We start from the raw sequence: 109,867 nt of genomic DNA on the forward strand, positions 1-109,867 counted from the left end.
CGCCGGCCGGCCGGAGCGGCTGCTGCGGCGCCTGTGGCAAACGCTGGTGCCGATCGGCCTGTTTCTGCTGGGGGTGGGCTTCGACAAGCTCACCCGGCGGCTGCACAACCCCAAGCACGCCCGAGCCCGCTCCCGGGAAGCGGCCGATCTGGTGGCCTCCCTGGGCCCGGCCTTCATCAAGGCTGGGCAGGCCCTCTCCACCCGCCCCGACATCGTGCCGCCGCTGCTGCTGGAGGAACTCGCCCAACTGCAGGACCAGCTGCCGGGCTTTGACCCGCAGCTCGCCATGGCCTGCATCGAGGAGGACCTGGGCGCGCCGGTGGGGGAGATCTTCGCAGACCTCGAGCGCGAACCGATCTCGGCGGCCTCCCTGGGCCAGGTGCACCGTGGCGTGCTGCACAGCGGTGAGCGGGTGGCGGTGAAGGTGCAGCGGCCGGGCCTGCGTGAGCAGATCACGCTCGATCTCTACATCGTGCGCAACCTTGCCGCCTGGCTTAACCGCAATGTGCGTCTGATCCGCAGCGATCTGGTGGCGCTGATCGACGAGCTGGGCGCACGCGTGTTCGAGGAGATGGATTACCTCAACGAGGCCGACAACGCCGAGCGCTTCGCCCAGCTCCACGCCCATAACCCCCGCATCGCCGTGCCCTGCATCCACCGCCAGGCCACCAGCCGGCGGGTGCTGACGATGGAATGGATCGATGGCGTCAAGCTCACCAGCCTGGAGGCGGTGCGGGAGATGGGCGTCGATCCCGATGACCTGGTGCAGGTGGGGGTGAACTGCAGTCTGCAACAGCTGCTGGAGCACGGCTTCTTCCACGCCGATCCCCACCCGGGGAACCTGCTGGCCCTGAGCGACGGACGGCTCGCCTACCTCGATTTCGGCATGATGAGCACGGTGAGCCGCGAGGCGCGCACCGGCCTGATCCAGGCGGTGGTGCACCTGGTGAATCGCAACTTCAGCAAGCTCAGCAAGGATTTTGTGAACCTCGGTTTCCTGGCCGAGGACGTGAACCTGGCGCCGATTGTGCCGGCCTTCGAGAGCGTGTTCGGCCAGGCCCTGGAGATGGGCGTCAGCCGCATGGACTTCAAGGCCGTCACCGACGACCTCTCCGGGGTGATGTATCGCTTTCCCTTCCAGGTGCCGCCCTACTACGCCCTGATCATCCGCTCACTGGTGACCCTGGAGGGCATCGCCCTGAGCGTGGATTCCAACTTCAAGATCCTCGGCGCCGCCTATCCCTACTTCGCCCGGCGGCTGATGGAGGATCCCGATCCCAGCCTGCGCCAGAGCCTCAAGGAGATGCTCTTCGACGGTGAGGTGTTCCGCTGGCAGCGGCTCGACAACCTGATCGCCAGTGCCGCCCAGGGCTCGCAGCTGGACCTCGACAGCCTGCTCGATCAGGTGCTCGACTTCCTGTTCTCCGCCAACGGCGGCCTGCTGCGCCGGCAGCTGGTGGAGTCGGTGATCACCCGGGTGGACGCTCTGGCCTGGCACACCACCCTGCGGCTGGGCAAGCGCCTGCCGGAGCGGCTGCAGCCTCCTGGCCTGCGCCGGCGTCGAGCCGAGGGTCCCGGTGATGTGCTGCTGAGCCTTGAGCCGATCCGCCAGCTGGTGGCCATCCTGCGGTCCCTGCCGGGGTTCGAGCCCCAGCTGCTCGTGAAGCGTCTGCCGCGGTTGCTGGGGGAGCGGGAACTGCGCCGGATGGGTGTGGATGTGGCCCGTGGCCTGGCCGAGCGGGGGGTGGTGCGACTGCTGCGCGACGTGCTCGTGGACCCCTCCCTGAGGCCAGCCCATGGGGTGGTCAGCGCCTGAAAAGCCCTTAGGGTTGCCCCATGACCACCTTTCGCCTGCGCCAGCGGCAGCTGGCACGATCCCATCGCTCCCGGCTGCTCGCCGCGATCCTCGGCCTGGGCCTGGGCCTGGGCCTGGCAGCCCCGGCCGTTCAGGCCGCTGAAAATCTGGTGTTCGTGAGCGGCGCCTTCCGGCGATCGATCCCGGTGAGCGACCTGGAACTGCTGGCCGAAACCGGCGTGGCCCAGGGCCTGCTCTCCGATGTCATCCGTATCAGCGAACAGGATCCCGCCATGGTCTCGGATCTGCTCAACCAGTCGATCAGCCTGCCGGTGACCCTGGTGAGCCGCCTGCTCGGCACCCGCATCGGCGAGGCCCTGCTCGACCGCCTGGCCCAGATCTTCCATCCCCTCATGGCCCCTGGCGTGGGGGTGCCGGCCCTGCGCTCGGCGATCGTGATGGGACTGGTGGAAGGCGATGGTGAGCTCTCGGCCATCTCCTTCCTGCGGGCCTACCCCACCAGTGAGCTGGAGGTGAACATCCCCAACCTGCTGGCGGTGGTCGAGCGCGCCAGCTCGGTGAGCGAACTGGTGCGCTTCTTCTCCGAATCTCCCCTCGACGGCCTGCGCGGCACCAACGGAGCCGAGAACTAGATTCAAGACAGCCGTCCACCACACCCCTTGCCCCTGCTCCAATCCCTGCGGCGTCTGGGCTTGGGACCCGGCAGCGCCCAGCCCACCCTGCAGGACTGGCCAGGGCTGATCGAGGCCTACCGGCGCTGGCTGCCGGTGAGCGAGCGCACGCCGGTGATCAGCCTGCGGGAGGGGGCCACACCGCTGATCCCAGCCCCCTCGATCGAGGCACGGGTGGGCAACCGGGTGCGGGTGCTGCTCAAGTACGACGGCCTCAACCCCACCGGCTCGTTCAAGGACCGGGGCATGACCATGGCCATCTCCAAGGCCCGGGAGGCGGGCTCGGAGGCGGTGATCTGCGCCAGCACCGGGAACACCTCGGCCGCCGCCGCCGCCTACGCCAGGCGCGGCGGGATGCGGGCCTTCGTGCTGATCCCCGACGGCTACGTGGCCCAGGGCAAACTGGCCCAGGCCCTGCTCTACGGCGCCGAGGTGATCGCCATCCAGGGCAATTTCGACCGCGCCCTGGCGATCGTGCAGGAGGTGGCTGAGCTCTATCCGGTGACCCTGGTGAACTCGGTGAACCCCTACCGGTTGCAGGGGCAGAAAACCGCCGCCTTCGAGGTGGTGGACGCCCTCGGCGAAGCGCCCGACTGGCTCTGCATCCCGGTGGGCAACGCCGGCAACATCAGCGCCTACTGGATGGGTTTCAACGAGTACCGCGACGCCGGTCACTGCCGCACGGTGCCGCGCATGATGGGCTTCCAGGCGGCCGGTTCGGCGCCTCTGGTGCTGGGCCACACGGTGGAGCAACCCGACACCATCGCCACAGCCATCCGCATCGGCAACCCGGTGAACCGGGACAAGGCCCTGGCCGTGCGCAGCGAGAGCGGCGGCGATTTCACCGCCGTCACCGACGCCGAGATTCTGGACGCCTACAAGATGCTCGGCAGCCAGGAGGGGGTGTTCTGTGAGCCGGCGAGCGCCGCCTCGGTGGCGGGGCTGCTCAAGCGCCGGCAGGAGGTGCCGGCGGGAGCCACGGTGGTGTGCGTGCTCACGGGCAACGGCCTCAAGGACCCCACCACCGCCATCGAGCACAACGAGGCCCGCTTTCACACCGGCCTGGAGGCCGACACCGCCAAGGTGGCCCAGGTGATGGGCTTCTGAGGCCCCAGCCGGCAACGCTGGCACCCCCGGCACTCGCACCGCCACCCCCCATCCGCCAATGCGCCTCAGCCCAGCGGGGGCTTTTTTTGGCCTGCAGGACCCGTGTGCCAATCAACAAGGCGGTTGAAAATGGTCGTGGAAAAGGGTGACGGAATCGGGGGAAATCGGAGGGCGTGGTGATGGCCCTGGCGAGCCATCGGATTCCCCAGGCCCGGGAAAGCGGGGAAAACCCGGCGATCTCCCCATTCCGAGTCGGAGATTCCGCAGCATCCAACCGCCAACATCCCAGAGCCACCAGCGCTGGTGGCTCATTTTCCCCGCTTTCCGCAGGCCCTATTACGACGGATTGATTGGTTTTAAGTTCAATCCTTCTCAATCCGTAGACGGGCGCACAACAGCGGATGTCCGGCGTTGCGCAATCAGCCGGCCTGTGGAAGCGTGGGAGCCCTTCAGCCCAGCGGCCCGCGTCCGGCCTGAACCCCCCTCCCATGAAGCTGGTCTGCTCCCAGTCGGAACTCAGCGCCAGCCTGCAGCTGGTGAGCCGGGCCGTTGCCGCGCGTCCCACCCACCCGGTGCTCGCCAACGTGCTGCTCACCGCCGATGCCGGCACCGGCCGCCTCAGCCTCACCGGGTTCGATCTCAGCCTCGGCATCCAGACCAGCCTTCCGGCCGAGGTGGAGACCAGCGGTGCCATCACCCTGCCGGCCCGGCTGTTCGGCGAGATCGTCACCCGCCTGTCGGCCGACAGCCCCATCGGCCTGCACTGCCCTGAGGGCACGGAGCAGGTGGAGCTCACCTCCCTCTCCGGCTCCTACCAGATGCGGGGCATGGCCGCTGAGGACTTCCCCGATCTGCCCCTGGTGCAGACCGGCCAGCCCATCCGCCTGGAGGCCGAGGCCCTGGTGAAGGGCCTGCGGGCCACCCTGTTCGCCAGCAGTGGCGACGAGGCCAAGCAGCTGCTCACCGGCGTGCACCTGAGGCTGGAGGGAGCGGGCCTGGAATGCGCCGCAACCGACGGCCACCGCCTGGCCGTGCTGCGGCTGGCCCAGGGGGTGGAGGCGAGCGAGCAGGAGCCGTTTGCGGTCACCGTGCCGGCCCGTTCCCTGCGCGAACTGGAGCGGCTGCTGTCGGGCCGCCAGTCCAGCGAGCCCCTGAGCCTGTTCTGTGATCGTGGCCAGGTGGTGTTCCTGTGGGCCGACCAGGTGCTTACCAGCCGCAGCCTCGATGGCACCTACCCCAACTACAGCCAGCTCATCCCCGAGAGCTTCAGCCGGGGCATCAGCCTCGATCGCCGCGCTCTGGTGTCTGCCCTGGAGCGGGTGGCCGTGCTTGCCGATCAGCACAACAACGTGATCAAGCTCAGCACCGAGGCCGGCAGCGGTCAGCTGCAGGTGCAGGCCGACGCCCAGGATGTGGGCAGTGGATCGGAGTCTGTGGCCGCGGAGATCAGCGGGGAGCCCATCCAGATCGCCTTCAACGTGCGTTACCTGCTCGATGGCCTCAAGGCCATGGGCTGCGAGCAGGTGATGCTGCACTGCAATGCCCCCACCACCCCAGCCGTGCTCAAGCCCCTGGATGACTCCGACTTCACCTACCTGGTGATGCCGGTGCAGATCCGCGTCTGACGCCTTGGCGCTTCCCGAGCAGCTGCTGCTCAGCGATCTGCTGAAGCGCCGGGTGCGCGATCCCGACGGCCTCGAGCGGGGCAGTGGCCTGGCGGTTTGGATGCACCCCCCCGTGCATCGCGTGCTCGGCTGGGCCAGCCGTCCCTCGCTGTTCGGCAACCGCCGTCTGGTGTGGCGGCTCAACCAGCTGGCCGGCCTGCTGGAGCTGGAGGCTCTGGTGAAGGGCGAGCCGGCCGACACCGATCAGGCCACCCTCGAGCGCCTGCCCACCCTCATCGATGCCGCCCTGCTCGATCGTGACCAGCGGCCGATCGGCACCGTGGTCGATGCCGCCATCGAGCTGCGCACCGGTGCCATCCGCCACTACCTGGTGAGTCGCAGCGATCCACGTCTGCCCGGCAGCAGCCGCTGGCGCCTCAGCCCCGAGCGCATCGTCGACCAGCAGCCTGGCCTGGTGTCCACGGCGCTCACGGGGCTCGACGATCTGCCCCTGGCCCGGGCCAGTGTCCGCCAGGACCTGCTGCGCCGCTCCCGGCGCTGGCGTGAGCAGATGCAGGTGGCGGGCGAGCAGCTGGAGTCGCGGGTGGAGGGCTGGCTGGAGGAGCCCCCCTGGGAGGGCGGGGAGCCGCTGCGGCGGATCTGGACCCCCGAGGACGATGGCCTGGAGCCCGACGTCGGCGGCGACGATGGGATCGGTGACGTCGGGCCCGCTGACCTCGCTTCCGAGGAAGGCGCGGGGGCGGATTCCGGCTACGGGCCCCAGGGTTCGGACCCCCGGGGGTCCGAACCCTGGGACGAGGACGACTGGGACTGGGAGCCTCCCCGCCGGGAGCAGGAGTGGAGTGAAGACCAGGACCCCGACGCCGACCGGGACCCCTGGGTCTGAACGCCGGGTCTGAACCCCACCCTGCAGCGGTCGCCGCGACCTGCTCGGCCACACTGGAGCGATCCGACCCGCTGGCTGTGGTGGCTGCCCCCGACTTCCCTCTCGCCGAGGCGCTCAAGAAGGAGAACCTCAGCCAGGCCGACTACGACGAGATCTGCCGCCGCCTCGGCCGCGCCCCCAACCGGGCAGAACTGGGCATGTTCGGGGTGATGTGGTCGGAGCACTGCTGTTACCGCAACTCGCGGCCGCTGCTGTCGGGCTTCCCCACCACCGGCCCGCGCATCCTGGTGGGCCCCGGCGAGAACGCCGGCGTGGTGGATCTGGGCGAAGGTCAGCGCCTGGCCTTCAAGATCGAGAGCCACAACCACCCCTCGGCCGTGGAGCCGTTCCAGGGGGCGGCCACGGGCGTGGGCGGCATCCTGCGCGACATCTTCACCATGGGCGCCCGGCCGATCGCCCTGCTCAATGCCCTGCGCTTCGGACCCCTGGAGGACGAGCGCAATGTGGGCCTGATGGAGGGCGTGGTGGCCGGCATCGCCCACTACGGCAACTGCGTGGGCGTGCCCACCGTGGGTGGTGAAGTGGCCTTCGACCCCAGCTACTCCGGCAACCCCCTGGTGAACGCCATGGCCCTGGGGCTGATGGAAACCGAGGAGATCGTGTGCTCCGGCGCCGAGGGGGTGGGCTATCCGGTGATCTACGTGGGCAGCACCACCGGCCGCGATGGCATGGGCGGCGCCAGCTTCGCCTCTGCCGAGCTCACCGAGGCCTCCCTGGATGATCGCCCCGCCGTGCAGGTGGGTGATCCCTTTCTGGAGAAGGGCCTGATCGAGGCCTGTCTGGAGGCCTTCCAGAGCGGTGATGTGGTGGCCGCCCAGGACATGGGCGCCGCCGGCCTCACCTGCAGCTGCTCGGAGATGGCCGCCAAGGGCGGCCTGGGCATTGAGTTGGAACTGGATCGGGTGCCCGCGCGCGAGGCGGGCATGACCGCCTACGAGTTCCTGCTCAGCGAATCCCAGGAGCGGATGCTGTTTGTGGTCAAGCCCGGCCGGGAGGAGGCGCTGATGGCGCGGTTCAGCCGCTGGGGCCTGCAGGCGGCCGTGGTGGGTCGGGTGCTGGAGGACAACATCGTGCGGGTGCTGCAGCACGGCCAGGTGGCGGCCGAGGTGCCTGCCAGCGCCCTGGCTGACGACACGCCGATCAACCATCACGAGTTGATCAGCGAGCCGCCGGCCGCCATCCAGGCCCACTGGCGCTGGAGCGAAGACCAGCTGCCGGCTGCGGCTGCAGAGGGCATCACCCCCGCGGCCGGTGTCCGTGCCGGCCAGCCCACCAGCTGGAGCCAGGCCCTGCTGGAGTTGCTCGACGACCCCACCATCGCCTCGAAGCGCTGGGTGTATCGCCAGTACGACCACCAGGTGCAGGCCAACACCGTGGTGCCCCCCGGCGGTGCCGATGCGGCCGTGGTGCGGCTGCGGCCCCAGCAGGGAGAGGGCGCCATGGCGCCCGCGACCCGCGGCGTGGCGGCCGTGGTGGACTGCCCCAACCGCTGGGTGGCCCTCGATCCCGAGCGCGGCGCCATGGCGGCGGTGGCCGAGGCCGCCCGCAACCTCAGCTGCGTGGGCGCTGAGCCCCTGGCTGTCACCGACAACCTCAACTTCCCCTCCCCCGAAACCCCCACCGGCTACTGGCAGCTGGCCCTGGCCTGCCGCGGCCTCTCGGCGGCCTGCAGCGCCCTCGACACGCCGGTCACCGGCGGCAACGTGTCGCTCTACAACGAGACCCGCCTGCCCGATGGCTCCATGCAGCCGATCCACCCCACCCCCGTGGTGGGCATGGTGGGTCTGGTGCACGATCTGGCCCAGGTGCGCGGCCAGGCCTGGCGCGAAGCCGGCGACGCCATCTGGCTGCTGGGGGTGCCGCTGGAAACGGGGGAGACTCCCGCCGATCCGCGCCTGGGCCTGGCCGGCAGCAGCTATCTGGAGCGGCTGCATGGAGCCGTCACGGGGCGCCCGCCCGAGATCGATCTGGCGCTGGAGCGCGCGGTGCAGGCCTTCCTGCGCCAGGCGATCGCCCAGGGCCTGGTGGCCTCCGCCCACGACCTCAGCGACGGCGGCCTGGCGGTGGCTGCGGCCGAGTGCTGCATCGCCTCCGCTGCCGCCGCGCCCCTCGGCGCCGAGCTGGAGCTGCCGGCCAGCACGGTCCGGCTGGATCGGCTCCTGTTCGCCGAGGGTGGGGCCCGCATCCTCGTGAGTGTGCCGGTGCGGTGCGCCGACCGCTGGCAGGCCGCCCTTGAGGCCGCCGCCGCTGGCGATCCCATCTCCGCCGTCCGGCTGGGCAGCGTGCAGGCCGCCCCGCGGCTCCGCCTGCGCCAGGGTGATCAGTCCGTGCTGGATCTCCCCATCGCCGAGCTGCGGGCCAGCTTCGAGCAGGCGATCCCGCGCCGACTCGGTGCGGATCTTCCGCCCACCAGCTGAACCGAGCCGCTCCACCCCCAGGTGCCGGATCCCTGGTGCAGAATGGTTCTTCGGCTAGCGCAACGAGAGGCCTGTGCTGATGGTGTTCTCGTGAAGGTGGTGCTCTCGTGACGATGGTGTTCTCGTGACCACGGTGTTCTCCGCGCGCAACCACGAGTCCAGCGGTGAGCGTCCTGACAAGCCCGAGGAGGCCTGCGGCGTCTATGGCGTGATGGCTGCGGATCAGCCCGTGGCCAACCTGGCCTACTTCGGCCTCTATGCCCTCCAGCACCGCGGCCAGGAGTCGGCCGGCATCGCCGTGTTCGACGACGACGGTGAGGTGCGCCTGCACAAGGACATGGGTCTGGTGAGCCAGGTGTTTGACCAGGACGTGCTGGCGCGGCTGCCGGGCTCCCTGGCCATCGGCCACAACCGCTACTCCACCACCGGCAGCAGCAAGGTGTGCAACGCCCAGCCGGTGCTGCTCAACAGTCGCCTGGGCCCCTTTGCTCTGGCCCACAACGGCAATCTGGTGAATGCCGCCGAGCTCCGCCACGAGCTCGCCGAACTGGCCGACGAACTCACCTCCACCACCGATTCCGAGCTGATCGCCTTCGCCGTTCAGCGGGCCGTGAACGGCGGCATGGACTGGGAGGCCGCCATCCGCACGGCCGCCGGCCTCTGCCGCGGGGCCTTCAGCCTGGTGATCGGCACCCCGGCGGGGCTGTTCGCCCTGCGCGACGGCCATGGCATCCGACCGCTGGTGTTCGGTCACCTGGGCGAGCAGGAGCAGGCCTGCTGGGTGGTGAGCAGCGAGACCTGTGGGCTGGACATCATCGGTGCCAGCTTCTGTGGCGATGTGCTCCCCGGTGAGCTGATTCATTTCCGTCTCCACGATCCCGAACCCCGTCGCCTGCGCTGGTGCGAGGAGCCCACCAAGCTGTGCGTGTTCGAGATGATCTATTTCGCCCGGCCTGACAGCCGCTTCTTTGGCGAATCGCTCTACAGCTACCGGGTGCGCATCGGCGAAGTGCTGGCCCGGGAAACCCCCGTGGCGGCCGACATCGTGATCGGCGTGCCCGATTCCGGAATCCCCGCCGCCATCGGTTATTCCCAGTTGAGCGGTATCCCCTTCGCCGATGGTCTGATCAAGAACCGCTATGTGGGCCGCACCTTCATCCAGCCCACCCAGGCGATGCGTGAGGCCGGCATCCGCGTGAAGCTCAACCCCCTTCCCGACGTGCTGGCCGGCAAGCGGGTGGTGGTGATCGACGATTCGATCGTGCGCGGCACCACGAGTCGCAAGCTGGTGGCGGCCCTGCGCGATGCCGGTGCCACCGAAGTGCACATGCGCATCAGTTCGCCGCCGGTCACCCACCCCTGCTTCTACGGCATCGACACTGACACCCAGGACCAGCTGATCGCCGCCCGCCTCACCCTCGAGGAGATCGCCGCCCATCTCGGTGTCGATTCGCTGGCTTACCTCAGTAAGGAGGGCATGGTGGAGGCCGCCCAGGCCCAATCCGGCCACTTCTGCACCGCCTGCTTCGACGGGGCCTACCCGATCGAGATGGACGAGGAGTTGCGCTCCAGCAAGCTGATGCTGGAGCCCTCGGGCCTGGCCGCCTCCCGCCAACCGCTGGCCTCCGCAGCGCGCTAGCGGATCAGCGGCACCAGGGCCTGCAGCTCCTCCCGTTCCGCCAGTCCCAGGTTCATCCCCCCGTCGCTGGTGTGCTGGCTGTCCAGGTCGGCGGGCTGCAGCCGGGCACTGCGGCCGTTGCTCAGCAGGGCCGCCACCAGCGGTGCTTCGGCGTCACAGAGGTCGGCCAGCTGATCGTGGCGATCGCTGAAGCGCAGGCCGATCTGGCCCAGATCTCCGCGCTGGCACAGGCGCAGCTGATCCACGCTCAGACGTTTCAGCCAACCCCGACGGCTTGCCAGCAGCACCGAGCCCTCCGGCCCCCGCACCCCGGCAGCGCCCACCACAGCTTCGCCCGGCAGCAGCCGCAGCAGCACCGGCCCCTGGGCCGTGCGGCCCATCAGGGGCAGGTTGGCCTCGTTCACCGCCAGGCGCAGCAGGCGGCCGGTGCTGCTGGCCACCACCAGTTCGCCCCCGTCCCGGCAGCTCAGCACCCGGCTGAGCTGCACCCCCTCCTTGAGTTTCAGCACCGTGGCGGCCCGTCCGGAGAGCTCGCGGAACAGCTCCAGCGGCAGGCGTTTGCAGCGGCCATCGCTGCTCAGCAGAGCCAGGCTGGTAACCGCCCTGCCGGCCTCCTCGCCGCCGCTCAGCGCCAGCACCTGCACCACCCGGCTGCCCTCCAGGCTGTCGGGCAGGAAGCGCTCCACCAGGCCCGGCTGCTGGCCGGCAAATTCCCAGCGCAGCAGCGCCACGCGGCCATCGGCCGTGAACGCCAGCACCTGGGGCTCGCTCTGCACCGGCAAGTTCAGCCGTGCCGGGGCCGGGTGCTCGCCAGCCTCGGCCGCCACCTCCAGGTGCAGGCGGCCGAGGGTCTGGGGGGCCACGATCTTCACGGTGCCATCGGCCTGGATCAGCAGCCGGGCATCGCCGGCCAGGGCGCCCAGGGCCTGGCGACGCTGCAGTTCGGTGTTGGGGCGCTGGGCGGCCGTGCGCTGGGCCGTGAGCTCATCGCCCCCCTCCACCAGCCGGGTGCGCCGGGGGGTGGCAAAGCGCTTCTTCAGCGCCCGGAACTCGGCCACCAGGGTGTCCAGCAGGGTGTCCCGGTCGTCGAGCAGATGCCGCAGCCGGGTGCGTTCGTGGCCCAGCTCCTCGGCCTCCTTCCGCAGGCTGTCCTGCTCCAGGGCGGTGAGTCGCCGCAGGGGCATGGCCAGCACCGCATCGGCCTGCCGTTCGCTCAGATCCAGATGCACCTGCAGGCTGGCCCGGGCGCTGGCGGCGTCACGGGCCTCCTGGATCATGTCGATCACCCGGCGCAGGTCGTCGAGCGCCCGGATCAGCCCCACCACCACCTCCAGCCGGTCTTCGCACTTGCGCAGGGCGTGGCGGGTGCGGCGGATCAGGGTGTGCTCCCGGTATTCCAGGAACCGCTGCAGCAGTTGCCGCAGGCTGAGCTGCACGGGCTGGCCATCCACCAGCGCCAGCAGGATGGCGCCGAAGTTGCTCTGCAGGGCCGTGCGGCGCTGCAGATCGGCCAGCACCTGTTCGGGGTTGGCATCGCGGCGCAGTTCCACCACCACGCGCATGCCGTCGCGGTCGCTCTCGTCACGGATGTCGGCAATGCCGCCGACCTTGCCGTCGTTCACCAGCTCCGCCAGCTTCTCGATCCAGCCGGCCTTGCTGAGTTGGTAGGGCAGCTCGGTTACCACCACGGCGCTGCGGCGGTGGCGGCCCTTGCCGGGCTGCACCTCTTCGAAATGGGCCACGCCCCGCATCGGGATGCTGCCGCGGCCGCTCAGGTAGGTGTCGCGCACGCCGCTGCCGGTGAGCACCTCGCCGCCGGTGGGGAAGTCGGGCCCGGGCACCAGCTCCAGCAGTTTGGCGTCGGGGAGCTCCGGTTTGCGCACCAGCGCGATCAGGGCGTCGACGATCTCGCCGAGGTTGTGGGGCGGGATGCTGGTGGCCATGCCCACGGCGATGCCGCTGCAGCCGTTGAGCAGCAGGAAGGGCAGCTGGGCCGGCAGCACCGTGGGCTCCTGCTGGGAGCCATCGAAGTTGGCTGCGAAATCAACCGTGTCGTCGCCGATCTCGTCCAGCAGGGCCTGGTTCGCGATCGGTGCCAGCCGCGTCTCGGTGTAGCGCATGGCGGCCGGTGGGTCGTCGTCCACCGAACCGAAATTGCCGTGGCCATCGAGCAGGGGATGGCGGCTGGCGAAGGTCTGAACCAGCCGCACCAGGGCGTCGTAGACCGCCTGATCGCCGTGGGGGTGGTATTTGCCGAGCACGTCGCCCACCACGCGGGCGCACTTGCGGTAGGGCCTGTCGGGGGTGAGCCCCAGCTCGTGCATCGCGTAGAGGATGCGCCGCTGCACCGGCTTGAGGCCATCGCGCACATCCGGCAGGGCCCTGCCCACGATCACGCTCATCGCGTATTCGAGGTAAGAGCGCTGCATCTCCTGATGCAGGGCGATCGGCTGAATCCGAGAGTCGTCCGGCCGGTCGCCGGGTCGCTGTCCTGGTCGCTCCTCAGGCATCCGGTGCTGCGGTGTGAGGGCGAAATGAGGCGATCAGCCTACCGATGCAGCCCAGCCCGCCCGGCCGCTGCCCAGCCTCAGAGGCTGGCGTTGGCCTCAGCCCGTTCCACATCGACGCGCAGTTCCTCCAGCTCCAGCAGGCGCTGGGTGGTGCTGCGCAGCTTCGTCCCCCACAGCTGCTCCTCCTGATGGCTGGCGAGCACATAGTTGGGTTCGGAGGCGAGCGCCTTGCTGGCTAGGTCCAGGGCCTCGCGGCGGCCGTCGGCGCCGCGCCCGAACAGGGCGGCGGCCAGGGCCAGGTTGGGTTCGGCGGCCTCCGGCTGGATCTGCAGCACCCGGCGCCAGTGCGTGATCGCCTGGTCCACCTGGTCCAGCTCGTAGAGCACCAAGGCCTTGTTATTGATCGCCTCCCAGAAGTCGCGCCGCAGGTCGGCGGCCCGGGCGAAGGCCTCCAGCGCCTGGCGAGGCTGGTTCAGCAGGATATGGGCGTTGCCCACATCGAAGTAGGCGTTGGCGTTGCGGGGGTCCCGGCGCAGCCCCTGGCGCAGCAGCTCGAGGCCCTCGCCGGGCCGGCCGTCGCGCAGGGCCAGCGAGCCCTGGGCGAACCAGATGCCGGCGTTGTCAGGATCGAGTTCCCGGGCCCGTGACAGCGACACCCCGGCGGCCTCGGCCTGGTCGCTGCGCAGCTGGGACTCCGCCAGCAGCACCCAGCCGCGGGGATCGGCCGGCAGCAGCTGCACGGTGAGCGCCGCCAGCCGCGCCGCATCCTCCGCCTGGCCCAGCTGCAGCAGCCGCGCCGCCGCCTGGGCGATGCCCAGACCCGTGGCCTCCAGCTCCGGGCGCTGGGGCACGTAGACGAAGGGCACCAGGGCCTTGGCCGCTGGCGTGCTGCCGAGGCCCATGCCAAGCGCCAGGAGCGGGAGGGTGCGCACCAGGGTGCGCCGCCAGCGCGACGGCATCGAACGGGGGCAAGTCAACCCAGCCTAGGGATCCACTTCCGCCCCACCCTCCAGGACGGCAAGGATGTTGCGCCGCCACATCCAGGGTCTGATGCGCCGCAGGGCCGAGGCCCGCAAGCGCTCGTCCCACTCCGCATCGCTCCAGCCCAGGGCCTCCTCCGCCCGCAGATTGAGCCACCAGGGGCGTGGTTGCAGGTCTGGGTCGTCGCTGGCTGGCAGGGCCTGCTGGTTCCAGGGGCAGGCCTCCTGGCAGAGGTCACAGCCGGCCACCCAGCCCTGCAGCTGCCGGGCGATCGGCTGCGGCAGGGCGTCGTCGCGGTTCTCGATCGTGTGGAAGGCGAGACAGCGGCGGCTGTCCACCACGAAGGGTTCGCTGATGGCTCCGGTGGGGCAGGCGGGAATGCAGCGGCTGCAGCTGCCGCACAGGGGCCGGGCAGGTGCATCGGCCGGCAGCTCCAGGGTGGTGAGCAGGTGTCCGAGCAGCAACCAGGAGCCCCGTCGGCGGTGGATGAGGTTGCCGTGCTTGCCGATCCAGCCCACACCGGCTTCCTCGGCCCAGGCCTTGTCCATCAGCGGTGCACTGTCGACGCAGGCACGCCAGCCCACCGTGTCCACCTGGCGCTCCAGCCAGCGCCCAAGCCGTCGCAGGCGCCCGTCGATCACCCGGTGGTAGTCGCGGCCCCAGCCGTAGCGCGCCACCTTCAGGGACCCGGGGGTCCGCTGTGCCCCCACGTGGTAGCTCAGCCCCACGGCCAGCAGGCTGCGCACACCGGGCAGCAGCGTTTCCACCGCCCGGCGCCGCGGATCGGCCATCCAGGCCATGTCGGCCTGGTGACCCCGCTGCAACCAGCGCGCCAGCGCGGCGCTGCGCAGGGCCATCCGCTCGCCGCCCGGCACGGAGGCGATCCCCACGGGATCGAAGCCCAGACGGCGGGCCTCCTCCCGGAGCCGCGCCGCCAGTGTGCTGGCAGAGCCGGCAGCCACCCGTACAGTTGCGCCACTTCTCTCCACTCTGCTGCGCTTGGCTCCCACATCCGCGTCCTCCGGCCGCATCGCCCTCCTGCTCCGCTGGCTGGGGCTCACTCTGGTGGTGCTGATGGGGCTTCAGCTCACAGCCCTGCTGGTGAACTGGAACTGGGGCCTCGAACCCTTCCGCCAGGTGTTCCTCGACCGGCTGGTGGGCGAGGGCCCCATGGCCCTGGTGGGTCTGCTGCTGATGCTGACCGCCCAGCGGCTGGATGCAGCGGCCGGCCGGACTCCCCTGCGCTGGCTGGTGGGGGTGCTCGCCGTGGTGTTGGCGATCGCCATGGTGGTGGCCGTGCCGTTGTCGGTGAGCAGCGAGGCCGCCCTGGCCCAGGAGGTCCAGCAGCAGGATGCCGCGATTGCCCAGCAGGCGATGCAGCTGGAGATGCAGAAGCAGCAGGTGGAGGATCCCGGTTTCGTCGACCAGCTGATCGCCGAGGCCGAAAAGGAGGGCCGCATCCCGCCCGAGGCCAGCGAGGAGGAGAAGAAACAGCGGGCCCGTGAGTTCATCGACAGTCAGATCAGGCCGCAGCTTGAGCAGGCGGAGCAGCAGCTCGCCCAGGCCCGCTTCGGTCGCAACCTGGCGGTGCAGCAGCGCCGCTTCGGGGGTACCGGCCGCGCCGTTGTCCTGGCCATCGCCTTTGTGCTCGTGGCGGTGGTGGCCCTGGTCTGATGGGCACCGTGGGGGGAACGGCTGGCTAGGTTGACGGACTGATCTGATGGCCAGAACGCCGGGTTTGCCTTGGTCCAGTCCAATCCCAGACCAGACCTGCCGATTGGCAACCGTCTCCAGCAGGACCTCAAGAACGATCTGATCGCCGGCCTGCTGGTGGTGATTCCGCTGGCCACCACCATCTGGCTGGCCACCACGGTCAGCCGGTTCGTGCTGGCGTTTCTCACCACGATTCCCAAGCAGTTCAACCCCTTCAACACCCTCAATCCGTTTCTGCAGGAGCTGATCAACCTGGGGGTGGGTCTGCTCGTTCCCCTGCTGGGAATCCTGCTGATCGGTCTGATGGCCCGCAACATCGTGGGCCGCTGGTTGCTGGAATTCGGTGAGGGCACGCTGCTGCGCATTCCCCTGGCCGGCTCGGTCTACAAGACGCTCAAGCAGCTTCTGGAAACCTTCCTGCAGGGCAAATCCAGCCGTTTCCGCCGTGTCGTCCTGGTGGAATACCCCCGCGAGGGTCTCTATGCGGTGGGTTTCGTCACCGGAGCCGTGGGCACCGCCCTTCAGAGCGGCTTTGACGAGCCGATGCTGAGTGTCTTCATCCCCACCGCCCCCAACCCCACCACCGGCTGGTACACCGTGCTTCCCGAGCGGCTGGTGAAGGATCTGGATCTCTCGGTGGAGGATGCTTTCCGCACGATCATCTCCGCCGGCATCGTCAGCTCCGACGAGCGCGAAGATCGTTCCAGCCGCAGCTTCTCCAGCCTTCTGGCCCAGCTGCGGGCCCCCCAGATGTCCTGATGTCCAGCCGCAGTCTTTCCCGTGAACTGGCCCTGCTGATGCTGGGCCAGACCAACGACCGTGGCGAGACGAGCGCCCCACGGCACCGCAGTGACCCCGAGCCGGCCCTGGAGGGGCTGCTGCAACAGGCCCTGGCCAGCCTCAGCCAGCACGTGCGCGATGCCCTGGACAGCTCTGCCGCCGATCTGCAGACCGCCCAGCAGGAGCTGCTGGACAGTGAATTGCAGGAGCAGGGTGTCCAGCAGCTGCCGCGGGTGCGCCAGCACCTCCAGCAGGGTCTGGCGGCTGCCGAACAGGCGCTCAATCGCCTCTCCGCCAGCCTGGAGCTGCCGCGTCTGCTGCTGCTTGCCGACCAGGAGGAGGTGCGGCGCGGAGCCGTGGAGCGTGCGCGGGCGGTGCTGCGCGACCGGGAGGACATCGACCGCCGCCTCGATGCGGTGATGGAGGGCTGGCGCCTGGGCCGGCTGCCACGCATCGATCGCGACATCCTGCGCCTGGCGGTGGTGGACCTGGCGGAGTTCGCCACCCCCGCCGCCGTGGCCTGCAGCGAGGCCGTGGAACTCGCCAACCGCTACAGCGATGAGCAGGGCCGGCGCATGATCAACGGCGTGCTGCGTCGTTACACCACGGCTGTACGGAGTGGGGCCTGATGGTGTTCGACTGGTTCAGACGCAACCTTCAGCCCCAACCGGCGGCCCCCGAGGAGCCGGCCGTGGCTCCAGAGCCGGCGGAGGCCCCGGAGGAGCCGGCCGTGGCGCCCTCTCCTGCCGTCGCTGAGCTCCCGGCTGCGCCCCCTGCCGCTGCACCCACAGCCTCCGCCCCACCCCAGGAGGCCCCATCCCGCGAGGCCGCGTCCGACGCGACCTCCCAAGATGCCCTCGAATGGGCCCGCCAGGCCTATGCGCGCCTCAAGGCTGAGCAGGAGGCCGCCCGCCTCCAGAACACCCAGGCCGCCCCTGAGCAGCCCGCCCCGTCTGCCCCCACCGAGCCGTCCCCTGCGGCCCTCGAGCCCGAGCCATCCCCTGCCGCCGGTCCGTCGCTGCTCGAGCAGGCGGCCGCCCGCCGCGCCGAGCGCCAGCAGGCCCTCACCGCTCCGCCGGTGCCCGACGCCGCCCCCGACGCCGCCCCAGCGGCCGAGCCGGCGGTGGAGCGCGTCGACAGCGCCGAGCCCCGTCTGGGGGCCTTCGATGACACCTTCACCTGGTCGGCCGAGGTGCTGGCGGCCCAGGGCCGGCGGATCGATCAGGTGTCGCTGGAGGAGATCGATTGGCTGGGCCGGCTGCGCCAGGGCCTGGAGAAAACCCGCCGCGGCTTCGTCACCCAGCTCCTCGACAGCCTTGGCGACGACCCCCTCAGCCCCGAGCTGCTCGATGACCTCGAGACGGCCCTGCTGCGGGCCGACGTGGGCGTGAGTGCCACCGACCGGGTGCTGGAGGCCCTGCGCCAGCGTCTCAACGAGGAGGTGGTGGAGTCGGCTGAGGGACTGCGCTTCCTCAAGGACCAGCTGCGCTCCATTCTCGAGGGCCCCATCGAAACCAGCGGCGTGCCCCTGCTGGCGCCCCAGAAGGGGCGCCTGAATGTGTGGCTGATGGTGGGTGTGAACGGAGTGGGCAAGACCACCACCCTCGGCAAGCTCGCCAACCTGGCCGTGCGCAGCGGCTACAGCTGCCTGATCGCCGCAGCCGACACCTTTCGGGCCGCCGCGGTGCAGCAGGTGCAGGCCTGGGGCGACCGCAGCCAGGTGCCGGTGATCGCCAACCCCAGCGCCAACGCCGATCCCGCGGCCGTCGTCTACGACGCCATCGGCGCGGCTCAGGCCAAGGGCACCGAGCTGGTGCTGGTGGACACCGCCGGCCGGCTGCAGACCAAGCACAACCTGATGGAGGAGCTCACCAAGGTGCGCCGCATCATCGACAGGCTGGCCCCCGAGGCTGCCGTGGAATCCCTGCTGGTGCTCGATGCCAGCCAGGGCCAGAACGGCCTCAGGCAGGCCATGGCCTTCGCCAGTGCCGCAGGCCTCACGGGAGTGGTGATCACCAAGCTCGACGGCAGTGCCCGCGGCGGCGTGGCCCTGGCGGTGGCCTCGGAGGCCGGTCTGCCGATCCGCTTCATCGGCGCCGGCGAGGGCATCCGCGACCTGCGACCCTTCAACAGCTTCGAATTCGTGGAGGCCCTGCTCGCAGGCTGAGGTTGAGCTGAGCTCGTTTGCGTGCGAACGCGGCTATCTTGCGACTCCTTCGCGGCAGCTCGGTGAGCCAGACGCCGCCAGCACTGCCCCAGCCCCCGCTCTCGCCCGGCACCTCGCTGCGGCAGCTGCTCGACAGCCTCAACCGCGAGCAGCGCCGCAACCAGGAGCTGTTGGCGTCCCTGGGCTTCGTGTTGCGCAGCTTCACCAACCTCAGCCGCCTTCTGGAGCTGGTGCCGCTGGTGGCCGCCCGCCTGGTGGAGGCCGACGGGGCCCTGCTGGTGTCCTTCCACGAGGACGGGCGCCTGTGGCGTGAGCAGGTGCATGCCGCGCCCCTGGAGCACAGCGCCGACCTGGTGCGCCGCCTGGCGGCCCTGCCGGAGGCCGACCTGCAGGTTGTGGCCCACGACGACGGTGAGGCCGAGCTGGAGCAGGCCTCCCGACTGGATCGGCAGGTGGGCAGCCTGCTGGGCCGCGTTGAGCTGTTTTCCACCTCTTTGGTGGCCCGTGGCCGCCAGCGCGGGCGGCTGTATGTGTTCAGCCGGCGGGAGGGGTATTGCTGGAGTGAGGTGCACCGCCGCCATGTGCAACTGGTGGCCGATCTCACCGCCGTGGCCCTGGAGAACGAGGTGCTGCAGCAGGACATGCGTCGCCATGAGCGGGTGGACCGGCAGCTCAGCATCGGCGCCGAGATCCAGGCCCAGCTGGTGCCGGACCGCTGTCCGGTGATCGAGGGGGTGGACCTGGCGGCCCGCTGCCGCCCCGCCTTCGAGGTGGGCGGCGACTACATCGACTTCATCCCCACCCGCCCCCGCCTGCTCGGGCGCCGCCGCGAACGCGGCCGCTGGGCGGTGGTGGTGGGGGATGTGATGGGCAAGGGGGTGCCGGCGGGCCTGTTGATGACCCTGCTGCGGGGCATGTTGCGGGCGGGTGCCCTCAGCGGCCATGCCCCCGATCGCATCCTGCATGACCTCAACCAGCTGGCCCAGGAGGACCTCTCCCAGTCACACCGGTTCGTGACGCTCTTCTATGCCGACTTCGATCCGCTGACACGGCTGCTGCGCTACAGCAACGCGGCCCACAACCCCCCGCTGCTCTGGCGGCGGCGTCTCAACCGCGTCGAGCGCCTCGATGCTCCTGGCCTGCTGATCGGCCTGCAGAGCGAGGCCGATTACGGCCTCGAGTCGATCGTGCTCGAGCCCGGCGATGTGGTGCTCTTCTATACCGATGGCGTCACCGAGGCCAGCAGCCTCAGCGGCGAGCGTTACGAGGAGGAGCGGTTGCAGCGCAGCCTGCTGGTGGCCAGTCGCGCGGGCCTGGAGGCCCAGGGCATCCTCAACCAGCTGTTCGGCCGCCTGGATCGCTTCGTGGGAGCAGACCGGCAGCCGCAGGACGATGCCTCCATGGTGGTGTTCAAGGTGCGCGACGAGGTGATGCTTCCCACCCTCTCCCCGGGCGGCCCCGGGAGCTGAGTGGCAAGCTGAACCCCAGCCCGCTCAGCCGTTGCGCGCCCGTCCATGGCCGTTGACTCCACCTCGTCCACCTGGAGCCAGCGCTTCGAGCAGGGGTTGCATCCCGCCATCGAGCGCTTCAACGCCTCGATCGGCTTCGACATCGCCCTGCTGCAGGACGACCTGGATGGTTCGGTGGCCCATGCCCGCATGCTCGGCCAGTGCGGGGTGATCAGTGAGGTGGAGGCGGCGCGGCTGATCGAGGGTCTGGAGCTGGTGCGGGCGGAGGCGGCCGCGGGTCGTTTCAACCCGGGCCTGGAGGCCGAGGACGTGCACTTCGCCGTGGAGCGCCGGCTGATCGAGCTGCTCGGAGCGCTGGGCAAGAAGCTGCACACCGGCCGCTCCCGCAACGACCAGGTGGGCACCGATCTGCGCCTGTGGCTGCGGCGCCAGATCGATGCCATCGACGGCGATCTGCAGCGCTTTCAACGGGCCCTGCTGGCCCAGGCCGAACGCCACGCCGACACCCTGATCCCCGGTTACACCCATCTGCAGCGGGCCCAGCCCCTCTGCCTGGCCCACCACCTGCTGGCCTACATCGAGATGGCGGAGCGCGACCGCTCCCGCCTGGCGGACGTGCGCCGGCGGGTGAACATCTGCCCGCTGGGGGCGGCGGCCCTGGCCGGCACCCCGGTGCCGATTGACCGCCGCGCCACCGCGGCGGAGCTGGGCTTCGAGGCCATCTACGCCAACAGCCTCGATGCCGTGAGCGACCGCGACTTCGCCGTGGAGTTCATGGCCGCAGGTGCGCTGGTGCTGGCCCATCTCAGCCGCCTGGCCGAGGAGGTGATCCTCTGGGCGAGTGAAGAGTTTGGCTTTGTCGCTCTGAGTGATCGCTGCGCCACCGGCAGCAGCCTGATGCCGCAGAAGAAGAATCCCGACGTGCCCGAACTGGTGCGCGGCAAGAGCGGCCGGGTGTTCGGCCACCTGATGGGGCTGCTCACCATGATCAAGGGCCTGCCGCTCGCCTACAACAAGGACTTCCAGGAAGACAAGGAGGCCCTGTTCGACGGTGTGCGCACCGTGCGCGACTGCCTTGAGGCGATGGCGATCCTGTTTGAGGAGGGCCTGGAGTTTCGCCCCCAGCGGCTGGAGGCGGCGGTGGCGGCCGACTTCTCCAACGCCACCGACGTGGCCGATTACCTGGTGGCCAGGGGGGTGCCCTTCCGGGAGGCCTATCAGCTGGTGGGGGGCCTGGTGAAGACCTGCCTGGAGCAGGGGGTGCTGTTGCGCGATCTGCCCCTGGAGCGCTGGCGGCAGCTGCATCCGGCGTTTGAAGCCGACATCTTTGCCGCCATCGCACCGCGCCAGGTGGTGGCGGCCCGCCGCAGCGAGGGGGGCACCGGCTTCGAGCGGGTGCGTGCCCAGTTGCTGGCGGCCCGGCAGCGGCTGGAGCCGGCGCTGCAGAATCCTGCCTGAACCGGCCCTAGGCTTCTGGAGCCCCAGTGCTGGGTTCCTTCCCCCCGCCTACCCCTTAGACGTGAGCATCTTCGTCGGCAATCTGCCCTTCCGCGCTGAGCAGGAGGATGTGGTGGAGCTGTTTTCCCCCCATGGGGAGGTGGTCAACTGCTCCCTCCCCCTTGAGCGCGACACCGGTCGCAAGCGCGGCTTCGCCTTCGTTGAGATGGCCGATCCCGAGATGGAAAGCCGGGCCGTGGAGGCCCTCCAGGGCGCCGAACTGATGGGCCGCCCGCTGCGCATCAACAAGGCCGAACCCCGTGGCAGCGCCCCGCGCCGTGCTGGCGGTGCTGGCGGCGGTGGCTATGGCGGCGCCGGCGGTGGTGGTGGCTACGGCGGTGGTGGCGGCTATGGCGGTGGCGGAGGAGGCGGCGCCGCGCCCGTGGCCGCTGATGGCTCCAGGGGTTCCGGGGCCCGCGGCTGGGAAGACCGCAGCTACGGCGGAGGATCCCCTGAGAGCGGTTTTGAGGCCGGGCGTACGCGTCGCCGCCGCAGCGGCAGTGCCGGTGCCGGTGGCGGTTTTGACGGCGGCTTCCAGGACGGCGACGGCGGTTACCCCGGCGCCGAGGACTGAGCCTCCTCCAGCTGCCGGGCGGCCCGCTCCAGCACCTCGGCTCCGGCCTGGCGCTCCCCGGCGGCCAGGCTGAGCTGGTGCCGCCAGCTTCGGGCCCCCGGAACGCCTTCCACCAGCTTCACCAGGTGGCGGGCGAGGGGCCAAAGCCGCTCGCCCTGGCCGCACCAACGCTCGGCGTAGGGCACCAGCCCCCGCAGCACCGCCGCGGCCCTGGCCAGGTGGGGTCTGCCGGCATACGCACTGCCGGCGCCATGGATCGCCTCATCCACGCCGATCCAGCGCAGCGGATGGTTGTAGGCCGCGCGCCCCACCATCGCCCCATCCACGTGACGCAGCTGCTGCAGGCAGTCGTCCAGGGTCTGCAATCCGCCGTTGATCTCGATGATGAGATCCGGCCGCTCGGCCTTGATCCTGTGCACCCAGTCGTGGCGCAGGGGCGGGATGGTGCGGTTCTGCTTCGGGTCGAGACCCTGCAGCCAGGCCTTGCGGGCATGCACGCTGAAGCGCCGCGCCCCGGCGGCCGCCACGGTGTCCACGAAAGCCAGCAGCTCCGGGAAGGAGTCGCGCGTGTCGATGCCGATGCGGTGCTTCACCGTCACCGGCAGCGGGCCGGCGACCGCCATGGCCTCCACGCAGCGCGCCACCCGCTCCGGGTCGGCCATCAGGCAGGCCCCGAAGCGGCCCTGCTGCACCTTCTCGCTCGGGCAGCCCACGTTGAGGTTGATCTCGTCGTAGTCCCAGTCGGCAGCCAGCTGGGCGGCTTCGGCCAGCAGCGCCGGCTCGTCGCCGCCCACCTGCAGCGCCAGCGGCTTCTCGCAGGGGTCGAAGCCGATCAGCCGCTCCAGCCGTCCGTCCCGTCTGCCCGGCCGCTCCGCTCCGGCCTCCCGCCGGGCATGGTGCAGGGCCCGGGCCACCACCATTTCGGTGTAGAGCAGGCTGTGGCGAGTGACCTGGCGCATCAGCACGCGGAAGTGCCGATCCGTGCAGTCCATCATCGGCGCCACACTGAAGCGGTAGCTGGCTCCCCGCTGGCCTGGATCCACGTGCTGCTCCATTCCCCCATGCTGCCCAGCCATGCATCCTGAGCGGTTGCCGGTGGTGGTTGCCGGTGGTGGTCCGGCCGGGTTCATGGCCGCGATCGTCGCTGCCGAGGCCGGTGTGCAAGGCGTGCATCTGCTGGAGGCCACCCCCGAGCCCCTGGCCAAGGTGCGCATCAGCGGCGGCGGCCGCTGCAACGTCACGCACGCCTGCTGGGATCCCCGCGAGCTGGTGGCGCACTACCCCCGGGGCAGCAGGGCGCTGCGCGGTCCCTTTTCCCGGTTCGCGGCGGGGGATGCCCTGGCCTGGTTTCAGGATCACGGCCTGGAGCTGGTGGAGGAGCCCGACGGCCGCCTGTTTCCCCGCTCCAACCGCTCCAGCTCGGTGGTGGACACCCTGCGGCGCGCCGCCGCCAGGGCCGGGGTGACGCTGCACACCGGCCTGGCCCTGCAGGCGGTGGCACCTGTTGCGGAGGGCTTCGCGCTGGAGCTGCGGGGGGAGCCCCAGCCGCTCACGGCAGGACAGCTGGTGCTGGCCACCGGCAGCCATCCCAGTGGTCGCCGCCTGGCGGCGGCCCTTGGCCACAGCCTGGTGCCGCCGGTGCCCTCCCTGTTCACCCTGGCCCTGGCCGGCGAGCCCCTGCTGGCCCTGGCCGGTGTGGCGATGGATCCGGTGGGCCTGATTCTGGAGCTGCCCGATGGCGGCAGCCAGCGGCAGCGCGGGCCGGTGCTGATCACCCACTGGGGCCTCAGCGGGCCGGCCACCCTGCGGCTCACGGCCTTCGCCGCCCGCCAGCTGCACACCAGCCGCTACCGGGCCCGGCTGCGGGTTGACTGGAGCGGTGGCCGCTCCCAGGCGGATCTGGAGCAGCTGGTCCAGCAGGCCCGCTCCTCCCAGGCCCGCCGCCAGCTGGCCAGTGCCCGGCCCTGGCCGGAGCTGAGTCGCCGCCTCTGGCAGCACCTGCTCACCAGGAGCGGCGTGGAGCCCGAGCGTCGCTGGGCCGATCTCACCCGGGAGCAGCAGCGCCATCTGATCAGCGCCCTGCGGAATTCCGTCTATGCGGTGAGCGGCCGGGGACCCTTCGGCGAGGAGTTCGTCACCGCCGGCGGCGTTCCCCTCGCGGAGGTGAATCTGGCCACGATGGCGAGCCGGCTGCAACCCGGGCTTTCCCTCGTGGGCGAGCTGCTGGATGTGGATGGCATCACTGGCGGCTTCAACTTCCAGCACTGCTGGACCTCCGGCTGGATCGCCGGCATGGCCCTGGCGGACCAGCTCAGCGGATCTGGTCGAAGATGTTGAATATGGGCAGATACATGGCCACAAGAATCACACCCACGATTCCCCCCACAACGATGATCATCAGAGGTTCCAGCAGGGAGGTGAGGGCCTTGGTGGCATTTTCCACTTCATCTTCGTAGAAATCGGCGACCTTGGACAACATCGTGTCCATCTCACCGGTTTCCTCGCCGATCGAGAGCATGCTCAGAGCCAGATCGGGAAAGGCCTTCGTACGCCCCAGGGCCACGCTCAGGGGAATCCCCTGCATCACATCCTCGCGGCTGTTGGCAATGGTGTCGGCAATGATCGAGTTGCCGGTGATCTCGCGCACCACATCGAGGGAGAGCAGGATCGGCACCCCGGCCCGGGTCAGAGAACTGAAGGTGCGGCAGAAGCGCGCCGTGGCGGTTTTCTGGATGAGGTCGCCGAACAGCGGCAGTTTCAGCATCAGGGCGTCGATGCGCCGCCGCCCGTAATGGGTTTTGTAAAACCGCACCAGCACAAAGATGGCCAGTGCCAGACCGGCAGCCAGGAACAGGGCGGCACTCGAGCGCAGCAGGTTGCTGACGTTCACGAAGAACAGCGTGAATGCAGGCAGCTCGCCGCCCAGCTGGGCATAGAGGTCGGCGAAGATCGGGATGATGAACAGCATCATCCCCAGAAATACCGCGATCGCAATCACCAGAACGGCGATCGGGTAGGCCAATGCTCCCTTGATCTTGTTCTGCAATCTGGCGTTCTGCTCCAGCAGCTGGCCCAGCCTGCGCAGGGCTTCATCGAGCACACCGCCGGCTTCACCGGCCTCCACCATGGCGATCGTGAGGCGATCAAACACCTTCGGCCAAGCGCGCATCGCCGTGCCGAGGCTGTTGCCCTGGTTCAGCTCCAGGCTCACCGATTCCAGAGCTCGCTTGAACATCGGCAGCTTCTGCTGCGACGCCATCAGATCGATGCTGCGGATGATCGGCACCCCGGTGCTCACCAGGGCGCCCATCTTGCTGGCGAATACGGCCCTGTGCTTGATGCCAGGCCGGCGTTCGAAGACGCTCTTCAGACCCGAGAACCGCAGCTTCTGATTCAGTTCCCGCTGGGCGCGCAGGCTGCTGGCCGAGCTTTGCGGTTTGACCTTGATGTCGGTGACCCGGATGCCGCGCTGGCGCAGGCGGCGTTTGGCCTGCAGGGCATCACCGGCATCGACGTCGATGTCCTGGGTCTTGCCCCGGCTGTTGGTGTAACTGGCGGTGAAGGTGGGCATGGGTTGGGCCTGGGCGGCGATCGACGCAGGGGGATCAGCTCAGCTGGGTGATCAGACGCTTCAGCTCCTCGGGCTTGGTGCTCTTCGAGAGGGCCTCATCCATGGTCACCTGGTTGGCCACCACCAGATCGGCCAGGGCCTTCTCCAGGGTCTGCATGGCCATCTGCCCGCCCGTCTGGATCTGGGAGTAAAGCTGGGCTGTCTTGCCCTCGCGGATCAGGTTGGCGACGGCGGGGTTGTTGATCATGATCTCCTGGGCCATGACCCGGCCCAGTTCCCCCGGGGCGGGGTTGTGGCGCACGCAGAGGGTCTGGGCAAACACCGCGGCCAGGCTGGTGCTGAGCTGCACGCGGATCTGGGTCTGCTGGCCGGCGGGAAACACATCCACCATGCGGTCCACCGTCTGGGCGGCGGAGCTGGTGTGCAGGGTTCCTAACACCAGGTGACCTGTTTCGGCAGCGGTGATCGCCAGCTGGATGATCTCCAGATCGCGCAATTCTCCCACCAGGATCACGTCAGGATCTTCGCGCAGCGAGGCGCGCAGCGCGTTGGCGAAGCTGCGGGTGTCGTCGTGCACCTGCCGCTGGTGCACGACGCTCTTGTCGGATCGGTAGGTGAATTCGATCGGATCCTCGATCGTGATGATGTGCTCGGCGCGTGTTTTGTTGATGTGATCCAGGATCGCCGCCAGAGTGGTGGTCTTGCCCGAGCCCGTCGGTCCGGTTACCAGCACCAGACCCTTCGGCAGACGGCTGGTCTCCTCCACGATCGGCGGCAGGCCCAGGGCCTGCATGCTGGGAATGTCATTGCCCAGGGCCCGCAGGCTGGCCGCGTAGGTGCCGCGTTGGCGGAACACGTTCACCCGGAAGCGCGCCACCCCCCGCAGGCCGTAGGAGCAGTCGAGCTCCCAGTTCTGCTCCAGCTGCTTGCGCTGGGAATTGTTGAGCAGCGAGAAGATCAGCTTGTTGCAGGCATCACTGTCCAGCCGCTCGTCCTGGATCGGCCTGAGCTGGCCGTTGAAGCGGCCGTAGGGGGGCAAGCCGGCGCTGATGTGCAGGTCGCTGCCGCCGTCGGCAACGAGCTGGCTCATCAGGTCTTCGATCATCACGGCCATGGGGAACCTGAAACGGCGGAGCTCAGAGCTGGGTGCTCGTGAGGCAGTAGGGACATTCAAGCCACTCTTCGCGCAGTCCTGCACCGCAGGTGTTGCAGGTCTGGGAATTCAGGGATCGGGCCCGGCGCTCGCTCTCCAGGCTGGAATCGGTGAGCAGGACACGCTCCACCTCCGCCAGGGTGGTATGACCCTCCCGCACCAGCTGCAGCCCGTAACCCAGCAGGGTTCTCATGCCGGTTTCCAGGGCCATGCGGCGCAGCACATCGGTGCTCTGGCGTCTGGCGATCGCCGCCGAGAGCTCGTCGTTCATGCGCAGGATCTCGAACACGCCGATGCGGCCCTTGTAACCGGTGCCATTGCACACCGGACAGCATCCCTCCATGCCCACGTGGGTGGTGTTGGCCCGGTGGAAGGTGACCTCGGCTTCCTGACCGCCCACCATCCCGAAGCGGCCGAGTTCCTCCGGGCCGGGGTGGTAGGGGATGCGGCAGGCGTTGCACACCCGCCGCACCAGGCGCTGGGAGATCACCCCCAGCAGCGACGCGCTCACCAGGAAGGGTTCCACGCCCATCTCATCAAGCCGGGCGATGGCGCTGGGGGCGTCGTTGCAGTGCAGGGTGGTCATCACCAGGTGGCCGGTGAGGGCCGCCTCCATGGCGGTCTTGGCGGTTTCCAGGTCGCGCGTCTCCCCCACCAGCAGCACATCCGGGTCCTGGCGCATGAAGGCCCGCAGAGCGGTGGCGAAGTCAAATCCCTTCTCCCGGTTCACCTGCGTTTGGGTGATGCCGGGGAGGGTGTATTCGATCGGGTCCTCCACGGTGGAGATGTTGATGCCCGGATCGTTGCGCTCCGCCAGCAGGGCGTAGAGGGTGGTGGATTTTCCCGAGCCCGTCGGCCCGGTCACCAGCACCATGCCGTAGGGCTTGGAGCCCATGGTGCGCAGGGTCTGTCTGGCCTCGGGGTCGGTGATCAGCTTGTTGAGACCCAGCTCGGTGGCGCCGCTGTCCAGCAGCCGCAGCACAACCTTCTCGCCGTTGCGGCTGGGCAGGGTGCTCACCCGGAAGTCCATGCGACGGCCGCGGAAGCGGCGCCGGATGCGACCGTCCTGGGGCATGCGCCGTTCGGCGATGTCCAGGTCGGCCATGATCTTCACCCTGGAGGTGACGGCCGGGGTGAGGCTCCGGGGCAGATCCTCGAAGCGCTTCTGCAGCACCCCGTCCAGCCGGAAGCGCACCTCCAGGGTGTGCTCCTGGGGCTCGATGTGGATGTCACTCGCCTCGACGCTGAGGGCCTCCACCAGGAGCCGGTTCACCAGATTGATGATCGGCGAGGTGTTGGCATCGCCAGCCGCCCTGGCCAGGTCGGCCTCCAGATCCTCGAGGTCGGAGATCTCCTGCAGCTCTTCGCTGTCTGTGCGCAGACCGAGCTCGTCGGTGAGCGAGTGCAGGGGGATGGTGGCCTCCGGGATCTCCAGGGTGCGGCCCAGGGCCTCCTGGATGTCCGGGCTGAGGGCGAGGCGGAATTCGGGCATGTAGCCCTTGCGGTTCAGCTCGCTGGCGAGCTGCTGGCGCTGCTCCTGGTCCCAGTGACTCGGCACTGCCACGGGCAGGTGCCCGGCCTCGGGCTCGCCGGCCGGGCAGGCACCCAGCTGCAACCAGCGCTCCAGGGGGAGAACCGTGTTGTTGAGCAGTTCGGGTTGGAGCTGTTCGGCGCTGAGCACCGGCTCCCCGCGCAGCAGCTCGATCTCCAGGCGTTGCTGGGCGGCACTGACGGCTTCCAGTACGGGCCTGGACGGAGTGAAGGTCATGCGCCGAAGGTGCGGGCTTCCCCCGCTTGTGGGGTGAGCCCCTCAAGTTCCAACATGTCTAGAACCAAACAGTGCGCTTGTCAGCCATGAGTGGAGAACCTGCGGTGGGGCCCGAGTCCAGTGCCGGAGCTGATCTGCAGCAGCCACTCCAGGGGGCCGCGGCCGGGAGCCAGGGGGGGCACGACACCCTCCCGGGTGGCGGTGTCCCTGAGGCGCCGTTCGCCAGCAGTGGTCCCGCGGAGGCTGCCGGCGCCGATCCTGCGGTTGATCCCAGCGACGCCGATCCAGCCGAGCGGGCCGCCCGGCTTGAGGCCCAGCTCGCGGCCCTGAGGGCCGAGCACGACAACCTCAACAGCCAATACATGCGCCTGGCGGCGGACTTCGACAATTTCCGCAAACGCCAGAGCCGTGACCAGGACGACCAGCGCGTGCAGATCACCTGCAGCACTCTCAGTGAGATCCTGCCGGTGGTGGACAACTTCGAGCGCGCCCGCCAGCAGCTCACCCCCGAGCACGAGGAGGCCCAGAATCTCCACCGCAGCTACCAGGGGCTCTACAAGCAGTTGGTGGAGGTGTTCAAGCAGCTGGGCGTCTCGCCGATGCGGGTGGAGGGCGAGCCGTTCGATCCCAGCCTGCACGAGGCGGTGCTGCGGGAAGAGAGCCATGACCACCCCGAAGACGTGGTGATCGCCGAGCTGCAGCGCGGCTATCAGCTCAACGGCCGCGTGCTGCGCCACGCCCTGGTCAAGGTGTCCATGGGCCCCGGCCCCGGCGCAGGGTCCGGGGCCCCTCCGGCCGCCGCCGCCGCACCGGCCGATGGCGCCGCCGGGGTGCCCACCTCCGACTCCTGATCCATGGCCGATTACTACGACCTGCTCGGGGTCAGCCGGGACGCCGACGCCGACAGCCTCAAGCGGGCCTACCGGCGTCTGGCGCGTCAGTATCACCCCGACATCAACAAGGATCCGGGCGCCGAGGAGCGCTTCAAGGACATCGGCCGCGCCTACGAGGTGCTCAGTGATCCCCAGACGCGCGCCCGCTACGACCAGTTCGGTGAAGCCGGCCTGGGTGGCGCCGCCGGCATGCCGGACATGGGCGATGTGGGCGGTTTCGCCGATCTGTTCGAAACCTTCTTCAGCGGCTTCGGTGGGGCGGCCGGCGGCGGACCGCGGCGCCGCGGTCCGCGCCAGGGTGACGATCTGCGCCTCGACCTCACCATCAGCTTTCAGGAGGCGGTGTTCGGGATCGAGAAGGAGGTGCAGATCCGCCACCTGGAAACCTGCAACACCTGCAACGGCAGCGGCGCCAAGGCCGGCAGTGGGCCCACCACCTGCACCACCTGCGGCGGTGCGGGCCAGGTGCGCCGCGCCACCCGCACCCCCTTCGGCAGCTTCACCCAGGTCACCACCTGCCCCACCTGTGAGGGCAGCGGCGAGGTGATCGCCGATCCCTGCACCGCCTGTGGCGGTCAGGGGGTTCAGCAGGTGCGCAAGAAACTGCGCATCAACATTCCCGCCGGCGTCGACTCCGGCACCCGCCTGCGGGTGGCCCATGAGGGCAACGCCGGCCAGCGAGGCGGCCCTGCCGGCGACCTCTACGTGTTCCTGAGCGTGCAGCCCCATCCCCACCTGCGCCGCGATGGCATCACCATCCAGTCGGAGGTCACGCTCAACTACCTGCAGGCGATCCTCGGCGACACGATCGAGGTGGAGACCGTGGACGGCCACGAGCAGCTGCCGATCCCGGCCGGCACCCAACCCGGCGCCGTGCTCAGCCTGCAGGCCAAGGGGGTGCCGAAGCTCGGCAACCCCGTGGCTCGCGGCAACCACCAGTTTAGCGTCAAGGTTCAGTTGCCCACCAAGATCAACGACCACGAGCGCGAGCTGCTCGAGGAGCTGGCCGGCCACCACACCAGCAAGGGTCACAAGCATCCGCACAAGAGCGGCCTGTTCGGCGGCCTGTTCGGTCATCGCGACTGATGCCATTGCCCACCCCCAGCACCTGTCTGGACCTGCGCGGCACCCCCTGCCCGCTCAACTTCATCCGCTCCCGGCTGGCCCTCGAGGCGCTCGAACCCGGGGCCTGGCTGCAGGTGGATCTCGATGGCGGCGAACCGGAGCAGATGGTGGCCGAGGGCCTGCGCCAGGCCGGCCACCAGGTGCAGCTGGTGGACCCGCAGCAGCCAGCCCAGCCCAGTGGCGACCCCCCTCCCGCACCGGCGGCCGTGCGCCTGCTGGTGCGCCGCCATGGCGGCTGATCCCTGCCCGTATCCGTGCACCGGCAGCGGGATGGTGGTGGCCCTGCAGGCCAATTACTGCTGGGTGGATCTGGAGCAGGCCGGGCCCGGAGGGCTGCGGCGGCTGCTCTGCACCCGCCGCAGCCGTCTGGCCAAGGGCGGCCAGAGCATCTGTGCCGGGGATCGGGTGCACCTGGAGGGCATCGACTGGGCTGGCGGCCGCGGCGCCGTGGCTGCCGTGCAGCCGCGCTCCTCGCTGCTGGTCAGACCGGCCGTGGCCAACGTGTCGCGGGTGGTGGTGGTGGTGGCTCTGGCGGAGCCACGCCCTGACCCACTGCAGCTCACCCGCTTCCTGATCACCGCCGAGGCCAGCGGCCGGGCCGTGGAGCTGGTGTTCTCCAAGGCGGATCTGCTGCCCCCGCTGCAGGTGGAGGCCTGGTGCACCCGGGTTCGGGGCTGGGGGTACGACCCGCTGGCGGTGTCCGAGCGCAGCGGTCTGGGCCTGGAGCCGCTGCGCCGTCGCCTCGCCCAGGCCGGCATCGCCGTGCTCTGCGGCCCCTCCGGCGTGGGCAAGAGCAGCCTGCTCAACAGCCTCAGTCCTGCCCTGGAGCTGCGGGTGGGGCCCGTATCCGGCCGCCTCCAGCGGGGCCGCCACACCACCCGCCACGTGGAACTGTTCGCCCTCGCTCCCGGCGCCCTGGTGGCTGACACGCCCGGCTTTAACCGGCCCGAGCTGCCGGCTGATCCAGCGGCCCTGGCGGCGCTGTTCCCGGAGTTGCGCCAGCGCCTCAGCGGGGGGCACTGCCGCTTCAGCAACTGCCTGCACCGGGGGGGCGAACCGGGCTGTGTTGCCGCCGAGCCCTGGGATCGCCAGCTCCACTACCACCACTGCCTGGAGCAGATTCAGGCGCAGCTGGCAGCACAGCAGCGCTCCGGGGCCGCCAGTGGCTCCGAGCAGCCGGACCTCAGGCGCCGGGGCAATCGCCTTGAGCCGAGGCTCGATCCCCGCTTGCGCCAGCCGTCCCGACGCAGCCGGCGGCAACGGCTGGGGCGCGAGAGCAGCGCCGAGCAGACCGGCGCCGGGGGCTGAGGGTCCCCAGGGTCTCAGCCCCCGGCGCCGGGAAGATTGAGGTTGAGTCCGCCGGTGAGCTCCTCCATGCGGCCCTTCATGGTGCCGGTGGAGGTTTCGTAGGCCGCCTGCAGGGCCTCCAGGACGGCGGCCTCGCAGCTGCCGGCCCCCTCGGCCACCAGCTCCGGTGCCAGGCGCACCTTGAGGGGCTGCTGGTTACCCGAAAGCCAGACGCTGGCGCGGCCATCGGCGCTGCAGCCCTCCAGTTCCATGGCATCCAGTTCCTCCTGGAGCTTCTGGGCGTTCTGCTGCAGTTCCTGGGCCTTCTTGAAGGCTTCGGTGAGCTGTCCGAAGTTGGGAAGTCCGAAGCCGGCCATGCCTGGGGAATCGTTTGCCGAAGGCTAAGCGCTGGCGTGGGGCTCAGAATCCCAGCCGCTTCACCTCGGTGTGCAGCCGCAGCTGGTGGGCGGCTTCCACCCGCTCCTGCACGGCGGCGATGAGGGCGTCGATGTCGGCCGCCGTGGCGTTGCCGGTGTTGACGATGAAGTTGGCGTGGATCGGAGACACCTGGGCGCCGCCGATGCTCAGCCCCTTGAGGCCCAGGTCTTCGATCAACCGGCCCGCCTTCTGCGGTTCGGGATTGCGAAACACGCTGCCACAGCTGGGCTGCTGGTAGGGCTGGGTGCTGGTGCGGCTGTGCAGGTTGGCGCTGGTGCGGGCCGTGACCGTGGCCGGATCGTGGCCCGGTTCAAGGCGGAAGCGCGCTGAGAGCACCACCAGGGGCTCCTGCTGCAGGCGGCTGTGGCGGTAGGCGAAGGCCAGCTCGCTGGCCTCCAGGGTGAAGGGCTGGTCCGGGCGGGCTGGATCCAGCACCCGCAGGGAGTGCAGCCACTCGGCCGTGCAGCCCCCCTGGGCGCCGGCATTCATCACGGCCGCACCGCCCACCGTGCCGGGGATGCCCACGGCCCATTCCAGCCCGCTCAGCCCCGCCCGGGCGGCCTTGCGGGCCAGGGTGGGGATGGGCTCACCGGCCTCGGCCTCCACCCAGCCCTCCCGCCCATCGAGGCGGCTGCCCTGGAGCCGGCGCAGGCACAGGCACAGCCCCGCCAGGCCGCTGTCGGCGATCAGCAGGTTGGAGCCGGCTCCCAGGCAGTGCAGGGGCAGGTCGGCCTCGAGGCGCCAGCGCAGCAGGGCCTGCAGCTCGGCGCTGCCGGCGGGTTCGGCGAACCACTCGGCCTCTCCGCCCACCTTCCAGGTGGTGAAGTCCCGCAGGGCCACAGCGGGACGCAGGCATTGGCGCAGGCTCGGCGATGGGCTCACGGAAGCGGCCATGGCAGGGCTAGGCCACGAGCTCCCTCAGGTCGGTGGAGGGGCTGCTGAGGCGATCCCAGAGGCTGTTCACATCGCCGGCGCCCATGGCCAGCACCAGATCGCCGGCAGCGGTCTCCCGGCTGATGGTCTCCGCCAGCTCGTCCATGCTGGCGGCCGCGCTCACCCGCAACGCCGGCGCCAGTCGGCGCACGGCTGCTGCCAGAGCCTCACTGTCCACCCCCTCGATCGGCTGCTCACCGGCGGCGTAGAGGGGGGCAATGTGCACGGCGTCAGCCTGGGCCAGGGCCGCGGCGAACTCCTCGAGGAACTGGGCCGTGCGGCTGTAGCGATGGGGCTGGAACACCGCCACCAGGCGCTGCGGGGGGGCGGGCAGGGGGCTGCGGCCGCTGGTCACCATCAGCCGCGCCATCGCCAGGGTGGCGGCCACTTCACTGGGGTGATGGGCGTAGTCGTCCACCACCAGGCGGCCGTTCCAGACGCCGCGCGGGTCGAAGCGCCGCCCCGGCGGCCGCAGGCCGGAGACGGCCTCGGCCAGGGCGCTGAAGGCCACCCCCTCCAACCGGCAGGCGGCCAGGGCGGCGGCGGCGTTGCTGAGGTTGTGCCGGCCGGGGAGGGGCAGATCCAGATGGCCCACCAGCTCTCCCTGCTCGTAGTAGGCCACCCGGCTGCCATCCCCCCGTTCCTCGATGGCGATGGCGGCGAAGTCCACCCCCTCGGGCGACGTCGTCGACCACCAGTGGCCGGCCTCGAAGTGCTCCCGCAGGATCGGGCAGTCGCGGTTGGCGAGCAGCCGGCGGCTGCCCCGGGCGAAACGCTGCAGGGTGGCGATCAGGGCATCGAGATCGGGGTAGTGATCCGTGTGGTCGAGCTCCACATTGGTGAGCACGCCGAGCTCGGGCCGGAACTTCACCAGCGAGCCATCGGATTCATCCGCCTCGGCCACCAGCAGCCGGCCGGCGCCATGGCGGCCGTTGCTGCCGAAGGCGGGCACCACACCACCGATCACCGCTGTGGGGTCCTGGCCGGTGGCGGCCAGCAGGCTGGCCACCAGGGTGCTGGTGGTGGTTTTGCCGTGGCTGCCGGCCACGGCGATGGCGGGTTGATCATTGATCAGGGCCGCCAGCACATCGGAGCGATGGCAGATGGTCAGGCCCAGACGCCGGGCCTCGCCCAGCTCGGGGTTGGAGTCCGGCACCGCCGAACTGATCACCACCAGGGGGGGCTGGTCAGTGCCACTGCCCACGGCCTCCAGGGTGGCCGCGGTCTGCTCCAGGAACACCCGCACCCCCAGTTGACGCAGCCGCTCCAGCACCGCGCTGTCACGCCGGTCGGAGCCGCTCACCCGATGGCCCCGCTCCGCCAGGATTCCGGCCAGTGCCGACATGCCGATCCCGCCGACACCGATGAAGTGCAGGGGCTGCTGTCGACAGAGCGGGGGAATCAAGGGTGGGCTCCGGTCTGATGGCTCAACGCCGAAGGCGTTGATGGGCTGGACGCCCATGGCGCAACGGATGCTGCCAGACGAACCGGCAGGGGTCAGGGAGGAAATTAAGGCGTCCGGGTGACCGCTGCAGTGAACACTTGCAACGTCGGCTGCCGCCCCGGGCTTGGCCGTTGCCGCAGCGACGCCCCGCGGAGGGGCTGAGACGGTGATTTCTGTATGATCTGTGGCCAAATCTCCCAGCTGCCGGCGGATTCCGCCGTGCCCTTGCCATGACGTTGAAAGTTGCGATCAATGGATTCGGCCGCATCGGTCGCAACTTCATGCGCTGCTGGCTCAGCCGCGGCGCCAACACCGGCATCGAAGTGGTGGGCCTGAACGACACCTCCGATCCCAGGACCAATTCCCACCTCCTGCAGTACGACTCGATGCTGGGTCATATCCGTGATGCGGAAGTGTCCTACACCGACGATGCCATCGTTGTGAATGGGCGTGAGATCAAGTGTTTCTCCGATCGCAATCCGCTCAATCTTCCCTGGAAGGAATGGGGCGTTGATCTGGTGATCGAGAGCACCGGTGTCTTCGTGGACAAGGCCGGTGCCGGCAAGCACATCCAAGCCGGCGCCTCCAAGGTGCTGATCACGGCTCCAGGCAAGGGCGAGGGCGTGGGGACCTTCGTGGTTGGCGTGAACGAGCACGAATACCGCCACGAGGACTGGCAGATCGTCTCCAACGCCAGCTGCACCACCAACTGCATGGCCCCACTGGTGAAGGTGCTGGATCAGACCTTCGGCATCGTCAAGGGCACGATGACCACCACCCACAGCTACACCGGGGATCAGCGCATCCTCGATGCCTCCCACCGCGATCTGCGCCGGGCTCGCGCCGCTGCCATCAACATCGTGCCCACCAGCACTGGTGCCGCCAAGGCCGTGGCCCTGGTGTACCCGCCCGTGACGGGAAAGCTCAACGGCATCGCCCTGCGCGTGCCCACTCCCAATGTGTCGATCGTGGACATGGTGCTGGAGGTGAACCGCTCGACCACCCGTGAGGAGGTGAATGCCACCCTCAAGGCCGCTGCTGAAGGCTCGATGAAGGGGATCATCAAGTACTGCGATCTGCCGCTGGTGTCCTCCGACCACGCCGGCACCGATCAGAGCGCCATCGTCGATGCCGATCTCACCCTGGTGATGGGCGACAACATGGTGAAGGTGATCTCCTGGTACGACAACGAATGGGGCTACAGCCAGCGGGTTGTGGACCTGGCCGAGGTGGTAGCCCGCAACTGGCCGAAGTGAGCGAAACCGGCGCCCCCAGGCAGGCTCCCCTCCTCCCCCAGCCAGCCGACCGCGCCCCCTCTCCCGCCGTCTGTCGCTCCGCCGAGCGCTGAAGGCTCGCCAAGGCAGCCGATGATCCGGGCGTCTGGCAGCATCGCCACCAGGCGCTCTGCCCAGATCGGATCGAGCGCCAGCACCAGTTCGAAATCCTCGCCGCCCCCCAGGCACCAGTCGGTGGCCTGGGGCAGCAAGGCCATGGCCGGATCCAGGGGCAGCCGTTGGCGGTCCAGCAGGGCCCGGCAACCACTGGCCGTGGCCACGGCCCCAACGGCCGCCGCCAGTCCGTCGCTGCTGTCGGTGCCACCCACCCGCCAGGGCACACCCTGCGGCTGACTGGCATGCAGGGCCGCCACCGCATCCAGCCGTGGCTGCGGCCGCTGGTGGGCCGCGATCGCCCGCTGCACCAGAGTGGATTCAAGGGCCTCCTGGCCCCCGCCCAGGGGCCACTCGCGCTTCTGCAGCAACGCCAGGCCGAGGCGACTGAGCCCATGGTGCCCGGTGCTCACCAGCTGGTCTCCGGCCCGCCCATCGGCCCGCCGGATCGGGGCCGGCTCGCCGCTGCTGCCGCGGGCCAGGGGGCCCAGGGCGGTGATCGCCAGCAGCCGCTGGGCACCGCCGCTGCAGTCGCCGCCCAGCAGCAGCCCGCCATGGGGCTCCAGGCACGCCCGCAGGCCGCTGTACACGGCCTCCACCCAGCTCCAGCGGGTCTCCCCCGGGGCCACCAGCCCCACGGTCAGCCCCCAGGCACCGCGGCACCCCATCGCCGCCAGATCCGAGAGGTTGGCGGCGGCGGCCCGCCAGCCCACGTCAAAGCCGCTGGTGGTGGCCTCACTGAAATGCACCCCCTCCACCAGCACGTCGGTGTTCAGCACCTGGGGGCCCTGCAGGTCGAGGAGGGCGGCATCGTCGTGGAACTGACCGGGTGGGGCGAAGACGGCCAGCCGCTCGATCAGTGCCGCCTCGCCCAGCTCGGCCAGGCTGGGATCCTCAGGAGCGGCCATCAGCCATGGGGCTGGAGATTGCCAGCCCCATCGATCACCTGCGCCTTGACGATGGCGTCATCGACGCCGAGCTCCTGCAGCACCTCGAAGCCGTCCACCACGTAGCCGAAGGCGGCATAGCGGCCATCCACCAGATTCAGGCCAGCCGGCGTGAGTTCGGCTTCGTAGAGAAAAAAGAAGAACTGCGACGAACCATCATCGAGCCGCTCGTCGGAGTGGGCCCAGCCCAGGGTTCCCAGGGTGGCGAAGGGCAGCACGGCGGTGGCCTTGTAGCGGCCGAGATCTTCAAAGGTCTGGTTGTAGAAGGGCGCCTCCTCCTCCGGAACCCGGATCTCCAGCGGCACGGAGCGCTGCTGGCCGGTCTTCGGATCCACGTAGCCCTGCTCAGGACCCTTGGGATCGCCGCTCTGGAGCACGTAGAAGTCCTCGGCCCGGATGAAGGGAAGGCCGTCGTAGAAGCCGCGCTGCACCAGGTCCACGAAGGCGCCTGCCGTCAACGGCGCGTTGTAGCCGTCCACCACGGCGGTGAGGTCTCCCTTGGTGGTGGAGATCAGCACGCTGGCCCGCCCCAGCAGGCGCGGCAGGGCGTCGAACTCGGGGGGGATGGTGTAGGGGAAGTCGCCCACCAGCAGGGCCTCGGCCTCACCGATGGCGGCCAGGGCTTCGCGGCGAGCGCTGAGGAATGCCTCCCGTTGCTGATCCGCGGCGGCGCTGGCCATCAGCTGCAGTTGGCCGTCCAGCGATTCGAACAGGGCCTGGGCCCGGCTCTGATCGGCGGGCTGGAAGGCGTTGAGGATGGCGTTGCGGTTGCTGCTCAGCTGTGACTGGCTGCGGCGCACCCCGTTGGCCAGGGCTGACCAGCGCTTGGCGCGCAGGTCGTCGCTGGTGTCCTCCAGCCGGTGCTGCAGCTCCTGCAGCTTGGGGGCGTCCAGCGGCAGGGCGTTGCGCAGAATGGCGGCCGGATCCTTCACGGCGTTGCCCTGGGGCAGGGCGGCCCGGGCGGCGGGGGCGATCAGCAGCAGGGCCAGCGCCAGGGCCACGGCTCCCCGCCACAGCCAGGCCATCGGGGGCCGCATCAGGGGCTGGGTAGCGGGGCGAATCGGGCCCTGGGCCATGGCCTTGCAACCTCTCTGGCCGGACTTTGGCACAGCCCCAGGGCCGATGCCGGCACTGTTCATGGCTTGCTGTAGCCAGCCGTACAATCCGCCCGATCCGAACCGTCGGAATGATCTCCAGCAACGACTTTCGTACCGGGACCTCGATCGAGCTGGATGGGCAGGTCTGGCGAGTCGTTGAATTCCTGCACGTGAAGCCCGGCAAGGGCTCGGCGTTCGTGCGCACCAAGCTGAAGGCGGTGCAGAGCGGCAACACGGTGGAGAAAACCTTCCGTGCCGGGGAGATGCTGCCCCAGGCCCTGCTTGAGAAGAGCACCCTGCAGCACACCTACATGGAGGGAGATGAGTATGTGTTCATGGACATGGGCAGCTATGAGGAAACCCGCCTCAGCGCTTCCCAGATCGGCGATGGCCGCAAATACCTCAAGGAGGGCATGGAAGTGAACGTCATCTCCTGGAATGACAGGCCGCTGGAGGTGGAGCTGCCCAATTCGGTGGTGCTGGAGATCACGGAGACCGATCCCGGCGTGAAGGGAGATACGGCCACTGGCGGCACCAAGCCCGCGATCGTGGAGACCGGTGCCCAGGTGATGGTGCCCCTGTTTCTCTCGGTGGGGGACAAGATCAAGATCGACACCCGCAGCGACAGCTATCTGGGCCGGGAGAACTGATCGCCATGCAGCTCGACCACGATCAGCTCAAGGCTCTGCTGGCCCTGCTCGGGGACAGCGACATTCAGGAATTCAAGCTCGAGGGCGATGATTTCCGGTTGGAGGTGCGCCGCAATCTGCCCCATGCCGCGCCTGCGCTGCCGTCTCAGTCGTCGCCAGCCATGGCCGCCTCGACACCGGCGGCTTCGGTCCACCCCGGCGCCATGGCCGAGGTGCCCTCCGCTCCCCCACCGTCCGCAGCCGCCAACCGCAGTGATCTGCTGGAGATCACGGCACCGATGGTGGCCACCTTCTATCGCGCCCCGGGCCCCGGAGACTCTGCGTTTGTGGAGCTGGGCAGCCGCATCCGCGAGGGCCAGACCGTGTGCATCCTCGAGGCGATGAAGCTGATGAATGAACTGGAGTCCGAGGTGAGCGGTGAGGTGGTGGAGATCCTGGTGGAGAACGGCACGCCGGTGGAGTTCGGCCAGGTGCTGATGCGCGTCAAGCCCGGTTGAGCCTCTTGGCCAAGCTCCCCTCTTAGCCCAGCTCCCAAGCCGTCTCGATCGCCGCCGCCATGCTCAGGGGCCTGGCGATGCCCTGCCCGGCGATGTCGAAGCCGGTGCCGTGGTCGGGTGAGGTGCGCAGAAAGGGCAGGCCGAGGGTGGTGTTCACCGCGGCGTCGAAGGCCAGCAGTTTCACCGGGATCAGGCCCTGATCGTGGTACTGGGCCAGGTAGCCGTCGGGTCCCTGGCCCTGCCCGCGCCAGGCGGCGGCCGCATCCAGCCAACAGCTGTCCGGGGGGCGGGGGCCGTCCAGCCGCACCCCGGGGTGGCAGGTTCGCCAGGCCTCCAGGCAGCCCTCGAGCCAGTCGCGCTCCTCATGGCCCAGGCTGCCGGCCTCGCCGGCGTGGGGGTTGAGGGCGGCCACCACCAGATGGGGTTCGGGGTTGAAGCGCCGGCAGAAAGCCAGCAGCAGATTGAGCTTGCGCGCCAGCAGATCGGCGTTGAGCAGCCCGGGCACGGCGGCCAGAGGAATGTGTGTGGTGGCCAGCATGGTGTTGAGGCGCCAGCTGCCTGTCGGGGCGCGGGCGGTGAACAGCATTGCCGCCCCGTCGCTGCCCGTCAGTTCCGCCAGCCGCTCCGTCTGCCCCGGGTAGTGGTGGCCCGCCGCATGCCAGCTGGCCTTGGCGATCGGTGCTGTCACCAGGGCCCTGCAGTCGCCCCTCTGCACCAGCCCGACCGCCGCCTCCAGCCAGGCGAAGCTGGCGGCGCCCGCGGCCGGGCCGCTCTGGCCTGGCTGCACGGGCTCCTCCAGGGGCAGATCGACGATCTCCAGGCTGGCGGGATCGCGCAGCGGCCCCTCGCAGCACTGCCGCAGGGCCGCATGGCTGGACTCCAGCCAGCGGCGGCAGCCCACCAGCACCGGCTCCAGCCCCGCCGGCAGGGGGTGGGCCAGGGCCTTGAGCACCACCTCTGCGCCGATGCCGGCCGGGTCGCCCAGGGCGATGGCCAGCCGCCGCCCGATCGAGTTGGATGGCGTCGGGATGCCGCTGCCGTTGCCCATGGTGCGCTGGTTGTTGCTGTTGGCGTTGCTGTGGGGGATGGGCACAGGGGTCAGCCGCGGCTGGATCGAGCTGCGCTGGGGCCGGATGCTTTACGACCTGGGCCTGCCCTTCATGGCCGATCCTGGCCCGCCTGACGACTGCCCGCCGGCCAGCGAGGCCTCAAGCGAGGCCTCCTCCTCCCTGAGGCAGGCGGCCAACCCCTCCCGATAGCTGGGGTAGTGCAGCCGGTATCCCAGCCCTGCGCAGAGCAGGCGGTTGCTGGCCCGCCGGTTCTCGGCCCAGAAGCTGCGCGCCATCGGACTCAGGTCGGCGGCGATGGCCGCGTAGCGCTCCACGGGCGGCAGCTTGAGATGCAGCAGATGGCTGGCAAAGCCGAGGATCTCGCTGGACGGGCAGGGGCAGTCGTCGGTGATGTTGAGCAGCGGCGGTCGGCTCTCGGCTGGCAGAGCCAGGCAGTGCAGCAGGGCGCCGACGATGTCGTCGACGTGCACGCGTGAGAACACCTGGCCCGGTTTGTGGATCAGCCGGCTGCGGCCGGCCCGCAAACCGGCGAACGGGCTGCGACCGGGTCCGTAGATCGCCGGCAGCCGCAGGATCTGCACGGGCAGGCCGCTGGCCCGCCAGGCCTCCTCCGCCTCCAGTCGGGCCTGGCTGCGGCCGGCCCGCGGGCGGGGCGGGGCGGTTTCATCCACCCAGGCGCCCGCCGTGCAGCCGTACACCCCTGTGGTGGACAGGTAGCCCACCCACTCCAGCGGCAGGTCAGCGAGCAGGGGTCCCAGGCAGCGCAGGCTGGGATCCCCCGGCCCGCCGTCCGGGGGCGCGCTCACCAGCACGTGGCTCACGTCCGCCAGGGCGCTGGCCTCCGGACGCCGTGGCTCCTGGCTGTCGAACTGCAGCCAGGAGAGATCGGGGGGCAGGGCAGCCACCATCTCGGCCGGCGGTGGCTGCCGGCTGGTGAGCACCGGTGCCAGCCGCCGCCGGGCGGCGAGGGCGAAGCGCCGGCCGGTGTAGCCGCCGCCCACCACCAACAGGCGCCCCGCCGGCTTGACAGGCGCTTCAGTCATGAGTACACCTGTACCACCTGCCTCTGGTCCGTGTCCCCTCTGTCCGCCGTCGGCCCCACTCCGCGCCTCCGCCCGCGCCTCCACCCGCAGCACCGCTCGCAGCTCCGTTCGGCATTCCCCTCGACCCTCCCTTCAGCCCCCATGGGGGCTGCTCAGTTCAGGCCCCAGCTTGCCGCCAGACCTGCCCGGGTGGGTCTGGCGGAGGAGCCTCAGCCCCTGGGGCTGCCCATCCTGCTGGCTGTGGGGCTGTTGGTGCTGATGGCGGCCACGTTGGCGCCGGAGCGGCCCCAGGATCAGGCGGCGATCTGCCAGCGGCACAACGGTCCGGTGGCCTGCCGGGTGTGGTGAGGACTGGTCCACTCCAGCAGGCGGATGGCCAGCCGCAGGTCGCTATCCAGCCAGGCCCGGATCGCCATGGCCCGGCGCGGGTCGTAGAAGGGCTGTTGCCGATACCACACGAACACATCGCCGTCGCCCTTATGGCCATTGCAGGCCAGGCAGGCGGGAACGCAGTTCTCGGTGACGCTCGAGCCACCGCGGCTCTGGGGGTGCACATGGTCGATCGATTCCGATCGCCGGCCGCAGTAAACGCAGGTGTGGTCGGTGAGCTCGTGCAGGGAGCGGCGCCAGCGCCGCTGTTTGAGCTTGGGACAGAGCTCCTCGAGGGAGACGGCGTTGATGGCCGGGGGATGCATCCCGGCCTGGAGCGATCCCAACGGTCCCCTGTCCCTGGCCTGCATGCGCGTGGCTCGGTTGGCACAGTTATGCCGCAAGGCAGGCGGAGGCACTGTGTCCGGGGCTGCAGTCGGATCGCTTCATTGCTGCTTGCGCCTGGGTGCCACCGGTCGCATCGAGGTGGTCAGCCCCTTCGATGCGGTCACCCAGGCCCAGCTGCGGAGGATCCGCCCCCGGGGCCAGTGGAACGGCCAGCGGCGCTGCTGGGACTTCCCGCTCGAGGCCGCCGAAGCCCTGCACCGCACCCTCAACGACCGTTTTCCAGTGGAGCCGGAACTGGCCCAGTGGTTGGCCTGGCTGAGGCAGCCATTGCCGCCGCTGCCGCCCCACCGCCAGCTGGTGCAGGCGGCCACCCTGGCTGAACCCCTGGCGGATGGCCGCCGTCTGTTCGTCCACCAGCGGGCCGGGGCCCGCTGGCTGCTGGCCCGCCGTGGTGCCGTGCTGGCAGACGCCATGGGTCTGGGCAAGACCCTCTCGGCCCTGGCCGCGGCCAGGGCCATGGTGCGTCTGGCCGACTGCCGCGTGCTGGTGCTGGCGCCGGTGGGTCTCCACGATCACTGGCGCAGTGAGGCCCTGGCCCTGGGCCTGCGCCTGGAGCTGCACAGCTGGGCGCGGTTGCCGGCCTCGTTGCCGCCGGCCGGCACCGTGCTGATCGCCGATGAGGCCCACTTCGCCCAGAACCTGCACACCGCCCGCAGCCGCGGCCTGCTGCGTCTGGCCCGCCACCCCCGCCTGCGGGCTGTCTGGCTGCTGTCCGGCACGCCGATGAAGAACGGCCGCCCAGCCCAGCTCTATCCGCTGCTGGCCGCCATCGACCATCCCCTGGCCCGCGACCGGCGGGAGTTCGAGGAGGTGTTCTGTGAGGGCCACTGGAGCGAGCGCGGCGGCCGGCGCCTCTGGCAGGCCAATGGCGCCAGCAATCTGGCGGAGCTGCAGCGCCTGATCCGCCCCCTGCTGCTGCATCGCCGCAAGCAGGACTGCCTCGATCTGCCCCCCAAGCAGCGCCGGCTGCACCCGCTGCAGCTCGATGATTCCCAGGGGCGCGGCTTCCAGCACCAACTGGAGTGCCGGGTGCGCGACTACCGCCGCCGCGCCGCCCGCGGGGAGGTGCGCCGGGACGCCGAGGTGCTGGCTGTGCTCACGGCCCTGCGCCAGATCGGCTCCGACTACAAGCTGCCGGCGGCACGGGAGCTGGTGGGGCGCCTGCTGGAGCAGGGGGAGGCCGTGGTGGTGTTCACCGCTTTCGTGCGCAGTGCCCGCCTGTTGCAGCGCGAGCTCGGCCCCGCCGCCCTGCTCACCGGAGCGGTGCCGGTGGCCGAACGCCAGCGCCTGGTGCACAGCTTTCAGGCCGGTGCCGTGCCGCTGCTGATCGCCACCTTCGGCACCGGCGGCCTCGGCTTCACGCTGCACCGGGCCCGCCACGTGGTGTTGATCGAGCGCCCCTGGACTCCCGGCGATGCCGAACAGGCCGAGGACCGCTGTCACCGCATCGGCATGGGCGGCAGCCTCACCAGCCACTGGCTGCAGCTGGGGGTGGCCGATCAGCTGGTGGATGGCCTGATCGCCAGCAAGGCCGAGACCATCGCCCTCACGCTCCACCGCGGCGAGACGCAGCTGCGCCGCCGCCGGCTCACGGCGATGGTGCGAGAGGTGTTGGCGGCGATGTGAGCGGCCCCTTCGCGCAGAGGTCCCGGCGCACCTCCAGGTCACTGCGCAACTGGGCATCCAGCTCGTTCTCGGGCAGCTGCTCCGCCAGGCGCAGGGCCTCGCGCAGGTCCGCACAGGCGTCGTCGTCGTTGCCGGCCAGGCTGTGGAGCAGGTAGCGCTCATTGCGGGGGCCGGGATCGTCGGGATAGGCAGCCACCACCTCGTCGCAGATGGCGATCTGGTCGTCCAGCCGATCCAGGGTCACCTCCCGCAGGCAGTCGTCGCGGCGCACCCGGTCCTGCTGCGGCAGCGGCTGCTCCTGGCAGCTCAGCAGCAGCAGGGACAATGCCGCCAGGGCTGTGGCCCGCAGGTCGATGGCGCTGAGGCGGCCGCGCCGGTTGTCAGTAGCCGTAGCGCTCACCCCGGGTCATCCCTCCAGCCGCTGACTGCGGCGAGGCCTGAGTCTCCTCCCGGCGGTAGAGATCGCCCAGGTACATGCCGCAGTTGGGGAAGGTGTCGGGGCCCTGCACCACGGCTTCGGTGATCATCACCGCCGCCTGTTGCGGTGAGGTGCGCAACAGCCCGCTGCTGTGGCGTTTGATCACCTCATAGGCCGCATCCCAGCTCACCTGGTGGTTGTTGCCGCTGTCGCGCATGAAGCAATAGATCTGGGCGCCGCGGCCACCCGGAGTGGACATCACCACCGGCACCACGCCGCCATTCTGGGCGGATGCAGCAGCGGGCAGCCAGGCGGCGGCGGTCAGGGTCAGTGGCACCAGCCAGGCCCGTAGCCGAGCCTGCCGGGAGGCGCGTCGAACGGCCATGGTTCCTCTCGGGCATCGGGGGCCCAAGGTATCGATGCCCCCCGACGGCGTCGAGGTTGGCCGCGGCAGGAACTGGACGGGGCCGATGGCTGGCGGGCGGTCCGCTGGCGCGCATCAGGGTGGCGGCTGGGCGATCGGCAGCATCAGCCGCAGCAGCAGGGGCGTGACGATCAACACCGTGATCAGCCGCAGCGCGTGCAGCAGGGCCACCGCAGCCCCAACGCCGAACTCGGCACCGGCGAGGCTCATGCCGGTGATCCCCCCTGGAGCGGAGCCCAGCAGGGCGACCACCGGATCGACGCCCAGCAGGCGGCTGCACACCAGTGCCACGGCCAGTCCCGCCAGCACCAGCGTGCCGGTGATCAACAGGGCGGGCCGCCACAGCTGCCGCAGCTCCAGCAGGGCGGCGCCACTGATGCTGGTGCCGATCACCGTGCCGATGGCGATTTCCAGCGCCGTGCGGGTGCCCGGTGGCCACTGGGCCGGCTCCAGACGGCCACTGGCACTCACGAGCCCTGCGGCCAGCAGGGCGCCGGCCAGGGGCGCGGCAGGCAGGCCGCTGCGCAGGGCCAGCAGGCCGCCCGCTGTCCCTGCCAGGGCGTACAGCAGCAGGGTCCAGAGCAGGGTCATCAGTCCATCATCGCCAGAAGCCGCATGGGTGCGGAAGGCATGGGGATGTGTTGTCATCGGCTCCAGCGCACCGCACCACCATGGCCACCCCCTCCGTGTCCTTCCGGATCAGCCGCAGCACTGAAGATCTGGCGCAGACCACCCATGCCCTCTCCCAGCGGCTGGTGAAGCTCGAGCAACGCCTTGAAGGGCTGGAACGGCAGCTCACCGTGGCCATGGAGCGTCGCGAGCAGCACGACCCCGAGGAACTCAGCAGCCTGGAGACAGTGGAACAACTCCTGACGGACTGCCGCCTGTTGCTGGGGCTGGACGATCAGCAGTCGGGCGTCGAGGTCGATGCCTCTGGTGCCGTCACGGCCGCTCCTGAACATCTGGCCGCCCCCGAGAGCCTGGCTCAGCCTTTCCGTGAACAGGGTGATGACAGTGGCGACCAGCAGGTTTTGGCGGCCTGAACGTCAGGGCGTTCCGGGCGCTGCCGCCGCCGCGCCCTCGCCTTTACCGGCACGTGATGCCAAAATGGGAAGAAAGCAGCTCATGACATTCCCCACGCCAGCCCATTCCCCAGGTAGCGCCCAGGCCGCCTCTCTGGGCTCGCCTTCTTTGGGCACCGCTTCTCCTGGTGCGGCTTCCGGTACCGGCTCCCCCAGGCCCGCGTCTCACCGCACTGGCTCGGCAACATGCACGAGCCCCGCTCCTGTATCCCGCAGTGATGAAGGGGATCATCAACATGAGAAGCTGCAGTTTGCCCTCGCGGTCGCTCTCACCCGAGGCGATCGCGAACGGGAGCAGGTTCTCCGCGAACAGATCGCAGCCCTGGGCGATTACTGCGAAGAACCTGGAACCTGAGGCCTCCGATGGCTCCGGGCTTGCCAGTCAGTTGGAGGGTTGTCGGAGCCATCAATTTGCTTGACCGCCGATCAGCTAATATTGAACTGTTAGCGCATTTCGCTTGCGCCATTCGGTCTCTACCCTGGTCTGGGTTCAAGCTCGTTTCAGGTTCAACCCTGTTTATTCATCGCGGGCCCTGAGCTGTTTTCAGGCCATGCTCCTTGCATTCTCTGGGCATTCTCACGGCATTGCCTTCGCCGCAAGTGTGCTGCTCCGGCGCCCCTCCACCGTGGCATTCCGGTTCGGTCATTCCGGTTCAGCCATCGCTGTTGCGTTCATCCGGTTCAGTGATTGCGTCTATGAGGCCTTGACCCCTCAGGCATCTGCCCCTGCTGCATCACGCCAACATCCGGTTCATCGTGTCTTCCATTACTCTTTCCGCAACGCAAACCCCCGCGATTGGTCCTGCTCCTGGCCATCGAGATCGCGACCAGAAGGGAGAACGCCACCAGAAGCTGGAGCTCAGGGCCCGCATCCTCGAGCTGGACCACCAGGCCAGGGCCGCTGCCGACGCCGGCGAGATTGAGCAGTGTGCGCGGGCGATCCTGGCCGCACTCGACTGTGAACGCCGCCTGGCTGCCACCGGGCCCCAGGTGCTGCAGCTGATCAAACCCCGCTCCTGACCCTGGCTGTAACGGTCGCCCAATCCATTCAGGTGGCCCAGCGGTAGTCAGGGCGTCCCCGTCGAGATCGCGGCGGTCATGGTGTCCATCACAGACTGTGACCCCAGCGGCTTCGCCGACTCACCCCGCCAGCGCCATGGTGTGCCACCCCATCACGGGCTCGGAACGGGCGGGGGCTGATCGGGTTGCTCTCCCCCAGCGATCGTGGCTGTTCTGGCTTGCGCTGGTGCCCCCTGTGGCCGGATCGGTTCTGGTGCACGGCACTGGGGCTGGTGAGGTTCGCTGGGCGGCTCCTCTGCTGGTGTTGGCCTGGGCCCTCTGGCTGCGCCGTCGCCCTGAGGTTGGCCTGCCCATGGCCGCCCGCCGCAGCGCGATTGTGCTGATCGCACTGCTCAGCCTCAGCTACCTGGTCTGGCGCGCCAGTAGCACCCTCAACCTGAGCACGACCCTGGCCACGGCCATCAGCCTCACGATGCTGGCTGCGGAAGCCGCCCTGCTCGGCCATGGCCTGCTGCAGCTGGCTCTGGCCTGGTATCGCCAGCCGCCGGTGGCCAAGGAGGCCGAGCAGGCGGCCCTGCGGCTGGCCCAGCTCCGTGGGCACGATCCCCAGGCCCTGCCCGCCGTGGACGTGCTGGTGCCCTGTTGCGGTGAACCGCTGGAGCTGGTGCAGCGCACCCTGGGCGGGTGCCTGGCCCTTGCCTATCCGCGGCTCACGGTGTGGCTCCTCGACGACGGCGACCGTTCGGAGCTGGCCGCGCTCTGCTCCCGGCTGGGCTGCCGCTACCGCAGCCGAGCCGATCCCCGCCAGGCCAAGGCCGGCAATCTCAACCAGGTGCTGCCGGAGCTGGCTGGCGATCTGGTGGCTGTGTTCGACGCCGATGTCGTGCCCCAGCACGACTTTCTCAGCCGCTGTGTGGGCCTGTTCGACGACCCGCGGGTGGGCCTGGTGCAGACCCCCCAGAGCTACATGAACGCCGATCCGGTGATCCGCAACCTGGGCCTGGAGCGGTGGCTGATGCCGGATGAGGAGTACTTCTATCGCTGGATCGAGCCCATCCGCCAGGGGGTGGGTGCCGTGGTCTGTGCCGGCACGTCCTTTGTGATGCGTCGTCGGGCCCTGGTGCGGGTGGGCGGTTTCGAAACGGCCACCTCCTCGGAGGACCTGGCCACCGGGATCCGGCTCAGCGCCGCCGGCTATCGCTGCGTGTATCTCAACGAGAAGCTCAGTGCTGGCCTGGCGCCCTCCAGCCTGGAGGCGATGGCCCGCCAACGCAGTCGCTGGGCCAGCGGCACGCTCCAGATCCTGCGCACCTCAGCCAGCCCGCTCACGATCCCCGGGCTTTCGCCTCTGCAGCGCCTGGCCTACCTGGAGGGGATCCTGCACTGGTTGAGCGTGGTGCCACAACTGCTGCTGCTGCTGCTGCCCCTCAGCTTCGGTCTGTTGCGGGTGCCACCGCTGGTGATCAGCGACGACGGTTGGCTGACCCTGGCCCTGCCCATGGTTGTGGCCCAGTTGCTGCTGGTGCGCTGGTTCAGCCGAGGATCCCGCTCGGCGCTGCTGCCGGAGCTCTACCGCTGGGTGTTTCTGGCGCCGTTGCTCCGCGCCGTGCTGAGCACGCTGGTGGGGCGGCCGCTGCGCTTCCGCGTCACGCCCAAAACGGCTCCACCGCAACGCCTGGCTCCGGCGGCCCCCCTGGCGGCCCCCCTGGTTGGGCTGCTGGCCCTGCAGCTGTTCAATCTGCTGCTGCTGCTGCGGGGACCCGCTCCGGCTCTGCCCCCAGTTCCGGCTCTGCCACTGGTGTGGAGTGCCCTGGCGATCCTCAGCCTGCTGGCTGCCCTGAAGGCCTGCTGGGATCGGCCCGGTCGCGGTCTTGAGGTGTGGTTCCAGCCCCTCGCCGCAGCGGTGTGGCTCGAGCAGAGCGGCCAGCGCTGGCCGGCTCGCCTCACAGCGATCAGCGAACAGGGCGTGGAGCTCGCCTGGCGCCGCGCAGGCGATCACGGCCCGGAGCCAGACCTGCAACGGCCCCTGCACATCGAGGCCCCGGCTCTGGCCGGGGACGACTGGCAACTGCTGGCTCAGCGCCTGGAGCGCCGCGGTCAGCAGGTCCGGCTGGGGGCCGGTTGGCTGGTTCAGTCCGCGGCCGCGCGCGAGCGGCGGCAGACCCTGCTTTACCGGCAGTGCTGCCGGTGGCCGATGCGGCAGGCCCCGCCCGAGCCCCGCGCCCTGCTGGCTGTGCTGGTGGCGTTGCTGCGCCCTCTGCCGGCGCAGGGCTGGTTTCGGCGCAGCGTCCTCCCCATCCAGCTGGCGCCGCCGGCCGCCGCGCCTGAGCTGGTGAGTTGAGGGCAATCCGAACCGGAGTGCTGGCGGTAAACAGCACGGTTGCACTTCCGATTCATGCCTTCTCTCTCATCCCGCCTGCGTGCCGGGCTTGCCGTTGCGGCGCTGTCCGCCGCTGCCCTCACCCTTCCCGCCTGTGCAGGCATCTGCGGCCCCCGAGGGGGTTGTGGGGGCAAGCAGGAGCAGAAGGCCGGCTGCTGTGCCGCGGGCAAGAAGGGCGGCGGCTGCGCCGCTCAGTAGCTCCCATGCGTGAGCGCTATCAGGCCGGTTGCCGCAGCCTGCGCCACTGGCTGAAGGTGAATGCCCGGCACGGATCGCTGGTGCGCGCCTGCACCGGCGATGGCGTGGTGCTGGCCGAGCGCCACTACCCCGAGGACGACTGGCGCGACCCCCACAGCGGTGGCCAGGCCTACTACCACTGCCACCGATCGGGCGACGAACACGGCCATCTGCACCTGTTCATGGCCGCGGAGCCCGGCGCTGAGCTCACCCATCTGCTGGGCATCGGCCTCGATCCCCGGGGGTTGCCTCTCAGCCTGTTCACCGTGAATCGCTGGGTCGCCAACGACGCCTGGCTACCGGCCGAGCCCAGCTTCGCGCTGGTGCGGCGTTTCAGCCTGGCGGCCAGTGAGGCCGATCCCTCCGTCAGCGCCTGGATGGACAACGTCTTGCGCTTCTATGCGCCGGCCATTCACACCCTGCTGCTGGAGCGCGATCGGGCCCTGGCGGATCTGGGCAGCCCCCTCGAGCAGGCGCTCGAGGACCGGGACCTGGAGATTCCCAGCCAGGTGGCCATCGATTGGGGCGCTGATCTCGATGCCGTTCAACACCAGTGGCGCGCCCATGTGGAGCAGCTGAGGTTCAGCAGCAGGCGCCGCTCGTAGCGGAGGCGGCAGCCGGTGCGGCAGTGGTCGTATTCGCCGGAGTGCCGAACGGCAGGGCGGCACCGCAGCCCTCGAACAGGCCGTAGTGGCGGCTGAAATCGCCGATGAACTCAAAATGCGGTGCCAGGCGGCTGTCCGCAAGCATGCGGAAGGTGTTGCCGCACACCGGAAACACCTTGCCGGCCTCGATCCAGTGGTGCTTGTCGAAGGGCAGGGCGTGGGGGTGCTCGGCGATCGTGCCCCGGTAGATCACCGCCTGGCCGTGGTCTTCGCAGGCATCCTCCAGCTCGGGGATGGAGAACAGCCGGTAGGTGGCGGAGAAGAAGCGGATCGCGCCGGTGCGGGCGGCCAGCTCGGGATCGGTGACCTCCAGGGGCCGGTCGCTCACCAGGCGGGGATCAGCGAAGCCGGCGCGGCGGGCCAGGCGCACGAAGTCGTTCCAGTAGAGGGCGCCGCTCAGGCATTCGCCGTAGAGCACCGGATCGTGGCGCAGGGCCTCGGGCACCCTCCGGTCGGCGTACACGTCGGCGAAGAAGAACTCGCCGCCGCTCTTGAGCAGGCGCCGCACGCCATTGAGCACGGCCAGCTTGTCGGCCGAGAGATTCACTACGCAGTTGGAGATCACCAGATCGAAGCTGCCGGGCTCCAGGGGCAGCTGTTCGAGCTGTTCGATGCGGCCCTCCAGGAACGTCACGTTGGCGAAGCCGAACTGTTCGGCATGGTGCTGCTGGTGCCGGCGGGCCACCGCCAGCTGCTCCGGCGTCATGTCCACCCCCACTACCGCGCCGCCGGGTCCCACCAGCTGGGCCAGCAGGTACACGTCGCGGCCACTGCCGCAGCCCAGATCCAGCACCCGCAGGCCCTCCAGCAGCGGCGGCACCACCAGGCCGCAGCCGTAGTAGCGCGACAGCACTTCGGGATGGATGCGGGCCAGCAGGGGACGCAGGGCTTCGGGCACGCTGCTGGCGTCGCAGCAGGCGTCGGTGCGCAGGTCGGCGCTACTGCTGAGGGTGGCGCCGTAGTACTCCTGCACGCCGCGGCTGACGTCGGTGGGGCTGCAGCAGCTGGTGGTGGAGGTGGCGTCTGTGGGGCTGGCCATGGAAGGGTGCAGGGGGTTGGACAGGAGGGCTTCGGTGGGCTCAGCCGCGCCGCCGCCAGGCGTGGTAGCGGCGCAGCCAGGGCATGAGGTGGTGGGGCACCCGCTGCTTCTTCCAGCTGGCGGCGGCGAACTTGTTGGCCTCCGCCATGGTGGGGTAGGCGTGAATGGTGGCAAAGATCCGGCCCAGCCCCAGGCCCCACTTCATCGCCAGCACGAACTCGGCCAGCAGCTCGCCGGCGTGCTCGCCCACGATCGTGGCGCCGAGGATGCGGTCGCTGCCGGGCTGGGTAAGCACCTTCACGAAACCCTGCTCGGCGCTCTCCACGATGGCGCGGTCGAGTTCGTGCAGGGGGAAACGGGACACGTCCACAGCGATGGCCTGCTGCGCGGCGTCGGCTTCGGTGAGCCCCACCGTGGCCACCTCCGGTTCGGTGAAGGTGGTGCGGGGAATCACCCGGTAGTCGGCCTTGAAGGCGCGCAGGTTGCCGAACAGGGCGTTCACGGCCGCATACCAGGCCTGGTGGGCGGCGGTGTGGGTGAACTGGAACGGCCCGGCCACATCGCCGGCGGCGTAGATGTTGGGGTAGTTGGTCTGCAGGAAGGCGTTGGTGGTGACCGTGGCGCCGGTGGGGATGCCCAGCTCCTCCAGGCCGTAGCCCGTGAGCCGGGCGCGCCGGCCGAGGGCGCAGAGCACGGCATCGCAGGCGATCCGCTCCTGCCGTTCGCCCCGCTGCACCAGCACCGTCACCGCACCCTGGGGGCCTGGTTCCCGCTCGAAGCCGAGCACCTGGGCGCCCATGAGCAGGGTCACGCCGTCGGCCTCCAGGGCCCGCTGCACCTCGGCGGCCACGTCGGCGTCCTCCTTCTTCAGCAGGCGCTCGCTGCGCTGGATCTGGGTGATCGGCAGGCCCAGCTGGGCCAGGGCCTGGGCCAGTTCGCAGGCGATCGGCCCGCCCCCCAGCACCGCCAGCCGCGGCCGCTCCAGGGCGCAGCTGCCCAGCCAGCTCCACACCGTTTCGCTGGTGAGCAGGGGCACGGCATCGCTCCCCGGCCAGTGGGGCACAACCGGCTCGGCGCCGGTGGCCAGCACGATCGCGCGGGCCGTGAGCTTGTGCTCTTCCCCCTCGGGCCCCTGGATCGCCACGGTCCAGGGATCGAGCAGGCGGGCCTGGCCCCGCAGCACCTCCACCCCCAGGCCCTCGTAGCGCTCGACGCTGTCGTGGGGCGCGATCGCCTCCACCTTGGCGGCCACCCGCGCGAACACCTGCCGCACGCTCAGGCGCGGCTCCACCGGTTCGAGGCCGTAGCGGTCGGCGCGGCGCATGCGGGCCGCCAGCCGCGCCGAGCTGATCAGGGCCTTGCTGGGCACGCAGCCGGTGTTGAGGCAGTCGCCGCCCATCTCGGCGCGCTCCACCAGGGTCACCCGCGCCTTCACCGTGGCGGCGATGTAGGAGGTCACCAGACCCGCCGCGCCGGCGCCGATCACGATCAGGTTGCGGTCGAACCGTCGGGGGCGCTGCCAGGGGCGGTAGAGACGCCAGATCTGCCAGCGGCGGGTGGCCGCCTTCGCCAGCCAGGGGAACAGGGCCAGCAGCAGCAGCGAGCCCAGCAGCGGGGGGCTGAGGATGCCCCCGAGTCCGCGCAGCTGGGCCAGCTGGGTGCCGGCGTTCACGTACACCAGGGTGCCGGGCAGCATGCCCAGCTGGCTGGTGAGGTAGAAGCTGACGGCCCGCATCGGCGTCAGCGCCATCAGCAGGTTGATCAGAAAGAAGGGGAACACCGGCGCCAGCCGCAGGCTGAGCAGGTAGAGCACCCCATCGCGCTCCACGCCCGCCTCGATCGGCGCCAGCTGGCGGCCGAAGCGGCGCCGCACCAGATCGCGCAGCAGGGTGCGGGCCACCAGGAACGCCAGCAGGGCGCCCAGGCTGGAGGCGAACGACACCAGCAGCGTGCCCAGCCCCAGGCCGAAGATCGCCCCGCCGGCCAGGGTGAGCACCGCGGCCCCCGGCAGCGACAGGGCCGTGACCAGCACGTAGATGACCATGTAGGCCCCCGCCACCAGCAGGGGCGATTGCGCCCGCCGCTCCAGCAGGGCGCCATGGGCGCGCTGCAGCCCCTCGAGGGTGAGCTGGCGGTGCAGGCCCAGGCCGAAGAACAGGACCACCACCAGGGCGATGGCGGCGATCAGCAGCAGCTGGCGCCAGCGGGGGCGCCGGCCGGCCGGTGGAGATGGGGTTGAGGACATGAAACAGGCTCGTCCCCGTCGTTACCCGTGAAGCCTCGCTGCGGATTGCCCGAAATGGGCAGGGCCCAAACCGGCAGCACGGGTTCGCTTCCCTGGAACAGTGCCGCGCTCTCCGCCATCAGCCGCGATCGTCGGCCCATGCTGGGATGGTGATGGCGGGAGCAGTGCCCCCTGGCCGATCCCGACGACCCAGACAACCTGGATCGTCTACCGCAGCCGGTTCGTAGGCAACTCGGGATCGTCCATGGCCCTGGATCAATCGCAAACCTGGCCCGCCACGGAACTGCTGGACAGCATTCAGGTGGTGATCCCGGTGCGCGATGAGCAGCAGACGCTCGCCCATGTGATCGGCCAGCTGCAGAGCCAGGGGCTGCGCCGCATCCGGGTGGTGGACAACGGCAGCCGCGATGGCAGCGCGGTGATCGCCCTGGAGCTGGGAGCGGAGGTGCTCAGCGAACCGAGGCCCGGCTATGGCCGGGCCTGCTGGAGGGGTTGCGGGAACCTCGACCCTGCGACCCGCTGGCTGCTGTTCTGCGATGGCGATGGCAGCGACCCGATCGAGGAGCTGCCCCGCTTTCTGCAGCTGGCGCATCACCACGACCTGCTGCTGGGCGATCGCACCGCCACCGCCGCGGGGCGCGCGGCGCTCACGTCCCTGCAGCACTGGGGCAACCGGCTGGCCACGGCCCTGATCGCCCTGGGCTGGGGGGTTCGCTATCGCGATCTGGGCCCCCTGCGGCTGGTGCGGCGTTCGGCCTTCGAGGCCATGGGGATGCGCGACCGCGGCTACGGCTGGACCCTGGAGATGCAGGTGCGGGCCATCGAGCTCGGCCTGCGCAGTCGCGAGATTCCCATTTCCCATCGGCCGCGGCTGGCCGGAGACTCGAAGATCTCGGGACGCTGGGGAGCCAGCCTCCGGGCGGGGAGCGTGATCCTCACCACCCTCGGCCGGTTGTGGTTGCGGCGATGGCACTGATGTCGCATCAGCCTGCTCAACAGCGTTCTCCAGAGCGGTTGCAGTGGCGCCGCTGGCCGGCTCGGCTGCGGCTGCCGGCCAGCGCCCTGCTGCTGATCGGCGGGGCGCTGATGATGCGCCCCCACGGCGATCTGTTCGACGCCGCCAACCTGCTGCCGTTCTGGATGGCCGCGGCCGTGATGGGGGTGGGGTTCGCCCTCTCCTGGTCGTTGGCCTCGATTCCCAGGGTGTTGTTCTGGGCGGTGGCGCTGCTCACGCGGCTGGCGCTGCTGGCCATGGAGCCCGGCGATGACATCTGGCGCTACCTCTGGGAGGGGGGAATCCAGTTGCAGGGGTTCAGTCCCTATGCGCTGCCGCCGGATGCTGCGGCCCTGGAGGGGCTGCGCACGCCCTGGTGGCCGCAGATCAACCATCCGGACACCACCGCCATCTACCCACCCCTGGCCCAGCTGCTGTTTCGGCTGCATGCCGCCGTGGCCCAGCAGGTGCTGCTGTTCAAGCTCTCCTTTGTGGCCGCCGACCTGGCCATCTGCGGCCTGCTCGCCGCCCGCTTCGGCGCGGCGCGCACGGCGCTCTACGGCTGGAATCCGCTGGTGATCTATGGCATCAGTGGCGGCGGCCACTACGACAGCTGGTTCCTGCTGCCGCTGGTGGCGGGCTGGCTGCTGGCTGACCGCGATCCCCCGCTCCGGGGCCCCCGCCCCCAGGCCTGGATCGACCTGTTGCTGGGCCTGAGTGTGGCCCTGAAGTGGATCACCCTGCCGCTGCTGATCCATCGCGCCTGGAACCGCTGGCGCACGCTTCGGCGGCCCGGGCCCGTGCTCGGCACCGCGCTGCTGGGGCTGGCGCCGCTGCTGCTGGGGGCCCTGGTGTTCTGCCGGGGACCGGCCTGTCCACTGCTGCCCACCGGCTCCACGTTCATGCGCCATGGCCGCAGTGCCGAATGGATGCCCCACTGGATCGGCCAGCTCTGGCCCTGGACCCAGCAGATCAATGCCGTGCACGGGCTGCTGCTGCTGGTGGCCCTGGCGGTGCTGCTGGGCACCACGGCGCGGCTGGGGGTGTTCGCCTGGCGCTACCTGCTGGCCCTGCTGCTGCTCTCACCGGTGGTGCACGCCTGGTACTTCATCTGGCTGATGCCCTTCGCCGTGCCCAGTCAGAACTGGGGGGCCCGGCTGGTGAGCCTCTCCGCCTTCGTGTACTTCGTGCTGCCCTCCCGGCTGCCGGACTGGCAGCTCAGCACCGCTGAGCGGCTGCTGCTGTGGCTGCCCCTGCTGGTGGGTCTGCTGCTGAGCCTGGAGCCACCGGGCCGTGAGCGAACCGATCCGGCTGTTCAGCGGTAAACCCCCGTATCCGTCATCTGCCCTCAAGCCATGCTCCCTGTCCGCCACCGCGCCCCGCTGGTTCTGCTCTGCGGGGTGCTGCTGCTCGGCGCCGCGGGCTGCGCCGGCGGACCGGCCGCGCTGCTGGGCCGCGGCACCAGCGGCAGCGCCGTCAGCGCCGCCGCCCAGCCACCCCTGGATCCAGCCGACCTCAACGCTGTGCTGGAGCGGGTGGTGGATGGGCGCGGCATGGTCGCCTACGAAGCCCTGCAGCGGGAACCGGCCCAGCTCGACCGCTACCTCCAGGCGCTGGCCGAACTCACCCCCGAGCGCTTCGCCTCCTGGAGCGAGGCCGAGCAGATCGCCCTGCTGATCAACGCCTACAACGCCCTCACCCTGCGCTCGATCATCGATCACGATCCGATCCGGCCCACCATCAAGGCCATCCCCGGCGTGTGGAAATTCCGCCGCCACCCGGTGATGGGTCAGCGCCTCACCCTCGACGAGATCGAGCACCAGATCCTGCGGCGCGAGTACAACGAGCCCCGCATCCACGCCGCCCTGGTGTGTGCCGCCATCAGCTGCCCGCCGCTGCGCCGCGAGGCCTTCACGGGCCCGGAGCTGGAGCGGCAGCTGGAGGATCAGACCAACCGCTGGCTGGCCAGCAGCGAGGGTCTGCGGATCGACCGGGACGCCGGGGAGGTGGCCATCTCCTCGATCTTCGAGTGGTTTGGCGAGGACTGGCCGCGCGCCGACCCCGATGCCGCCCCCGTGCCGGGCCACGAGAGCGAGAGCGCCGTGCTGCACTTCATCGCCCGCCACCGCCCCGCGGAGGAGCAGGAGCTGGTGCTGGGGGGCAACTACCGCCTGGCCTATCTCCCCTACAACTGGGACCTGAACCGCCAGAGCCCATGAGGAGCCGCGCTGGCACCAGCAATGGCGGTGCTGCAGCTCGATAGCCCGCCTGCAGCGCCCCCGACTCACGGCCCCGGCAATCCAGGCGGCGTGTTGAGCGGTACTTACAACAGTCGACCGCAGGCGGTGTCTCCACAACGCCCCGGCTGCCGATCGACCTTTCCCTTGCCATCTTCGCCATGACCTCCCTTTCCCGCCGGCTCTCCCAGGGCCTTGCCGCCGCCACGATCTCACTGGCGGCCCTGCCGCTCGCAGCCCAGGCCATGCCCCACCAGCGGGGCTCCCTCACCGGATGGCCTGCCTCCCCCGCCGCCGAACGCTCCCGTTGCGGTGCCGGTGGCTGTGGCGCGGCCCGCACCGGCGACTGCGGCCCGGCCCGCACCGGCTGCGGCCCCCGTCGCTGAGTGACCGTGCCGTCTTATCCCGTTCACACGATCGAGGCGGCTCCGGCCGCCTCCCGGCCTCTGCTGGAGCAGGCACAGGCCGCCTATGGCGTGGTGCCCAATCTCCTGGCGGTGCTGAGCAGCGCACCGCCGGTGCTCGAGGCCTACCTCACGCTCCAGAAGCTGTTTGCCGCCAGTTCGCTCTCGTCGGTTGAGCAACAGGTGGTGCTGCTCACGGTCAGCACCGACAACGCCTGCACCTACTGCGTGGCCGCCCACACCCTGATGGCCGGCACCCAGGGGGTCGACCCCGTTGTGCTGGAGGCGATCCGCTCCTCCAACAGCCTCGGCGATCCACGCCTCGAGGCCCTGCGCGCCTTCACCCAGGCGGTGGTCAGCAGCCGCGGCTGGCCCCCTCAGGACGTCCTGGATGGTTTTCTCGACGCCGGCTATGGCGAGGTGCAGGTGCTTGAGGTGGTGCTCGGCGTTGCCTTGAAGACCCTGTCGAACTACACCAATCACCTGACAGGGACCCCCCTGGACCCCATGTTTGAGGCAACGCGATGGAGTGCCGGCGATGGCGTTGCAGACGATTGACTGGCTCTGGCTGCTGCATCCGGCGCTGGCCGTGGTGGTGATCTACCCCCTGGTGGGCATGGTGGTGCGCCTGGGCGTGCAGGCCCGCCAGCGGCGCCTGGGGCAGAGCAAGCTGCCGGTGACCAGCGGCCGCGACCACGCCGATCTGGGCCGCTGGCTCACCGGATCCGTGGTGCTGGCCGTGCTGGTGGCGCTGGTGGTGGTGATCCTCACCAAGGTGCCGCTGGCCGAGTTTGCCGGAGGCCCCTCCCGCCTGGCTCTGCTCACCCTGGTCACGGCCGGTACGGCGGCGGCCTTCGCCGCGTTCTGGCGGGCGCGCCAGCCCCCCTTCCGGGCCAGCTTCGCGCTGCTCTGCTGGATCGGCCTGATCGGCCTCGGCCTGCAGCCGGAGGTGTGGCGCCTGAGCGACAACCCCCTGGAGCCGGCCTTCTGGCAGTCCCATTTCTGGGGCGGCATCGGTCTGATCGGGTTGCTGTTGTTCGCCATGGCGGCCAAGCCTGAAACCCAGCGCAGCCTGCGCTGGCGACGGCTGCACGTGTCCGCCACGGTGCTGGCGGCGGTGGTGCTGGTGGCCCAGGGCATCAGTGGCCCCCGGGATCTGCTGGAGATCCCCCTGCACTGGCAGAAGCCGGCGATCTACAGCTGCGACTTCGAAGCCCAGCAGTGCCCGGCGGTGCCCGCCCCCCAGTCCTGATCGATCCCGTTCCTCCACTGGTCAACGGGTTGGCCGCCTAGACGGAGCTGTTCCCGCAGCGGTGGCTGTTTCCAGCCGCTATGGGGATTGCGGCCCTGGCCCTGGCCAGCTGCATGGAAGGGTGCACGCTGTTCACCTCCCTGCTGGCTGGATTTGTGCCGGGAGCCCTGTTGTCCGCTGGTGATGCTCACGGTGCCCGGTGTGCTGATCGGGGCACCCCTCTGGGCCTGGCTGGCCAGTCGCCTGCCGCGCCTCTGGCTGGAGCGCGGTGTGGCGCCCAGGAGCAGATCACACCAGGCCTGCATCCAGCAGACCACTGATGCGCTGCGACAGCTCGTCGAAACAGGCGGAGAAGGCCCGCCGGGCCTCCTGGGTCTCCTGATGGGCGGCCGGATCGGGCAGGCCCCAGTGCAGCCTGTTCGGCTCGCCTGGCAGCGCCCCGCAGTTCTGAGCCGCGTGGTCACAAACCGTGATCACCAGATCGAAGGGGGCCTCCGCCGCGTTCAGCACCGTCGACAGGCTCTTGCTGGAGTAGCGGGTGGGGTCCACGGGCAGACGGCGGATCTGCTCCAGGGCCAGCGGATGGACCCGGCCCGTGGGGGCGCTGCCGGCGCTGGCGACGTCAACAGCCCCCTCACCCAGGGCCTGGAAGAGGGCCTCGGCCATGATGCTGCGGGCAGAGTTGCCGGTGCAGACCACCAGCACACGCCTGCTGGCGAGGTTGTCTCGAGCGGGGTTGTGGGTTGCCACGGTGGTGGTGGATGTGCTGTTCGGCGCAGGGGTGTTCAACTCAGGGCCCCCCCACAGCTGGAGCCGGCTCCGGCGCTGCAGCCGAAACAGTGATCGGCCACCGCGATCGACTCACCGCTGGGGTCGTGCTCCAGCAGCTGGCGCAGGTGGCGCCGTGGGTCGCGGCCGCCGGCCGCCAGGCGCAGCATCTGCAGACCCAGCATCTGGTTGAAGTCGCAGTCGTAGAGAAAGCCCTGCCAGTCCACGCTCAGCGTGGAGCGGCACATCACCTGGGCCAGGTTGGCCGGGTTGTGGTGGCTCCGCAGCAGGTCCATGTAGCGCTCCAGCTCGCCCTGCTGGCGGAGCACCGCCGCGAAGCGCTGGATGGGCATGTTGGTGATCGTGTAGAGCCGGTTGAAGCGGATGCCGAAGTGCTCGGCCAGCTCCCGCCGGTAGTCGGCCTCCAGCAGCCCCTGGGGCGGCGGCAGGCTGGGACCCTGGGGGTTGTACACCAGATCCAGCTCCAGGCCCGAGCCCTCGGCGCCGTAGCCCAGGGCGTTGAGCTGCCGCAGGCCGGCGATGCTGCGCTCGAACACGCCATCGCCGCGCTGCCGGTCGACGTTGGCGGCGCTGTAGCAGGGCAGCGAGGCCACCACCGTCACCCCCTGATCAGCCAGGAAGGCCGCCAGATCCCCCTGGCCGGGCTCCCTGAGGATGGTGAGGTTGCAGCGGTCGATCACCGCCACCCCCAGTTTGCGGGCCCGCTCCACCAGATCCCGGAAGCCGGGATGGAGTTCCGGGGCGCCACCGGTGAGATCCAGGCCGGTGATGCCCCGCGCCTGCAGCACCGCCGGTACCAGGGCGATGGTGTCCGCATCCATCATCTCGGTGCGGCTGGGGCCGGCGTTCACATGGCAGTGGCTGCAGCTCTGGTTGCAGCGGTAGCCGAGGTTCACCTGCAGGGTGGCGAGCTGGCTGCGGCTCAGGGCCGGGAACGCCGTGGGCGGAGCTTCAGACACTGGTGAGCAGCTGAGGGCCATCGGGGGTGCTGGTATCGGTGCGGAGGGGCTCGAGGGTGATGCTGAGGGCCTGGGCCCCGCTGGTGGGCTGGCTGGGGATCGGCATCACCACGCTGCCGTCGGCATTGGGCACGAAGTGCACGCAGCGCTTGGTGGTCCCGCCCACGCTGGCCCAAAGGCGGTACACATGGCTGGGCGGAGCCGGCGGAAGTCCGTGGATCAGCAGCAGGTTGTGGGTCTGGCCGGGGTTCACCACCACCTGGCCGAAGAGTTCTGGATGCCCTTCGGTGCCCCGCATCGGCAGGGTGCGGCTGGCCTGCAGGGCTGGTCCCAGCCCGGTGGGCGCCGGTGGGGCCTGCCGCAGGCTGGCCATTTCCCCGCGCAACTGCACCACCTGGGTCCCCAGGGCCACCAGGGCGAAGGCCATGGCGGCCAGGCCGAGCTGGGCGGGCTGAGGTCGCCAGCGCTCGGCCTGGCCGGGGGAGCGGGGTTGGCGCCGATCCTGTTCCGCCCGCAGCAGCCGCTGGCGCAGGCGCGGCGGCGGCTCCGCGGCCCCGGGCAGGGCCATCGGCAGCAGCTGCAGGGTCAGGCGCAGGTCATCGAGCTGGCGCTGCAGATCAGGGCAGCTGGCGAGGGCATCCTGCAGCTCCTGCCGCTCGCGTTCATCGAGGTCGCCGAGCACGTAGCCGGCCAGGAGTTCATCGAGGTGGGGGTCAGCGGGGCTCATGGCGATCGGCAAGGGAAGGGGGGGTGAGGAGGGGGGCGGAGGAGTCGGCGGCGAAATCCTGGAGCTGCCGGCGCAGGGCGAGCAGGCCCTGGCGGGAGCGGGTTTTCACGGTGCCCAGGGGAATCTGCAGGTGCTCGGCGATCCCCGTTTGGCTCATGCCCTCGTAGTAGGCCAGCTCCAGCACCTGGCGCTGGTTGGCGTGGATCTGGGCCAGGGCAGCGCGCATGCGTTCGGCCAGATCCCCCAGCTCGGCCCAGTCGTGGGGGCTGCGCTGGTGCCCCCCCAGCAGCTGGGTCGACCAGCGCTGCAGCACCTGCCAGCGGTTGCGCTGCTGGTTGAGGCGGTTGATCGCCATCGAGCGGGTGAGCAGCAGCAGGTAGGCCAGCACCGGCCCCCGACTGGGGTCGTAGCGCTCCTGGCGCCAGTAGCGCAGGAACACGTCCTGCACCAGATCCTCTGCGGCGCTGGGGTTGCGGCAGAGGCGCAGGGCCAGGCGATAGACGGCCGGGCTGTAGGCGTCGTACAGGCCGGCCAGATCACCGGGTGGTGGTGGCAGGTCGTGATCGGCGACGCCCATGGCTGGATGGTGAACCATGCCGGATATACCCGTGGCCACCGTGATCGGTTTGCGCCCTCCGCAGCTTGGCCGGGTGGAGCTGCCTTCCGCTGAACTGGGGCGATGGCCAGCAAGCGCACCCTCAATGCCCACAACCTTGAAGCGCTCGGTGCCGCAGCCCTGGCCGAGCTGCTGCTGGAGGTGAGCAGCGGCAGTGCGGTGCTCCAGCGGCGGCTGCGGCTGGCCCTGGCAGCCGCTGAGGGTGCTGAGGGCGCGGCCCGGGAGGTGCGCAAGCGCCTGGCGGCGATTGCCCGCGCCACCACCTTCGTGGATTCGCGCAAACGCGCGGCGTTGCTGGCGGATCTGGAGGCCCAGCGCCGAGCGATCAGCACACCGATTGCCCAGAGCGATCCGGCCCTGGCCGTCCAGTTGCTGGTGCGTTTCCTGCTGCTGGCCGATGGGGTGATGGAGCGCTGCTCCGACACCACCGGCGTGGTGATCGGCGTGTTCCGCAGGGCGGCGGACGATCTGGAGCCGTTGGCCAGGGCCGCCCCCATCACGCCCCAGGCGCTGGCCGAGTCGCTGGCCGAACTGCTCAACGAGAACGGATTCGGCCAGTTCGATCAGCTCATCGCCGGCCTCGCCCCGCTCCTGGGAGAGGACGGGCTGGACCACCTCGAGAACACCCTGCTCGAGCGCGGCGGCATCGATCGCGCCTTGAGGGGGCAGATCGCCGAGGCGCGGGGCGATGTGGATGCCTATCTGGCGCTGTTCGACGACCGCCAGCTGGGCTGGCCCGACACCGCCGCCGATGTGGCCCTGCGCCTGCTGCGGGCGGGCCGGGCCGAGCAGGCCCTCGCCGTGCTGGAGCGGGCCTCGCGAGCCGCGGCCAGCCTCGATGCCCCGGCCTGGGACGACGCCCACATCGCTGTGCTCGAGGCCCTCGGTCGCCGCGAGGAGGCCCAGCACCGTCGCTGGCAGTGCTTCTGCCGCACGCTCTCGATCACCCAGCTGCGTGCCTACCTCCAGCGCCTCGACGACTTCGAGGATGTGGAGGCCGAAGCGAAGGCCCTGGCGGTGGCCGAGGCCCATCCCCAGCCGCTGCTGGCACTGCAATTCCTGGTGGCCTGGCCGGCCCTCTCCCGAGCTGCCCGCTACGTGATGGCGCATTGGCAGGCCTGGGATGGCGACGCCTTCGAGATCTACGGCCCCGCCGCCGAGCGTCTCAGCGCCGACCACCCCCTGGCGGCCACCGTGCTGCTGCGGGCGATGGTGGTGTTCGCGCTGGTGATGGGCCGCGCCAAGCGCTTTCGCCACGCCGCCGAGCACCTGCGCGCCTGCGATCTGCTGGCCTCCCGCATCGACGACTGGCAGGGTGTGGAGCCCCACTCCAGCTTTGTGGGGCGGCTGCGGGAGGCCTACGCCACGAGCCGGAGCTTCTGGCGGCTGCTGGAGCGCTGATCAGGTGTGGTCGTGGCGGTGGCGGGGGGCTTCTGAGCTGGTCAGCCTGTCGGTAGACAGCACTGCGCTCCCGCTTGCGCCCCGCCACGGCCAACCGAACGTAGGGTCGTGTATCTACAGCAGGCCGTGGAAGGCCGAGTGGATTCCTTGACGCAGTCCCAACCCCAGGGCCGATCGGTTGATGCAGGCCGCCACTTCCAGCAGGCGATCCGCCGCTGAGGCAACAGCCTGGCAGTGAGGCTCCCCGCCGATTGCCTGCGCCAGGCCGGACTGCAGGAAGGCGACCAGATCGAGATCGTTGTTGGCCCCGATGGCCGGCTGAGTCTGGAGCCTTTGCACAAGCTGGATCGCTCAGCTCTGGCCGCTGACCTTCGCCGGCTGCAGACCTCCATGCCCCTCACTCCCTCGGTGATCGAGGACTGCCGCACCAGTGAGCGCTGGTGACGCTGACCCAGCGATGATCTATCTCGACACCAGCGTGGTGGTCGCGCTGCTGACTCCAGAAGAGCGCAGCCCGCAGGCCCTCGACTGGTTTGAGCAGTGCCGCGAAACCCTGATCAGCAGCGACTGGCTGATCACCGAGACCCACAGCGCCCTGGGCATCAAGCAACGTCACCATGGCCTCAGCCCGCAGGCACGCCAGGCGGCGGGGGAGCAGTTCGAGCGACTGCTGCAGGCCGGTGATGCCCTGCATCTGGTGGTGGCGCTCCACAGCCGCTGCACCCAGCTGGCCAGCTTCGATGGGCGGATGCAGCAAGCCGCCGCTGCACTGGGCCTGAGTCCGACACTGACATAAGACACCAATCCGCGGCAGGGCCATGACATCACCGTCACTCCCCAATGAACTCACCACCCAGCAGGCCGCTGATCTGCTGACTGTGTCGCGGCCGTTCCTGATTGAGCAGCTGGAGCGAGGGGAGATCCCCTTTCGCAAGGTCGGCACCCACCAGCGCATTCGCCTGGCCGACCTGATGGCCTACAGGCACGCCATCGATCATCAGCGTGTCGTGGCCCTCGATGAATTGGCCGCCCAGGCTCAGGAGCTCGGCATGGGTTGCTGATCTGAAATCAGCGAATACCCCATCGCCCGGTAGCCCCGCAGCCGCCGCTCCCACATGCGTTGCGGCACAGGCCAACCGCGGCTTTTCGCAGATGCCTGGCCGCCACTCATTGGCGCAGGCCGGCGCATAGCCCGATCGCCCGCTGCTGTTGGTGCCAGCGCAGGGCATGGACATCGTCACGGCCGCGGAAGAGACGCCGGAAGAGCACCACCTTCTCCTGCGTGGAAACGGGACCCTTGACTGGGGCCTGGAGTGAAATTGGCGCAGGTTCAGATGGGGCAGGTGCGCCGGAGCGCCAGGCGATTCCTTGGGCCTCCAGCAGGGCAATCAGTCGGGCGTCCTCCTGACGTAGCTCATCCAGCTCAGAGGGCTTGGAGTCGGCCATGGGGCATGGGCTTCAGCGCTGATCGGCCTGGCGATAGACAGCATTGCGCTCCCGCTTGCCCACTGCCACAACAAGCACCAGCACATCGCGATCCCGCACTTCGTAGACGAGGCGAAATCCGGCGGCGCGGAGTTTGATCTTGTAGCGATGACTGGATCCCCGCAGCTTGCTGGCGGGAATCCGCGGTTCGATCAGCCGTTCGGCCAACTTCTTCTTGAACTGCTCTCGAATCCCTGCGGTCAAGGTCCGCCATTCCCGCAGGGCCTCGGGATGAAAGGCCAGCTCATAGGGCATCGAGGCTGACCCGCAGCGGCTCCTGCCCATCCGCCAGCCGGGCATCGGCAATGCGGCCCAGCTCCAGGTCTTCCACGAGATCCATCAACTCCTCGTAGGCCCGGGCCGGAACGCAGTAGAAGGCCGGCTCGTTGCGGTTGAGCACCGCGACCGCCATCCCTTCACCGGCCGCCACGGTGGCCATGGGGTTCTTCTTGTGTTCCGAGATGCTTACGGCGGTCTCGGTCAGCACGCGGTGCACCATCAGCGGGTCAGACCAGGTCAGGACCGTATCTTAGGTCGCCTGTCAGGTCTCGGGTTCGGTCGATCCTGTGCGGCGCTCCGGACCGATCAAGGACGGTCAACACGGAAATCGCTGGGCAGTGGAGCTGATGATCTCCGTCGATCCTGCTGATCGCCCAACGAACATCCTGGTATCGCCGCAGTGCCTGGGGATCGATCGGTCGTTGGTTGAATCGCCGCGTGGACAAGTTTGCTTGGGTGGTGATGTTGGGCCGCACTCAGCCCCACTCTCTGCCAACCCTCAACCCGAGCGACCTGCTGAGGCATCGAGACTCAGCTGACTCCACACGGGTGGAGTCAGCTCAGACAATGAAACGACCAGCAGGGAGAAGCACTGTGAGAAGGTTGAACCAATCGCTGGCACTGCCTTTCACCCCCAGTCAACCTCTGGCATGCCGCCAACGAGTGCCAAGCAAGGCGATCGCTTGAGCGACAACAGTTTTCAGGTCTGGACTGAAAAGCGGGTGACCGGGCTCGAACCGGCGACGTTCAGCTTGGGAAGCTGACATTCTACCACTGAATTACACCCGCAAGTGATAAGCAACTGGCAGGTGACAGTTGCTTATCCAATGCAGCCTAGCCCGCCAGGGCGGCGGCACAGGCCGCCACGCCAGCGCCGGGCGCCCCCGTGTGCAGCCCCAGCTCCTGCACGGTGGCCTCGATGGCGGCCACGGCCGTGAGCACGTCGCGATCACACACGAACCCCAGGTGGCCGATGCGGAACACCTTGCCCTTGAGGTGGTCCTGGCCGCCCGCCAGCAGGATGTCGAAGCGTTCCTTCACCCGCTTGCGCAGGGTCTCGGCGTCGATGTCCGCGGGGGCCACAGCGGTGATCGCCGGGCTGCCATGGCCGGCGGCGGCATAGAGCGCCAGGCCCATGGCCGTCATGCCCGCCTGGGCGGCGGCACGGTGGCGGGCATGGCGGGCAAAGATCGCCTCCAGTCCCTCCGCCTGCATCATCCCCAGCGCCGCCTCCAGGGCGAAATAGAGGTTCACGGCAGGTGTGAACGGGTTGCTGTCGGCCTGGGCGGATTTGCGGTACTTGAGCAGGTCGAGATAGAACTTCGGCAGGTCGGAGCTCTTGGCGGCCTCCCAGGCCCGCTCGCTCATGGCCACAAAGGCCAGCCCCGGCGGCATCATGTAGCCCTTCTGGGAGCCCGAGCCGATCACGTCGATGCCCCAGGCGTCCATGGGCACGTCGCAGGCCCCCAGGCTGGTGACGCAGTCGGCGATCGTGAGCGCCGTGCCGTGGGCCTGCACATGGCGGGCGATCGTTTCCAGATCGTTGATCACGCCCGTGGAGGTTTCCGAGTGGGTGAGGATCACGGCCTTGATCGCCTTGGCCGTGTCGGCCTCGAGGGCGGCCCGGAAGGCCTCTGGATCAAGGGGCTGGCCCCAGTCGGCCTCGATCACCTGCACATCCAGGCCGTAGGCCTGGGCCACCTTCACCCAGCGCTCACCAAACTTGCCGTTGTCGCCGCAGAGCACCGTGTCGCCCCGGCTGAGCACGTTGATGATCCCGGCCTCCATGGCGGCGGTGCCGCTGCCGGTGATCACCACCACATCGCTGCTGGTCTGATGCAGCCACTTCAGCTGCTCGGTGGTGCGATGCACGATCGCCTGGAAATCGGCGCTGCGGTGGCCGATCGGGTGCCGGCCCATGGCCTGCAGGACGGTTTCCGGCACCGGGGTGGGGCCGGGGATCATCAGGGTGAGCTTGTCCTGCATGGTGGAGGTGGCGGGGGCGAAGCGGGGTGAAGGAGAGCGCGCCCGGCGGCGCCGCAATCGACCACCATAAAAAACAGTGCAGGTCTGCCCCTCAGGTGAACACGTCCATCCCCCATGGCTGAGCCCGGCAGCGGCCAGGCCGGCTACACCCTGCCGGTGTGGACCGCCGCCGCGGCGCGGGCGGCGCTGCAGGGGCTGCGACGGGAGCCCGTGGATGCGGAGCAGCCCCTGCGCCTCGATCCCGGCGCCGGGATCGAGGCGATCCCGATCGAGGCGGCAGCTCCCCTGGCTGATGGCAGCGCCCTGGCCATGGCCCGCTGCGACCCCGGCGCCGGTGTGCTCGATCTCACCCGGGGCCTGCTGGTGTGGGTGCAGGCGCGCTGGCTGGAGGGCCCGGGCCCCTGGCTGGAGCTGCGCGGCGGTGAGGGCGTGGGTGTGATCCAGGCCAGCGGCCAGGCCTGCCTCTCGGGTTACGCCCGCCAGTTGCTGGACTGGAATCTGCGCTCCCTGGTGCCGATGGGGAGGCGCCTGGCGCTGGACCTCACGATTCCCGAGGGCCGCCGTCTGGCCGAGCGCACCAGCAATGCCGCCTTCGGGGTGGTGGAGGGACTGGCCCTGATCGGCACCCAGGCCCGGGTGCAGCGCAGTGCAGCTCCCGAGCAGCTGGAGGAGGCCCTGGGGGTGCTGCGCCAGCGCGCCGCCGCTCCAGGCTTCGCCGGGGATCTGGTGCTGGTGATCGGCGAGAACGGCCTCGACCTGGCGCCCCGGCTGGGCCTGCCCGCGGCGCTGCTGCTTAAGGCCGGTAACTGGCTGGGCCCGCTGCTGGTGGCGGCGGCCGAGGCCGGTGTGCGGCGGCTGCTGCTGTTCGGCGTCCAGGGCAAGCTGATCAAGCTGGCCGGCGGGATCTTCCACACCCACCATCACCTGGCCGATGGCCGCGCCGAGGTGCTCACCGCCCTGGCCGCCCTGGAGGGCCTGGCCGGCTCTGACCTTGCCCGCCTGCACGCGGCCCCGAGCGTGGAGACGGCCCTCAGCGAGCTGGAGGGGCAGCACCCCGAGCTGGCGGCGCGGCTGCGGGCCCGCATCGCCGCGGCGATCGAGCAGCGCAGCCAGGCCTACCTGCGCAGCCACGGTCAGAGCGGCCCGCTGGCGGTGGGGGCGGTGCTGTTCGACCGCCGCCGCCGGGTCCGGGCCTGCGGGCCTGAGGGGCAGCGGCTGCTGGCGGCCTTCGGCGCCGCGGCGGTGGAAGCGCCCGGTGGCGACCCCTAGGCTTCAGCGCCGGCCCGCCCAGCGCCCATGTCCGTGCCAGCGCCCACGCCCGTGATCGACGCCGCCTCCCAGTCGTCCCGCTATCCGGCGATCGTGATCCTGGACTTCGGCTCCCAGTACTCCGAACTGATCGCCCGGCGGGTGCGTGAAACGGAGGTGTTCTCGCTGGTGATGAGCTATGCCACCAGCGCCGAGCAGCTGCGCGCCCTGTCCCCGCGCGGGATCATTCTGAGCGGTGGCCCCAGCTCGGTGTACGAAACCGGGGCGCCGGTGTGTGATCCGGGCATCTGGGAACTGGGCATCCCGGTGCTGGGCGTGTGCTATGGCATGCAGCTGATGGTGCAGCAGCTGGGCGGTTCGGTGGTGGCGGCCGGCAAGGCCGAATACGGCAAGGCCCCCCTGCACGTCGACGACCCCACCGATCTGCTCACCAACGTCGAGGAGGGCTCGACGATGTGGATGAGCCACGGCGACTCGGTGGAGCGCCTGCCGGAGGGCTTCGTGCGCCTGGCCCACACCGTCAACACGCCGGAAGCGGCGGTGGCCAACCACGACAGACGCCTGTACGGGGTGCAGTTCCACCCTGAGGTGGTGCACTCCAGCTGCGGCATGGCGATGCTGCGCAACTTTGTGTATCACATCTGTGGCTGTGAGGCCGACTGGACCACTGCCGCCTTCATCGACGAGGCCATCGGGGACGTGCGACGCCAGGTGGGCGATAAACGGGTGCTGCTGGCCCTTTCGGGTGGCGTCGACTCCTCCACCCTCGCCTTTCTGCTGCACCGGGCGATCGGCGATCAGCTCACCTGCATGTTCATCGATCAGGGCTTCATGCGCAAAGGGGAGCCCGAATTCCTGATGGATTTCTTCGACCGGAAATTCCATATTCAGGTGCAGTACATCAATGCCCGCGAGCGCTTTATCAGCAAGCTGGCCGGCGTCACCGATCCGGAGCGCAAGCGCAAGCTGATCGGCACCGAATTCATCCGCGTGTTCGAGGAGGAGAGCCGGCGGCTGGGCCCCTTCGACTACCTGGCCCAGGGCACCCTCTATCCCGATGTGATCGAGAGCGCCGACACCAACGTGGACGCCAAGACCGGCGAGCGGGTGGCGGTGAAGATCAAGAGCCATCACAACGTGGGCGGCCTGCCCGAGGACCTGCGCTTCAAGCTGGTGGAGCCCCTGCGCCGGCTGTTCAAGGACGAGGTGCGCAAGGTGGGTCGCAACCTGGGCCTGCCCGAGGAGATCGTGGGCCGCCATCCCTTCCCTGGCCCGGGTCTGGCGATCCGCATCCTCGGTGAGGTCACCGAAGACAAACTCAACATCCTCCGTGACGCCGATCTGGTGGTGCGCGAGGAGATCCGCGACGCTGGCCTCTATAACGAGATCTGGCAGGCCTTCGCGGTGCTGCTGCCGGTGCGCAGCGTGGGGGTGATGGGTGACAAGCGCACCTATGCCTTCCCGGTGGTGCTGCGCTGCGTGTCCTCGGAGGACGGCATGACCGCCGACTGGTCGCGCCTCCCCTACGAGCTGCTGGAGACCATCTCCAATCGCATCGTCAATGAGGTTCAGGGGGTGAACCGGGTGGTGCTCGACATCACCAGCAAGCCCCCCGGCACGATCGAGTGGGAGTGAGCTTCGGGGGGCGCACGCGGAGGCCCCGTGGCGAGCGCCGGGGGTGTCCGTTACCTTCGGGTCCCCAATTCGTCGTGCCGTGAGCGCCGCCCCCGCGTCATCCAGCGACCCTGAGCTGCAGCGCCGGCTCCAGCAGGACAGCATCCAGCTGGGCGGCAAGACCATCTACCTGAACCCGTTCCTCTACTGGCGCCGCTTCGACGCCAACACCGACCGCTGGCTGCGCGAACCGGGCCAGATGCCGGAGGAGCAGATCGCGGCCAACCGCGGCCGTTTCTACCCCGAGCTCGACTGGGACCTGCTCGAGGAGCAGGATCGCCTCGCCAAGGACGGGGCGGTGGAGATGTTCCTCAAGAGCCTGGAGCTGATCACCACCTTCAACCCCGAGCTCAGCGCCGGCCAGCTGCTGGAGGTGGAACGCAAGATGGCCGTCACCAAGAAACGCTCCTTCGAGCGCTGGGTGAGCCGGTCGCTGCAGCGCCGCCAGCGGGAGGAGGCCCGCCAGCGCCGCCGCTTCGATCGCGATCGCAGCCTGCGCGCCTGGGGTGAATGGATCGGCCTGGAGGCCACCCGGCAGGCGTTGCTGCCCCTGGCTGCCCTGCTGGTGGTGGCGACCGTGGGTGGCTGGTGGCTGGGCAGCCAGCAGGCCTGCCGCGCCCCGGCGCCGCGGCCGGCCATCAGCGACACCCTGCCCTGACCCCGGCGCCCTGCCCTGAGCGCGGCGCCCAAGGCAGACTGGAGAGCCCTGCCCCTCCGGTGATGGCCGCCGACCCCCTCGACGCCCTGCGGCTGACGTTGATGCAGGACGTGCTGCCGGTGGGCATGGCCATGGTGGAGCGGGCCCGCCAGGGCGGTCCCCAGCAGGTGATGGCGGCCTTCGATGGCAGCAGTGCCGACCCCCTCGGCCAGTTGCGCCAGGAGGGTGAACCGGCGGCCAGCCGGGTGCGTGCCCAGCTCGATCAGGTGAGCCCCGGGCTGGGCAACCCGGTGATGCAGGTGGAGGTGCGCGATGTGGGCGAGCAGCCCGCCTGCGCCACTGCCAGCGCCGCTGCCACTGCCACTCCCTCTACCTCTGCCACTTTCGCCGAGGGGGGTGTCGACGCGATTGATCCGCTGGAACTGGAGCAGCGGCTGGCGGCGATCGCCGCGCGGCTGCAGCAGCTTGAGCAGGCGATGGTGCCCCCCGGGTCACCTGAGGCCGGCGACGCCTCCCGCTAGCGATGGCGTTCGCCTCCGGCGCCCGCCACAGCGGGCTGGGCCGCCAGCCGGTGTGGCTGCTGCTGCTGCTGTTGTTGTTCAGCGGCGCCATGGTCACGCGCCTGGCCTGGCTGCAGCTGCTGCACGGGGCCGAGAACCGCCAGCGGGCCGATGAGAACCGCATCCGGTTGATGCCGCGCAACCCCATCCGCGGCCGGCTGCTGGATCGCCACGGCCGGGTGCTGGCCACCAGCCGCCTCACCTACAACCTCTACGTGCAGCCCCGCGAGGTGAGCGATGAGGCCTGGCCGGCCCTGCGCGATCGCCTGGCGGCCCTGCTGGAGCTGCCGGCCAACCAGCTCGAGGAGCAGCGTCGCTCAGGGGCCAACAGCGAGGGCTTCCGCGTCCAGCTGGCCGAGAACCTCAAGCCCGATCAGGTGCTGCGCTTCCGCGAACGCTCCAGCGAGCTGTCGGGTGCGGAGGTGGATGTGGATGTGCTGCGCAGCTATCCCCACGGCCGCCTCGGTGCCCACGTGCTCGGCTACACCAGCGGCATCACCGAGGAGGAATATCAGCGCCTGCGCGACCAGGGCTATCGCATCCGCGACCGTGTCGGCCGCAGCGGCCTGGAGAAGGTGTTCGAAGCCCATCTGCGCGGTGAGTGGGGCGGCCAGCAGGTGGAGGTGAACGCCGCCGGTCAGGTGCAGCGGGTGCTGGGGGAGAAGCCGGCCCGGGCCGGCAAGGACCTGCGTCTCACCCTCGATCTGCCCCTGCAGCAGGCCGCCGAGAAGGCCCTGGATGGGGTGGCCAAGGGGGCGATCGTGGCCATGGATCCCAACACCGGGGCAATCCGGGCGATGGCCAGCCGGCCCTCCTTTGATCCCAACATCTTCTCCCCGGCCCCGAGCATCCCCCAGTGGGCGGCACTCAACAGCCCCGAGGCTCCCCTGCTCAACCGCACGCTGCAGGGCTTCCCCCCTGCCAGCACCTTCAAGATCGTCACCAGCCTGGCGGCGCTCGAATCAGAGCGCTATCACCCCGGCTCCACCGAGCTCACCACCGCCTCCTACTGCCGCGCCGGTCTCTGCTATCGCGACCACGTGAGCATGGGCCAGCTCGGCTTCCCGATGGCCCTGGCCCTCAGCAGCAACAGCTTTTTCTACCGGGCGGGCATCAACATCGGTGGCGATGCCCTCTTCCACACGGCCAGGCAGCTGGGCTTCGGGCAGCGCACCGGCGTGGAGCTGAGGGATGAGGAGAGCAAGGGCCTGCTGGGGGACAAGGCATGGAAAAAGGAGGTGCTGGGTGAACCCTGGACCGACGTGGACACGATCACGGCCTCCATCGGTCAGGGGGCCGTGTTGGTCACCCCCCTGCAGATGGCGCGCATGTATGCCGCCGTGGCCAACGGCGGCTGGCTGGTGACTCCCCATCTGGTGGAGCGGGAGCCGCAGCGGCAGTGGATCGGCTTCCAGCCGGACACCATCGCCACGGTGCGCAAGGGCCTGCGCCTGGCGGTGGAGCAGGGCACGGCCCGGGCGCTCAATCAGTCCAACCTGCCCCCGGCGGCGGGCAAGACGGGCACCGCCGAGGATCCCCCCAGGCCCGTGCATGCCTGGTTTGGCGGCTACGCGCCCGCGGAGGATGCCGATCTGGTGGTGGTGGCCTTCGGGGAGAACACCGGCGGTTTCGGCGGCACCGTCGCGGTGCCCATGGCCCAGGCCCTGTTGACCGCCTGGTTCGCAAACGTCCGGGTCGCGGCTCCGGTTCAGCCAGTGCCTGCCCCGTTGAACTGAAGCCCGCCTCAGGCCACCAGGCGCAGCGGTTCGCCCGCCAGCAGGCGGCCGTAGTAGGCGCGCAGCTGATCGGTGGCGCCGGCCCAGCCCCAGCGTTCGGCTTCGGCCCGGGCGGCCTGGCGCAGGGCCTGGCGCTCGGCTGGATCGCCGAGCAGGCGCCGGGTTGCCGCCGTCAGGCTGGCGGCTCCGTCGTCGTCTCCATCGGGTTCGTAGAGGCAGCCGTTCACCCCGTCGGTCACGATGTCGGGGATGCCGCCGCGGTTGGCGCCCACCACCGGACAGCCGGCCGCCATCGCCTCCAGCAGCACCAGCCCCAGGGTTTCGGTGCTGGAGGGGAACAGGAAGGCATCGCCGCTGGCGTATGCGGCCGCCAGCTCCTCGCCTGCCAGGTAGCCCACGAAGTTGGCCGGCAGACCGCTGAAGTGGGCCTCCAGCTGCTGGCGGTGGGGGCCGTCGCCCACCAGGGCCAGGCGGGCATCGGGCATCGCCTCCAGCACCGGCCGGATGCGCTCGATCTGCTTCTCGGCCGAGAGGCGGCCGATGTAGAGCAGCAGTTTGCCGGTGTCGCTGTGGCCCCCCAGCAGCCGGCGGCGGGCGTCCTCACTGCGCAGCTCGGGCCGGAACAGCTCGGTGTCCACCCCCCGCTGCCACAGGTCGGTGTGCTGGATGCCCTTCTCGCTCAGCTCCTGCACCATGGCGGTGGAGGTGCAGAGGTTGAGGCTGGCCTGGTTGTGGGCGGCCTTGAGCAGCTCCCAGAGCAGGGGCTCGAGCATGCCCATGCCGTAGTGCTCCAGGTATTTGGGCAGATGGGTGTGGTAGCTCGCCACCAGGGGAAAGCCCCTGGTCTTGGCCAGCCAGATCCCCCCCAGGCCCAGCACCGCCGGATTCACCACGTGCACTAGGTGGGGCTCGAACGCCTCCAGCGCCTCCGACACCGCCGGCCGCGGCAGGGCCAGCTTGAGCTCGGGGTAGAGCGGCAGCGGCATGGCCGGCACCCCCACCACCCGGGCGCCCATGTAGGTGTCCGGCCCCCCTTCCGGGCACACGATCAGCACCTCGTCACCGGCCGCCACCAGATGCTGCACGGTCTTGGTGAGCCGGGTGACGATCCCGTCCACCTTGGGCAGGAAGGTTTCGGTGAAGAAGGCGATCTTCAAGGGAGGGGGACCGGAGAGGCCGGTGAGGGCGGCGTTCAGACGGCCGGAACGGCCGCGATGGCCTGGGCCTGTTTGCTGGTCCAGGCCGACTGGCAGGGAATGCGGCTGCGGTCGCAGCGGTCGGCCCAGCGTCGGGCCACATCCACCACCTCGGCCATCAGGCCCTCATCGAGGGTGGTGGGCTTGAGGCCCAGCTCGATGAAGCAGCGGTTGTCCACGATCAGGTCGTTTTCGATCGCCTCCTTGCGGGGGTTGGGCAGGTAGTGGATCGTGGCGCCGGTGAGGTCGGCCACCTTGCGGGCGAGCTCACCCACCTGGTGGCTTTCGGTCATCTGGTTGAAGATCTTCACCTTCTCGCCGCTGCTGGGGGCGTGCTCCAGGGCCAGCTGCACGCACTTCACCGAGTCGCGGATGTGGATGAAGGCCCGGGTCTGGCCGCCGGTGCCGTGCACCGTGAGCGGGTAGCCGATCGCCGCCTGCATCAGGAAGCGGTTGAGCACGGTGCCGTAGTCACCGTCGTAGTCGAAGCGGTTGGTGAGCCGGGGATCTCTCTCGGTGAGGTCGGTGTTGGTGCCCCACACGATGCCCTGGTGGAGGTCGGTGACGCGGATGGCGTCGTTCTTGTTGTAGTAATAAAAGAGCAGCTGATCCAGCGTCTTGGTCATGTGATAGACGCTGCCCGGATCAGCCGGGTGCAGGATCTTCTCGGTGAAGCGGCTGCCATCGGGCTGCGGCACCTCCACCGTGAGATAGCCCTCGGGGATGGTGGCGCCGCGGTGGGAGCCGTAGCCATACACGCCCATCGTGCCCAGGTGCACGATGTGCACATCCAGGCCGCTCTCCACGATCGCGGCCAGCAGGTTGTGGGTGCCGTTGACGTTGTTGTCGACGGTGTAGCGCTTGGTGGCGCTGCTCTTCATCGAGTAGGGCGCGGCCCGCTGCTCGGCGAAGTGCACCACCGCATCGGGGCGCTCATGGCGCAGCAGCTCGAGCAGGCGGTCGTACTCCGCGGCGATATCGAGGTGCTCGAAGCCGATCGTCTTGCCGCCCACCTGCTCCCAGGCCCGCAGCCGCTCGCCGATGGTGGCGATGGGGGTGAGCGACTCCACCTCCAGGTCGATGTCGATCTTGCGGCGGCTGAGGTTGTCCCCGATCAGCACGTCGTGGCCGGCGTCGGCCAGGTTGACGGCGCAGGGCCAGCCGCAGAACCCGTCGCCGCCGAGAACGAAGATCTTCATTGCCGCATCCCCAGGTCTGCCCATCCTGCAATGCGGCCCATCCTGCTACGCAGACCAGCCGCCACCGTCACGCGCGGGCAGGCCCGCTAGTGGCTGATCCCCGCCGCCAGCAGCACCAGCAGGGGCACCAGCACGGCCGCGGCGATCAGCAGCCTGCGGCTGCCGGGCCCGCGCCGTTCCCCCTCCTCCATCACCACCATGCGGGGTTCGCGGGCGAAGGCGTTGAGTTTGCCGCCGTCTTCTTCGGTGACCTGCATCACGACCTGGCTAGATCCGTTCACCCTATGGAGCGTGGGCGGAGCCGCCCAGGTGCCGGAACGCTTCTTTACGGGGCCTCAGGCGCCGACACGGCCCCGGCTGGGGGAGCTGGGGCTGGCCTCCCCCCGCACCGGCAGCCGGCCGGCATGGAAGGCGGTGCGGCCCGCCTCGGCGGCCAGCGCCATGGCCCTGGCCATCGCCGGGGGGTCGCCGGCCAGGGCGATGGCGCTGTTGATCAGCAGCGCGTCGGCGCCCATCTCCATGGCCTGGGCCGCCTCGCTGGGCACGCCGAGACCGGCGTCCACCACCACCGGCACGCTGGCATTCTCGATGATCAGGGCGATGTTGGCGGCGTTGCGGATGCCCTGGCCGGAGCCGATCGGCGAGCCCAGGGGCATCACCGTGGCGCAGCCCGCCTCCTCCAGCCGCTTGGCCAGCAGGGGATCGGCGTTGATGTAGGGCAGCACGGTGAAACCCTCGCGCACCAGCTGTTCGGCCGCCTCCAGGGTGCCGAACGGATCCGGCAGCAGGTGGCGGCTGTCGGGAATCACCTCCAGCTTGATGAAGGTGTTGTCCTCCTGCCCCGCCAGCTTGGCCAGCTCGCGGCCCAGCCGGGCCACCCGCACGGCCTCCTCGGCGGTGGCGCAGCCGGCGGTGTTGGGCAGCATCCAGATGCGCGACCAGTCGACCGCCTCCATCAGCCCCTCGTGGCCGGCGGCCCCGCTCTGCACGCGGCGAACGGCCACCGTGACGATCTCGCAGGCGCTGGCGGCCACGCTGGCCTGCATGGCCGCGATGCTCGGGTACTTACCGGTGCCGGTCATCAAGCGGCTGTGGAACCGGCGACCGCCGATCACCAGGGCATCGGGTTCGGGGTTCGTGGGGGCGGTGTGGGGGACGGACTGAACCACGCGGAGGACGGACGCAGCGCTGGGGATGGATCTAGCCTCCCACCACCGCCGTTGTCCTGCCTGCCGCTGTGCCCACCACCCCAGAGCCCTCCGCCGCTGCCCCGGCGCGGTCAGCCGCCTCCAGGCCCCTGCTCGCCGTGCTGGCCGTGGCGGCGGCGGTGCTCACCGGCGGCGGCGGAGCCCTGGCTCAGATGCCCCTGGACAGCAAGGCCTTCGGCGACCCGCCGGCCTTCAGCCCGCCCTTGAGCCCCTCCGGCGCGGCCTTCCCCGACCCCGCCATGCCCCGCTTGGAGGGTGTGGAGACCTTCGATCCGGTAGCCCGGGCCCAGCTGCTGGCCAGGGATCTGCCCCTGTTCTGGAGTGGCACCTACCAGCCCTTCGGTTCGTCTCAGAGCGTGCCGGTGCAGCTGCGGCTGGCCAGGCCCCGCACCATCGGTCTGATGGTGGATCTGCGCGGAGAGATGCGCGTGGGCGAGGTGGTGAGTCCTGTGCAGGGCAACCTCAATGCCCGCAGCGACCAGCTCGATCTGCTGCTGCTGCGTCCCGTGGGCCTCGCCAGCCTCGAGCCCGGCGGGGTGTTCATCGGGCTCCAGGGCCTGTCCCTCTCGGGTTGGCAGGCCTCTCGCCTGATCAACCCCGGCGGCCGCCTGGAACTGAGCCCCCTGTCGGGGCCTGCAGCACCAACCCCGTCCGATCGTCCGGCCGCTCCGATTCGGGGACTGTGGTGAGCTAGGGGCCGGCCTGGGGGGCGGGGGTCTCCAGGGTTCGCTCCAGCCGCTCCAGCCGCTTGCGGGCCGTTGTGTTGCCGGCGTCGAGCTCGAGCACCCGCCGGTAGGTCTGGCTGGCCTCCTCGAGGCTGCCCTGCTTGTCGAGGGCGTAGGCCAGGTTGTTGAGGGCCACCGGGTAGTCGGGCCGGGCCTCCAGGGCCGAGCGGTAGTGCCGGATGGCGCTCTTGTAGTTGTTCTGGGCCGCCAGGGCGAAACCCAGGGCGTTCTCGATCAGGGCCAGGGCGTCGGCAGGATCGCCGCCGGCCCGGGCCAGCTTCAGGGCCTTGCGAAGGTTGTCCACCGCCTGGCTGTAGAAGCGCTTGCGCAGCTGCACCGAGGCCAGTTCGTAGAGAGCGGCCGCGTCATCGCTTTGTCCGGTCTCGCCGCCCCGCTCGAGCCGGGCCAGGGTGACCTCATCGCTGCGGACGCGCCAGATCTGGCGGGCCACCACGGCTGCTGCCACGCCAAGCAGCAGCACGAGGCCGATCAGGTAGGCCTGAGGCAGGAGGTTGTCCAAGGACTACCCGGTGTAGAGATCAGTTCTTCGCGGCGCCGGCCACGGTGGAGAAGCTGCCGGGATCGACCACCGCCAGCTGGGCCAGCATCTTGCGGTTCAGGCGCACGTCGGCCTTCTTGAGGCCACCGATCAAACGGCTGTAGCTGAGGCCGTTGAGACGGGCGGCGGCGTTGATGCGGGCAATCCAGAGGCGGCGAAAGTCGCGCTTGCGCCTGCGACGGTCCCGGTAGGCGTTGCAGAGGGCCTTCATCACCCGCTGGTTGGCGGTGCGGAACAGGCTGCCGTTGCCTCCGCGGAAGCCCCGGGCCAGGCGCAGGATCTTGTTGCGGCGCTTGCGGGCGACATTGCCTCTCTTGACGCGGGCCATGGCAGGGATTCAGGGGGTCGGCGGGACGTGGGTGAAGGGTTCAGGCGTAGGGGAGCATGGCGCTCACGTTGTCGGCGTCGCGCTCATCGACGACCGCCATGGTCCCCAGGAAGCGCTTGCGCTTCGAACTCTTGTGATCGAGCAGGTGGTTGAGGAAAGCACGGCGACGCATGAACTTGCCGCTGCCGGTGACCTTGAACCGCTTGGCGGCCGCACGGCGGGTCTTGAGCTTCGGCATCTCTCCTGGCGCTGGCACAAGCCACCACCTTACGACCCAGGTGATACCCCCCTCCCTTGCGGGCCTTTTCTGGGCTTGCCCGCCTCCGTTCCGCCGGCCGTCTCAGTTCCGTTGCTCCGGCCTGGTCCTGCAGGATTGGGGTGCTGCCCCGCGCAGCCTCCGCATTCCGCTGCAACCCGCCGCTCCCATGCCCTGGCCGCGCTTCGCCCTCCGTTTCCACGCCCACTTGCCCAGCCCCCCCAGGCCCCGGGCGGCCTCAGGTGCACCGCTGCGGCAGCTGGCACCCCTGGGGCTGGCCCTGCCGGTGCTGCTGGCCGGCGGTTGCCGGGCGGAATCGCTGCCGCCGCCGGCCGCCGCCGCTGAGGCCCTGCACTGGTCGGTGCCCAGCCCGCCGCAGGTGGATTCGCTCACGCCCGTGATCTGGGTGGCCCTGGCCTCCCGCCTGCGTCCCTCCCAGCCGATCGAGCTGCGCAGCGCCCAGGGACTGCTGACGCTGGTGGCCCCCGACGGTGCCCGCTACCAGACCAACAGCCTGCTGCTGTACTGGCGCGATCAGCCCCTGGAGCCGCCCAAGCGCATCCGCCGCCAGGTGCTCGGCCCCTTCTCCAGCTACGAGAGCGCCGCTGAGGCCGCCAGCCGCTGGCGCCGCGCCGGCGCCGATCCGGTGATCGCTTACCCCCGCGACTGGGAGGTGTGGGCGGCGGCGGACGCTCCCCTGCCGGCCGACCTGGGACCGGCCCGGATGGTGGAGCAGGTGCACACGCAGCGGGCCGTTCTGGAGCTGCGCCGCGACAGCGGCCCCGTGTCCCTCGCCGGTCCCATGACCCTGGAGACCCCCGGCGGGCTGCGCTGGGACGGCGGTGCCAAAGCCGGGAGCGGCGTGTTCGCCGGACCGTTCCGGCTCCTGCCCGATGCCCATGGCGGCTGGAGCCTGGTGGAAACCGTGCCCCTGGAGCGTTATCTGCAGGGCGTGGTGCCCCATGAGATCGGTGCCGGCTCACCCCCGGTGGCCCTGGCGGCCCAGGCGGTGCTGGCCCGCACCTGGGCCCTGCGCAACCTGGCGCGCTTCGCCGTGGACGGCTACCACCTCTGCGCCACGGTGCAGTGTCAGGTGTACGCCGATCCGCGCACGGCCGGACCGGCGGTGCGCCAGGCCATCGACGGCACCCGCCACCAGGTGCTGGCCTGGCAGGGCCGGCCGATCCACGGGGTGTATCACGCCACCAACGGCGGCGTCTCCGCCGGTTTCGAGGAGGCGTGGAGCGGTGAGCCGCTGCCCTACCTGCGCCCCCGGGTGGATGGCGCCGCCGCCCTCGAGCAGCGCTTCGCCCTGCCCCTGGCCGCCGCCCAGGTGGGCCCCCTGCTCTCCACCTCCGGCTTCTACGGCGCCGACCACCCCCGCTTCCGCTGGACCCGCACCCTGGAGGCGGGCGAGATGCGCCAGGCCCTGCAGGTCCAGGCCCCCGAACTCGGCACACCCGAGCGCGTGAGCGTGCTGGAGCGGGGGCCGAGCGGACGGGTGCTGGCTCTGGAGATCGCCGGCAGCGGCGGCCAGAGCGTGGTGCTGCGGCTGGATGCCATCCGCCGCAGCTTTGCGCAGCTGCCCAGCACCCTGTTCGTGGTGGAGCCGGTGGGGCCGGGCCGCTGGCGCTTCGTGGGCGGCGGCTTCGGCCATGGGGCCGGTCTGTCCCAGGCCGGTGCCATCGACCTGGCCAGGCGGGGCTGGAGCCTGCAGCGGATTCTTGAGCACTACTACCCGGGCACCCAGCTGCAGCCCCTCTCGGCCCTCGGCCCCGGCCTCGCCGGGGAAGCCCCCTAGAGTTGCCCCAACTCCGGGATCGCCATGGCCGCTGACGCCAGTGCCACCGATCGCCGTCGGGGCAAGTCGGCGCTCTTTGTGCTGGTATGCGGCTGCGCAGGCCTGGGCCCCCACTGGCTGGACCCAGGCCTGCGGCTGCTGCCCGCCATCGCCATGGCCCTGTTTCTCGGCGGATACAGCATCCGCACGGTGCTGGCGCCGGCGCTCAGCGGCCTGCGGCCGGCCCTGGACTGCCACCAGCTGGCCGCAGGCAAGCCCCCCGCAGGCCATGCCCCCGCCGCGGAGGGTGGCGGGGCGCCACCGCCGCCATTGCCGGCGGTGGATGTGGTGGTGGCCGCCCGCGATGAGCAGGCGGTGATCGGACGCCTGGTGGAGCGCATCGCCGCCCTGCACTACCCGCCCCAGCTGCTGCGCCTGTGGGTGGTGGATGACGGCAGCAGCGACCGCACCCCCCAGGTGCTGGCTGAGCTGCAGGCGCGGCACGGCTTTCTGCAGGTGCTGCGCCGGGAGCCCGACGCCGGAGGCGGCAAGTCTGGCGCCCTGAATCTGGCCCTCAGCCAGCTGCGCGCCCCCTGGATGCTGGTGCTCGACGCCGACGCCGACCTGCAGCCGGACACCCTCGAACGGCTGATCCCCCAGGCCGAGGCGGGGGGCTGGGGGGCGGTGCAGCTGCGCAAGGCGGTGGCCAATCCCGAGGCCAACTGGCTCACCCGCGCCCAAGCCATGGAGATGGTGCTCGATGCGGTGGTGCAGGAGGGGCGCCTGATGCAGGGTGGTGTGGTGGAGCTGCGCGGCAATGGCGAACTGCTGCGGCGGGCATCGTTGCTGAGCGCCGGCGGTTTCAATGAGGCCACCGTCACCGACGATCTCGACCTCAGCATCCGCCTGCTGCTCGATCGCCAACTGGTGGCGATCTCCTGGGATCCACCGGTGCGGGAGGAAGCGGTGCTCAGCCTGCAGGCCCTGTGGCGGCAGAGGCAGCGCTGGGCTGAGGGTGGCCTGCAGCGCTTCTTCGACTACGCCCCGGGCCTGCTCTCCCCGCGGCTGGGAGCCCGCCTCAAGCTCGACCTCGCCAGTTTCTTTCTGCTTCAGTACGTGCTGCCGGTGATGGCGGCTGCCGATCTGCTCGGGGCCGCCATCACCCGCACCCTGCCCACCATCTGGCCGCTGTCGTTTGTGGCCTTCGGCCTGTCGGGGGTGTCGATCGTGGTGGGCTGCCGCCGCTCCAGCGAGGGCCCGCCGCTGCCGGCCATGGGCCCGCTCAACCTCGCCCTGGGCATCCTCTACCTGGGGCACTGGTTCCTGGTGATCCCCTGGACCACCCTGCGCATGGCCCTGCTGCCCAAGCGGCTGGTGTGGGCCAAGACCCTGCACCTGGGAGAGGATGCGGCCACCGCCTGAGCGGTACCAGGCTGAGCGGGCCCAGGCCGGGGTGCTCACAGGCCTGGGGTCAGCCGTCGCCCCCCTGGAGTTCGTCGAGGGGGCCGTCGTAATCAACCACTTCGCCGTTGAAGAACTCCGCCAGCCGGCGTGCCTGCTGATCCAGCGCGGAGCTGGGTGCCGAGTCTGCAGCTGGCTGCAGCGGTGACTCCGGGGTCGTTGGCTGCGCCGCCGCCGCCGTTGGTGAGGATTGCTCCTCGTCGGGGGCGACCGCAGTCACCGCCGGCGAGGCGCTGCCTGCGGTCGGGGCAGGTGCGGGGGGTGGCGCCGATGATGGTGTCGGGGCTGCCGCCGGGGCTGGTTTGGCCGTGACCCTTGAGACCAGTGCCGGAGCGGGTGGCGGCGGCGCCTGGGTCCGGGTGTCCAGGCCGGCCTGCAGCGTCAGCTGGCGGGGCCCGCCCAAGGCCCGGGCGATGGCCTGTTCCACCAGGCTCTGGCGGGTCTGCACCATGGCCATCCAGGTGCCGGCCACCTGCACCACGGCCTGGCGTTCATCCAGCCGCAGCAGCCGGGCCTGCTGGGAGAGCAACATGCGCGTGGAGGGCAGCTCCAGCCCGGCCAGGATCTGCTGCCACAGCTCCTCCAGGTTGGGTCCGCCGGCATCGTCGGCACCTGGGGAACCTGCAGTGGGAGTGGCAGCGGGCTGGGCCGGCGGCACCGAAGTCGGTGGCACTGAGGCCAGTGGCACCGAGGCCAGTGGCACTGGCTCAGGCGCTGACTCCGGCTGGGGCGGCGCTGCAGTCGGCCCAGGGCCGGGCGCCGTGGGGGCGGGCGCCGTGGGCCTGGGGGGGGCGCTGGCTGCCGGGGTTGGCTCGGCCAGCAGGCCCAGCAGCAGCACCTCCAGCCAGAGGCGCGGATTGACGCTGTGGCGCAGCTGCTGCTCGCTGCTGCGCAGCTGGGCCTGCCAGCCCAGCAGCCGGGCCTTGCCGATGGCGCGGGCCAGGGCCGGCAGCTGCTCACGCAGCTGGGGGGAGATGCCGGTGAGCTCCAGCCGCTCCGGCGCGATCCCCGCCAGCACCAGATCCCGCAGCAGGCTCACCAGACCCTGCAGCACCGCCGCCGGTTCGCGGCCCCGCTCCAGCAGGCCGCGGCAGGTTTCGAGCACGGCCACGGGGTCGCCCACGGCCAGGTTCTGGGCCAGCTGCAGCAGTTCCTGCTCCGGCACCACCCCCAGCAGCTCCCACACCGCCGCCGCTTCGATCGGCGCCGGCAGCAGGCTGAGCTGATCCAGCAGGCTCTCGGCGTCGCGCATTCCACCCTGGGCCCGCTGGGCCACCACGTGCAGGGCCTCGGCGCTGATGTCGATCTGCTCCCGTTCGGCGATCCAGCCCAGGTGCCCCTCCAGGGCCTGCAGGGGAATGCGGCGGAAGTCGAAGCGCTGGCAGCGGCTGAGGATCGTGGGCAGCACCCGCTGCGGGTCGGTGGTGGCCAGCACGAACACCACCCGCGGGGGGGGCTCCTCCAGGGTTTTGAGCAGGGCGTTGAAGGCGGCGGTGGAGAGCATGTGGCACTCGTCCACCACGTACACCTTCCAGCGCGCCTGCACCGGCGCGAAGCGGGAGCGCTCGATCAGCTCGCGGATGTTGTCCACGCCGGTGTTGGAGGCGGCGTCGATCTCGATCACATCGAGGGCGTTGCCGGCGGCGATGGCGGTGCACAGCTCGCAAACCCCGCAGGGCTCCGGGGTGGGCCCGTCGGTGGCGAGGCAGTTGAGCGAACGGGCCAGGATGCGGGCGCTGGAGGTCTTGCCGGTGCCGCGTGGCCCGCTGAACAGGTAGGCCGGAGCGATCCGCCCGGAGAGCAGGGCGTTGGCGAGGGTGGCGGCGATCGCCTCCTGGCCCACCAGCTGATCGAAGCGCTGCGGCCGGTATTTGTGGTGAAGCGGCTGGTAGGCCTGGGACATGCGGGACGGCTGCGGAGCGCGGGGGCTGATCAGGACCGGTCAGGACCGGCCGAGGGCAGCAGACCCCGAGGCGGCTCCTGACCCTCGAGCAGCCCCTGCAGGCGTTTCTCAAGCGCCGTCTCCAGATCCTCCACCTCCGCCAGCTGGTCGGCGAGCCTGAGGGCGGCGCGGCGCAGGCTCTCGAACTGGCTCTGACCCCAGCGCGCGTCGGCCTTCGCCAGTTCCTCATCCAGCCGGGCCTGCAGCGTCTGGCGCAGCTCCTCGAGCTGGCGCAGGGTGCGCCGGGCCAGTTCCAGCCCCCCTTCCAGCGGCACTCCCTGGCGCAGCAGCAGCCGGGTGCCGGCCAGGGCGGCGGCCGGCAGCCACTGGCCGATGGCCAGGGCGCCGAGGCTGCCGGTGTGCACCCAGTTCTCCACCTGGCCGCTGCGGTGCCGGCCCGTCTTGCACCAGTGGGCGAAGTGCTCGCAGTTGTTGAACAGCAGGTTGTAGTTCTGCTCGCCCAGCCGGCCCATCGCCCGTCGCAGGGTCACACCACTGGGCGAGCAGAGACCTGCGTCGTAGCGCACCACGCTGATCGGCTCGCTGCGGCTGAACTCCTGGCAGGGGCTGCGCAGGATCTCACGCCCCTCGAGGTAGTGGGCCACGCTGCCGTCGCCCAGATCGATGCCGTGGTGGCTGAACAGGCCGTGCCGGCGGGGGACCTGCAGATGGTCGGCGGCGGCCAAGGGGGATCAGGCGCTGGCCTGCTGAACGGACTCCATGCTGCCGCCCAGCGGCAGCACCTGGGCCCGGCTGCGCTGTTCCACCAGATCGCGGGTGATCGTGAAGCTCTTGATCTCCTGCTGGGAGGGCAGGTCGTACATCAGATCGAGCATCAGCTCTTCCACGATGCCGCGCAGGGCACGGGCGCCGGTCTTGCGCCGATGGGCCTCATTGGCGATCGCCTCGATGGCCCCGGGTTCGAAGTCCAGCTGCACGTCATCCATGCTCAGCAGCGTCTGGAACTGCTTCACCAGGGCGTCGCGGGGTTCGGTGAGGATCGCCTGCAGGGCATGGGTGTCGAGGGGCTCGAGCACGGCTGTCACCGGCAGCCGGCCGGTGAACTCGGGGATCAGGCCGTACTTCACCAGGTCTTCGGGCTGCAGATGGCGCAGCGCCTCGCTGGCGTGGCGCTCGCGGGCCTGGCGGGCGCGGGGGGCGCCGTCGGGGCTGATGAAACCGATGGCGTTGCGGCCCATGCGCCGCTGCACCACCTCCTCGAGACCCACGAAGGCACCGCCGCAGATGAACAGGATCTGGCTGGTGTCGATCTGGATGCAGTCCTGGTAGGGGTGTTTGCGGCCCCCCTGGGGCGGCACGTTGGCCACGGTGCCCTCGAGCATCTTCAGCAAGGCCTGCTGCACACCCTCGCCGGACACGTCGCGGGTGATCGAGGGGTTCTCGCTCTTGCGGACGATCTTGTCGATCTCGTCGATGTAGATGATGCCGCGCTGGGCCAGCTCCACATCCATGTCGGCCTTCTGCAGCAGGCGCAGCAGGATGTTCTCCACGTCCTCGCCCACGTAGCCCGCCTCGGTGAGGGAGGTGGCATCGGCCACGGCGAAGGGCACCTCCAGCAGCTCGGCCAGGGTCTGGGCCAGCAGGGTCTTGCCGCAGCCGGTGGGGCCGATCAGCAGGATGTTGCTCTTGTGCAGGCGGGTGGCGGTGTCGGTCGCCTCGCCGCTGCCATCGCCCTGCCAGGCCAGGCGCTTGTAGTGGTTGTAGACCGCCACCGACAGGGTTTTCTTGGCCAGGTCCTGACCCACCACCTGGTCATCGAGGAAGGCCTTGATCTCCTGGGGCTTGGGCACCTCCGCCAGGGTGGGCACCGGCTTGGCCGGCTTCCTGGCGGCGGTCTTGCCGCGATTGTGCTCGTGGCTGGGTCGGGAGGCGCCACCGCTGTGGTCCACCAGCTCCTCGTCGAGGATCTCGTTGCAGAGATCGATGCACTCGTCGCAGATGTAGACCCCCGGGCCGGCGATCAGCTTGCGCACCTGGTCCTGCGACTTGCCGCAGAACGAACACTTCAGGTGGGCGTCGAACTTGGCCATCGGGTGGGTGAGCCGGAGAGAGGTGCCGGGTCGGGCGGAGGGGCTGGATGGTGTCTGGAGGCCCCGTGGAGCTCAGCAGCCAGCATTGCCCCAATTGCCGGATTCGTCAGCCGCCTGGAAGGATCCAACCAGAGTGATCGAGCGTGGTTCGAGACTCAGGCCGGGTGGACCCCCGCGACGGCGGCGGCAGTGGCCGCGGTGGTGTCCGTCACCACCCGGTCGATGAGGCCGTATTCAACCGCCTCCGCCGGAGAAAGGAAGTAGTCGCGATCGGTGTCTTCCGTGATCTTCTCCAGCGGCTGGCCGGTGTGCTCCGCCATCAGGCCGTTGAGGGTGTCTTTGAGGAAGAGGATCTCCCTGGCCTGAATCTCGATGTCAATGGCCTGACCCTGGGCGCCGCCGAGGGGCTGGTGGATCATGATCCGGGCGCTGGGAAGGGCCAGGCGCTTGCCTTTGGTGCCGCCGGAGAGCAGGAAGGCCCCCATGGAAGCGGCCAGGCCGTAGCAGATGGTCACCACGTCGGGCGCCACCTGCTGCATCGTGTCGTAGATGGCCAGGCCGGCGGTCACCGATCCACCCGGTGAATTCACATAGATCTGAATGTCCTTCTCCGGATCCTCGGCCTCCAGGAACAGCAGCTGGGCCACCACCGCGTCGGCCACGGCGTCGTCGATGCCGGTGCCCAGGAAGATGATCCGCTCGCGCAGCAGCCGCGAATAGATGTCGAAGGCGCGCTCGCCCTTGCCCGACTGCTCCACCACCGTGGGCAGCACCCCCGGCGCGGCCACCGGGCGGCCGCTGATCGCCTGGGGTTCCGGCCCCGCCCAGCGGCTGTGAACCGGATGGGGGCAGAGAGCCGTGGGGTCTGGCATCAGCGGTACGGCGTCGCTCATGCGCGGCAAAGGGCAGGGCTGTTCAATCTATGGGCAGCGAGCTTCAGGTCGCAGCTGCCGGCTCGTCTGACGAGGGTTCGTCTGGGGAGGGCTGCTCTGCGGATGACGCCTCTGCCGGGGGCTTGGCGCTGATGGTGCTGTTCTCCTCCAGCCAGGCGAGCAGCTTGTCGCGCAGGAGATCGTCTGCCACCACCTGGTACAGGCGCTCCGGATCGATCGCGCCCTCCTGGCTGAGGCCGCGGCGCACCTCCTTCACCTTGGCCTCCAGTTCGTCGGCAGCCACCTCGATGGCCTCGGCGGCCGCCAGGGCCTGCAGGGCCAGGCGGCGGCGCAGGCGCTGCTCCGCCTCCGGGCGGGAGGTGTCCATCAGCGAGCGCACCAGGTCGGGGGTGAACAGCTTCTTCACGTCCATTCCCTGCTGGGCGATCTGGCCGGCGGTCTGCTCGATCAGGGTGCGCACCTCCTGCTGGATCAGGGTTTCGGGCAGCTCCACCTCCAGTTGCTCCACCAGGGCGTCGAGCAGGGCGTCGTGGCGGGCGGCCTTGGCACGGCGCTCGCTGTCCTCCTTGAGCCGCGTCTCCAGGTCCTCGCGCAGCTCGGCGAGGGTCTGCTTGTCGCTGGCCTGCTGGGCGAAGGCATCGTCCAGAGCCGGCAGCTCGCGGGTCTTGAGATCTTTGAGGGTGATTTCGAAGCTGGCGCTGCGGCCCGCCGCATCCTTTTGGGCGTAGGTCTCGGGGAACCGGCACGCGATCGTCCTGGTGTCGCCCACGGCCATGCCGATCACCCCCTCCACGAAGCCGGGGATCATGCGGCCCTCCTCCAGCTCCACCTCGCTGGCGTCGCTGCTGCCGCCCTCGATCTCCTCGCCGCTGTCGGCGAAGACGCCCCGGAAGCTGAGCACGGCCACATCGCCGCTTGCGGCCGCCCGGTCTTCCACCGGCACCAGGGTGGCCATCTGGCGGCGGGATTGCTCGATCAGTTCATCCACCTTGGCCGGCTCGAAGGTCACCGCCTCCGCTTGGGCCTTCAGGGCCTTGGTTTGCCTGAGGGTGGGGGTGGGCTCGACATCGAGCTCCAGGGTGATGGTGAGATCGCTGCCGGGTTCGAAGCGCTCCAGCACAAGCTCGAAGCCCTCGCTCAGCTCCGGCCGGCCGATGGCGGCCACCTTCTCGCTGTCCAGGGCGTCGCGGCAGGCGGCATCCACCAGATCCTCGAGGGCGGTGGCGCGCACACGCAGGGGCCCGATCTGCTGCAGGAGCACCGGCCGCGGCACCTTGCCCTTGCGGAACCCGGGCAGTCGGACGCTGCGGCTCAGTTTGTCCACAGCAGCCTCGTAGCTGGCCTGGCTGCGGCTGCCGGGAATGGCCACCTCCAGCGCCACCCGGCTGCCGGGGCGGGGGGTGGAGGTCACCTGCAGGGACGCGGCCCCGCTGGTGGCCTGATCCTTCGAGGTGGCTTTGGCGGCGGGACTCATGGCAGTTCAGCGCAGCACGCAACCTTAAGAAAGAGGGCGACCCCCGCCCCGGGAGCGGTATGGTGCACCAACACAACAGAGTTCTGGCGGGGCTGCCGCGCATCGCCCGCCCGCACCTCTCCACCAGTTCCGCGCCCGCCAGCTCCACCCATCCGGATCCCCAGCATGCTGCTGCCGGACAGGGTCCCGCTCCGCGACACCCAAGCTTCAACACACCTCCTGCCCAGCTCCCCCAGCCAGCTCCCTCCCCCACCTGATTCCGCGCTCCACACTCCGCGCCCCACCAGGTTCGCTCCAGCACCCGAGCACACCGCCTTCTGCCCAGGCCATCGAGCCCTCGCCATATCCGTTCAGCACCGTTGATCAGCGCTTCCACCGCCCTCTCGTCCGCTCCCCTCTCCCTGCCCCGCCGTCCGCTGCGGGTGGCCATTCTTGGCGCCACCGGTGCCGTGGGCCAGGAGCTGCTGCAGCTGCTCGATGAGCGCCGCTTCCCGGTGGCCGAGCTGCGCCCCCTGGCATCACCCCGCTCCGCCGGCCGCACCCTGCGCTGGCAGCAGCAGGAGCTGCCGATCACCGCGGTCAGCGCCGAAAGCTTCGACGGTGTGGATCTGGTGCTGGCCTCAGCCGGTGGTGCCGCCTCGCGGCAGTGGGCGCCGGTGGCGGCGGCGGCGGGTGCGGTGGTGATCGACAACTCCAGCGCCTTCCGCCTGGATCCCGACGTGCCGCTGGTGGTGCCGGAAGTGAACCCGCAGGCGGCCTTCCAGCACCGCGGCATCATCGCCAACCCCAACTGCACCACGATCCTGCTCACCCTGGCCCTCGCCCCCCTGCACGGGCGGCGGCCGATCCGCCGTGTGGTGGTGAGCACCTATCAGAGCGCCAGCGGCGCCGGTGCCCGGGCCATGGAGGAGCTGCGCCAGCTCAGCCGCACCGTGCTCGACGGCGGCGAGCCCCTCAGCCAGGTGCTGCCCCACTCCCTGGCCTTCAACCTGTTCCTGCACAACTCGCCCCTGCAGCCCAACGGCTACTGCGAGGAGGAGCTGAAGATGGTGAACGAGACGCGCAAGATCATGGGGATTCCCGATCTGCGCCTCACCGCCACCTGCGTGCGCGTGCCGGTGCTGCGGGCCCATTCCGAGGCCGTGAACATCGAGTTCAACGAGCCCTTCCCGGTGGAGGAGGCCCGTGAGCTGCTGCGCCATGCCGCCGGGGTGGAGCTGCTGGAGGACTTCGAGACCAACCGCTTCCCCATGCCCACCGATGTCACCGGCCGGGATCCGGTGGCGGTGGGCCGCATTCGCCAGGACATCAGTGACCCGCACGCCCTGGAGCTTTGGCTCTGCGGCGATCAGATCCGCAAGGGAGCGGCGCTCAATGCCGTGCAGATCGCCGAGCTGTTGCAGAGTCCGGCCCCGACCGAAGGAGGTGCCGTTTGAGCCGCGCTCCCTTCGGCCGGGTGCTCACCGCCATGGTCACCCCGTTCCGCCCTGACGGCGCGGTGGATCTGGAGCTGGCGGCCCGTCTCGCCGATCATCTGGTGAGCCACGGATCCGATGGGCTGGTGATCTGCGGCACCACCGGCGAGTCTCCCACCCTCAGCTGGGCGGAGCAGCACCGGCTGTTCGCCGCCGTGCGCGACGCCCTGGGCGATCGGGCCCGGTTGCTGGCCGGCAGCGGCAGCAACTGCACCGCCGAGGCGGTGGAGGCCACCCGCGAGGCCGCCGCCCTGGGCGCCGATGGGGCCCTGGTGGTGGTGCCCTACTACAACAAGCCGCCCCAGGACGGGCTGGAGGCCCATTTCCGGGCCGTGGCCCAGGCGGCGCCTGAGCTGCCGCTGATGCTCTACAACATCCCAGGCCGCACCGGCACCAGCCTGGCGCCCGCCACCGTGGCCCGCCTGCTCGATCAGCCCAATGTGGTGAGCTTCAAGGCCGCCAGCGGCAGCACCGATGAGGTGAGTGCCCTGCGGGCCGTCTGCGGCGATCGCCTGGCCATCTACTCCGGCGACGACGCCCTCACCCTGCCGATGCTGGCCGTGGGTGCCGTGGGGGTGGTGAGCGTGGCCAGTCACCTGGCCGGCGAGCGCATCAGTGCCATGGTGCGGGCCTTCTTCGCGGGTGATCTGGCCACGGCCCTGCACCTGCACGAGCAGCTGCTGCCCCTCTGCAAGGCGCTGTTCTGCACCACCAACCCGATCCCGGTCAAGGCCGCCCTGGAGCTGAGCGGCTGGCCCGTGGGCGCCCCAAGACTTCCCCTTCTTTCCGCTGACGACACCGTGAAACAACGTCTCTCCGAAACCCTGGCTGCCCTGCGTCCCACCTGACGCCAAGGCTGATCCCGCTCAGGCTCCGCCTTCAGGCCGTGCTGCCGAGCTTTTCAACCCAATCCTGACCCCATTTCTGATTTCTTCATGTCCAGTTCCAACGGCACATCCAGCTCCAACGGCACGAACGCCTCCCGACAGCCGAACCTGCGGGTGATCCCCCTCGGCGGCCTGCACGAGATCGGCAAGAACACCTGCGTGTTCGAGTACGGCGACGACATCATGCTGGTGGATGCCGGCCTCTCCTTCCCCAGCGACGGCATGCATGGCGTCAACGTGGTGATGCCGGACACCAGCTATCTGAAGGAGAACCAGAAGCGCATTCGCGGCATGATCGTGACCCACGGTCACGAAGACCACATCGGCGGCATTGCCCACCACCTCAAGAACTTCAACATCCCCGTGATCCATGGGCCGCGTCTGGCCCTGGCTCTGCTCACCGGCAAGATGGAGGAGGCCGGTGTGATGGACCGCACGATCCTCAAAACCGTGGCGCCGCGCGATGTGGTGAAGGTGGGGCAGCACTTCTCAGTGGAATTCATCCGCAACACCCACTCGATGGCCGACAGCTTCTCGCTGGCCATCACCACCCCGGTGGGCACGGTGATCTTCACCGGTGACTTCAAGTTCGATCACACCCCGGTGGACGGCGAGCACTTCGACATGGCTCGCCTGGCCCACTACGGCGAGCAGGGGGTGCTGTGTCTGTTCAGCGATTCCACCAATGCGGAGGTGCCGGGCTTCTGCCCCTCGGAGCGCTCAGTGTTCCCGAACCTCGATCGCCAGATCGCTCAGGCCCAGGGCCGGGTGATCATCACCACCTTCGCCAGCTCCATTCACCGGGTGTCAATGATCCTGGAGCTGGCGCTCAAGAACGGCCGCAAGGTGGGCCTGCTGGGTCGCTCGATGCTCAACGTGATCGCCAAGGCCCGCGAGCTCGGCTACATGCGCGCCCCCGATGATCTGTTCGTGCCGATCAAGCAGATCCGCGACCTGCCCGACCGCGAAACCCTGCTGCTGATGACCGGCAGCCAGGGTGAACCGCTGGCGGCCCTCAGCCGAATTTCCCGCGGTGAGCACCAACAGGTGCAGGTGAAGAGCAGCGACACGATCATCTTTTCCGCCAATCCCATCCCTGGAAACACCATCTCGGTGGTGAACACCATCGACCGGCTGATGATGCTCGGGGCCAAGGTGGTCTATGGAAAGGGCGAGGGTATCCACGTGTCCGGCCACGGCTTCCAGGAAGACCACAAGCTGATGCTCGCCCTGGTCAAGCCGAAGTTCTTCGTGCCGGTTCACGGTGAGCACCGCATGCTCGTGTGCCACAGCAAAACGGCCCAGGCGATGGGGGTGCCGGCCGACAACATGCTGCTCATCGAAAACGGGGATGTGGTGGAGCTCACCCCGGATTCGATCCGTCGCGGTGAGCCGGTGAAGGCGGGCATCGAACTCCTTGATGCCTCCCGCACCGGCATCGTGGATGTGCGTGTGCTCAAGGAGCGCCAGCAGCTGGCCGAGGACGGGGTGATCACCCTGCTGGCTGCGATCAGCACCGACGGCGCCATGGCGGCCCCGCCGCGGGTGACCATGCGGGGGGTGGTGACCACCGCCGATGCCCGCAAGCTCAGCCTCTGGGCCGAGCGCGAGATCACCTGGGTGCTGGAGAACCGCTGGAAGCAGCTCTGCCGTGTCAGTGGCGGCGAGGCCCCCGACGTGGACTGGGTGGGCGTGCAACGTGAGGTGGAACTCGGCCTGCAGCGCCGCCTGCGCCGGGAGCTGCAGGTGGAGCCCTTGATCCTCTGTCTGGTGCAGCCCGCTCCCGCCGGCACGCCGGTTTACAAGGGCCGCGCCGATGTCGAACCGGATTCCCGCCCGGCACCGCGGGGTCGCGGTGGCCGCGATGGTGGCCGCGATGCTGGCCGCGACAGTGGTCGCCCCACCCGCACCGTTGACCGCCAGAGCCGTGCTCCCCGGCCCCAGCAGGATCGCCAGCTGGCTCCGGTCGGTGCCGCCAGCGCTCCTCCGGCACCGGTCGCCGTTGCTCAGGAAGCGGCCGCCGCGCCGGAACCGGAATTCGCCGGCCGCACCCGCCGCCGCCGCTCGGCCGCGGCCGCCCGCTGAGGCTCTCCGGGCCTCAGGCCAGCCGCACCCGCAGCAGCCCCCGGCTGAGCTCCTCGAGCTCCCGGGCGCTGAGGCGGGTGGGATCGAAGGCCAGGGGATCGGCCGGGCGGCGGGCCGGCCGACCGCCGCCGGCCAGGGCGGGGGCGCTCTCCAGCTCCAGATCCTCAGCGCTGCCGGGATCGGCCTGGGCCACCTCCAGCTGCTCCGGTTCCTCCACCACCTCCACCGTCAGCTCCTCCATCCAGGGCATCGCCGCCGTTCCGGTGGCGGTAGCGGCGGCGGTGGCGGCGATCTCGCCAAGGCTGGCCGCCGGCTCAGCGGGGGTGGGCAGGCTCTTGCCCTCCTCCACCTGGGTGCACTGCTGCAGACCCTGCTCGGCGATCTCGCGCAGGGTGGTTTCATTGCAGTTGTCCAGCACGGCCTGGTAGTGGTCGCGCGCGTCGCCCACGGCGCCAAGGCCATAGAGGCGGGTGTGGCCCAGCAGCAGCTGCAGCCGCAGCCGCACCGGATCGGCGGGATCGGCCGGCAGCTCGCCCAGCAGCGCCTTGCTGAGCGCCTCCACCTGGGGCCACTCCCGCTCGCTGTAGAGCCGTTCGATCGTGGCGTAGCGCTGTTGCAGGATTTCGGGCGTCAGGCTCATGGGTCTGCGGGGGCGGAATCACGGCAGAGCCACAGTGTGGGTCCCTGCCAGCGCAGTTGCCATCCGTTGCCCAGATCGGCTCTGCCGGGGCCACGCTCGGGCGCCAGCCGCTCCAGCGGCGCCTCCAGGCAGCGCGCCGGCCAGCGCCGGCCGCTGTGGAGTTCCAGCCAGTGCATCAGCAGCTGGGCCTGATTGCCGTGCTGCAGGGCCGCCAGTCGCCGCCGGTCCAGGCCCGCGGCCACCGCCCCGGGCGGGGCCGGCGTCAACAGCGGCTCCAGGGCCAGCCGCAGCAGTTCGCCGGTGGCCCCCTCCGCCTGGGCCAGCTGTTCCGCCGCGCGGGCGATGCGGCGATCGGCACCGGGGTGCAGGGCGTTGAGCACCGGCCCCACCTCCAGGCGCAGACGGTTGCGGCTGAAGCGCCGGTCGGCGTTGCTGCTGTCGGTCCAGATCGGCAGTTCCAGATCGCGGCAGATGCGGGCCGTATCGCGGCGGTCGAACTCCAGCAGCGGCCGCACCAGCTCCACCGTGCCGTCCAGCTGGCGCCGCAGCCGCAGGCTGGCCAGGCCGCGGCGGTGAGACCCCCGGGCCAGGTTGAGCAGCAGGGTTTCGGCCCGGTCGGTGGCGGTGTGGCCGGTGAGCACCCGGGTGCTGTCCAGCTGGCGGGCCCGCTGCGCCAGCTGCCCATAGCGCCACTGGCGCGCCGCCGCCTCGCTGGGGCGCTCTGCGGCCGGCCGCTGCCAGCGCTCCAGCCACAGCGGCAGGTTGCGGTTGTGGGCCCAGGCCGCCAGCTGGTTTGCCTGCTGCGCAGACTCAGGCCGCCAGCCGTGATCGCCATGCCAGAGGCTGAGCTGCCAGCCGTGGCGCGCGCGCAGATCCAGCAGCAGCCCCAGCAGGGCCATCGAGTCCTGCCCGCCCGATACCGCCAGCAGCAGCGGCGTGCCGTGCGGCAGCAGCTCCGGCTGGCGCCGCAGCAGCCGGTGCAGGCGGTGGTGGTCGCCGCTCCAGGGGGCCGTGGGCTTGGGGTGGGAGAATCACCCCCACTGTGCTTCCTCCGGCATGTCGCGTCTCGATCGCCTGCCCGCCCCGCTGCGCGCCGCCCTCGGCCAGCGCCGCCTGCTCAAGGTGATCGCCGGCCTCACCAACTTCGATGCCGTCGCCGTGGCCCGCATCGCCCGCGCCGCCGGCAGCGGCGGCGCCGATCTGATCGACATCGCCTGTGATCCCGAGCTGGTGCGCATCGCCGCTGCCGCCGGCAGCCTGCCCATCTGCGTGTCGGCGGTGGATCCTGAGCTGTTCCCCGCCGCCGTGGAGGCCGGAGCCGCCCTGGTGGAGATCGGCAACTACGACGCGTTTTATCCCCAGGGGCGGATCTTCGCTGCCGCCGAGGTGCTGGAGCTGACCCGTCGCACCCGGGCGCTGCTGGCCGAGGTGGTGCTGAGTGTCACCGTGCCCCATGTGCTGCCGCTGGATCAGCAGGAGCAGCTGGCGGTGGATCTGGTGGCTGTAGGCGCCGACCTGATCCAGACCGAGGGCGGCACCAGCGCCCGGCCCGTGAGCCCCGGCAACCTGGGCCTGATCGAGAAGGCCGCACCCACCCTGGCCGCCGCCCACGGCATCAGCCGGGCCCTGGCTGCCGCCGGCCTGGACACCCCGGTGCTCTGCGCCTCCGGTCTGTCGGCCGTGACCGTGCCGCTGGCGATCGCCGCCGGGGCCGCCGGGGTGGGCGTGGGATCGGCCGTGAACCGGCTCAGCGACGAGCTGGCGATGGTGGCGGTGGTGCGCGGCCTGCGCGAGGTCCTGGGCGCCGGCGTGACGGCGACCTCCCGCCTGTAACGGCGCACATTTTGGGTGTTTGCGGCGGCGGCATCCGCGTCTAACTTGGCGCCGACCGTACAAACGAAACGATGGGAGCCTTCATCTGGCTGCTGCAGTGGCCGATCCGAGCGCTGATTCTGCTGATCGTTGACTGGCTTCCGCTCGGCGTGAAGGTGGACAGCTTCCGCACCGCCCTGCTCTCGTCGGTGGTGATCGGCCTGCTGGGCACCCTGCTGATCTGGCCCCTGAGGCTGCTGCTCGGCCCGGTCTGGGCGGTGACCAGCCTCGGCGGCCTGATCAGTCCGGTGAGTCTGCTGTTCAACTGGCTGATCACCGTGATCCTGTTCGGCCTGGCGGCCGCCCTGATCAAGGGCTTCCGGCTCGAGCGCGGCCTGCTCAGCGCCGCTCTGGGGGCCGTGGTGTACGCCGTGCTCTCGGCCCTCATCCTGCGCAGGCTCGGCCTCGAGATCGACTTCAACCGCGTCGCCGCCCTGATCTCCGGAGCCGCCGCCTGAGCCTGAGTCGGCCCAGCCGGGTCGCGCACCGGCGCCCTCCCCAGTGAGAATGGGGCCATGGCCGGCCTCTTCCAGCTCCACGCTCCCTACGAACCCAAGGGCGACCAGCCCACCGCCATTGCGGGCCTGGTGCGGGGCGTGGACGGGGGCGAGCGCTACCAGACCCTGCTGGGGGCCACCGGCACCGGCAAGACGTTCACGATCGCCAATGTGATCGCCCACACCGGGCGCCCCACGCTGGTGCTGGCCCACAACAAGACATTGGCGGCCCAGCTCTGCAACGAGCTGCGGGAGTTCTTCCCGAACAACGCCGTTGAGTACTTCATCTCTTACTACGACTACTACCAGCCCGAGGCCTATGTGCCGGTCTCGGACACCTATATCGCCAAGACGGCGTCGATCAACGAAGAGATCGACATGCTGCGCCACTCGGCGACGCGCTCGCTGTTTGAGCGCCGCGATGTGATCGTGGTGGCCTCGATCAGCTGCATCTATGGCCTCGGGATTCCCAGCGAATACCTCAAGGCCGCCGTGAAGTTCCAGGTGGGTGACAGTCTCAACCTGCGCGGCTCCCTGCGGGAGCTGGTGAACAACCAGTACAGCCGCAACGACGTGGAGATCAGCCGCGGCCGCTTCCGGGTGCGGGGCGATGTGCTGGAGATCGGCCCCGCCTACGAAGACCGGCTGGTGCGGATCGAGCTGTTCGGCGATGAGGTGGAGGCGATCCGCTACGTGGATCCCACCAGTGGCGAGATCCTGCAGAGCCTGGATGCCATCAACATCTATCCGGCCAAGCACTTCGTGACCCCCAAAGAGCGGCTGGCGGACGCGATCCAGGCGATCCGCACCGAGTTGCGCGAGCGGCTTGATGGGCTCAATGGCCAGGGCCGCCTGCTGGAGGCCCAGCGCCTGGAGCAGCGCACCACCTACGACCTCGAGATGCTCGAGCAGGTGGGCTACTGCAACGGCGTGGAGAACTACGCCCGCCACCTGGCCGGCCGGGCCGCCGGCACCCCGCCTGAGTGTCTGATCGACTACTTCCCCGACGACTGGCTGCTGGTGGTGGACGAGTCCCACGTCACCTGCAGCCAGCTGCAGGCGATGTACAACGGTGATCAGAGCCGCAAGCAGGTGCTGGTGGAGCATGGCTTCCGCCTGCCCAGCGCCGCCGACAACCGCCCGCTCAAGGCCGAGGAGTTCTGGGAGAAGGCCAGGCAGACAATCTTCGTGAGCGCCACTCCGGGCACCCTGGAGCTCGGCCGCAGCGAGGGGCAGGTGGTGGAGCAGGTGATCCGGCCCACCGGCGTGCTCGATCCGGTGGTGGAGGTGCGCCCCACCGAGGGCCAGGTGGATGATCTGCTATGCGAGATCCGTATCCGGGCCGAAAAGCAGGAGCGGGTGCTGGTGACCACCCTCACCAAGCGCATGGCCGAAGACCTCACCGATTACCTGGCCGAGAATGGCGTGCGCGTGCGCTATCTGCACTCGGAGATCCACTCGATCGAGCGCATCGAGATCATCCAGGACCTGCGCAACGGCGAATACGACGTGCTGGTGGGGGTGAACCTGCTGCGCGAGGGTCTGGATCTGCCGGAGGTGTCGCTGGTGGCGATTCTCGATGCCGACAAGGAGGGCTTCCTGCGGGCCGAGCGCTCCCTGATCCAGACCATCGGCCGCGCCGCCCGCCACGTGGAGGGCACGGCCCTGCTCTATGCCGAAAATCTCACCGATTCGATGGCCCGGGCGATTTCCGAAACCGAACGCCGTCGCGCCATTCAGCATGCCTACAACGAGAAGCACGGCATCACCCCCACCGCGGCCGGCAAGCGGGCCGGCAACGCGATCCTGGCCTTCCTGGAGGTGTCGCGCCGCCTCAATGACGAACAGCTGGAGGAGGCCAGCGAGCAGGCTGAGCACAACGGGGTGCCCCTCGATGCCCTGCCGGAGCTGATTCAGCAGCTCGAGGAGAAGATGAAGAAGGCCGCCAAGAACCTGGAGTTCGAGGAGGCCGCCAACCTGCGCGATCGCATCAAGGGCCTGCGCCAGAAGCTGGTGGGCAAGGCCTGAGCTCCGGGGCGCCCGCATTCGATACCGGCGCTTCGCTGCCCTCGGCGCGGTGCACGGTGGTGCCCCCCAGGCCGAAGGCGGCGTGCACCGTCTGCAGGGCGCGCACGCCGTCGGCGGCCGCCACCACACAGCTGGTGCGGATCTCGCTGGTGGCGATCATCTCGATGTTGATGCCCGCCTCCGCCAGGCAACGGAACATGCGCGCCGCCGTGCCGGCAATGCAGGGCATGCCCGCCCCCACGGCGCTGACCCGGGCGATGGCCGGACCCTCCTCGAAGCGCGAGCCGGGCCACTGCCGCAGCAGCGGCGCCAGGGCCCGCTCGGCCCGGGAGCGCTCGTCGCGGCGCAGGGTGAAGCTGATGTCGCGGCTGAGCTGGCCGGCCTCGGCGTGGGTGCGCTCCGACTGCACGATGGCATCGAGGCTGATGCCGGCATCGGCCAGGGCGCGGCAGACGGCGGCGGCGGTGCCGGGACGGTCCGGTACCCGGCGCACGGCCACCTGGGCCTGGTCGCGGTCGAGGGCCACGCCGCGCACCGGCGGGGCCTCCAGGCGGCAGAGCTCGGGGTTGTGCAGCAGCTGGCCCTCCTGCAGCTCGAAGGCGTCGGCGGCGGCCCGCAGGGCCCGCTGGCCCTGCTCGCCGGCCACCAGGCAGCTCACCTTCACCTCGCTGGTGGCGATCAGGCGCAGGTTGACACCGCAGCGGGCCAGGGTGTCGAACAGGCGGGCTGCCACGCCGGGCCGGCCCATGATCCCGGCTCCGGAGATGCTGAGCTTGGCCAGACCGCCCTCGCCCCGCAGCTGAGCCGCCATTCCGGTGTTATCTGGGCTGTCCTGGGCCGCCTCCTCGGCCCTGTCCTCCACCAGGGGGGCACCCATGGCGCTGAGCACCTCGCGGCACACCAGCTGGGCGTGGTCGAGGTCGGTTTCCGGCAGGGTGAAGGCGATGTCGTTGGTGTAGCCGCCGCCCTGGCTGCCCTCGTGGGTGGCCTGCACGATCAGGTCCACGTTCAGGCCGGCGGCGCCCAGGGCCTCGAACAGCTGGGCGGCCACCCCGGGGCGGTCGGGCACGTGGGAGAGGGCCACCACCGCCTGCTGGGTTTCCAGCTGGGCGCCGTCCACGGGCTTGCCCAGCTCCAGCCCGCCGCTGCCGATTGGCTGGGGGCTGCCGCTGGTGAGGTGGGTGCCGGGGGCGTCGCTCCAGCTGGAGCGCACCACCAGCGGCACGCCGTAGTTGCGGGCGATCTCCACCGCCCGCGGATGCAGCACGGCGGCCCCCAGGCTGGCCAGCTCCAGCATCTCGTCGCAGGTCACCGTGTCCAGGAACTGGGCATCGGCCACCTTGCGCGGGTCGGTGGTGAGCACCCCCGGCACGTCGGTGTAGATCTCGCAGGCCTCGGCGCCGAGGGCCGCCGCCAGGGCCACCGCCGAGGTGTCGGAGCCGCCCCGGCCCAGGGTGGTGATCTCGGGGGTGCCGGCGGCGCCGCTGCTGGTGCCCTGGAAGCCGGCCACCACCACCACCTGGCCGTCGTCGAGCAGCCGCCGCAGCCGCTCGGTGCGGATCTCCAGGATGCGGGCCCGCCCGTGGGCCGATTCGGTCACGATCCCGGCCTGGGTGCCGGTCATCGACACGGCCGGCACCCCCAGGGCATGGAGGGCCATCGACAGCAGGGCGATCGACACCTGCTCGCCGGTGGAGAGCAGCATGTCCATCTCGCGCTGCGGCGGCTCACTGCAGATCGCCCGCGCCAGGCCGGTGAGCTCATCGGTGGTGTGGCCCATGGCCGACACCACCACCACCAGCTCGTGGCCGTCCTCGCGGCAGCGGGCAACGCGCTGAGCCACCGCCTGGATGCGCTCCACGTCGGCCACCGAGGTGCCCCCGAACTTCTGAACCAGCAGGGCCATGGCACCACGGCCGCCCCACGCGGTCCGCACATCGATCGCTGCGATTATCTGCCCTCAGCCCGCAGCGGTTGTGCCCGGCAGGTTGGCGGTGCCCAGCAGCACGCCATCACGGAAGGCGGCCCCGGGCTCGGCGCCGCGCTTGAGGTCGGCCTCCACCTCCAGCAGCTGGCCCAGCAGCCGCAGCAGGCGCTCGGGGTTGCGGCCGCGGATCTGTTTGCGCAGCACGTAGATGCGCTTGGGGTTGCCGATGCCGGCCGCCCTGGCGATGGCGGCCACGTCCTGCTCGCCCTGGCGATCGAGCAGGGCCACCCACAGCCAGCCGCGGACCTGGCCGCTGAGGGTGGCGACGATGCGCAGGGCCGGCTCGCCGGCCGCCAGCAGGTCGTCCACCAGGGCGATCGCCTCGACGGCCTGGCCGGCCAGCAGGGCATCCCCCACCGCCAGGGCGGTGGTGCTGTGGCCGGCCACCAGGGCCCGCACCGCCGCCAGGGTGATCGTTGTGCCGGAGCCGCCGGGGCTGTTGCCGGGGCCGGCGGCGTAGAGGCTGAGTTTCTCCAGTTCGCTGGCCAGCCGGGCGCTGTCGTTGCCGATGGCGGCGGAGAGGGCCTCGGCGGCGGCCGGCTCCAGCTGCAGTCCCAGCTCCCTGGCGGTGCGCACCACCAGCTCCACCTGGCCGGCGCCGTCCCACACCGAGGGCAGGGCGAAGCTGCGCTCGCTGGCCTGGCCCGCCTTCACCAGCTTCTGGAGAGCCTTGGTGGTGCGCAGGCGGCCGTCCGGTTTGGCCGGGTTGATCAGCAGCAGATGGCAGCTGGGGGGAATCAGCTCCAGCGTCGCCTCCAGCTGATCGGCCAGCTCGGCGGGGCACTGGTTGCAGAAGGGACTGCGCTGCAGCAGCACCACCCGGGCGCCGGCGCCGAAGGGCGGTGTGCGCGCCTCCCCCAGGGCCCGCGCCGCCTGGTCCGGTTCGTTGCCGTCGAGGCGGCTGAGGTTGATCGCCGCCCAGGCCGGATCCACCAGCTCCGCCACCAGGGCCTCCACGGCGCGGGTGCGGGCGGCCTCGTCGTCGCCCCAGAGCAGGTGGATGGGCATCAGGTGCTGGATCGGGGGCTGGAGCGGGCGTGGCGGGAGCTGGACACCAGGGGCAGGTCGATGGCGTCCACCAGAGGGTGGCAGTCCAGCAGCTGGTCATCGTTGCTCACCAGCACCGCCGCCCCTGCGCTGATCGCGCAGGCCAGCTCCAGGGCGGCCATGGCACTGAGGCCGCCTGCGGCTGGCTGCACCCGGCGCAGGCGGGCGGCAGCCTCGGCCACGGCGGCATCCGCCGCCACCACCTGCCAGGCCTGGCCGTCGGCGAAGACCTGGCGGTAGCTCTGGGCCCGGCCCTCATGGCCCTGGCTGAGCGGGCCCTCGAGCAGCCGCATCAGCCTGATGCGGCTGCTCGAGGGCCCGCCAGAAGCCCTGGGCGATGCCCTCCAGCAGCCTGCTGAGCAGCCCGCGCCTGGGTGCCGTTCCCTGCAGGAAGCCGATCAGGGCCGAGGCCTCGAAGCCGATCAGGGCCCCGTGGGGGAGGAGGTGGGGATCCCATGGACGGCTGGGTGCTGGGGCGCTGGCCTTGTCGTGTGGCCAGGCACCGTCGTGCGGCCAGTAGCCGCGGCCGCTGCCCCGCAACTCCAGCAGGCGGCGGCGCTGCGGCACCTGACGCTGGAAAAGCGGCACCAGGGCGGCCACCGGCTGACCGTTGCGGTTGATCACCAGCTGCTCGCCTGCCTCGGCGCGGCTGAGCAGTTCCGGCAGACGCCGCCTGGCCTCCTGCACCCCCAGAGACTCGGACATGGGCGCGACGGTAGGTGTGTGGTGGCCTGATCCCGATTCTGTACAGGCTGTACAGGTTCGGGATCGGGCCAAACAGAGATCAGGCCAAACAGAGATCAGGGTCCAGCCAAGGGGAAGCGGGCCAGAGCAGGCCAGCGGGTGCCATCCGCCGCGGCTGAAGCAAGGTGAGTGCACTGACAGTCAGTGCGTCCACCACCTCCAGGCCCGCGTGGAATCCCCGTTCGACCATCCGATCTTCAGCGAGAGCATCGCCCTGATCCGTGCGCTGCTGGCGGAGCGGGCGGCGGCCGATCCGGCCCTGGCGGCGCTGCTGGCGGGGTGGGATCCGCTGGCGCGCGAGGTGCTCGAGCGCTGCATCCACAGCAGCGGCGATCCGGCGATCAGCAGCCAGCTGCGTTTCAGCCCGGGGGCCTGCGCGGCCGGGGTGGCGGCGCTGCGGGCCGGCGCGCCGATCCTCACCGACACGGCCATGGCGGCGGCGGCGGTGGCGCCGATGGCGGGGCGCACCTTTGCCAACCGGGTGGTGTGCGCCCTGGAGTGGGCGCCGGCTCAGGCGCCGGCGGGCTCGACGCGGGCGGCGGCCGGCATGGCGGCGGCCCTGGCTGATCTGCAGCCCGCTTCCGGGGGGAGGGCGGAACCCGCGCCGGTGGTGCTGATCGGCAGCGCCCCCACCGCCCTGGAGGAGCTGCTGGCGCGGGTGGCGGCCCCAGCGCCTGGCGGGGCACTGCCTGCGCCGGCCCTGGTGATCGGCATGCCGGTGGGGTTCGTGGGGGTGGAGCAGAGCAAGCGCCGCCTGGCTGCGAGTGGCCTGGTCCACATCCGGCTGGAGGGCTCCAAGGGCGGAGCCGGTCTGGTGGCCGCGGCCTGCAACGCCCTGCTGCGGGCCGGCTGGCTTCAGGCGGCGAGCGCCCCGTCCCCTGCGCCCGGCTCCCCGTTGCCGGGCTCCGGCTGACCGAGGCTGATCTGGCTGTTGGCTTCAATGCGGCCGAGCACCTGGCGGGCGCGCAGCACCACCGGCGCCGGCACGCCCGCCAGGCGGGCGGCCTCGATGCCGTAGCTGCGGCTGGCGCCGCCCGGCACCACCCGGTGCAGGAAGCGCAGGTCGTGGCCGGTCTCCTCCACCAGCACCCGGGCGTTGGCCACGTTGGGGAGCAGGCCGGCCAGCTCGTTGAGCTCGTGGTAGTGGGTGGCGAACACGCAGCGGGCGCCGATGGCGGTGGCCAGGTGCTCGGCCACCGCCCAGGCGATCGAGAGGCCGTCGAAGGTGGCGGTGCCGCGGCCGATCTCATCGAGCAGCACCAGCGAGCGCGCCGTGGCGTGGTGAAGGATGTTGGCGGTTTCGGCCATCTCCACCATGAAGGTGGACTGGCCGGCGGCCAGGTCGTCGCCGGCGCCGACGCGGGTGAAGATGCGGTCGGCGACGCCCAGGCGCGCCGAGGTGGCCGGGATCCAGCTGCCCATCTGGGCCATCAGCTGCAGCAGGCCGGTCTGGCGCAGGTAGCAGCTCTTGCCGCTGGCGTTGGGGCCGGTGAGGATCAGCAGGTCGGGCGGGCCCTCGGCGTCACTGGTGCTCCCCAGGGCGATGCCGTTGGCGGTGAAGCCCTCCTCCACCAGCAGCTGCTCCACCACCGGGTGGCGGCCGGCCTCGATCTGCACCACCCGGGCGTCGGCGCCATCGGGGGGAGTGATCTCGGGGCGGCAATAGCCGCCGGTGGCGCCCACCTCGGCGAGGCCGGCGATGGCGTCGAGCTCGGCCACCAGGCGGGCGGCCGTGCGGATCGCCGCCGCCTGCTCGCCCACCCGGCCGCGCAGAGCGCAGAACAGCTCGTATTCGCGCTGGGCGGCGCGGGCCCGCAGCTGCTGGATGCGGCCCTCGCGCGCCTTCAGCTCGGGGGTGACGAAGCGCTCCTCGTTGGCCAGGGTCTGGCGGCGGATCCAGTGCTCCGGCACGGCGCCGGCCTTGGCCCGGCTCACGGCCAGGAAGTAGCCGAAGGTGCGGTGGTACTGCAGCCGCAGGGTGCTGATGCCGCTGCCGCGGCGCTCGGCGGCCTCCTGGCCGGCCAGCCAGGCGTCCTGGTCGTCGAGCTGGTTGCGCAGGCCGTCGAGCTGGGCATCGACGCCGTTGTGGATCAGGCCGCCCTCGCTGAGGGCCAGGGGCGGGCTCTCCACCAGGGTGTGGCGCAGCTCGGCCGCCAGCTCGGCCAGCTCCGGCCAGGGCCGGGCCAGGGCCTGCAGGGGGGGGCTGCTGGCGCCGGTGAGCAGGGCCGCCAGCTGGGGCAGGCGCTCGAGGCCGTCGGCCAGGGCCACCAGGTCGCGGGCCGAGGCGCTGCCGGCGCCGGCCCGGCCGGCGAGGCGCTCGAGATCGCCCATGGGCCGCAGCAAGCGGCGGATCGCCAGCCTCAGGGGCCGCTGCCCCACCAGCTCGCTCACCCCGTCCTGGCGCTCCAGGATGGCGGCGCGCTCCACCAGGGGCGCCTCCAGCCAGCGGCGCAGGCAGCGGCCGCCCATGGCGGTGTGGGTGCGGTCGATGGCCCACAGCAGGGACCCCTGCAGGCTGCCGCCCAGCTGGGTGCGGGTGAGCTCGAGGTTGCGGCGGGTGGCGGCGTCGAGCACCAGGGCGTCGCCGGCGTGCCAGGTGGTGGGCGGGTCGAGCGGCACCCGCCTCTCCGGCCCGGCGCTGGTGCCGTTCTGGGTGCCATCGAGGTAGTGCACCAGGCCGCCGGCGGCGCGCAGGGCCAGGGGCACCTCCCCCAGCCCCAGGCCATCGAGGCTGGCCAGGTTGAAGCGCTGGCGCAGGGTGGCGCTGGCCTCCGGCAGCTCGAAGGGGGTGCGGGGCAGGGGCGTGAGCCGCAGGCCCGCGGGACACCAGGCGGGCGCCGCCGCCGGGGTGTCGCCCGCAGCGCCGCCGGGCCAGAGCACCTCGGCTGCCTCCAGCTGCAGCAGTTCCTGGTGCAGGGCGTCGCTGCCGCGGCGCTCGCTGACGCGGAACTCGCCGGTGCTCACATCGGCCACCGCCAGCCCCCAGCGGGCCGCCGAGCCGCCGGCAGGACCCTCGAGCACCACGGCGCAGAGCCAGTTGTTGCGGCGTGCGGCGAGCATGCCCTCCTCGAGCACTGTGCCGGGGGTGATCACGCGGGTGATGTCGCGGCGCAGCAGCTCGCCCCGGCCCTGGCTGCGGGCGCTGGCCTCCTCCAGCTGGTCGCAGAGGGCCACGCTGAGGCCCCGGCGCACCAGCTCGCCGCAGTAGCGCTCGGCGGCGTGGTGGGGGATGCCGGCCATCGGCACCCGGCCGATCGCCTTGCCGCCCTCCTTGCCGGTGAGGGTGAGCTCCAGCAGCCGCGACACGGTGATCGCGTCCTCGAAGAAGCACTCGAAGAAATCCCCCAGCCGGTAGAGCAGCAGGCGCTCGGGGTGGGCGCGCTTGAGCTCCACGTAGTGGCGCAGCACCGGCGGCAGCTGGGCGGGGTCCACCAGGTCGTGGTGGTGCCAGGGGGGCAGGTCGCTGTCGGTGTCGGTGGTGGCGGCGGGCGGCGCTGGGGCGGCGGTGGTGCTTGGCTGCCGGCGCTGTGGGGGGCGCTTTCGGGGGCGGGCGGCGGCGTCGGCGGCCAGGGCCTCGGGCTCGAGGCCGGGATCCAGACCAGGGGCGGGGGCGGTAGGCGCAGGGGCGGCAGCCGGTGCCGCGGCGAACAGGCTGCCCTGCACGGTGGCCTCGGGCACGAGCGAGAGCTGCTGCTCGGCTTCCGCGGCCACGGACCCCCTGGATGCTGGAGTCGATCGTACGGCGGCTGGCTGGAGGCGCCGGAGCCGCCGGGGGGGCGAGCGGGGCTGGGGTCGTGACGGGCGAGTCCAGATTCTGTACAGGCTGTACAGGAGGGGATGCGGGCGAGGAGCAGGGGCCTCCCGGGTGGATCGGCGGATCGGCCCCGCTCGACAACTTGTGAAGGAACGTCCCAGGCAGCCCCGGGCGGCCGGGAGCCCCATGTGAGAATCCCGAAATCGACCGGCCGGCCTGCCCCCAGCCGATCCCACCCGCTGATCCATGCAGATCCTCAACACCCTCACCGTTCTGGCCCTGGTGGTGGCGTCGTTCGCCCTGATCGTGGCGGTGCCGGTGCTCTACGCCAGCAGTGAGGACAGCGGCCGCTCCAACCGTCTGATCCTGCTGGGCGGCATCGCCTGGCTGGTGCTGGTGCTGGTGAACTGGGGCATGAGCTTCTTCGTGGTCTGAAGGGCGGCTTCTAGGCTCGGCTGCAGATCAGCGCCACGGCAGTGGCGGGTGCCCGTGGCCACTTTCGAGGGAACGTTTCAGGGTGCCGCCGGCCTGCGGGCGGCGATCGTGGTGGCCCGCTTCAACGACCTGGTGACGGGCAAGCTGCTGAGCGGCTGTCTCGACTGCCTGCACCGCCACGGCATCGACACCAGCGCCGGCAGCGCCCAGCTGGATGTGGCCTGGGTGCCGGGCAGCTTCGAGATCCCGCTGGTGGCCCAGAAGCTGGCGGCCAGCGGCCAGTATCAGGTGGTGATCACCCTGGGGGCCGTGATCCGCGGCGACACCCCCCACTTCGATGTGGTGGTGGCCGAGGTGAGCAAGGGCGTGGCGGCGGTGAGCCGCGCCACCGGCGTGCCGGTGATCTTCGGGGTGCTCACCACCGACACCATGCAGCAGGCCCTGGAGCGGGCCGGGATCAAGAGCAACCTGGGCTGGAGCTACGCCCTGCAGGCGATCGAGATGGGCTCCCTCATGGCCGCCCTGCCTGCCTGACCAGCAGCTGCTGGGTGCCCACCGGGCGAAAGCCGAGCTGCTCGTAGAAGCCGGCGCTGTTGGTGGTCATCAGATACACCCGCTCCACGCCGCGCACGCGCGGATGGTTGAGCAGGCCCTCCACCACCTGGCGGCCCAGGCCCCGGCCCTGCAGGTCGCCGGCCACCACCACATCCCAGAGCACGGCGCGGCATTCGCCATCGCTGCTGGCCCGCCCGAAGCCCACCAGCCGCTTGCCGCGCCACAGGCTCACCACCACCGGACTGCCACCCAGCAGCCGGCGCAGCTGGCCGTAGCTGCGCTGCCGGGCCCAGAAGGCGTGGTGGTTGAACAGGCGCTGCAGCTTCAGCAGCCCGCGGCTGGGGCGCAGGCTGGGCCCCAGCCCGAGCCAGCGCAGGCCGGGGGCGCCGGGGGCGTGGCGCAGCAGACGGATCGCGACCATCAGAAGCGGCTCGTGCAAACATCCTCCCAGCTACGCCCCCTGCTTTGGCTCAGCAGCCCGCCTTGGCTCAGCTGCCCACCCCGGCTCAGTCCCGCAAGGGGATCATCCTGGCTGGCGGCAGCGGCACCCGCCTGCACCCGATCACGGTGGGGGTGAGCAAGCAGCTGCTGCCGGTGTACGACAAGCCGATGATCTACTACCCGCTCAGCACGCTGATGCTGGCGGGAATCCGTGAGGTGCTGATCATCACCACCCCGCTCGATCAGCCTGCTTTCGAGCTGCTGCTGGGGGATGGCAGTGCCTGGGGGATCACGATCCGCTATGCGGTGCAGCCCAGCCCCGACGGGCTGGCCCAGGCCTTCCTGATCGGTGCCGAGTTTCTCGCCGGTGCCCCGGCCGCCCTGGTGCTGGGCGACAACCTCTTCCACGGCCACGACCTGGTGCCCCAGCTGCAGGGCAGCAACGGCGGCGGCAGCGCCGCCACGGTGTTCGCCTATCCGGTGCGCGACCCGGAGCGCTACGGGGTGGTGGAGTTCGCCTCCGACGGCCGGGTGCTGAGCATCGAGGAGAAGCCGGAGCGGCCGAAGTCGCGCTACGCCGTGACCGGGCTCTACTTCTATGACGCCTCGGTGGTGGAGCGGGCGCGGCGGGTGCAGCCGTCGGCGCGGGGGGAACTGGAGATCACCGACCTCAACCGCCAGTACCTCGAGGAGGGGCTGCTGCGGGTGGAGCTGATGGGCCGGGGCATGGCCTGGCTGGACACCGGCACCTGCGATTCGCTGCATGAGGCCGGCAGCTACATCCGCACCCTGGAGCACCGCCAGGGCCTGAAGGTGGGCTGCCCGGAGGAGGTGGCCTGGCGGCAGGGCTGGATCGACGGGGCCCAGCTGGAGCGGCTGGCCCAGCCCCTGCGCAAGAGCGGCTATGGCGACTACCTGCTGCGCTGCCTCAATGAGCCCAGCAGCGACCACCGGGCGCTGCAGTCGAGCCTGGAGGTGGGTCATGCAGGTTGAGCACCTGCGCAGCGCTGGCGGGGTGGAGATCGCCGGGCCTCTGCTGCTGCGTCCAAACGTGTTCGGCGATGGCCGCGGCTTCTTCTACGAGAGCTGGAACCAGGGGGTGTTCGACGCGGCGGCGGGCGAGACCCGCTTCGTGCAGGACAACCACTCCCGCTCGGCGGCCGGCGTGCTGCGGGGCCTGCACTACCAGCTGCCACCCCATCCCCAGGGCAAGCTGGTGCGCTGCGTGGTTGGGGCGATCTTCGATGTGGCGGTGGACATCCGCCGTGGCTCGCCCACCTTCAGCCAGTGGGTGGGCGCCGAGCTGAGCGCCGAGAACAGGGCCCAGCTGTGGGTACCGGCCGGTTTCGCCCATGGCTTCCTCACCCTGAGCGAGCACGCCCAGGTGCTCTACAAGACCACCGACGTGTGGAGCCGGGAGTGTGAGCGCGCGCTGCGCTGGAACGACCCGCAGCTGGCGGTCGCCTGGCCCCTGGCGCGCCTGGCTGGCGCCCTTCCCCAGCTGAGCGCCAAGGACGCCGCCGCGCCCAGCTTCGCCGAGGCCGTGGCGGCCGGAGAGGTGTTCCCGTGAGTTGGTCTACACCGTCACGGTGGCCACGCTGGTGCGCTGCACCGGCGTCGATTGGGCATCGTCTGCCAGGCCCTCGAGGTGGAAGGCGATCGCGGCGCGGATCCGCTCCAGCACGTGCTCTTGGCTTTCTCCCGTGGCCACACACCCAGGCAGATCGGGCACATAGGCCGAGAAGTTCCCCTCAGCCCGCTCGATCACAACGGCAAAGGATTGGCTCATGGCAGAGAAAGACCGGGTTTTTGGATACGAACGTGAGTTACGGACGAGGTACCCCCAGGTCAGTGCAGATCTTCCGCACCAGGAGTTCTTTGATCTCCGTGTGCCGGGGTATGGCGCTGCGGCGGTTCAGTTCAGGGTGGTGCCACCAGGAATGGTTGCTCCCCTCGCGAAGCTCTGCGCAGCCGTGTTTTTTGAGGTGGCGCACCAGGTCTCTGCGCTTCTCAGCGCCAGTGCCAGCTCCTCGTAGGAGCTGCCAGCGGCGGCGCGGGCTTCGGCGCGGTTCATTTCCAGCGCCTCTTGGAGCACCGCTTTCAGCGATTCAAGCAATGCATCACGACTGGACTCCTGGGCGTTCACACCAGGGACCTCTTCCACCCAGCCAACCCACCAGTCCCCGTCCTGCTTCACAACAGCGGTGTAGTGGTTCACAGCCGTTGGCTCCTGCGCATTGCCATGGTTTTCATCAACCTAATCAGCCCGCGACCCAGCAGCAGTCGATCGTGCATCAGTTCTCAGCCTGCGTGGAGGCCCAGCGATGAGAGTGCTGCTCACCGGCGCCGCCGGCCAGCTGGGCCAGGCCCTGCGCCAGCGGCTGCCTGAGGGGGTGGAGCTGATCGCCACCAGCCGCAGTGGCGCCAACTCTGGCGGCACGGGCGGTGGTGGCGGCGGCGACGGCCTGCTGGCCCTGGATCTGGCCGATGCCGGCGCCTGCCGGGCGGCGGTGCGGGAGCACCGGCCCGACTGGGTGCTCAACGCCGGCGCCTACACGGCGGTGGACAGGGCCGAGAGCGAACCGGAGCTGGCGCTGGCGGTGAATGGCGGCGCGCCGCGGGCCTTCGCCGAAGCCCTGGCGGAGACGGGCGGCCGCTTGTTGCAGGTGAGCACCGACTTCGTGTTTGACGGCCGCCAGGGCAGCCCCTACCGGCCGGAGCAGCCCCGCCGGCCCCTGGGGGTGTATGGCGCCAGCAAGGCGGCCGGTGAGGAGGAGGTTGAGGAGGTGCTGGGCGGCAGCGGCCGCGGCGTGATCCTGCGCACCAGCTGGGTGATGGGTCCGGTGGGGAAGAACTTCGCGCTCACGATGCTGCGGCTGCACCGCGAACGGGGGGCCGCCGGCCCGGCGCTGGGCGTGGTGGCCGACCAGGTGGGCTGCCCCACCAGCACCCTCACCCTGGCGGCGGCCTGCTGGCGGCTGATCACCCACGCCGATGCGCGCGCTGCTGCCGATCCCCTGCCGCCGGTGCTGCACTGGAGCGACGCCGGCGCCGCCAGCTGGTATGACGTGGCCGTGGCGGTGGGCGACCTGGGGCTGGAGCTGGGGCTGCTGGAGCAGGCCGCTCCGGTGAACCCGATCACCACTGCCGACTATCCGCTGCCGGCGCCGCGCCCCAGCTACTCGCTGCTGGCCTGCGGCGCCACGCGGCAGCTGCTGGGCCTCGATCCCCTGCACTGGCGCACTGCCCTGCGGGAGGTGCTGCGGCAGGTGCTGGCCGCGGTGGGATGACCAGCGCTGTGTCGAGATCCAGGTTGCTGCCAGGTGCATCACAGGCCTGGTTGGCGGTAGAGATCAGCCAACTCCGGGCTGTTGAGCAGGTTCAGCAGTCGTTGGAGCTTGCGTCAGTTGTTGGGGCTGGGGTCGAGCTCGAAGGCAAGCCGGCCTCGATCAAGTCGAGCTCGGATTCGATCCAGGCGAGAATTGCGTTGTCGTTCCTCAGCTGCTCGGTCTCTTTCTCGAGCTGTTTCCCGCGCCTCCGCGATGCTTCGATCCTCATCTCGACGTCGGGATCGCGACGCCAGTTGAGCATCGACAAGAACGAGCGGAAGCGAGAGCGCGATGAGCCACACGCCCCATTGCTGGGGGAGGTTGATTCGGCGGTGGGGGACGTTGATGTGGTCATAAGAGGAGAACAGGGCAATCAGGGCAACGACGGCGCCAAACAGGGTTTCCACGACGGCCTGGATGTCGAAGCCCAGCCAGTGCCAGGCCTTGGGAACGGCTCTCTCGAGAGCTGCTGCCGAATCCACACCCCCAGATGATCCATCCACCCTAAGAAGCCCATCCCCCGCAAGCCAAGCCCAGCTTAGTACAAGCGTACTGCTTGCGTGCATCTGCCTTCCCTGTCTCTGACCCGCTCAACACCCTCAATGGCTGCTGTCCCTGCCGCGATGTCTGTCTCTCCAACTCACTCCCCCACCGCCGCCGAGCTGCTGGCCGGCCGCCGCCGCGTGCTGGTGACCGGCGGCGCCGGCTTCATCGGTGGGGCGCTGGTGCGGCGGTTGCTGGCGGAGAGCGAGGCGCTGGTGTTCAACCTCGACAAGTGCGGCTACGCCAGCGACCTCACCAGCATCGAGGCGCTGCCCCAGGCGACAGAGCGCCACCAGCTGCTGCGGGTGGACCTGGCCGATG

At 70.2% G+C, this 109,867-nt stretch carries 111 protein-coding genes and 1 tRNA gene (2 of these 112 cut by a window edge); 59 read left to right on the plus strand and 53 right to left on the minus strand.

Features of this window, described 5'->3' with window-relative positions; genetic code table 11:
• The 7 genes from KBY96_RS02890 to purF all read left to right on the plus strand — a co-directional run.
• Positions 1–1,816, plus strand: the 3' portion of a protein-coding gene (locus tag KBY96_RS02890) for an AarF/ABC1/UbiB kinase family protein (protein ID WP_254977717.1). It extends 248 nt beyond the left edge of the window; only the last 1,816 of its 2,064 coding nucleotides appear in the window; the start codon falls outside the window, past its left edge; it ends in the stop codon at positions 1,814–1,816.
• 20 nt (positions 1,817–1,836) lie between these two features.
• Positions 1,837–2,448 (plus strand): alpha/beta hydrolase, encoded by a 612-nt coding sequence (locus KBY96_RS02895; protein ID WP_254977718.1) that lies wholly within the window; start codon positions 1,837–1,839, stop codon positions 2,446–2,448.
• Positions 2,449–2,475: 27 nt separating this feature from the next.
• The gene (thrC, locus tag KBY96_RS02900) at positions 2,476–3,594 is read left to right on the plus strand and encodes a threonine synthase (RefSeq protein ID WP_396122234.1); all 1,119 of its coding nucleotides are present in this window, start codon (positions 2,476–2,478) and stop codon (positions 3,592–3,594) included.
• Between the two features lie 488 nt (positions 3,595–4,082).
• On the plus strand, positions 4,083–5,219 hold the full coding sequence (dnaN, locus tag KBY96_RS02905) for a DNA polymerase III subunit beta (protein WP_254977719.1): 1,137 nt from the start codon (positions 4,083–4,085) through the stop codon (positions 5,217–5,219).
• Between the two features lie 4 nt (positions 5,220–5,223).
• Entirely contained in the window at positions 5,224–6,105 is an 882-nt protein-coding gene (locus KBY96_RS02910; protein WP_254977720.1) for an RNA methyltransferase, read from the plus strand.
• 77 nt (positions 6,106–6,182) lie between these two features.
• Positions 6,183–8,582 (plus strand): phosphoribosylformylglycinamidine synthase subunit PurL, encoded by a 2,400-nt coding sequence (gene purL, locus KBY96_RS02915; protein WP_254977721.1) that lies wholly within the window; start codon positions 6,183–6,185, stop codon positions 8,580–8,582.
• Between the two features lie 124 nt (positions 8,583–8,706).
• The gene (purF, locus tag KBY96_RS02920; protein ID WP_254977722.1) at positions 8,707–10,221 is read left to right on the plus strand and encodes an amidophosphoribosyltransferase; all 1,515 of its coding nucleotides are present in this window, start codon (positions 8,707–8,709) and stop codon (positions 10,219–10,221) included.
• Here the strand turns inward: purF and KBY96_RS02925 are convergent.
• The 3 genes from KBY96_RS02925 to queG form a co-directional block, all read right to left on the minus strand.
• Positions 10,218–12,731 carry a DNA topoisomerase (ATP-hydrolyzing) subunit A gene (locus tag KBY96_RS02925; RefSeq protein WP_254977723.1) on the minus strand — a complete coding sequence of 838 codons (2,514 nt, stop codon included), beginning with the start codon at positions 12,729–12,731 and terminating at the stop codon, positions 10,218–10,220. The two genes, purF and KBY96_RS02925, sit on opposite strands and share 4 nt — an antisense overlap.
• Positions 12,732–12,808: 77 nt before the next feature.
• Positions 12,809–13,690 carry a tetratricopeptide repeat protein gene (locus KBY96_RS02930; protein ID WP_254977724.1) on the minus strand — a complete coding sequence of 294 codons (882 nt, stop codon included), beginning with the start codon at positions 13,688–13,690 and terminating at the stop codon, positions 12,809–12,811.
• 24 nt (positions 13,691–13,714) lie between these two features.
• Positions 13,715–14,674: a tRNA epoxyqueuosine(34) reductase QueG gene (gene queG, locus KBY96_RS02935; RefSeq protein WP_254977725.1), complete on the minus strand. Its 960-nt coding sequence runs from the start codon at positions 14,672–14,674 to the stop codon at positions 13,715–13,717.
• Positions 14,675–14,711: 37 nt separating this feature from the next.
• On the opposite strand from queG, the gene KBY96_RS02940 reads away from it, so the two are divergent.
• The 7 genes from KBY96_RS02940 to KBY96_RS02970 all read left to right on the plus strand — a co-directional run bounded on the left by KBY96_RS02940 (position 14,712) and on the right by KBY96_RS02970 (position 21,912).
• Complete coding sequence (locus KBY96_RS02940) at positions 14,712–15,386, plus strand: HpsJ family protein (protein WP_254977726.1); 675 nt, start codon at positions 14,712–14,714, stop codon at positions 15,384–15,386.
• 69 nt (positions 15,387–15,455) lie between these two features.
• Complete coding sequence (locus KBY96_RS02945; protein ID WP_254977727.1) at positions 15,456–16,184, plus strand: DUF502 domain-containing protein; 729 nt, start codon at positions 15,456–15,458, stop codon at positions 16,182–16,184.
• The gene (nusB, locus tag KBY96_RS02950) at positions 16,184–16,834 is read left to right on the plus strand and encodes a transcription antitermination factor NusB (RefSeq protein ID WP_254977728.1); all 651 of its coding nucleotides are present in this window, start codon (positions 16,184–16,186) and stop codon (positions 16,832–16,834) included. The genes KBY96_RS02945 and nusB overlap by 1 nt, the downstream gene beginning before the upstream one ends.
• Entirely contained in the window at positions 16,834–18,372 is a 1,539-nt protein-coding gene (gene ftsY, locus KBY96_RS02955; protein WP_254977729.1) for a signal recognition particle-docking protein FtsY, read from the plus strand. Before nusB ends, ftsY begins: the two co-directional genes overlap by 1 nt.
• Positions 18,373–18,434: 62 nt before the next feature.
• Positions 18,435–19,841 carry a GAF domain-containing SpoIIE family protein phosphatase gene (locus tag KBY96_RS02960; protein ID WP_254977730.1) on the plus strand — a complete coding sequence of 469 codons (1,407 nt, stop codon included), beginning with the start codon at positions 18,435–18,437 and terminating at the stop codon, positions 19,839–19,841.
• Between the two features lie 45 nt (positions 19,842–19,886).
• Positions 19,887–21,299, plus strand: coding sequence for an argininosuccinate lyase (gene argH / locus KBY96_RS02965; RefSeq protein WP_254977731.1), 1,413 nt, complete (start codon positions 19,887–19,889; stop codon positions 21,297–21,299).
• A gap of 61 nt (positions 21,300–21,360) precedes the next feature.
• On the plus strand, positions 21,361–21,912 hold the full coding sequence (locus KBY96_RS02970) for an RNA-binding protein (RefSeq protein WP_254977732.1): 552 nt from the start codon (positions 21,361–21,363) through the stop codon (positions 21,910–21,912).
• On the opposite strand, the gene dusA is transcribed toward KBY96_RS02970, so the two are convergent.
• Positions 21,891–22,967, minus strand: coding sequence for a tRNA dihydrouridine(20/20a) synthase DusA (gene dusA / locus KBY96_RS02975; protein ID WP_254977894.1), 1,077 nt, complete (start codon positions 22,965–22,967; stop codon positions 21,891–21,893). The genes KBY96_RS02970 and dusA overlap by 22 nt on opposite strands.
• Before the next feature lie 19 nt (positions 22,968–22,986).
• On the opposite strand from dusA, the gene KBY96_RS02980 reads away from it, so the two are divergent.
• A complete protein-coding gene (locus tag KBY96_RS02980) occupies positions 22,987–24,249 on the plus strand; it encodes an NAD(P)/FAD-dependent oxidoreductase (RefSeq protein WP_254977733.1) in 1,263 nt (420 codons plus the stop codon).
• Here KBY96_RS02980 and KBY96_RS02985 read toward each other — a convergent pair.
• The 3 genes from KBY96_RS02985 to KBY96_RS02995 are packed head-to-tail and all read right to left on the minus strand — an operon-like array spanning position 24,224 to position 28,404.
• Positions 24,224–25,483 (minus strand): type II secretion system F family protein, encoded by a 1,260-nt coding sequence (locus KBY96_RS02985; RefSeq protein WP_254977734.1) that lies wholly within the window; start codon positions 25,481–25,483, stop codon positions 24,224–24,226. The two genes, KBY96_RS02980 and KBY96_RS02985, sit on opposite strands and share 26 nt — an antisense overlap.
• A 34-nt stretch (positions 25,484–25,517) precedes the next feature.
• Positions 25,518–26,597, minus strand: coding sequence for a type IV pilus twitching motility protein PilT (locus tag KBY96_RS02990; RefSeq protein WP_254977735.1), 1,080 nt, complete (start codon positions 26,595–26,597; stop codon positions 25,518–25,520).
• A 22-nt stretch (positions 26,598–26,619) separates the two neighbouring features.
• Positions 26,620–28,404, minus strand: a complete 1,785-nt coding sequence (locus KBY96_RS02995) for a GspE/PulE family protein (RefSeq protein ID WP_254977736.1) — start codon at positions 28,402–28,404, stop codon at positions 26,620–26,622.
• 86 nt (positions 28,405–28,490) lie between these two features.
• Between KBY96_RS02995 and grpE the strand changes: the two genes are divergently transcribed.
• Genes grpE through rsgA form a run of 4 tightly spaced genes read left to right on the plus strand, consistent with a single transcriptional unit; the run spans position 28,491 to position 31,730 of the window.
• A complete protein-coding gene (gene grpE / locus KBY96_RS03000; protein WP_254977737.1) occupies positions 28,491–29,255 on the plus strand; it encodes a nucleotide exchange factor GrpE in 765 nt (254 codons plus the stop codon).
• A gap of 3 nt (positions 29,256–29,258) precedes the next feature.
• Positions 29,259–30,383: a molecular chaperone DnaJ gene (gene dnaJ, locus KBY96_RS03005; protein WP_254977738.1), complete on the plus strand. Its 1,125-nt coding sequence runs from the start codon at positions 29,259–29,261 to the stop codon at positions 30,381–30,383.
• Entirely contained in the window at positions 30,383–30,661 is a 279-nt protein-coding gene (locus KBY96_RS03010; protein ID WP_254977739.1) for a sulfurtransferase TusA family protein, read from the plus strand. The genes dnaJ and KBY96_RS03010 overlap by 1 nt, the downstream gene beginning before the upstream one ends.
• The gene (gene rsgA / locus KBY96_RS03015; RefSeq protein ID WP_254977740.1) at positions 30,651–31,730 is read left to right on the plus strand and encodes a ribosome small subunit-dependent GTPase A; all 1,080 of its coding nucleotides are present in this window, start codon (positions 30,651–30,653) and stop codon (positions 31,728–31,730) included. The genes KBY96_RS03010 and rsgA overlap by 11 nt, the downstream gene beginning before the upstream one ends.
• Positions 31,731–31,744: 14 nt before the next feature.
• On the opposite strand, the gene KBY96_RS03020 is transcribed toward rsgA, so the two are convergent.
• Genes KBY96_RS03020 through murC form a run of 3 tightly spaced genes read right to left on the minus strand, consistent with a single transcriptional unit; the run spans position 31,745 to position 34,482 of the window.
• Positions 31,745–32,086 carry a YbaB/EbfC family nucleoid-associated protein gene (locus tag KBY96_RS03020; RefSeq protein WP_254977741.1) on the minus strand — a complete coding sequence of 114 codons (342 nt, stop codon included), beginning with the start codon at positions 32,084–32,086 and terminating at the stop codon, positions 31,745–31,747.
• Between the two features lie 43 nt (positions 32,087–32,129).
• Positions 32,130–33,041: a UDP-N-acetylmuramate dehydrogenase gene (gene murB, locus KBY96_RS03025; protein WP_254977742.1), complete on the minus strand. Its 912-nt coding sequence runs from the start codon at positions 33,039–33,041 to the stop codon at positions 32,130–32,132.
• Positions 33,042–33,048: 7 nt separating this feature from the next.
• On the minus strand, positions 33,049–34,482 hold the full coding sequence (murC, locus tag KBY96_RS03030; protein ID WP_254977895.1) for a UDP-N-acetylmuramate--L-alanine ligase: 1,434 nt from the start codon (positions 34,480–34,482) through the stop codon (positions 33,049–33,051).
• Between the two features lie 272 nt (positions 34,483–34,754).
• Between murC and KBY96_RS03035 the strand changes: the two genes are divergently transcribed.
• Positions 34,755–35,780, plus strand: coding sequence for a type I glyceraldehyde-3-phosphate dehydrogenase (locus KBY96_RS03035; RefSeq protein ID WP_254977743.1), 1,026 nt, complete (start codon positions 34,755–34,757; stop codon positions 35,778–35,780).
• On the opposite strand, the gene thiL is transcribed toward KBY96_RS03035, so the two are convergent.
• Entirely contained in the window at positions 35,723–36,820 is a 1,098-nt protein-coding gene (gene thiL / locus KBY96_RS03040; protein WP_254977744.1) for a thiamine-phosphate kinase, read from the minus strand. The genes KBY96_RS03035 and thiL overlap by 58 nt on opposite strands.
• Positions 36,820–37,884, minus strand: a complete 1,065-nt coding sequence (locus tag KBY96_RS03045) for a peptidylprolyl isomerase (protein WP_254977896.1) — start codon at positions 37,882–37,884, stop codon at positions 36,820–36,822. The genes thiL and KBY96_RS03045 overlap by 1 nt, the downstream gene beginning before the upstream one ends.
• Positions 37,885–38,045: 161 nt before the next feature.
• On the opposite strand from KBY96_RS03045, the gene efp reads away from it, so the two are divergent.
• Both efp and accB read left to right on the plus strand, forming a co-directional pair.
• A complete protein-coding gene (efp, locus tag KBY96_RS03050; RefSeq protein ID WP_254977745.1) occupies positions 38,046–38,606 on the plus strand; it encodes an elongation factor P in 561 nt (186 codons plus the stop codon).
• Between the two features lie 5 nt (positions 38,607–38,611).
• Positions 38,612–39,103, plus strand: a complete 492-nt coding sequence (gene accB / locus KBY96_RS03055) for an acetyl-CoA carboxylase biotin carboxyl carrier protein (RefSeq protein WP_254977746.1) — start codon at positions 38,612–38,614, stop codon at positions 39,101–39,103.
• 22 nt (positions 39,104–39,125) lie between these two features.
• Here accB and pdxA read toward each other — a convergent pair whose 3' ends face one another.
• On the minus strand, positions 39,126–40,151 hold the full coding sequence (pdxA, locus tag KBY96_RS03060) for a 4-hydroxythreonine-4-phosphate dehydrogenase PdxA (protein WP_254977897.1): 1,026 nt from the start codon (positions 40,149–40,151) through the stop codon (positions 39,126–39,128).
• A gap of 90 nt (positions 40,152–40,241) precedes the next feature.
• Positions 40,242–41,216 (minus strand): SDR family NAD(P)-dependent oxidoreductase, encoded by a 975-nt coding sequence (locus tag KBY96_RS03065; protein ID WP_254977747.1) that lies wholly within the window; start codon positions 41,214–41,216, stop codon positions 40,242–40,244.
• Between the two features lie 141 nt (positions 41,217–41,357).
• Here KBY96_RS03065 and KBY96_RS03070 point away from each other — a divergent pair, with 141 nt between their 5' ends.
• On the plus strand, positions 41,358–41,564 hold the full coding sequence (locus KBY96_RS03070) for a serine protease inhibitor (RefSeq protein ID WP_254977748.1): 207 nt from the start codon (positions 41,358–41,360) through the stop codon (positions 41,562–41,564).
• Here KBY96_RS03070 and KBY96_RS03075 read toward each other — a convergent pair.
• Positions 41,510–41,911, minus strand: coding sequence for an HNH endonuclease (locus KBY96_RS03075; protein WP_254977749.1), 402 nt, complete (start codon positions 41,909–41,911; stop codon positions 41,510–41,512). The genes KBY96_RS03070 and KBY96_RS03075 overlap by 55 nt on opposite strands.
• A gap of 130 nt (positions 41,912–42,041) precedes the next feature.
• Here KBY96_RS03075 and KBY96_RS03080 point away from each other — a divergent pair, with 130 nt between their 5' ends.
• Positions 42,042–43,619, plus strand: a complete 1,578-nt coding sequence (locus KBY96_RS03080; protein ID WP_254977750.1) for a DEAD/DEAH box helicase — start codon at positions 42,042–42,044, stop codon at positions 43,617–43,619.
• Here the strand turns inward: KBY96_RS03080 and KBY96_RS03085 are convergent.
• From KBY96_RS03085 to KBY96_RS03095, 3 genes are all read right to left on the minus strand, one after another.
• The gene (locus tag KBY96_RS03085; RefSeq protein WP_254977751.1) at positions 43,582–44,019 is read right to left on the minus strand and encodes a hypothetical protein; all 438 of its coding nucleotides are present in this window, start codon (positions 44,017–44,019) and stop codon (positions 43,582–43,584) included. The genes KBY96_RS03080 and KBY96_RS03085 overlap by 38 nt on opposite strands.
• Entirely contained in the window at positions 44,000–44,422 is a 423-nt protein-coding gene (locus KBY96_RS03090; RefSeq protein WP_254977752.1) for a DUF6554 family protein, read from the minus strand. Before KBY96_RS03090 ends, KBY96_RS03085 begins: the two co-directional genes overlap by 20 nt.
• A 114-nt stretch (positions 44,423–44,536) precedes the next feature.
• A complete protein-coding gene (locus KBY96_RS03095; RefSeq protein WP_254977898.1) occupies positions 44,537–45,052 on the minus strand; it encodes an AbrB family transcriptional regulator in 516 nt (171 codons plus the stop codon).
• A gap of 80 nt (positions 45,053–45,132) precedes the next feature.
• Between KBY96_RS03095 and KBY96_RS03100 the strand changes: the two genes are divergently transcribed.
• From KBY96_RS03100 to KBY96_RS03115, 4 genes are all read left to right on the plus strand, one after another.
• Positions 45,133–45,504, plus strand: coding sequence for a conserved oligomeric Golgi complex subunit 6 (locus KBY96_RS03100; protein WP_254977753.1), 372 nt, complete (start codon positions 45,133–45,135; stop codon positions 45,502–45,504).
• A 795-nt stretch (positions 45,505–46,299) separates the two neighbouring features.
• Positions 46,300–46,563 (plus strand): hypothetical protein, encoded by a 264-nt coding sequence (locus tag KBY96_RS03105; RefSeq protein ID WP_254977754.1) that lies wholly within the window; start codon positions 46,300–46,302, stop codon positions 46,561–46,563.
• Positions 46,564–46,798: 235 nt separating this feature from the next.
• Positions 46,799–48,904, plus strand: a complete 2,106-nt coding sequence (locus tag KBY96_RS03110) for a glycosyltransferase (protein ID WP_254977755.1) — start codon at positions 46,799–46,801, stop codon at positions 48,902–48,904.
• Positions 48,905–49,146: 242 nt separating this feature from the next.
• Positions 49,147–49,785, plus strand: coding sequence for a DUF6969 family protein (locus KBY96_RS03115; protein ID WP_254977756.1), 639 nt, complete (start codon positions 49,147–49,149; stop codon positions 49,783–49,785).
• Here the strand turns inward: KBY96_RS03115 and KBY96_RS03120 are convergent.
• Entirely contained in the window at positions 49,763–50,884 is a 1,122-nt protein-coding gene (locus tag KBY96_RS03120; RefSeq protein ID WP_254977757.1) for a methyltransferase domain-containing protein, read from the minus strand. The genes KBY96_RS03115 and KBY96_RS03120 overlap by 23 nt on opposite strands.
• Positions 50,885–50,924: 40 nt before the next feature.
• Positions 50,925–53,129, minus strand: a complete 2,205-nt coding sequence (locus KBY96_RS03125; protein ID WP_254977758.1) for an FAD-dependent oxidoreductase — start codon at positions 53,127–53,129, stop codon at positions 50,925–50,927.
• Between the two features lie 244 nt (positions 53,130–53,373).
• Between KBY96_RS03125 and KBY96_RS03130 the strand changes: the two genes are divergently transcribed.
• The 6 genes from KBY96_RS03130 (at position 53,374) to KBY96_RS03155 (ending at position 58,016) form a co-directional block, all read left to right on the plus strand.
• The gene (locus KBY96_RS03130; protein ID WP_254977759.1) at positions 53,374–54,105 is read left to right on the plus strand and encodes a glycosyltransferase family 2 protein; all 732 of its coding nucleotides are present in this window, start codon (positions 53,374–53,376) and stop codon (positions 54,103–54,105) included.
• Positions 54,105–55,448 carry a hypothetical protein gene (locus KBY96_RS03135; RefSeq protein ID WP_254977760.1) on the plus strand — a complete coding sequence of 448 codons (1,344 nt, stop codon included), beginning with the start codon at positions 54,105–54,107 and terminating at the stop codon, positions 55,446–55,448. The genes KBY96_RS03130 and KBY96_RS03135 overlap by 1 nt, the downstream gene beginning before the upstream one ends.
• Positions 55,449–55,478: 30 nt before the next feature.
• Entirely contained in the window at positions 55,479–56,342 is an 864-nt protein-coding gene (locus KBY96_RS03140; RefSeq protein ID WP_254977761.1) for a DUF547 domain-containing protein, read from the plus strand.
• A gap of 179 nt (positions 56,343–56,521) precedes the next feature.
• Positions 56,522–56,746 (plus strand): hypothetical protein, encoded by a 225-nt coding sequence (locus tag KBY96_RS03145; protein WP_254977762.1) that lies wholly within the window; start codon positions 56,522–56,524, stop codon positions 56,744–56,746.
• Positions 56,747–56,752: 6 nt separating this feature from the next.
• Positions 56,753–57,322, plus strand: a complete 570-nt coding sequence (locus KBY96_RS03150; protein WP_254977763.1) for a carboxymuconolactone decarboxylase family protein — start codon at positions 56,753–56,755, stop codon at positions 57,320–57,322.
• Entirely contained in the window at positions 57,303–58,016 is a 714-nt protein-coding gene (locus tag KBY96_RS03155) for a DUF4079 domain-containing protein (RefSeq protein WP_396122236.1), read from the plus strand. Before KBY96_RS03150 ends, KBY96_RS03155 begins: the two co-directional genes overlap by 20 nt.
• Positions 58,017–58,304: 288 nt before the next feature.
• Here KBY96_RS03155 and KBY96_RS03160 read toward each other — a convergent pair whose 3' ends face one another.
• Genes KBY96_RS03160 through KBY96_RS03175 form a run of 4 tightly spaced genes read right to left on the minus strand, consistent with a single transcriptional unit; the run spans position 58,305 to position 61,068 of the window.
• Positions 58,305–58,766 (minus strand): arsenate reductase ArsC, encoded by a 462-nt coding sequence (locus tag KBY96_RS03160; protein WP_254977764.1) that lies wholly within the window; start codon positions 58,764–58,766, stop codon positions 58,305–58,307.
• A 35-nt stretch (positions 58,767–58,801) separates the two neighbouring features.
• Positions 58,802–59,785, minus strand: a complete 984-nt coding sequence (arsS, locus tag KBY96_RS03165; RefSeq protein WP_254977765.1) for an arsenosugar biosynthesis radical SAM (seleno)protein ArsS — start codon at positions 59,783–59,785, stop codon at positions 58,802–58,804.
• Positions 59,757–60,491, minus strand: a complete 735-nt coding sequence (locus KBY96_RS03170; protein ID WP_254977766.1) for an anti-sigma factor domain-containing protein — start codon at positions 60,489–60,491, stop codon at positions 59,757–59,759. The genes arsS and KBY96_RS03170 overlap by 29 nt, the downstream gene beginning before the upstream one ends.
• Positions 60,478–61,068: a sigma-70 family RNA polymerase sigma factor gene (locus KBY96_RS03175; RefSeq protein WP_254977767.1), complete on the minus strand. Its 591-nt coding sequence runs from the start codon at positions 61,066–61,068 to the stop codon at positions 60,478–60,480. Before KBY96_RS03175 ends, KBY96_RS03170 begins: the two co-directional genes overlap by 14 nt.
• Before the next feature lie 102 nt (positions 61,069–61,170).
• Here KBY96_RS03175 and KBY96_RS03180 point away from each other — a divergent pair, with 102 nt between their 5' ends.
• From KBY96_RS03180 to KBY96_RS03195, 4 genes are all read left to right on the plus strand, one after another.
• On the plus strand, positions 61,171–62,508 hold the full coding sequence (locus KBY96_RS03180; RefSeq protein ID WP_254977768.1) for a DUF6880 family protein: 1,338 nt from the start codon (positions 61,171–61,173) through the stop codon (positions 62,506–62,508).
• A gap of 228 nt (positions 62,509–62,736) precedes the next feature.
• Positions 62,737–62,952 (plus strand): AbrB/MazE/SpoVT family DNA-binding domain-containing protein, encoded by a 216-nt coding sequence (locus KBY96_RS03185; protein ID WP_261358054.1) that lies wholly within the window; start codon positions 62,737–62,739, stop codon positions 62,950–62,952.
• 13 nt (positions 62,953–62,965) lie between these two features.
• Positions 62,966–63,304 carry a type II toxin-antitoxin system VapC family toxin gene (locus KBY96_RS03190; protein WP_254977770.1) on the plus strand — a complete coding sequence of 113 codons (339 nt, stop codon included), beginning with the start codon at positions 62,966–62,968 and terminating at the stop codon, positions 63,302–63,304.
• Between the two features lie 22 nt (positions 63,305–63,326).
• Positions 63,327–63,569 carry an excisionase family DNA-binding protein gene (locus tag KBY96_RS03195; RefSeq protein ID WP_254977771.1) on the plus strand — a complete coding sequence of 81 codons (243 nt, stop codon included), beginning with the start codon at positions 63,327–63,329 and terminating at the stop codon, positions 63,567–63,569.
• Between the two features lie 106 nt (positions 63,570–63,675).
• Here KBY96_RS03195 and KBY96_RS03200 read toward each other — a convergent pair whose 3' ends face one another.
• From KBY96_RS03200 to KBY96_RS03220, 5 genes are all read right to left on the minus strand, one after another.
• The gene (locus KBY96_RS03200; protein ID WP_254977772.1) at positions 63,676–63,954 is read right to left on the minus strand and encodes a hypothetical protein; all 279 of its coding nucleotides are present in this window, start codon (positions 63,952–63,954) and stop codon (positions 63,676–63,678) included.
• 12 nt (positions 63,955–63,966) lie between these two features.
• A complete protein-coding gene (locus tag KBY96_RS03205; RefSeq protein ID WP_254977773.1) occupies positions 63,967–64,248 on the minus strand; it encodes a type II toxin-antitoxin system RelE/ParE family toxin in 282 nt (93 codons plus the stop codon).
• The gene (locus KBY96_RS03210; protein ID WP_254977774.1) at positions 64,238–64,492 is read right to left on the minus strand and encodes a type II toxin-antitoxin system Phd/YefM family antitoxin; all 255 of its coding nucleotides are present in this window, start codon (positions 64,490–64,492) and stop codon (positions 64,238–64,240) included. The genes KBY96_RS03205 and KBY96_RS03210 overlap by 11 nt, the downstream gene beginning before the upstream one ends.
• A gap of 497 nt (positions 64,493–64,989) precedes the next feature.
• A tRNA-Gly gene (locus KBY96_RS03215) sits at positions 64,990–65,061 on the minus strand.
• A gap of 45 nt (positions 65,062–65,106) precedes the next feature.
• Positions 65,107–66,258, minus strand: a complete 1,152-nt coding sequence (locus KBY96_RS03220; RefSeq protein ID WP_254977775.1) for an alanine--glyoxylate aminotransferase family protein — start codon at positions 66,256–66,258, stop codon at positions 65,107–65,109.
• Positions 66,259–66,372: 114 nt separating this feature from the next.
• Here KBY96_RS03220 and cbiD point away from each other — a divergent pair, with 114 nt between their 5' ends.
• From cbiD to mrdA, 5 genes are all read left to right on the plus strand, one after another.
• Positions 66,373–67,527 carry a cobalt-precorrin-5B (C(1))-methyltransferase CbiD gene (gene cbiD / locus KBY96_RS03225; RefSeq protein ID WP_254977776.1) on the plus strand — a complete coding sequence of 385 codons (1,155 nt, stop codon included), beginning with the start codon at positions 66,373–66,375 and terminating at the stop codon, positions 67,525–67,527.
• 27 nt (positions 67,528–67,554) lie between these two features.
• On the plus strand, positions 67,555–69,162 hold the full coding sequence (guaA, locus tag KBY96_RS03230; protein WP_254977777.1) for a glutamine-hydrolyzing GMP synthase: 1,608 nt from the start codon (positions 67,555–67,557) through the stop codon (positions 69,160–69,162).
• A 79-nt stretch (positions 69,163–69,241) separates the two neighbouring features.
• Entirely contained in the window at positions 69,242–69,859 is a 618-nt protein-coding gene (locus tag KBY96_RS03235) for a hypothetical protein (RefSeq protein WP_254977778.1), read from the plus strand.
• 62 nt (positions 69,860–69,921) lie between these two features.
• The gene (locus KBY96_RS03240) at positions 69,922–70,380 is read left to right on the plus strand and encodes a hypothetical protein (protein ID WP_254977779.1); all 459 of its coding nucleotides are present in this window, start codon (positions 69,922–69,924) and stop codon (positions 70,378–70,380) included.
• A 2-nt stretch (positions 70,381–70,382) separates the two neighbouring features.
• The gene (gene mrdA / locus KBY96_RS03245) at positions 70,383–72,155 is read left to right on the plus strand and encodes a penicillin-binding protein 2 (protein ID WP_254977780.1); all 1,773 of its coding nucleotides are present in this window, start codon (positions 70,383–70,385) and stop codon (positions 72,153–72,155) included.
• A gap of 8 nt (positions 72,156–72,163) precedes the next feature.
• On the opposite strand, the gene KBY96_RS03250 is transcribed toward mrdA, so the two are convergent.
• The 4 genes from KBY96_RS03250 to KBY96_RS03265 form a co-directional block, all read right to left on the minus strand.
• On the minus strand, positions 72,164–73,312 hold the full coding sequence (locus KBY96_RS03250; RefSeq protein WP_254977781.1) for a glycosyltransferase family 1 protein: 1,149 nt from the start codon (positions 73,310–73,312) through the stop codon (positions 72,164–72,166).
• Positions 73,313–73,347: 35 nt separating this feature from the next.
• The gene (locus tag KBY96_RS03255) at positions 73,348–74,550 is read right to left on the minus strand and encodes an NAD-dependent epimerase/dehydratase family protein (RefSeq protein ID WP_254977782.1); all 1,203 of its coding nucleotides are present in this window, start codon (positions 74,548–74,550) and stop codon (positions 73,348–73,350) included.
• Between the two features lie 86 nt (positions 74,551–74,636).
• Complete coding sequence (psb34, locus tag KBY96_RS03260) at positions 74,637–74,807, minus strand: photosystem II assembly protein Psb34 (RefSeq protein ID WP_254977783.1); 171 nt, start codon at positions 74,805–74,807, stop codon at positions 74,637–74,639.
• Positions 74,808–74,885: 78 nt separating this feature from the next.
• Entirely contained in the window at positions 74,886–75,719 is an 834-nt protein-coding gene (locus KBY96_RS03265; protein ID WP_315859460.1) for a thiazole synthase, read from the minus strand.
• A 68-nt stretch (positions 75,720–75,787) separates the two neighbouring features.
• On the opposite strand from KBY96_RS03265, the gene KBY96_RS03270 reads away from it, so the two are divergent.
• Positions 75,788–76,447: a hypothetical protein gene (locus tag KBY96_RS03270; RefSeq protein WP_254977784.1), complete on the plus strand. Its 660-nt coding sequence runs from the start codon at positions 75,788–75,790 to the stop codon at positions 76,445–76,447.
• A 1-nt stretch (position 76,448) separates the two neighbouring features.
• Here KBY96_RS03270 and KBY96_RS03275 read toward each other — a convergent pair whose 3' ends face one another.
• The 3 genes from KBY96_RS03275 to rpmI are packed head-to-tail and all read right to left on the minus strand — an operon-like array spanning position 76,449 to position 77,608.
• Positions 76,449–77,003 carry a tetratricopeptide repeat protein gene (locus KBY96_RS03275; protein WP_254977785.1) on the minus strand — a complete coding sequence of 185 codons (555 nt, stop codon included), beginning with the start codon at positions 77,001–77,003 and terminating at the stop codon, positions 76,449–76,451.
• Positions 77,004–77,022: 19 nt separating this feature from the next.
• Positions 77,023–77,370, minus strand: a complete 348-nt coding sequence (gene rplT / locus KBY96_RS03280) for a 50S ribosomal protein L20 (RefSeq protein ID WP_254977786.1) — start codon at positions 77,368–77,370, stop codon at positions 77,023–77,025.
• A gap of 40 nt (positions 77,371–77,410) precedes the next feature.
• Positions 77,411–77,608: a 50S ribosomal protein L35 gene (gene rpmI / locus KBY96_RS03285; protein WP_254977787.1), complete on the minus strand. Its 198-nt coding sequence runs from the start codon at positions 77,606–77,608 to the stop codon at positions 77,411–77,413.
• A 187-nt stretch (positions 77,609–77,795) separates the two neighbouring features.
• On the opposite strand from rpmI, the gene KBY96_RS03290 reads away from it, so the two are divergent.
• Together KBY96_RS03290 and KBY96_RS03295 are read left to right on the plus strand one after the other, a co-directional pair.
• On the plus strand, positions 77,796–79,427 hold the full coding sequence (locus KBY96_RS03290) for a SpoIID/LytB domain-containing protein (RefSeq protein WP_254977788.1): 1,632 nt from the start codon (positions 77,796–77,798) through the stop codon (positions 79,425–79,427).
• Between the two features lie 24 nt (positions 79,428–79,451).
• Positions 79,452–80,828, plus strand: a complete 1,377-nt coding sequence (locus KBY96_RS03295) for a glycosyltransferase family 2 protein (protein ID WP_254977789.1) — start codon at positions 79,452–79,454, stop codon at positions 80,826–80,828.
• A gap of 49 nt (positions 80,829–80,877) precedes the next feature.
• On the opposite strand, the gene KBY96_RS03300 is transcribed toward KBY96_RS03295, so the two are convergent.
• From KBY96_RS03300 to tig, 5 genes are all read right to left on the minus strand, one after another.
• Positions 80,878–82,770, minus strand: coding sequence for a DNA polymerase III subunit gamma/tau (locus KBY96_RS03300; RefSeq protein ID WP_254977790.1), 1,893 nt, complete (start codon positions 82,768–82,770; stop codon positions 80,878–80,880).
• Positions 82,771–82,799: 29 nt separating this feature from the next.
• Positions 82,800–83,495: a lecithin retinol acyltransferase family protein gene (locus KBY96_RS03305; RefSeq protein WP_254977791.1), complete on the minus strand. Its 696-nt coding sequence runs from the start codon at positions 83,493–83,495 to the stop codon at positions 82,800–82,802.
• Between the two features lie 6 nt (positions 83,496–83,501).
• A complete protein-coding gene (gene clpX, locus KBY96_RS03310) occupies positions 83,502–84,860 on the minus strand; it encodes an ATP-dependent protease ATP-binding subunit ClpX (RefSeq protein WP_254977792.1) in 1,359 nt (452 codons plus the stop codon).
• 155 nt (positions 84,861–85,015) lie between these two features.
• A complete protein-coding gene (clpP, locus tag KBY96_RS03315; RefSeq protein WP_396122240.1) occupies positions 85,016–85,753 on the minus strand; it encodes an ATP-dependent Clp endopeptidase proteolytic subunit ClpP in 738 nt (245 codons plus the stop codon).
• Between the two features lie 43 nt (positions 85,754–85,796).
• Positions 85,797–87,227 (minus strand): trigger factor, encoded by a 1,431-nt coding sequence (gene tig, locus KBY96_RS03320; RefSeq protein WP_254977793.1) that lies wholly within the window; start codon positions 87,225–87,227, stop codon positions 85,797–85,799.
• A 359-nt stretch (positions 87,228–87,586) separates the two neighbouring features.
• On the opposite strand from tig, the gene KBY96_RS03325 reads away from it, so the two are divergent.
• From KBY96_RS03325 to KBY96_RS03335, 3 genes are all read left to right on the plus strand, one after another.
• Positions 87,587–88,663: an aspartate-semialdehyde dehydrogenase gene (locus KBY96_RS03325; RefSeq protein WP_261358030.1), complete on the plus strand. Its 1,077-nt coding sequence runs from the start codon at positions 87,587–87,589 to the stop codon at positions 88,661–88,663.
• Complete coding sequence (gene dapA, locus KBY96_RS03330) at positions 88,660–89,550, plus strand: 4-hydroxy-tetrahydrodipicolinate synthase (RefSeq protein WP_254977794.1); 891 nt, start codon at positions 88,660–88,662, stop codon at positions 89,548–89,550. Before KBY96_RS03325 ends, dapA begins: the two co-directional genes overlap by 4 nt.
• A gap of 87 nt (positions 89,551–89,637) precedes the next feature.
• Positions 89,638–91,674 carry a ribonuclease J gene (locus tag KBY96_RS03335; RefSeq protein WP_254977795.1) on the plus strand — a complete coding sequence of 679 codons (2,037 nt, stop codon included), beginning with the start codon at positions 89,638–89,640 and terminating at the stop codon, positions 91,672–91,674.
• A 13-nt stretch (positions 91,675–91,687) separates the two neighbouring features.
• On the opposite strand, the gene KBY96_RS03340 is transcribed toward KBY96_RS03335, so the two are convergent.
• The gene (locus tag KBY96_RS03340) at positions 91,688–92,314 is read right to left on the minus strand and encodes a hypothetical protein (RefSeq protein ID WP_254977796.1); all 627 of its coding nucleotides are present in this window, start codon (positions 92,312–92,314) and stop codon (positions 91,688–91,690) included.
• On the minus strand, positions 92,311–93,297 hold the full coding sequence (gene tilS, locus KBY96_RS03345; RefSeq protein ID WP_254977903.1) for a tRNA lysidine(34) synthetase TilS: 987 nt from the start codon (positions 93,295–93,297) through the stop codon (positions 92,311–92,313). Before tilS ends, KBY96_RS03340 begins: the two co-directional genes overlap by 4 nt.
• Positions 93,298–93,370: 73 nt before the next feature.
• Here tilS and KBY96_RS03350 point away from each other — a divergent pair, with 73 nt between their 5' ends.
• The 3 genes from KBY96_RS03350 to uvrB all read left to right on the plus strand — a co-directional run bounded on the left by KBY96_RS03350 (position 93,371) and on the right by uvrB (position 96,711).
• Positions 93,371–94,147, plus strand: coding sequence for a DUF561 domain-containing protein (locus KBY96_RS03350; RefSeq protein ID WP_254977797.1), 777 nt, complete (start codon positions 93,371–93,373; stop codon positions 94,145–94,147).
• A gap of 71 nt (positions 94,148–94,218) precedes the next feature.
• Positions 94,219–94,644 carry a phage holin family protein gene (locus KBY96_RS03355; protein ID WP_254977798.1) on the plus strand — a complete coding sequence of 142 codons (426 nt, stop codon included), beginning with the start codon at positions 94,219–94,221 and terminating at the stop codon, positions 94,642–94,644.
• Positions 94,645–94,701: 57 nt separating this feature from the next.
• Positions 94,702–96,711 carry an excinuclease ABC subunit UvrB gene (gene uvrB / locus KBY96_RS03360; protein WP_254977799.1) on the plus strand — a complete coding sequence of 670 codons (2,010 nt, stop codon included), beginning with the start codon at positions 94,702–94,704 and terminating at the stop codon, positions 96,709–96,711.
• Here uvrB and KBY96_RS03365 read toward each other — a convergent pair.
• The 4 genes from KBY96_RS03365 to KBY96_RS03380 are packed head-to-tail and all read right to left on the minus strand — an operon-like array spanning position 96,674 to position 100,450.
• A complete protein-coding gene (locus tag KBY96_RS03365; protein WP_254977800.1) occupies positions 96,674–98,617 on the minus strand; it encodes an aspartate kinase in 1,944 nt (647 codons plus the stop codon). The genes uvrB and KBY96_RS03365 overlap by 38 nt on opposite strands.
• A 54-nt stretch (positions 98,618–98,671) precedes the next feature.
• A complete protein-coding gene (gene holA / locus KBY96_RS03370) occupies positions 98,672–99,706 on the minus strand; it encodes a DNA polymerase III subunit delta (protein WP_254977801.1) in 1,035 nt (344 codons plus the stop codon).
• Positions 99,706–100,038, minus strand: coding sequence for a hypothetical protein (locus KBY96_RS03375; protein ID WP_254977802.1), 333 nt, complete (start codon positions 100,036–100,038; stop codon positions 99,706–99,708). Before KBY96_RS03375 ends, holA begins: the two co-directional genes overlap by 1 nt.
• On the minus strand, positions 100,001–100,450 hold the full coding sequence (locus KBY96_RS03380) for a type II toxin-antitoxin system Phd/YefM family antitoxin (protein WP_254977803.1): 450 nt from the start codon (positions 100,448–100,450) through the stop codon (positions 100,001–100,003). Before KBY96_RS03380 ends, KBY96_RS03375 begins: the two co-directional genes overlap by 38 nt.
• 208 nt (positions 100,451–100,658) lie before the next feature.
• On the opposite strand from KBY96_RS03380, the gene KBY96_RS03385 reads away from it, so the two are divergent.
• Positions 100,659–101,402: a precorrin-8X methylmutase gene (locus KBY96_RS03385; RefSeq protein ID WP_254977804.1), complete on the plus strand. Its 744-nt coding sequence runs from the start codon at positions 100,659–100,661 to the stop codon at positions 101,400–101,402.
• On the opposite strand, the gene mutS is transcribed toward KBY96_RS03385, so the two are convergent.
• Positions 101,345–104,200 (minus strand): DNA mismatch repair protein MutS, encoded by a 2,856-nt coding sequence (gene mutS / locus KBY96_RS03390; protein ID WP_254977805.1) that lies wholly within the window; start codon positions 104,198–104,200, stop codon positions 101,345–101,347. The two genes, KBY96_RS03385 and mutS, sit on opposite strands and share 58 nt — an antisense overlap.
• Before the next feature lie 289 nt (positions 104,201–104,489).
• Between mutS and psbZ the strand changes: the two genes are divergently transcribed.
• Positions 104,490–104,678, plus strand: a complete 189-nt coding sequence (psbZ, locus tag KBY96_RS03395) for a photosystem II reaction center protein PsbZ (RefSeq protein WP_254977806.1) — start codon at positions 104,490–104,492, stop codon at positions 104,676–104,678.
• A 54-nt stretch (positions 104,679–104,732) separates the two neighbouring features.
• The gene (gene ribH, locus KBY96_RS03400; protein ID WP_254977807.1) at positions 104,733–105,212 is read left to right on the plus strand and encodes a 6,7-dimethyl-8-ribityllumazine synthase; all 480 of its coding nucleotides are present in this window, start codon (positions 104,733–104,735) and stop codon (positions 105,210–105,212) included.
• Here the strand turns inward: ribH and KBY96_RS03405 are convergent.
• Positions 105,190–105,654, minus strand: coding sequence for a GNAT family N-acetyltransferase (locus KBY96_RS03405; RefSeq protein ID WP_254977808.1), 465 nt, complete (start codon positions 105,652–105,654; stop codon positions 105,190–105,192). The two genes, ribH and KBY96_RS03405, sit on opposite strands and share 23 nt — an antisense overlap.
• A gap of 62 nt (positions 105,655–105,716) precedes the next feature.
• Here KBY96_RS03405 and rfbA point away from each other — a divergent pair, with 62 nt between their 5' ends.
• Together rfbA and rfbC are read left to right on the plus strand one after the other, a co-directional pair.
• Positions 105,717–106,667: a glucose-1-phosphate thymidylyltransferase RfbA gene (rfbA, locus tag KBY96_RS03410; RefSeq protein WP_254977809.1), complete on the plus strand. Its 951-nt coding sequence runs from the start codon at positions 105,717–105,719 to the stop codon at positions 106,665–106,667.
• Positions 106,657–107,244 carry a dTDP-4-dehydrorhamnose 3,5-epimerase gene (gene rfbC, locus KBY96_RS03415; protein WP_254977810.1) on the plus strand — a complete coding sequence of 196 codons (588 nt, stop codon included), beginning with the start codon at positions 106,657–106,659 and terminating at the stop codon, positions 107,242–107,244. The genes rfbA and rfbC overlap by 11 nt, the downstream gene beginning before the upstream one ends.
• A gap of 6 nt (positions 107,245–107,250) precedes the next feature.
• Here the strand turns inward: rfbC and KBY96_RS03420 are convergent, their stop codons facing one another.
• Genes KBY96_RS03420 through KBY96_RS03430 form a run of 3 tightly spaced genes read right to left on the minus strand, consistent with a single transcriptional unit; the run spans position 107,251 to position 107,892 of the window.
• Positions 107,251–107,463 (minus strand): type II toxin-antitoxin system HicB family antitoxin, encoded by a 213-nt coding sequence (locus tag KBY96_RS03420; RefSeq protein ID WP_254977811.1) that lies wholly within the window; start codon positions 107,461–107,463, stop codon positions 107,251–107,253.
• A 37-nt stretch (positions 107,464–107,500) separates the two neighbouring features.
• Positions 107,501–107,668, minus strand: a complete 168-nt coding sequence (locus KBY96_RS03425) for a type II toxin-antitoxin system HicA family toxin (RefSeq protein ID WP_254977812.1) — start codon at positions 107,666–107,668, stop codon at positions 107,501–107,503.
• Positions 107,590–107,892, minus strand: coding sequence for a type II toxin-antitoxin system HicB family antitoxin (locus KBY96_RS03430; protein ID WP_254977908.1), 303 nt, complete (start codon positions 107,890–107,892; stop codon positions 107,590–107,592). The genes KBY96_RS03425 and KBY96_RS03430 overlap by 79 nt, the downstream gene beginning before the upstream one ends.
• A 106-nt stretch (positions 107,893–107,998) precedes the next feature.
• Between KBY96_RS03430 and rfbD the strand changes: the two genes are divergently transcribed.
• Entirely contained in the window at positions 107,999–108,964 is a 966-nt protein-coding gene (gene rfbD / locus KBY96_RS03435; protein ID WP_254977813.1) for a dTDP-4-dehydrorhamnose reductase, read from the plus strand.
• 113 nt (positions 108,965–109,077) lie between these two features.
• Here the strand turns inward: rfbD and KBY96_RS03440 are convergent, their stop codons facing one another.
• Entirely contained in the window at positions 109,078–109,485 is a 408-nt protein-coding gene (locus KBY96_RS03440; RefSeq protein WP_254977814.1) for a hypothetical protein, read from the minus strand.
• Between the two features lie 141 nt (positions 109,486–109,626).
• On the opposite strand from KBY96_RS03440, the gene rfbB reads away from it, so the two are divergent.
• On the plus strand, positions 109,627–109,867 hold the 5' end (the start) of the coding sequence (gene rfbB, locus KBY96_RS03445; RefSeq protein ID WP_254977815.1) for a dTDP-glucose 4,6-dehydratase. It continues 869 nt past the right edge of the window; the window shows 241 of its 1,110 coding nt (coding positions 1–241); its start codon is at positions 109,627–109,629; the stop codon falls past the right edge of the window.

The organism is Cyanobium sp. ATX 6A2 (assembly GCF_024346355.1).
Lineage (GTDB): Bacteria > Cyanobacteriota > Cyanobacteriia > PCC-6307 > Cyanobiaceae > NIES-981.

Bases quoted from the DNA above. Each gene is read 5' to 3' on its own strand.
- KBY96_RS02895 (WP_254977718.1), top strand. From the start codon at position 1,837: ATGACCACCTTTCGCCTGCGCCAGCGGCAGCTGGCACGATCCCATCGC.
- dnaN (WP_254977719.1), top strand. From the start codon at position 4,083: ATGAAGCTGGTCTGCTCCCAGTCGGAACTCAGCGCCAGCCTGCAGCTG.
- KBY96_RS02925 (WP_254977723.1), bottom strand. From the start codon at position 12,731: ATGCCTGAGGAGCGACCAGGACAGCGACCCGGCGACCGGCCGGACGAC.
- KBY96_RS02930 (WP_254977724.1), bottom strand. From the start codon at position 13,690: ATGCCGTCGCGCTGGCGGCGCACCCTGGTGCGCACCCTCCCGCTCCTG.
- nusB (WP_254977728.1), top strand. From the start codon at position 16,184: ATGTCCAGCCGCAGTCTTTCCCGTGAACTGGCCCTGCTGATGCTGGGC.
- ftsY (WP_254977729.1), top strand. From the start codon at position 16,834: ATGGTGTTCGACTGGTTCAGACGCAACCTTCAGCCCCAACCGGCGGCC.
- argH (WP_254977731.1), top strand. From the start codon at position 19,887: ATGGCCGTTGACTCCACCTCGTCCACCTGGAGCCAGCGCTTCGAGCAG.
- dusA (WP_254977894.1), bottom strand. From the start codon at position 22,967: ATGGAGCAGCACGTGGATCCAGGCCAGCGGGGAGCCAGCTACCGCTTC.
- KBY96_RS02980 (WP_254977733.1), top strand. From the start codon at position 22,987: ATGCATCCTGAGCGGTTGCCGGTGGTGGTTGCCGGTGGTGGTCCGGCC.
- KBY96_RS02985 (WP_254977734.1), bottom strand. From the start codon at position 25,483: ATGCCCACCTTCACCGCCAGTTACACCAACAGCCGGGGCAAGACCCAG.
- KBY96_RS02990 (WP_254977735.1), bottom strand. From the start codon at position 26,597: ATGGCCGTGATGATCGAAGACCTGATGAGCCAGCTCGTTGCCGACGGC.
- KBY96_RS02995 (WP_254977736.1), bottom strand. From the start codon at position 28,404: ATGACCTTCACTCCGTCCAGGCCCGTACTGGAAGCCGTCAGTGCCGCC.
- grpE (WP_254977737.1), top strand. From the start codon at position 28,491: ATGAGTGGAGAACCTGCGGTGGGGCCCGAGTCCAGTGCCGGAGCTGAT.
- dnaJ (WP_254977738.1), top strand. From the start codon at position 29,259: ATGGCCGATTACTACGACCTGCTCGGGGTCAGCCGGGACGCCGACGCC.
- KBY96_RS03010 (WP_254977739.1), top strand. From the start codon at position 30,383: ATGCCATTGCCCACCCCCAGCACCTGTCTGGACCTGCGCGGCACCCCC.
- rsgA (WP_254977740.1), top strand. From the start codon at position 30,651: ATGGCGGCTGATCCCTGCCCGTATCCGTGCACCGGCAGCGGGATGGTG.
- KBY96_RS03020 (WP_254977741.1), bottom strand. From the start codon at position 32,086: ATGGCCGGCTTCGGACTTCCCAACTTCGGACAGCTCACCGAAGCCTTC.
- murB (WP_254977742.1), bottom strand. From the start codon at position 33,041: ATGGCCGCTTCCGTGAGCCCATCGCCGAGCCTGCGCCAATGCCTGCGT.
- KBY96_RS03035 (WP_254977743.1), top strand. From the start codon at position 34,755: ATGACGTTGAAAGTTGCGATCAATGGATTCGGCCGCATCGGTCGCAAC.
- thiL (WP_254977744.1), bottom strand. From the start codon at position 36,820: ATGGCCGCTCCTGAGGATCCCAGCCTGGCCGAGCTGGGCGAGGCGGCA.
- KBY96_RS03045 (WP_254977896.1), bottom strand. From the start codon at position 37,884: ATGGCCTGGCTGTGGCGGGGAGCCGTGGCCCTGGCGCTGGCCCTGCTG.
- efp (WP_254977745.1), top strand. From the start codon at position 38,046: ATGATCTCCAGCAACGACTTTCGTACCGGGACCTCGATCGAGCTGGAT.
- accB (WP_254977746.1), top strand. From the start codon at position 38,612: ATGCAGCTCGACCACGATCAGCTCAAGGCTCTGCTGGCCCTGCTCGGG.
- pdxA (WP_254977897.1), bottom strand. From the start codon at position 40,151: ATGGGCAACGGCAGCGGCATCCCGACGCCATCCAACTCGATCGGGCGG.
- KBY96_RS03065 (WP_254977747.1), bottom strand. From the start codon at position 41,216: ATGACTGAAGCGCCTGTCAAGCCGGCGGGGCGCCTGTTGGTGGTGGGC.
- KBY96_RS03070 (WP_254977748.1), top strand. From the start codon at position 41,358: ATGGGGGCTGCTCAGTTCAGGCCCCAGCTTGCCGCCAGACCTGCCCGG.
- KBY96_RS03075 (WP_254977749.1), bottom strand. From the start codon at position 41,911: ATGCATCCCCCGGCCATCAACGCCGTCTCCCTCGAGGAGCTCTGTCCC.
- KBY96_RS03090 (WP_254977752.1), bottom strand. From the start codon at position 44,422: ATGGCCGTTCGACGCGCCTCCCGGCAGGCTCGGCTACGGGCCTGGCTG.
- KBY96_RS03095 (WP_254977898.1), bottom strand. From the start codon at position 45,052: ATGACCCTGCTCTGGACCCTGCTGCTGTACGCCCTGGCAGGGACAGCG.
- KBY96_RS03100 (WP_254977753.1), top strand. From the start codon at position 45,133: ATGGCCACCCCCTCCGTGTCCTTCCGGATCAGCCGCAGCACTGAAGAT.
- KBY96_RS03115 (WP_254977756.1), top strand. From the start codon at position 49,147: ATGCGTGAGCGCTATCAGGCCGGTTGCCGCAGCCTGCGCCACTGGCTG.
- KBY96_RS03120 (WP_254977757.1), bottom strand. From the start codon at position 50,884: ATGGCCAGCCCCACAGACGCCACCTCCACCACCAGCTGCTGCAGCCCC.
- KBY96_RS03125 (WP_254977758.1), bottom strand. From the start codon at position 53,129: ATGTCCTCAACCCCATCTCCACCGGCCGGCCGGCGCCCCCGCTGGCGC.
- KBY96_RS03130 (WP_254977759.1), top strand. From the start codon at position 53,374: ATGGCCCTGGATCAATCGCAAACCTGGCCCGCCACGGAACTGCTGGAC.
- KBY96_RS03135 (WP_254977760.1), top strand. From the start codon at position 54,105: ATGTCGCATCAGCCTGCTCAACAGCGTTCTCCAGAGCGGTTGCAGTGG.
- KBY96_RS03140 (WP_254977761.1), top strand. From the start codon at position 55,479: ATGCTCCCTGTCCGCCACCGCGCCCCGCTGGTTCTGCTCTGCGGGGTG.
- KBY96_RS03145 (WP_254977762.1), top strand. From the start codon at position 56,522: ATGACCTCCCTTTCCCGCCGGCTCTCCCAGGGCCTTGCCGCCGCCACG.
- KBY96_RS03155 (WP_396122236.1), top strand. From the start codon at position 57,303: ATGGCGTTGCAGACGATTGACTGGCTCTGGCTGCTGCATCCGGCGCTG.
- arsS (WP_254977765.1), bottom strand. From the start codon at position 59,785: ATGGCCCTCAGCTGCTCACCAGTGTCTGAAGCTCCGCCCACGGCGTTC.
- KBY96_RS03170 (WP_254977766.1), bottom strand. From the start codon at position 60,491: ATGAGCCCCGCTGACCCCCACCTCGATGAACTCCTGGCCGGCTACGTG.
- KBY96_RS03175 (WP_254977767.1), bottom strand. From the start codon at position 61,068: ATGGGCGTCGCCGATCACGACCTGCCACCACCACCCGGTGATCTGGCC.
- KBY96_RS03180 (WP_254977768.1), top strand. From the start codon at position 61,171: ATGGCCAGCAAGCGCACCCTCAATGCCCACAACCTTGAAGCGCTCGGT.
- KBY96_RS03190 (WP_254977770.1), top strand. From the start codon at position 62,966: ATGATCTATCTCGACACCAGCGTGGTGGTCGCGCTGCTGACTCCAGAA.
- KBY96_RS03195 (WP_254977771.1), top strand. From the start codon at position 63,327: ATGACATCACCGTCACTCCCCAATGAACTCACCACCCAGCAGGCCGCT.
- KBY96_RS03200 (WP_254977772.1), bottom strand. From the start codon at position 63,954: ATGGCCGACTCCAAGCCCTCTGAGCTGGATGAGCTACGTCAGGAGGAC.
- KBY96_RS03205 (WP_254977773.1), bottom strand. From the start codon at position 64,248: ATGCCCTATGAGCTGGCCTTTCATCCCGAGGCCCTGCGGGAATGGCGG.
- KBY96_RS03210 (WP_254977774.1), bottom strand. From the start codon at position 64,492: ATGGTGCACCGCGTGCTGACCGAGACCGCCGTAAGCATCTCGGAACAC.
- KBY96_RS03220 (WP_254977775.1), bottom strand. From the start codon at position 66,258: ATGCAGGACAAGCTCACCCTGATGATCCCCGGCCCCACCCCGGTGCCG.
- cbiD (WP_254977776.1), top strand. From the start codon at position 66,373: ATGGCTGAGCCCGGCAGCGGCCAGGCCGGCTACACCCTGCCGGTGTGG.
- guaA (WP_254977777.1), top strand. From the start codon at position 67,555: ATGTCCGTGCCAGCGCCCACGCCCGTGATCGACGCCGCCTCCCAGTCG.
- KBY96_RS03240 (WP_254977779.1), top strand. From the start codon at position 69,922: ATGGCCGCCGACCCCCTCGACGCCCTGCGGCTGACGTTGATGCAGGAC.
- mrdA (WP_254977780.1), top strand. From the start codon at position 70,383: ATGGCGTTCGCCTCCGGCGCCCGCCACAGCGGGCTGGGCCGCCAGCCG.
- KBY96_RS03255 (WP_254977782.1), bottom strand. From the start codon at position 74,550: ATGAAGATCTTCGTTCTCGGCGGCGACGGGTTCTGCGGCTGGCCCTGC.
- psb34 (WP_254977783.1), bottom strand. From the start codon at position 74,807: ATGCAGGTCACCGAAGAAGACGGCGGCAAACTCAACGCCTTCGCCCGC.
- rplT (WP_254977786.1), bottom strand. From the start codon at position 77,370: ATGGCCCGCGTCAAGAGAGGCAATGTCGCCCGCAAGCGCCGCAACAAG.
- rpmI (WP_254977787.1), bottom strand. From the start codon at position 77,608: ATGCCGAAGCTCAAGACCCGCCGTGCGGCCGCCAAGCGGTTCAAGGTC.
- KBY96_RS03290 (WP_254977788.1), top strand. From the start codon at position 77,796: ATGCCCTGGCCGCGCTTCGCCCTCCGTTTCCACGCCCACTTGCCCAGC.
- KBY96_RS03295 (WP_254977789.1), top strand. From the start codon at position 79,452: ATGGCCGCTGACGCCAGTGCCACCGATCGCCGTCGGGGCAAGTCGGCG.
- KBY96_RS03300 (WP_254977790.1), bottom strand. From the start codon at position 82,770: ATGTCCCAGGCCTACCAGCCGCTTCACCACAAATACCGGCCGCAGCGC.
- clpX (WP_254977792.1), bottom strand. From the start codon at position 84,860: ATGGCCAAGTTCGACGCCCACCTGAAGTGTTCGTTCTGCGGCAAGTCG.
- clpP (WP_396122240.1), bottom strand. From the start codon at position 85,753: ATGAGCGACGCCGTACCGCTGATGCCAGACCCCACGGCTCTCTGCCCC.
- tig (WP_254977793.1), bottom strand. From the start codon at position 87,227: ATGAGTCCCGCCGCCAAAGCCACCTCGAAGGATCAGGCCACCAGCGGG.
- KBY96_RS03335 (WP_254977795.1), top strand. From the start codon at position 89,638: ATGTCCAGTTCCAACGGCACATCCAGCTCCAACGGCACGAACGCCTCC.
- KBY96_RS03340 (WP_254977796.1), bottom strand. From the start codon at position 92,314: ATGAGCCTGACGCCCGAAATCCTGCAACAGCGCTACGCCACGATCGAA.
- KBY96_RS03350 (WP_254977797.1), top strand. From the start codon at position 93,371: ATGTCGCGTCTCGATCGCCTGCCCGCCCCGCTGCGCGCCGCCCTCGGC.
- KBY96_RS03355 (WP_254977798.1), top strand. From the start codon at position 94,219: ATGGGAGCCTTCATCTGGCTGCTGCAGTGGCCGATCCGAGCGCTGATT.
- uvrB (WP_254977799.1), top strand. From the start codon at position 94,702: ATGGCCGGCCTCTTCCAGCTCCACGCTCCCTACGAACCCAAGGGCGAC.
- KBY96_RS03365 (WP_254977800.1), bottom strand. From the start codon at position 98,617: ATGGCCCTGCTGGTTCAGAAGTTCGGGGGCACCTCGGTGGCCGACGTG.
- holA (WP_254977801.1), bottom strand. From the start codon at position 99,706: ATGCCCATCCACCTGCTCTGGGGCGACGACGAGGCCGCCCGCACCCGC.
- KBY96_RS03375 (WP_254977802.1), bottom strand. From the start codon at position 100,038: ATGCGGCTGCTCGAGGGCCCGCTCAGCCAGGGCCATGAGGGCCGGGCC.
- KBY96_RS03380 (WP_254977803.1), bottom strand. From the start codon at position 100,450: ATGTCCGAGTCTCTGGGGGTGCAGGAGGCCAGGCGGCGTCTGCCGGAA.
- psbZ (WP_254977806.1), top strand. From the start codon at position 104,490: ATGCAGATCCTCAACACCCTCACCGTTCTGGCCCTGGTGGTGGCGTCG.
- KBY96_RS03405 (WP_254977808.1), bottom strand. From the start codon at position 105,654: ATGGTCGCGATCCGTCTGCTGCGCCACGCCCCCGGCGCCCCCGGCCTG.
- rfbC (WP_254977810.1), top strand. From the start codon at position 106,657: ATGCAGGTTGAGCACCTGCGCAGCGCTGGCGGGGTGGAGATCGCCGGG.
- KBY96_RS03420 (WP_254977811.1), bottom strand. From the start codon at position 107,463: ATGAGCCAATCCTTTGCCGTTGTGATCGAGCGGGCTGAGGGGAACTTC.
- rfbD (WP_254977813.1), top strand. From the start codon at position 107,999: ATGAGAGTGCTGCTCACCGGCGCCGCCGGCCAGCTGGGCCAGGCCCTG.